The organism is Kribbella sp. NPDC051936, from assembly GCF_040680955.1.
GTDB lineage: Bacteria > Actinomycetota > Actinomycetes > Propionibacteriales > Kribbellaceae > Kribbella.
The window spans coordinates 110580-223134 of sequence record NZ_JBFAXS010000008.1; the positions used below are offsets into that span (position 1 = coordinate 110580).

General features: G+C 70.1%; 110 protein-coding genes, 2 tRNA genes and 1 pseudogene (2 of these 113 only partly in view). 35 read left to right on the forward strand and 78 right to left on the reverse strand.

From position 1 onward, the window contains the following. The 8 genes from AB0L64_RS27990 to ffh form a co-directional block, all read right to left on the reverse strand. Positions 1 to 279: the 5' portion of a S1 family peptidase gene (locus AB0L64_RS27990; RefSeq protein ID WP_363714728.1), read on the reverse strand. It extends 834 nt beyond the left edge of the window; only the first 279 of its 1113 coding nucleotides appear in the window; its start codon is at positions 277 to 279; its stop codon lies beyond the left edge, outside the window. Positions 280 to 365: 86 nt separating this feature from the next. Further along, a complete protein-coding gene (locus AB0L64_RS27995) occupies positions 366 to 1004 on the reverse strand; it encodes a response regulator transcription factor (protein ID WP_359930753.1) in 639 nt (212 codons plus the stop codon). Next, entirely contained in the window at positions 995 to 2239 is a 1245-nt protein-coding gene (locus AB0L64_RS28000; RefSeq protein WP_363714730.1) for a histidine kinase, read from the reverse strand. The genes AB0L64_RS27995 and AB0L64_RS28000 overlap by 10 nt, the downstream gene beginning before the upstream one ends. A 60-nt stretch (positions 2240 to 2299) precedes the next feature. Continuing rightward, a complete protein-coding gene (locus tag AB0L64_RS28005; protein WP_363714732.1) occupies positions 2300 to 3619 on the reverse strand; it encodes an N-acetylmuramoyl-L-alanine amidase in 1320 nt (439 codons plus the stop codon). 110 nt (positions 3620 to 3729) lie between these two features. Beyond that, entirely contained in the window at positions 3730 to 4815 is a 1086-nt protein-coding gene (locus AB0L64_RS28010) for an amidohydrolase family protein (protein ID WP_363714734.1), read from the reverse strand. Between the two features lie 52 nt (positions 4816 to 4867). Then, a complete protein-coding gene (locus AB0L64_RS28015; protein WP_363714736.1) occupies positions 4868 to 6046 on the reverse strand; it encodes a lytic transglycosylase domain-containing protein in 1179 nt (392 codons plus the stop codon). Between the two features lie 231 nt (positions 6047 to 6277). Beyond that, positions 6278 to 7633 carry a lytic murein transglycosylase gene (locus tag AB0L64_RS28020; protein WP_363714738.1) on the reverse strand — a complete coding sequence of 452 codons (1356 nt, stop codon included), beginning with the start codon at positions 7631 to 7633 and terminating at the stop codon, positions 6278 to 6280. A 273-nt stretch (positions 7634 to 7906) separates the two neighbouring features. After that, positions 7907 to 9463 carry a signal recognition particle protein gene (gene ffh, locus AB0L64_RS28025; RefSeq protein WP_363714740.1) on the reverse strand — a complete coding sequence of 519 codons (1557 nt, stop codon included), beginning with the start codon at positions 9461 to 9463 and terminating at the stop codon, positions 7907 to 7909. Positions 9464 to 9647: 184 nt separating this feature from the next. Between ffh and AB0L64_RS28030 the strand changes: the two genes are divergently transcribed. The 4 genes from AB0L64_RS28030 to AB0L64_RS28045 all read left to right on the forward strand — a co-directional run bounded on the left by AB0L64_RS28030 (position 9648) and on the right by AB0L64_RS28045 (position 12495). After that, positions 9648 to 9893 carry a hypothetical protein gene (locus AB0L64_RS28030; protein WP_363714742.1) on the forward strand — a complete coding sequence of 82 codons (246 nt, stop codon included), beginning with the start codon at positions 9648 to 9650 and terminating at the stop codon, positions 9891 to 9893. 2 nt (positions 9894 to 9895) lie between these two features. Further along, on the forward strand, positions 9896 to 11044 hold the full coding sequence (locus AB0L64_RS28035) for a hypothetical protein (RefSeq protein WP_363714744.1): 1149 nt from the start codon (positions 9896 to 9898) through the stop codon (positions 11042 to 11044). A gap of 79 nt (positions 11045 to 11123) precedes the next feature. Next, complete coding sequence (locus tag AB0L64_RS28040) at positions 11124 to 12005, forward strand: arginase family protein (RefSeq protein ID WP_363714746.1); 882 nt, start codon at positions 11124 to 11126, stop codon at positions 12003 to 12005. A gap of 1 nt (position 12006) precedes the next feature. Then, complete coding sequence (locus AB0L64_RS28045; protein WP_363714748.1) at positions 12007 to 12495, forward strand: hypothetical protein; 489 nt, start codon at positions 12007 to 12009, stop codon at positions 12493 to 12495. Here the strand turns inward: AB0L64_RS28045 and AB0L64_RS28050 are convergent. The 4 genes from AB0L64_RS28050 to AB0L64_RS28065 are packed head-to-tail and all read right to left on the reverse strand — an operon-like array spanning position 12492 to position 17498. After that, positions 12492 to 13538, reverse strand: coding sequence for a DUF2332 domain-containing protein (locus AB0L64_RS28050; RefSeq protein WP_363714750.1), 1047 nt, complete (start codon positions 13536 to 13538; stop codon positions 12492 to 12494). The genes AB0L64_RS28045 and AB0L64_RS28050 overlap by 4 nt on opposite strands. A 10-nt stretch (positions 13539 to 13548) precedes the next feature. Further along, the gene (locus AB0L64_RS28055) at positions 13549 to 15807 is read right to left on the reverse strand and encodes a [protein-PII] uridylyltransferase (RefSeq protein WP_363714752.1); all 2259 of its coding nucleotides are present in this window, start codon (positions 15805 to 15807) and stop codon (positions 13549 to 13551) included. Next, positions 15808 to 16146, reverse strand: a complete 339-nt coding sequence (locus AB0L64_RS28060) for a P-II family nitrogen regulator (protein WP_131346991.1) — start codon at positions 16144 to 16146, stop codon at positions 15808 to 15810. Next, positions 16143 to 17498, reverse strand: coding sequence for an ammonium transporter (locus tag AB0L64_RS28065; RefSeq protein ID WP_363714755.1), 1356 nt, complete (start codon positions 17496 to 17498; stop codon positions 16143 to 16145). Before AB0L64_RS28065 ends, AB0L64_RS28060 begins: the two co-directional genes overlap by 4 nt. Positions 17499 to 17842: 344 nt before the next feature. Here AB0L64_RS28065 and AB0L64_RS28070 point away from each other — a divergent pair, with 344 nt between their 5' ends. Next, positions 17843 to 18376, forward strand: coding sequence for a TetR/AcrR family transcriptional regulator (locus AB0L64_RS28070; RefSeq protein WP_359930713.1), 534 nt, complete (start codon positions 17843 to 17845; stop codon positions 18374 to 18376). Here the strand turns inward: AB0L64_RS28070 and AB0L64_RS28075 are convergent. The 3 genes from AB0L64_RS28075 to AB0L64_RS28085 are packed head-to-tail and all read right to left on the reverse strand — an operon-like array spanning position 18365 to position 21014. Then, positions 18365 to 19600, reverse strand: coding sequence for a hypothetical protein (locus AB0L64_RS28075; RefSeq protein ID WP_363714757.1), 1236 nt, complete (start codon positions 19598 to 19600; stop codon positions 18365 to 18367). The two genes, AB0L64_RS28070 and AB0L64_RS28075, sit on opposite strands and share 12 nt — an antisense overlap. Next, on the reverse strand, positions 19597 to 20040 hold the full coding sequence (locus AB0L64_RS28080; protein ID WP_363714759.1) for a sigma factor-like helix-turn-helix DNA-binding protein: 444 nt from the start codon (positions 20038 to 20040) through the stop codon (positions 19597 to 19599). Before AB0L64_RS28080 ends, AB0L64_RS28075 begins: the two co-directional genes overlap by 4 nt. 26 nt (positions 20041 to 20066) lie before the next feature. Next, positions 20067 to 21014 (reverse strand): NAD(P)/FAD-dependent oxidoreductase, encoded by a 948-nt coding sequence (locus AB0L64_RS28085; protein WP_363714761.1) that lies wholly within the window; start codon positions 21012 to 21014, stop codon positions 20067 to 20069. Between the two features lie 79 nt (positions 21015 to 21093). Here AB0L64_RS28085 and AB0L64_RS28090 point away from each other — a divergent pair, with 79 nt between their 5' ends. Beyond that, positions 21094 to 21669 carry a helix-turn-helix transcriptional regulator gene (locus AB0L64_RS28090; protein WP_363714763.1) on the forward strand — a complete coding sequence of 192 codons (576 nt, stop codon included), beginning with the start codon at positions 21094 to 21096 and terminating at the stop codon, positions 21667 to 21669. A gap of 10 nt (positions 21670 to 21679) precedes the next feature. Next, positions 21680 to 22636, forward strand: a complete 957-nt coding sequence (locus AB0L64_RS28095) for an asparaginase (RefSeq protein WP_363714765.1) — start codon at positions 21680 to 21682, stop codon at positions 22634 to 22636. Here the strand turns inward: AB0L64_RS28095 and AB0L64_RS28100 are convergent, their stop codons facing one another. The 7 genes from AB0L64_RS28100 to AB0L64_RS28130 form a co-directional block, all read right to left on the reverse strand. Continuing rightward, positions 22637 to 23860, reverse strand: coding sequence for a sigma-70 family RNA polymerase sigma factor (locus AB0L64_RS28100; protein WP_363714767.1), 1224 nt, complete (start codon positions 23858 to 23860; stop codon positions 22637 to 22639). It lies immediately after the preceding gene. Continuing rightward, positions 23838 to 24245 carry a YciI family protein gene (locus tag AB0L64_RS28105; protein ID WP_359930694.1) on the reverse strand — a complete coding sequence of 136 codons (408 nt, stop codon included), beginning with the start codon at positions 24243 to 24245 and terminating at the stop codon, positions 23838 to 23840. The genes AB0L64_RS28100 and AB0L64_RS28105 overlap by 23 nt, the downstream gene beginning before the upstream one ends. A gap of 61 nt (positions 24246 to 24306) precedes the next feature. Further along, positions 24307 to 25509 (reverse strand): signal recognition particle-docking protein FtsY, encoded by a 1203-nt coding sequence (gene ftsY, locus AB0L64_RS28110; protein ID WP_363715533.1) that lies wholly within the window; start codon positions 25507 to 25509, stop codon positions 24307 to 24309. A gap of 46 nt (positions 25510 to 25555) precedes the next feature. Next, positions 25556 to 27181, reverse strand: a complete 1626-nt coding sequence (gene cydC / locus AB0L64_RS28115; RefSeq protein WP_363714770.1) for a thiol reductant ABC exporter subunit CydC — start codon at positions 27179 to 27181, stop codon at positions 25556 to 25558. Further along, the gene (gene cydD / locus AB0L64_RS28120; RefSeq protein WP_363714772.1) at positions 27178 to 28803 is read right to left on the reverse strand and encodes a thiol reductant ABC exporter subunit CydD; all 1626 of its coding nucleotides are present in this window, start codon (positions 28801 to 28803) and stop codon (positions 27178 to 27180) included. The genes cydC and cydD overlap by 4 nt, the downstream gene beginning before the upstream one ends. Further along, positions 28800 to 29783 (reverse strand): cytochrome d ubiquinol oxidase subunit II, encoded by a 984-nt coding sequence (cydB, locus tag AB0L64_RS28125; RefSeq protein ID WP_363714774.1) that lies wholly within the window; start codon positions 29781 to 29783, stop codon positions 28800 to 28802. The genes cydD and cydB overlap by 4 nt, the downstream gene beginning before the upstream one ends. 10 nt (positions 29784 to 29793) lie before the next feature. Continuing rightward, complete coding sequence (locus tag AB0L64_RS28130; RefSeq protein ID WP_363714776.1) at positions 29794 to 31200, reverse strand: cytochrome ubiquinol oxidase subunit I; 1407 nt, start codon at positions 31198 to 31200, stop codon at positions 29794 to 29796. 81 nt (positions 31201 to 31281) lie between these two features. Here AB0L64_RS28130 and AB0L64_RS28135 point away from each other — a divergent pair, with 81 nt between their 5' ends. Then, positions 31282 to 31674: a BlaI/MecI/CopY family transcriptional regulator gene (locus AB0L64_RS28135; RefSeq protein WP_363714778.1), complete on the forward strand. Its 393-nt coding sequence runs from the start codon at positions 31282 to 31284 to the stop codon at positions 31672 to 31674. After that, complete coding sequence (locus AB0L64_RS28140) at positions 31671 to 32576, forward strand: M56 family metallopeptidase (protein ID WP_363714780.1); 906 nt, start codon at positions 31671 to 31673, stop codon at positions 32574 to 32576. The genes AB0L64_RS28135 and AB0L64_RS28140 overlap by 4 nt, the downstream gene beginning before the upstream one ends. A 5-nt stretch (positions 32577 to 32581) precedes the next feature. Here AB0L64_RS28140 and AB0L64_RS28145 read toward each other — a convergent pair whose 3' ends face one another. From AB0L64_RS28145 to AB0L64_RS28165, 5 genes are all read right to left on the reverse strand, one after another. Further along, positions 32582 to 33142 carry a dihydrofolate reductase family protein gene (locus AB0L64_RS28145; RefSeq protein WP_359930674.1) on the reverse strand — a complete coding sequence of 187 codons (561 nt, stop codon included), beginning with the start codon at positions 33140 to 33142 and terminating at the stop codon, positions 32582 to 32584. A gap of 148 nt (positions 33143 to 33290) precedes the next feature. Continuing rightward, positions 33291 to 34382, reverse strand: a complete 1092-nt coding sequence (locus AB0L64_RS28150; RefSeq protein WP_363714782.1) for a beta-eliminating lyase-related protein — start codon at positions 34380 to 34382, stop codon at positions 33291 to 33293. Positions 34383 to 34412: 30 nt separating this feature from the next. Continuing rightward, the gene (locus tag AB0L64_RS28155) at positions 34413 to 35090 is read right to left on the reverse strand and encodes a zf-HC2 domain-containing protein (RefSeq protein ID WP_363714784.1); all 678 of its coding nucleotides are present in this window, start codon (positions 35088 to 35090) and stop codon (positions 34413 to 34415) included. After that, positions 35083 to 35616 (reverse strand): sigma-70 family RNA polymerase sigma factor, encoded by a 534-nt coding sequence (locus tag AB0L64_RS28160; RefSeq protein WP_359930666.1) that lies wholly within the window; start codon positions 35614 to 35616, stop codon positions 35083 to 35085. The genes AB0L64_RS28155 and AB0L64_RS28160 overlap by 8 nt, the downstream gene beginning before the upstream one ends. Positions 35617 to 35671: 55 nt before the next feature. Further along, on the reverse strand, positions 35672 to 36187 hold the full coding sequence (locus tag AB0L64_RS28165; protein WP_363714786.1) for a hypothetical protein: 516 nt from the start codon (positions 36185 to 36187) through the stop codon (positions 35672 to 35674). A gap of 88 nt (positions 36188 to 36275) precedes the next feature. On the opposite strand from AB0L64_RS28165, the gene AB0L64_RS28170 reads away from it, so the two are divergent. Then, positions 36276 to 36611, forward strand: coding sequence for a nuclear transport factor 2 family protein (locus tag AB0L64_RS28170; protein ID WP_363714788.1), 336 nt, complete (start codon positions 36276 to 36278; stop codon positions 36609 to 36611). A 7-nt stretch (positions 36612 to 36618) separates the two neighbouring features. On the opposite strand, the gene smc is transcribed toward AB0L64_RS28170, so the two are convergent. The 10 genes from smc to AB0L64_RS28220 all read right to left on the reverse strand — a co-directional run bounded on the left by smc (position 36619) and on the right by AB0L64_RS28220 (position 48196). After that, entirely contained in the window at positions 36619 to 40182 is a 3564-nt protein-coding gene (gene smc / locus AB0L64_RS28175) for a chromosome segregation protein SMC (protein ID WP_363715534.1), read from the reverse strand. 266 nt (positions 40183 to 40448) lie between these two features. Then, positions 40449 to 40604 carry a hypothetical protein gene (locus AB0L64_RS28180; RefSeq protein ID WP_238151152.1) on the reverse strand — a complete coding sequence of 52 codons (156 nt, stop codon included), beginning with the start codon at positions 40602 to 40604 and terminating at the stop codon, positions 40449 to 40451. A gap of 188 nt (positions 40605 to 40792) precedes the next feature. Further along, positions 40793 to 41647, reverse strand: coding sequence for a bifunctional DNA-formamidopyrimidine glycosylase/DNA-(apurinic or apyrimidinic site) lyase (mutM, locus tag AB0L64_RS28185; protein WP_363714790.1), 855 nt, complete (start codon positions 41645 to 41647; stop codon positions 40793 to 40795). Between the two features lies 1 nt (position 41648). Beyond that, positions 41649 to 42377 (reverse strand): ribonuclease III, encoded by a 729-nt coding sequence (gene rnc, locus AB0L64_RS28190; protein WP_355699209.1) that lies wholly within the window; start codon positions 42375 to 42377, stop codon positions 41649 to 41651. A 14-nt stretch (positions 42378 to 42391) separates the two neighbouring features. Continuing rightward, positions 42392 to 42583 carry a 50S ribosomal protein L32 gene (gene rpmF, locus AB0L64_RS28195; protein ID WP_363714792.1) on the reverse strand — a complete coding sequence of 64 codons (192 nt, stop codon included), beginning with the start codon at positions 42581 to 42583 and terminating at the stop codon, positions 42392 to 42394. 86 nt (positions 42584 to 42669) lie between these two features. After that, the gene (locus tag AB0L64_RS28200; RefSeq protein WP_359930652.1) at positions 42670 to 43185 is read right to left on the reverse strand and encodes a DUF177 domain-containing protein; all 516 of its coding nucleotides are present in this window, start codon (positions 43183 to 43185) and stop codon (positions 42670 to 42672) included. 128 nt (positions 43186 to 43313) lie between these two features. Continuing rightward, a complete protein-coding gene (coaD, locus tag AB0L64_RS28205; protein WP_363714794.1) occupies positions 43314 to 43784 on the reverse strand; it encodes a pantetheine-phosphate adenylyltransferase in 471 nt (156 codons plus the stop codon). Continuing rightward, positions 43777 to 44337, reverse strand: coding sequence for a 16S rRNA (guanine(966)-N(2))-methyltransferase RsmD (gene rsmD, locus AB0L64_RS28210; protein ID WP_363714796.1), 561 nt, complete (start codon positions 44335 to 44337; stop codon positions 43777 to 43779). The genes coaD and rsmD overlap by 8 nt, the downstream gene beginning before the upstream one ends. Then, positions 44334 to 46559 (reverse strand): ATP-dependent DNA helicase RecG, encoded by a 2226-nt coding sequence (recG, locus tag AB0L64_RS28215; protein ID WP_363714798.1) that lies wholly within the window; start codon positions 46557 to 46559, stop codon positions 44334 to 44336. Before recG ends, rsmD begins: the two co-directional genes overlap by 4 nt. Positions 46560 to 46582: 23 nt before the next feature. Further along, positions 46583 to 48196 carry a DAK2 domain-containing protein gene (locus AB0L64_RS28220; RefSeq protein ID WP_363714800.1) on the reverse strand — a complete coding sequence of 538 codons (1614 nt, stop codon included), beginning with the start codon at positions 48194 to 48196 and terminating at the stop codon, positions 46583 to 46585. Between the two features lie 30 nt (positions 48197 to 48226). Between AB0L64_RS28220 and AB0L64_RS28225 the strand changes: the two genes are divergently transcribed. After that, the gene (locus AB0L64_RS28225; protein ID WP_363714802.1) at positions 48227 to 49228 is read left to right on the forward strand and encodes an SAM-dependent methyltransferase; all 1002 of its coding nucleotides are present in this window, start codon (positions 48227 to 48229) and stop codon (positions 49226 to 49228) included. A 373-nt stretch (positions 49229 to 49601) separates the two neighbouring features. On the opposite strand, the gene rpmB is transcribed toward AB0L64_RS28225, so the two are convergent. From rpmB to AB0L64_RS28250, 5 genes are all read right to left on the reverse strand, one after another. Beyond that, positions 49602 to 49823 (reverse strand): 50S ribosomal protein L28, encoded by a 222-nt coding sequence (gene rpmB, locus AB0L64_RS28230; RefSeq protein WP_131463921.1) that lies wholly within the window; start codon positions 49821 to 49823, stop codon positions 49602 to 49604. 73 nt (positions 49824 to 49896) lie between these two features. Further along, positions 49897 to 51885 (reverse strand): aldo/keto reductase, encoded by a 1989-nt coding sequence (locus AB0L64_RS28235; protein WP_363714805.1) that lies wholly within the window; start codon positions 51883 to 51885, stop codon positions 49897 to 49899. A gap of 31 nt (positions 51886 to 51916) precedes the next feature. Continuing rightward, positions 51917 to 52744: a carbohydrate ABC transporter permease gene (locus tag AB0L64_RS28240; RefSeq protein ID WP_363714807.1), complete on the reverse strand. Its 828-nt coding sequence runs from the start codon at positions 52742 to 52744 to the stop codon at positions 51917 to 51919. Continuing rightward, positions 52734 to 53765: a sugar ABC transporter permease gene (locus tag AB0L64_RS28245; RefSeq protein WP_363714809.1), complete on the reverse strand. Its 1032-nt coding sequence runs from the start codon at positions 53763 to 53765 to the stop codon at positions 52734 to 52736. Before AB0L64_RS28245 ends, AB0L64_RS28240 begins: the two co-directional genes overlap by 11 nt. A 1-nt stretch (position 53766) precedes the next feature. Beyond that, positions 53767 to 55053, reverse strand: coding sequence for an ABC transporter substrate-binding protein (locus AB0L64_RS28250; protein WP_363714811.1), 1287 nt, complete (start codon positions 55051 to 55053; stop codon positions 53767 to 53769). A 117-nt stretch (positions 55054 to 55170) separates the two neighbouring features. On the opposite strand from AB0L64_RS28250, the gene AB0L64_RS28255 reads away from it, so the two are divergent. Both AB0L64_RS28255 and AB0L64_RS28260 read left to right on the forward strand, forming a co-directional pair. Continuing rightward, positions 55171 to 55791: an HAD-IA family hydrolase gene (locus AB0L64_RS28255; RefSeq protein ID WP_363714813.1), complete on the forward strand. Its 621-nt coding sequence runs from the start codon at positions 55171 to 55173 to the stop codon at positions 55789 to 55791. A gap of 87 nt (positions 55792 to 55878) precedes the next feature. After that, positions 55879 to 57444 (forward strand): GxGYxYP domain-containing protein, encoded by a 1566-nt coding sequence (locus tag AB0L64_RS28260; protein ID WP_363714815.1) that lies wholly within the window; start codon positions 55879 to 55881, stop codon positions 57442 to 57444. Positions 57445 to 57457: 13 nt separating this feature from the next. On the opposite strand, the gene AB0L64_RS28265 is transcribed toward AB0L64_RS28260, so the two are convergent. The 4 genes from AB0L64_RS28265 to AB0L64_RS28280 form a co-directional block, all read right to left on the reverse strand. Further along, positions 57458 to 57940 carry a GNAT family N-acetyltransferase gene (locus AB0L64_RS28265; protein ID WP_363714817.1) on the reverse strand — a complete coding sequence of 161 codons (483 nt, stop codon included), beginning with the start codon at positions 57938 to 57940 and terminating at the stop codon, positions 57458 to 57460. Positions 57941 to 58066: 126 nt separating this feature from the next. After that, the gene (locus AB0L64_RS28270) at positions 58067 to 58909 is read right to left on the reverse strand and encodes an SMP-30/gluconolactonase/LRE family protein (RefSeq protein WP_363714819.1); all 843 of its coding nucleotides are present in this window, start codon (positions 58907 to 58909) and stop codon (positions 58067 to 58069) included. Positions 58910 to 58947: 38 nt separating this feature from the next. After that, the gene (locus AB0L64_RS28275) at positions 58948 to 60144 is read right to left on the reverse strand and encodes an MFS transporter (protein ID WP_363714821.1); all 1197 of its coding nucleotides are present in this window, start codon (positions 60142 to 60144) and stop codon (positions 58948 to 58950) included. Beyond that, a complete protein-coding gene (locus tag AB0L64_RS28280; protein ID WP_363714823.1) occupies positions 60141 to 60761 on the reverse strand; it encodes an HAD-IA family hydrolase in 621 nt (206 codons plus the stop codon). The genes AB0L64_RS28275 and AB0L64_RS28280 overlap by 4 nt, the downstream gene beginning before the upstream one ends. A 48-nt stretch (positions 60762 to 60809) precedes the next feature. Here AB0L64_RS28280 and AB0L64_RS28285 point away from each other — a divergent pair, with 48 nt between their 5' ends. Continuing rightward, positions 60810 to 61970 carry an ROK family transcriptional regulator gene (locus AB0L64_RS28285; RefSeq protein ID WP_363714825.1) on the forward strand — a complete coding sequence of 387 codons (1161 nt, stop codon included), beginning with the start codon at positions 60810 to 60812 and terminating at the stop codon, positions 61968 to 61970. Positions 61971 to 61979: 9 nt separating this feature from the next. Here the strand turns inward: AB0L64_RS28285 and AB0L64_RS28290 are convergent, their stop codons facing one another. Further along, a complete protein-coding gene (locus AB0L64_RS28290) occupies positions 61980 to 63002 on the reverse strand; it encodes a hypothetical protein (protein WP_363714827.1) in 1023 nt (340 codons plus the stop codon). 160 nt (positions 63003 to 63162) lie between these two features. Here AB0L64_RS28290 and AB0L64_RS28295 point away from each other — a divergent pair, with 160 nt between their 5' ends. Beyond that, positions 63163 to 63912 carry a helix-turn-helix domain-containing protein gene (locus tag AB0L64_RS28295; RefSeq protein WP_363714829.1) on the forward strand — a complete coding sequence of 250 codons (750 nt, stop codon included), beginning with the start codon at positions 63163 to 63165 and terminating at the stop codon, positions 63910 to 63912. On the opposite strand, the gene AB0L64_RS28300 is transcribed toward AB0L64_RS28295, so the two are convergent. The 3 genes from AB0L64_RS28300 to AB0L64_RS28310 are packed head-to-tail and all read right to left on the reverse strand — an operon-like array spanning position 63900 to position 66293. Next, positions 63900 to 64526, reverse strand: a complete 627-nt coding sequence (locus AB0L64_RS28300; RefSeq protein ID WP_363714831.1) for a DinB family protein — start codon at positions 64524 to 64526, stop codon at positions 63900 to 63902. The two genes, AB0L64_RS28295 and AB0L64_RS28300, sit on opposite strands and share 13 nt — an antisense overlap. After that, the gene (thiD, locus tag AB0L64_RS28305; RefSeq protein WP_363714833.1) at positions 64523 to 65329 is read right to left on the reverse strand and encodes a bifunctional hydroxymethylpyrimidine kinase/phosphomethylpyrimidine kinase; all 807 of its coding nucleotides are present in this window, start codon (positions 65327 to 65329) and stop codon (positions 64523 to 64525) included. Before thiD ends, AB0L64_RS28300 begins: the two co-directional genes overlap by 4 nt. A gap of 1 nt (position 65330) precedes the next feature. Further along, positions 65331 to 66293 (reverse strand): thiamine-phosphate kinase, encoded by a 963-nt coding sequence (locus AB0L64_RS28310; protein WP_363714835.1) that lies wholly within the window; start codon positions 66291 to 66293, stop codon positions 65331 to 65333. 128 nt (positions 66294 to 66421) lie between these two features. Here AB0L64_RS28310 and AB0L64_RS28315 point away from each other — a divergent pair, with 128 nt between their 5' ends. The 4 genes from AB0L64_RS28315 (at position 66422) to AB0L64_RS28330 (ending at position 69239) form a co-directional block, all read left to right on the forward strand. Next, entirely contained in the window at positions 66422 to 66655 is a 234-nt protein-coding gene (locus tag AB0L64_RS28315; RefSeq protein ID WP_198682133.1) for an Lrp/AsnC ligand binding domain-containing protein, read from the forward strand. A 32-nt stretch (positions 66656 to 66687) separates the two neighbouring features. Continuing rightward, positions 66688 to 67221 (forward strand): DUF3515 domain-containing protein, encoded by a 534-nt coding sequence (locus AB0L64_RS28320; protein WP_363714837.1) that lies wholly within the window; start codon positions 66688 to 66690, stop codon positions 67219 to 67221. A gap of 395 nt (positions 67222 to 67616) precedes the next feature. Beyond that, positions 67617 to 68033, forward strand: a complete 417-nt coding sequence (locus AB0L64_RS28325; RefSeq protein WP_363714839.1) for a YciI family protein — start codon at positions 67617 to 67619, stop codon at positions 68031 to 68033. A 6-nt stretch (positions 68034 to 68039) separates the two neighbouring features. After that, entirely contained in the window at positions 68040 to 69239 is a 1200-nt protein-coding gene (locus AB0L64_RS28330) for a sigma-70 family RNA polymerase sigma factor (RefSeq protein WP_363714841.1), read from the forward strand. 4 nt (positions 69240 to 69243) lie between these two features. Here AB0L64_RS28330 and AB0L64_RS28335 read toward each other — a convergent pair. The 3 genes and pseudogenes from AB0L64_RS28335 to AB0L64_RS28345 form a co-directional block, all read right to left on the reverse strand. Further along, positions 69244 to 70781, reverse strand: a pseudogene (locus tag AB0L64_RS28335) (carboxylesterase family protein). Next, positions 70697 to 71827, reverse strand: coding sequence for a D-alanine--D-alanine ligase family protein (locus AB0L64_RS28340; protein WP_363714843.1), 1131 nt, complete (start codon positions 71825 to 71827; stop codon positions 70697 to 70699). The pseudogene AB0L64_RS28335 and the gene AB0L64_RS28340 overlap by 85 nt, the downstream one beginning before the upstream one ends. A gap of 58 nt (positions 71828 to 71885) precedes the next feature. After that, the gene (locus AB0L64_RS28345; protein ID WP_363714845.1) at positions 71886 to 73091 is read right to left on the reverse strand and encodes a cytochrome P450; all 1206 of its coding nucleotides are present in this window, start codon (positions 73089 to 73091) and stop codon (positions 71886 to 71888) included. Between the two features lie 97 nt (positions 73092 to 73188). Here AB0L64_RS28345 and AB0L64_RS28350 point away from each other — a divergent pair, with 97 nt between their 5' ends. Together AB0L64_RS28350 and AB0L64_RS28355 are read left to right on the forward strand one after the other, a co-directional pair. Then, on the forward strand, positions 73189 to 73806 hold the full coding sequence (locus AB0L64_RS28350; protein ID WP_363714847.1) for a TetR/AcrR family transcriptional regulator: 618 nt from the start codon (positions 73189 to 73191) through the stop codon (positions 73804 to 73806). A gap of 29 nt (positions 73807 to 73835) precedes the next feature. Continuing rightward, positions 73836 to 74948, forward strand: a complete 1113-nt coding sequence (locus AB0L64_RS28355) for an aminotransferase class I/II-fold pyridoxal phosphate-dependent enzyme (protein WP_363714849.1) — start codon at positions 73836 to 73838, stop codon at positions 74946 to 74948. On the opposite strand, the gene AB0L64_RS28360 is transcribed toward AB0L64_RS28355, so the two are convergent. Next, entirely contained in the window at positions 74932 to 76104 is a 1173-nt protein-coding gene (locus AB0L64_RS28360) for an MFS transporter (protein WP_363714851.1), read from the reverse strand. The genes AB0L64_RS28355 and AB0L64_RS28360 overlap by 17 nt on opposite strands. Next, the gene (locus AB0L64_RS28365) at positions 76101 to 76838 is read right to left on the reverse strand and encodes a DeoR/GlpR family DNA-binding transcription regulator (RefSeq protein ID WP_359930562.1); all 738 of its coding nucleotides are present in this window, start codon (positions 76836 to 76838) and stop codon (positions 76101 to 76103) included. Before AB0L64_RS28365 ends, AB0L64_RS28360 begins: the two co-directional genes overlap by 4 nt. Before the next feature lie 76 nt (positions 76839 to 76914). On the opposite strand from AB0L64_RS28365, the gene AB0L64_RS28370 reads away from it, so the two are divergent. Then, complete coding sequence (locus tag AB0L64_RS28370) at positions 76915 to 78093, forward strand: MFS transporter (RefSeq protein ID WP_363714854.1); 1179 nt, start codon at positions 76915 to 76917, stop codon at positions 78091 to 78093. 13 nt (positions 78094 to 78106) lie between these two features. After that, complete coding sequence (locus AB0L64_RS28375) at positions 78107 to 78655, forward strand: GNAT family N-acetyltransferase (RefSeq protein WP_363714856.1); 549 nt, start codon at positions 78107 to 78109, stop codon at positions 78653 to 78655. Here the strand turns inward: AB0L64_RS28375 and AB0L64_RS28380 are convergent. Further along, positions 78601 to 79284 carry an FCD domain-containing protein gene (locus AB0L64_RS28380; protein WP_363714858.1) on the reverse strand — a complete coding sequence of 228 codons (684 nt, stop codon included), beginning with the start codon at positions 79282 to 79284 and terminating at the stop codon, positions 78601 to 78603. The genes AB0L64_RS28375 and AB0L64_RS28380 overlap by 55 nt on opposite strands. 55 nt (positions 79285 to 79339) lie before the next feature. On the opposite strand from AB0L64_RS28380, the gene AB0L64_RS28385 reads away from it, so the two are divergent. Then, positions 79340 to 80527 carry an MFS transporter gene (locus AB0L64_RS28385; protein ID WP_363714860.1) on the forward strand — a complete coding sequence of 396 codons (1188 nt, stop codon included), beginning with the start codon at positions 79340 to 79342 and terminating at the stop codon, positions 80525 to 80527. Positions 80528 to 80649: 122 nt separating this feature from the next. Here the strand turns inward: AB0L64_RS28385 and AB0L64_RS28390 are convergent, their stop codons facing one another. Together AB0L64_RS28390 and AB0L64_RS28395 are read right to left on the reverse strand one after the other, a co-directional pair. Further along, positions 80650 to 81657 carry a sugar phosphate isomerase/epimerase family protein gene (locus AB0L64_RS28390; RefSeq protein WP_363714862.1) on the reverse strand — a complete coding sequence of 336 codons (1008 nt, stop codon included), beginning with the start codon at positions 81655 to 81657 and terminating at the stop codon, positions 80650 to 80652. A gap of 11 nt (positions 81658 to 81668) precedes the next feature. After that, positions 81669 to 82763 (reverse strand): Gfo/Idh/MocA family oxidoreductase, encoded by a 1095-nt coding sequence (locus AB0L64_RS28395; RefSeq protein ID WP_363714864.1) that lies wholly within the window; start codon positions 82761 to 82763, stop codon positions 81669 to 81671. Between the two features lie 75 nt (positions 82764 to 82838). On the opposite strand from AB0L64_RS28395, the gene AB0L64_RS28400 reads away from it, so the two are divergent. Further along, the gene (locus AB0L64_RS28400; protein WP_363714866.1) at positions 82839 to 83954 is read left to right on the forward strand and encodes an ROK family transcriptional regulator; all 1116 of its coding nucleotides are present in this window, start codon (positions 82839 to 82841) and stop codon (positions 83952 to 83954) included. 57 nt (positions 83955 to 84011) lie between these two features. Here AB0L64_RS28400 and AB0L64_RS28405 read toward each other — a convergent pair whose 3' ends face one another. Genes AB0L64_RS28405 through AB0L64_RS28415 form a run of 3 tightly spaced genes read right to left on the reverse strand, consistent with a single transcriptional unit; the run spans position 84012 to position 86742 of the window. Continuing rightward, the gene (locus tag AB0L64_RS28405) at positions 84012 to 84953 is read right to left on the reverse strand and encodes an aminoglycoside phosphotransferase family protein (RefSeq protein ID WP_363714868.1); all 942 of its coding nucleotides are present in this window, start codon (positions 84951 to 84953) and stop codon (positions 84012 to 84014) included. Next, a complete protein-coding gene (locus AB0L64_RS28410) occupies positions 84950 to 85954 on the reverse strand; it encodes an NAD(P)H-dependent glycerol-3-phosphate dehydrogenase (protein WP_363714870.1) in 1005 nt (334 codons plus the stop codon). The genes AB0L64_RS28405 and AB0L64_RS28410 overlap by 4 nt, the downstream gene beginning before the upstream one ends. Continuing rightward, the gene (locus AB0L64_RS28415) at positions 85951 to 86742 is read right to left on the reverse strand and encodes a lysophospholipid acyltransferase family protein (RefSeq protein WP_363714872.1); all 792 of its coding nucleotides are present in this window, start codon (positions 86740 to 86742) and stop codon (positions 85951 to 85953) included. Before AB0L64_RS28415 ends, AB0L64_RS28410 begins: the two co-directional genes overlap by 4 nt. 16 nt (positions 86743 to 86758) lie before the next feature. On the opposite strand from AB0L64_RS28415, the gene cofC reads away from it, so the two are divergent. Next, positions 86759 to 87430 carry a 2-phospho-L-lactate guanylyltransferase gene (gene cofC / locus AB0L64_RS28420; RefSeq protein WP_363714874.1) on the forward strand — a complete coding sequence of 224 codons (672 nt, stop codon included), beginning with the start codon at positions 86759 to 86761 and terminating at the stop codon, positions 87428 to 87430. 1 nt (position 87431) lies between these two features. Next, a complete protein-coding gene (locus tag AB0L64_RS28425; protein ID WP_363714876.1) occupies positions 87432 to 87638 on the forward strand; it encodes a hypothetical protein in 207 nt (68 codons plus the stop codon). A gap of 88 nt (positions 87639 to 87726) precedes the next feature. Here the strand turns inward: AB0L64_RS28425 and AB0L64_RS28430 are convergent, their stop codons facing one another. The 4 genes from AB0L64_RS28430 to leuC form a co-directional block, all read right to left on the reverse strand. Next, positions 87727 to 88305 carry an HU family DNA-binding protein gene (locus tag AB0L64_RS28430; RefSeq protein WP_355483408.1) on the reverse strand — a complete coding sequence of 193 codons (579 nt, stop codon included), beginning with the start codon at positions 88303 to 88305 and terminating at the stop codon, positions 87727 to 87729. 158 nt (positions 88306 to 88463) lie between these two features. After that, positions 88464 to 89627: a magnesium/cobalt transporter CorA gene (gene corA / locus AB0L64_RS28435; RefSeq protein WP_363714878.1), complete on the reverse strand. Its 1164-nt coding sequence runs from the start codon at positions 89625 to 89627 to the stop codon at positions 88464 to 88466. A 250-nt stretch (positions 89628 to 89877) separates the two neighbouring features. Beyond that, positions 89878 to 90477 (reverse strand): 3-isopropylmalate dehydratase small subunit, encoded by a 600-nt coding sequence (gene leuD, locus AB0L64_RS28440; protein ID WP_355699165.1) that lies wholly within the window; start codon positions 90475 to 90477, stop codon positions 89878 to 89880. A gap of 14 nt (positions 90478 to 90491) precedes the next feature. Then, entirely contained in the window at positions 90492 to 91916 is a 1425-nt protein-coding gene (leuC, locus tag AB0L64_RS28445; protein ID WP_359930517.1) for a 3-isopropylmalate dehydratase large subunit, read from the reverse strand. A gap of 113 nt (positions 91917 to 92029) precedes the next feature. On the opposite strand from leuC, the gene AB0L64_RS28450 reads away from it, so the two are divergent. After that, a complete protein-coding gene (locus AB0L64_RS28450) occupies positions 92030 to 92749 on the forward strand; it encodes an IclR family transcriptional regulator (protein WP_130387568.1) in 720 nt (239 codons plus the stop codon). A 95-nt stretch (positions 92750 to 92844) separates the two neighbouring features. Next, on the forward strand, positions 92845 to 95712 hold the full coding sequence (locus tag AB0L64_RS28455; protein WP_363714881.1) for a right-handed parallel beta-helix repeat-containing protein: 2868 nt from the start codon (positions 92845 to 92847) through the stop codon (positions 95710 to 95712). Here the strand turns inward: AB0L64_RS28455 and AB0L64_RS28460 are convergent. Continuing rightward, the gene (locus AB0L64_RS28460; protein WP_363714883.1) at positions 95709 to 96233 is read right to left on the reverse strand and encodes a 2'-5' RNA ligase family protein; all 525 of its coding nucleotides are present in this window, start codon (positions 96231 to 96233) and stop codon (positions 95709 to 95711) included. The two genes, AB0L64_RS28455 and AB0L64_RS28460, sit on opposite strands and share 4 nt — an antisense overlap. 79 nt (positions 96234 to 96312) lie before the next feature. Between AB0L64_RS28460 and AB0L64_RS28465 the strand changes: the two genes are divergently transcribed. Continuing rightward, on the forward strand, positions 96313 to 96876 hold the full coding sequence (locus AB0L64_RS28465; protein WP_363714885.1) for an HdeD family acid-resistance protein: 564 nt from the start codon (positions 96313 to 96315) through the stop codon (positions 96874 to 96876). A 10-nt stretch (positions 96877 to 96886) separates the two neighbouring features. Here AB0L64_RS28465 and AB0L64_RS28470 read toward each other — a convergent pair whose 3' ends face one another. Genes AB0L64_RS28470 through AB0L64_RS28495 form a run of 6 tightly spaced genes read right to left on the reverse strand, consistent with a single transcriptional unit; the run spans position 96887 to position 102164 of the window. Beyond that, the gene (locus AB0L64_RS28470) at positions 96887 to 97270 is read right to left on the reverse strand and encodes a VOC family protein (RefSeq protein WP_363714887.1); all 384 of its coding nucleotides are present in this window, start codon (positions 97268 to 97270) and stop codon (positions 96887 to 96889) included. Positions 97271 to 97279: 9 nt separating this feature from the next. Continuing rightward, the gene (locus AB0L64_RS28475; protein WP_363714889.1) at positions 97280 to 98284 is read right to left on the reverse strand and encodes a LacI family DNA-binding transcriptional regulator; all 1005 of its coding nucleotides are present in this window, start codon (positions 98282 to 98284) and stop codon (positions 97280 to 97282) included. Continuing rightward, a complete protein-coding gene (locus AB0L64_RS28480; protein ID WP_363714891.1) occupies positions 98256 to 99176 on the reverse strand; it encodes a nucleoside hydrolase in 921 nt (306 codons plus the stop codon). Before AB0L64_RS28480 ends, AB0L64_RS28475 begins: the two co-directional genes overlap by 29 nt. Positions 99177 to 99193: 17 nt before the next feature. Continuing rightward, entirely contained in the window at positions 99194 to 100012 is an 819-nt protein-coding gene (locus AB0L64_RS28485) for a carbohydrate ABC transporter permease (RefSeq protein ID WP_363714893.1), read from the reverse strand. Then, positions 100009 to 100869, reverse strand: coding sequence for a sugar ABC transporter permease (locus AB0L64_RS28490; protein ID WP_355699157.1), 861 nt, complete (start codon positions 100867 to 100869; stop codon positions 100009 to 100011). The genes AB0L64_RS28485 and AB0L64_RS28490 overlap by 4 nt, the downstream gene beginning before the upstream one ends. Further along, positions 100866 to 102164: a sugar ABC transporter substrate-binding protein gene (locus tag AB0L64_RS28495; protein ID WP_363714896.1), complete on the reverse strand. Its 1299-nt coding sequence runs from the start codon at positions 102162 to 102164 to the stop codon at positions 100866 to 100868. Before AB0L64_RS28495 ends, AB0L64_RS28490 begins: the two co-directional genes overlap by 4 nt. Positions 102165 to 102267: 103 nt before the next feature. Here AB0L64_RS28495 and AB0L64_RS28500 point away from each other — a divergent pair, with 103 nt between their 5' ends. Then, entirely contained in the window at positions 102268 to 105597 is a 3330-nt protein-coding gene (locus AB0L64_RS28500) for a BTAD domain-containing putative transcriptional regulator (protein ID WP_363714898.1), read from the forward strand. Position 105598: 1 nt separating this feature from the next. Here AB0L64_RS28500 and AB0L64_RS28505 read toward each other — a convergent pair whose 3' ends face one another. After that, positions 105599 to 106306: a hemerythrin domain-containing protein gene (locus tag AB0L64_RS28505; protein ID WP_363714900.1), complete on the reverse strand. Its 708-nt coding sequence runs from the start codon at positions 106304 to 106306 to the stop codon at positions 105599 to 105601. 127 nt (positions 106307 to 106433) lie between these two features. Here AB0L64_RS28505 and AB0L64_RS28510 point away from each other — a divergent pair, with 127 nt between their 5' ends. Next, entirely contained in the window at positions 106434 to 107435 is a 1002-nt protein-coding gene (locus tag AB0L64_RS28510) for a hypothetical protein (RefSeq protein ID WP_363714902.1), read from the forward strand. Positions 107436 to 107489: 54 nt separating this feature from the next. On the opposite strand, the gene AB0L64_RS28515 is transcribed toward AB0L64_RS28510, so the two are convergent. The 5 genes from AB0L64_RS28515 to AB0L64_RS28535 all read right to left on the reverse strand — a co-directional run bounded on the left by AB0L64_RS28515 (position 107490) and on the right by AB0L64_RS28535 (position 111049). Then, positions 107490 to 107565, reverse strand: a tRNA-Glu gene (locus tag AB0L64_RS28515). Between the two features lie 78 nt (positions 107566 to 107643). Next, a tRNA-Gln gene (locus tag AB0L64_RS28520) sits at positions 107644 to 107715 on the reverse strand. A gap of 130 nt (positions 107716 to 107845) precedes the next feature. Beyond that, the gene (locus AB0L64_RS28525) at positions 107846 to 108763 is read right to left on the reverse strand and encodes a type II CAAX endopeptidase family protein (protein WP_363714904.1); all 918 of its coding nucleotides are present in this window, start codon (positions 108761 to 108763) and stop codon (positions 107846 to 107848) included. Continuing rightward, the gene (gene gltX / locus AB0L64_RS28530) at positions 108760 to 110268 is read right to left on the reverse strand and encodes a glutamate--tRNA ligase (protein ID WP_363714906.1); all 1509 of its coding nucleotides are present in this window, start codon (positions 110266 to 110268) and stop codon (positions 108760 to 108762) included. The genes AB0L64_RS28525 and gltX overlap by 4 nt, the downstream gene beginning before the upstream one ends. After that, complete coding sequence (locus AB0L64_RS28535) at positions 110261 to 111049, reverse strand: fumarylacetoacetate hydrolase family protein (protein ID WP_363714908.1); 789 nt, start codon at positions 111047 to 111049, stop codon at positions 110261 to 110263. Before AB0L64_RS28535 ends, gltX begins: the two co-directional genes overlap by 8 nt. 41 nt (positions 111050 to 111090) lie before the next feature. On the opposite strand from AB0L64_RS28535, the gene AB0L64_RS28540 reads away from it, so the two are divergent. The 3 genes in view from AB0L64_RS28540 to AB0L64_RS28550 are tightly spaced (at most 16 nt apart) and all read left to right on the forward strand, a layout consistent with a single transcriptional unit that may run on beyond the window. Beyond that, positions 111091 to 111573, forward strand: coding sequence for a GNAT family N-acetyltransferase (locus AB0L64_RS28540; protein WP_363714910.1), 483 nt, complete (start codon positions 111091 to 111093; stop codon positions 111571 to 111573). After that, the gene (locus AB0L64_RS28545) at positions 111570 to 112418 is read left to right on the forward strand and encodes a 3-methyladenine DNA glycosylase (protein WP_363714912.1); all 849 of its coding nucleotides are present in this window, start codon (positions 111570 to 111572) and stop codon (positions 112416 to 112418) included. The genes AB0L64_RS28540 and AB0L64_RS28545 overlap by 4 nt, the downstream gene beginning before the upstream one ends. Positions 112419 to 112434: 16 nt before the next feature. After that, a protein-coding gene (locus AB0L64_RS28550) for a hypothetical protein (RefSeq protein WP_363714914.1) crosses the window boundary here: on the forward strand, positions 112435 to 112555 show its 5' portion. 74 nt of this gene lie beyond the right edge of the window; only the first 121 of its 195 coding nucleotides appear in the window; it begins with the start codon at positions 112435 to 112437; its stop codon lies off the right edge, out of view.

Here is a 112555-nt window from a genome sequence, read left to right on the forward strand (position 1 = left end):
GGCAGTACGCGCGGAGCCGACCACGCCAACAACCAGCTTCTGCGTGGCGGCGTCGTACCAGGCTCCGCCGTACGCGGCACCGGCTGCTTTCTGGGCCGCGGGCAACAGCTTCGCCGCGGAGGTCTCGGCTGCCAGCCGTTGCTGCATCTGCTGCTCGGTCAGCCCGAAATCGCGTTGCATGGCCGCGGACTGGCCGGGCACGGCCAGAGGCTCGGCCAGCGCCTGCGCGGGCACAGTCAGGACAGCCGCCGTGAGTACGGCGGCCAGGAGGACCTTCATCTGAACTCTCCTCACCTAGGGGCGGTTCGGTGGATGAGAGCGCTCTCAGATCGAGAGTGGCCTACGTTGTCAGGCGCGTCAAGGGTTCACAGGCCGAGGTAGGCGAGAACGGCGAGGACGCGCCGGTGACCGGAGTCCGTCGGCGGCAGGTCGAGTTTGAGGAACACGTTGCCGACGTGCTTGTGCACCGCGCCGTCGGAGATGACGAGCTTCTCCCCGATCGCCGTGTTGCCGAGGCCTTCGGCCATCAGCGCGAGCACTTCGCGTTCCCGCGGCGTCAGCCGGTCCAGCGGGCTGCTCCGCTTCACCATGAGCTGGCTGACCACCTCCGGGTCCAGCACAGTCCCGCCGGCCGCGACGCGCCGTACCGCCTCCAGGAACTCGTCGACGCGAGACACCCGGTCCTTCAGCAGGTAGCCAACGCCTTCGCTGCCGGCCGCCAGCAGCTCGGCGGCGTACACCTCCTCGACGTACTGCGAGAACACCAGCACCGGAAGCCCTGGCCGCACCCGGCGCGCCTCGATCGCCGCCCGCAGGCCCTCGTCGGTGAACGTCGGGGGCAGCCGTACGTCGACCACCGCGATGTCCACCGGGTGCTCGTCGACCGCCTTGGCGAACTCGTCCGCGTCGGTGGCGACGGCGACGACCTGGAAGCCGGAGTTGTCGAGCAGCAGACTGAGGCCTTCGGCGAGGATCGGGTTGTCCTCGAGGATGATCACCCGCACGGAAGGATCACCTCGACGGTGGTTGGCCCGCCGATCGGGCTCTGCAGCTCCATCTGACCGTCGATCGCCTGCACGCGATGGAGCATGCCATGCAGTCCGCTCCCCCGGCCCAGCAGGTCGGACTGCGCACCGAACTGGGCATTGACCCGTGCTCCGCCGATCCCGTCGTCGGTGACCGCCAGGTAGAGCTCGGGACCACGCCGTTCGAGCTGGATGTCGACATGCCCCGCCGCACTGTGCTTCGTGATGTTGGTGAGCGACTCCGCGACGACGAAGTACGCAGCGGCCTCGACTGCTGCCGGGACCTCGCCCAGCGCACCGATGCGGAGCTCGACCGGCAGCGGACACCGGGCGGCCAGTGCCGACACCGCTCCGGCCAGACCGCGGTCCGCAAGGATCGGCGGGTACATCGTCCGCAGTACGCCGCGCAGCTCGGTCATGGCCTGCTCTGCGCCGTCACGGGCGTCGTCCAGCAGCTTGGCTGCCTTCTCGGGGTCCTCGGCCATGGTCTGCTTGGCGATACCGATCCGCATGGCCAGAGACACCAGCTGGGCCTGCGTCCCGTCGTGCAGGTCGCGCTCGATCCGGCGCAGCTCGGCACCGTGCGAGTCGACTGCACCTGCCCTGCTCTTGGTGAGCTCCTCGACGCGCTGCGCCAGCCTGGCCGTCTCCAGTTGGTCCGGGCTGGGCGCGAGCAACCGGAGCGCCGCCTTGGCGTGACCGCGAGCCAGAGCGGGCGCAACCCGCCCCAGGAACCACAGACTGGCTCCGACCTGCAGCGGGCCGAGCGTGAGGGCCTCGAACCAGTTGTCGACGTCGAGACCCATCAGGCTGAAGTTGCCCGGGTCGAGCCACCACAGCAGCATGCCGACGATCGCCGCCGGCGCACCGACCACCGCGATGACGGCCACGAGCAGCTCGGGGATCATCGCTACTGGCATCAGCAGGCAGCGCAGGCTGCGCTTGAACGACTTGTCCCGGAACAGCGTCGTGACGTCGCCGGGCTGCCGCGGCAGGGCCGGCGGCAGTTCCTCGGCCTGCGGGATGCCGAGGTACTTCGCCGCCCGGAACCGCTCGCTGTTCGCGAGCTTCACCAGGCCGGCGGTGACGCCCGGGATGATCCAGCCGAGCAGCAGGCTGATCGGTGTCGCGGCCAGCAACGTGACCGACTTCAGGTACCGGATCACCAGATAGCCGGCGGCCGGACCACCCCGGGAGAGGATCTTCGTGAGCATGCACCCATCCTGCGGCACAGCGGCAGCGCAGTCGGTACAGCAGGCTCTACCTTTCGCCTTCTAGCAGTCCGGTACGCCGGGGAGCTTCTGGTTCGGGTCGTCGATGTAGATGTTGGTCATGTAGCCGTGCTGGTCGCGCAGTTTGGCCCACCAGTTGTTGGTGTAGCCGTTGGCGGTCACCGTGTCGCCCTGGATCTGGCACTCGACGAACACCTGGGTCGGGCCAGGCAGCGTAGTGACGATCGAGGCGGACAGCTTCGGCGCCGAGCGGACGTTCACGCCGCTGCCCCAGGTGGTGAAGTTGTACGTCGGCGGGTTCGGGTCGCCGCCGTTCACCAACTGCATGTAGTAGTCCCAGTTCCAGTTGGGACCCGGGTCGGTGTGGTCGTTGTTCGGCATCTCGCTGTGGCCCTTGATGTGGGCCCGGTCCTTCGGGATGCCCCGCCGGTCGGCGATGTTGCGGGTCAGGGCGGCCGACGAACGGTACATCGCGTCGGTGAACCAGGACGGCTGGTCGACGTACCCTTCGTGCTCGATGCCGATCGTGTACGGGTTCTCGGTCCGGACGTGCCACGCGGTGTCCTTCTCGGCCACCATCTGGGTGACCTCGCCGTCGCTGGAGCGGACCACGTAGTGCGCGCTGACCTGTGCCGACGGGTTCTTGAACCAGCTGATCGTGCCGGCGTACGAGCCCTGGGTCACATGGATCACGATCGTGGTGATCGCCGCGGTCCGTCCGACGCGGTAGTTGCTGGTGCTGGCCGGGTTCCAGATCGCGCCCGGGTAGTCGACGGCCGCGGTCCCGAGCGGAGCGGCCTTCGCGTACGCGCCGCGGTCCGGGGTGACCGCCTGCGGGTCCGTCGAGACGCCCGCGGTACGGACGCCGCGCGCGATGATCCGGTAGACCTCGTCGGTGTAGAGCCGTGCTGTCGACGCGTCGGCGGAGTGCGAGTACTTGGCGATCACGCCGTACCACTGACCGAGGTCGCCGCGGTCGGTCAGCTTGGCCTGATCGGCGTACGAGTCGAGGACGGCGGCGGCGCCGAGGACGTTCGAGGTGTCGTCCTTGGACAGCGTCGCGACCGGCAGACCGGTCAGCTTGCTTGCCTCGGACATCGTCTTGTTCACGTTGTTGGCGGCCAGGTGCATCACGCCGTAGCCGTTCGCCTGGCTCGGTGTGCCGTCGTGGCCGTCGAGATGCGTCTCGGCGAACCCGACGCCGACGAGCACCTCCCGCGGTACGTCGTACTTCGCGGAGGCGGCTCGGAACGCGGAGGCGAGCTCCGACTCGGACGGCGGCTGGGCCGCATTGCTCGGCAGAGCCGTCAAGGCCAGTGCGCCGACGGCCAGGAATGCGGGTATCAGGGCGGTTTTACCCATCGGGGCGGTTCCTTCCCGTGTCTGGTCCGCCGAGGGGCGTCGGCGGTCCCGAGAGCCACGCTAAGGGAAGATCTTCCGCTGATTCCAGTGTTTGAGTGAATTTCTTCCCGTCACCGGGAGAAGATCACGCTTCCACGCAGCGCGATCAGGCGCGGGTGGGTCAGCACGGCCGGATTCGCCCGCGGATCCTCGTCGTAGACGACCAGATCGGCCGGATCGCCGGGACCGAGCTCGCTCGGTGCGCCCAGCCAGGCCCGGGCCGCCCACGACCCCGCGGCGAGCGCCTGCTCCCCCGACATGCCGATCTCGGTCAGCGCCTGGATCTCCTGCGCCACCAGGCCGTGCCCGAGAACACCGCCCGCGTCGGTCCCTGCATAGACGGGGACGCCGGCCTCGAACGCGTCCCGCAAACGGTGCAGGCGGCGCTCGTACAGGTCACGCATGTGGGCGGAGTACATCGGGAACTTGGCTGCGGCCTGCTCGGCGTACTGCGGGAAGTTCTCGAGCTGGATCATCGTCGGTACGACGGCCACCTGGCGCTCGGCCATCCCGGCGAGCAGTCCGGGCTCGATGCCGGTGCCGTGCTCGAGGCAGTCGATGCCCGCAGCCAGCAGATCCGGGAGGGCGTGCTCGCCGAACACGTGCGCGGTCACCCGGGCGCCGAGCTCGTGGGCGCGGGCGATCGCGGCGTTCAGCGCCTCGGCCGGCCAGCACGGGGTCAGGTCACCGGCGTCGCGGTCGATCCAGTCGCCGACCAGCTTGACCCAGCCGTCGCCGCGCCGGGCCTCCTGCTCGACGTACGCGACCAGTTCCTCCGGCTCGATCTCCCAGCCGTAGTTGCGGATGTAACGCTTCGAGCGGGCGATGTGCCGGCCGGCCCGGATGATCTTCGGCAGGTCCGCACGGTCGTCGATCCAGCGGGTGTCCACCGGCGAGCCGGCGTCCCGGACGAGCAGCGCACCGGCCTCCCGATCGGCGATCGCCTGCTGCTCCTGGATCTCCCGGTCGACGCCGCCGTGCTGGTCGAGGCCGATGTGACAGTGCGCGTCGACCAGGCCGGGCACGATCCAGCCGCCGGTGTGCACGGTCGTCACATCAGCAGCGGTGGGCCGGTCGACGACCAGCCTACCGCTGAGGTGGATCTCCTGCTGCTCACCAGCCGGCAGCACCGTGCCGACGAGCCTCAAAACCGTCATACGGCTGACGGTATCCGGCGAGGCGCAGCCGGTGCGAGCTACCCGGTGCGAGCTACCCGTGCGAGCCGCCGCCCGGCGTGCAGGTCGGGGTGGTGGTCTCGTTGCCGGCGCACGGGGTCCCGGACGGGGTCTCCGTCGGGGTCGCCGTCGGCGTCGGGGTCGGTGTGGGAGTCGGGGTCGGGGTGGGTGTCGGCGACGGGGTCTTCGTCGGCGTCCTGGTGGGGGTCTTGGTCGGGGTCTTCGTCGGCGTCCTGGTCGGGGAGTCGGTCGGCGTCCCGGCCGGCTTCGGCACCGTCGTCCGGTCGTCCGGTGTGGACGTCGGCACCACCGGCGGCTGTGTCGTCGGCACCGCGGTCGGCGTCGGCGTCGGCGTCGTGGTGTCGTCCGGAACGTCCGGCACCTGGCGCGGGTCGACCCGGCGCTCGGCGTTGCCGTTCGTCTTCGCGGTCGAGATGTTGCCCTTCGCGTTCGGCACGAGGACCGCGTTCTTGCTGTAGACGCGCATCCACTTCAGCACCGTGGCGACGAAGTCCTTGGAGTGCTGGTACCGCAGCAGGGCGGCGACGAGGTCGCGCGGCCGGCGCAGGTCGTCGCCCTCGGCGCAGAGCACCACGGCGACCGTGGTGACCGCGTCGTACACGTTGTTCGGGTTGCGGTAGCCGTCGCCGTTGCCGTCGGCCCCGAACTCGTCCCAGACCTGCGGGATGATCTGCATCGGCCCGACGGCCCGGTCCCAGGTCTGGTCGGCGTCGAACTTGCCCTTGTCGCTGTCGGTGATCCGGCCGTTGCCGTGCCGGCCGTTCAGCACCGGGCCGAGGATCCGGCCGCGGGTGGTGCCGGCCACGTCGACGCGGCCGCCGCTCGCGTGGTCGGACTCGACCTTGCCGATCCCGGCCAGCAACGGCCAGGTCAGCCCACAGTTCGGCCGCACGACCGCGAGGTTGGCGGTGGCGCGGCGGTAGGCGGGGAACACCCCGCGCGGGATGCCGTTCACGGCTCCCGGCCGCCCGGGACGCACGACCGAGCGGCCGTCGGTGGCCCCCTGCACGGGGACGTCGTCGCGGGCAGGTTTGTCGGATCCGAGCCGGCCGTCCACACCGGGACGCTGCGGCACGATCATCGTCAGCTCGTCGAACTCGCCGCTGTTCAGCCCGGCCCCGGGTGACGGGGCGACCGGGCTGCCCGCCTCGAGCGGTCCGGAGGCACCGGCTCCCCCCGAGGCAACGGTCACGATGGCCCCGACCAGGAGCGGGGCCGTACACAAAGAAGCGATGATTATTTTGACCCGACGGTTACCACTACGGGTTAGGCGCATAGCCCCTTCAACGAACCATGCGCCAGAAAGTTACATCAAGACGACGCAAAGTTACGCCGCCCAGAAACCCCTCGGAAAACCGGCACCGAGGTAACGATCGCCGCTATCTCGGCTTACTGACCGTAGCAGGCCTGAATCGATCGGGCCTCAGCCGGCCGCCGAGGGTGCGTCGCTCGGGCTGGCCGACGACTCACCCTGCGGGGACGTCGTGCTGCAGGGCTCCGGCGTCGGTGTCAGCGTCGGGCTGCTGGTCGGCGCGGTGGTCGTCGCCGGGGTGCAGGTCGGGTCGCTCGTCGGGTCACCCGACGGCGAGGTCGTCGGCGAGGTCGGCGTGCTGGTCGGCGACTCCGTGGGCGTGGTCGGCGTCGTGGTCGGGCTCGTCGTCGGGCTCGTCGGCGTCTTGGTCGGGCTGCTCGGCGGCGGGCTCAGCGGCGGCCTGGTCGGCTTCGAGGTGGTGGGCGGCGTGGACGTGGACGTCGCCGGGCTGTTCGTCGGCCGCGGGGACGTCGGCGTCGAGCTCGTTGCGGCGGTCGGGCTGGAGCTCGTCGGCGCCGTGGTCGGGACCGTCGTCGGCGGCGCGGTGGTCGGCGGGGTCGACGTCGGCGTCGACTCGCGGTCGTCGGCGTTGCCGTCGTCGTCCGGGGTGTCGATGATGCCGGGCTTGTCCGGGATGCTCACGGTGTCGTTGCTGTACGACTGCATCCAGCGCAGGACGGTCGACACGTAGTCCATCGAGTGGTTGTAGCGCAGCACCGCCTGGACCAGGCCTTGCGGATCGGCGAGGTTCGCCCCGCCGGAGCAGAGGTAGTCGCCCGCCGCGCGCGCCGCGTCGAACACGTTGTGCGGGTCCTTGACCCCATCGCCGTTACCGTCGGCACCGAAGGCCCTCCAGGTGCCCGGGATGAACTGCATCGGCCCGACCGCGCGGTCCCAGGTCGCACTCCCGTCGTACAGCCCCTGGTCGGTGTCGGCGATCGCCGCCATCCCGGGGCCGCCGTCCAGGACCGGGCCGAGGATCTTGCCGCGGGTGTTGCCTAATCCGTCGACCTTGCCGCCGCTGGCGTGCCCGGACTCGACCTTGCCGATCCCGGCGAGCAGCGGCCAGGTGATGTGGCAGCCCGGCATCGACATCGCCAGGTCCCGCGCGGCCTTCTGGTACGCCGCCAGCACGGTGCCGGGAATGCCCGAGGCGTTCCCGAAAGCGCCGGGGATCGGCTGCACGGTGCCGTCCGTCGTCCCCGTGACGGGAACCTGGACGGTGGACTTGTCCTGCGTCGGCAGGCTGCCGTCGACGCCCGGCTGGTCGGGCACGTTGTTCGCCAGGTCGTCGAACACCGCGTCCTGGCGCGGGGCGGACAGCGCGTGCGCGTCGACGATGAACGTGTTCGAGGTGACTCCGCCGACCACGAACACGGCGACCATGGCGGTGGGCGGGGCAAGGCACACCCAGGTGGCGGTCAGCTTTCCCCGCCAGGTATCCAGGTTCTTGAACTGCTGCCTCATCCGAACCGTCCTCGACGCAATACGGGCGTTGGTGTGTCTTCCGGGCGTAGGCACGATCTTAGCCGTCGGGAGGTCGGCCACAACCGGCGCCGGTGCGCCGTCACCGAGTACCGAACGGTTCGTTCGGGTGCCCGTCGCCGGTTGTTCACGTCACTACCCCACCACCGTAAGCCGGAGGGGGCATCCCTCGCGCCGGGTGATCGGATGACAGTTCTGCCATCCGATCAGCTGACAGGACGCGTCGGTACTGCCCTTTCGGGAAGACCAGGAGGGTCAGTTGCCGCCGAGCATTTTCTTGAAATCGTCCGGCAGTTCGAAGTCGCCGCCGTTCTGCCCGCCGAACGCGGCCGGCAACTGGCCCGGCTCCGGAGCCTGCGGCTGCCGGCCGGCCTGGTTCGCCCGCTTGGCGGGGTTGCCGGAGCCGCGCTTCTTGCCCTTCTTCTGCTGCTGCTTGGCCTTCCGGGCGCCGCCGCCCATGCCGGGCATTCCCGGCATCCCGGGCATCCCCGGCATGCCCTTGCCGGACGCCATCGCGGCCATCATCTTGCGGGCCTCGAAGAACCGCTCGACCAGGCCGCTGACGGTGGCCACCTCGGTCCCGGAACCCTTCGCGATCCGGGCCCGGCGGGAGCCGTTGATGATGTTCGGGTCGGCGCGCTCGGCCGGGGTCATCGAATGGATGACCGCCTCGATCCGGTCGATCTCCCGCTCGTCGAAGTTCTCCAACTGATCCTTGAACTGGTTCGCACCGGGCAGCATGCCGAAGATCTTGGTCAGCGGGCCCATCTTCCGGACCGACTGCATCTGGGCCAGGAAGTCGTCCAGCGTGAAGTCCTTGCCGCCCTTCTTGGCCAGCTTGGCCGCGGTCTTGGCGGCCTCCTCGGCGTCGAAGGTCTGCTCGGCCTTCTCGATCAGGCTGAGCACGTCACCCATGCCGAGGATGCGCGACGCCATCCGGTCGGGGTGGAAGACGTCGAAGTCCTCGAGCTTCTCGCCGTTGCTGGCGAACATCACCTGGCGGCCGGTCACCTGCGCGATCGACAGCGCCGCGCCACCGCGGGCGTCACCGTCGAGCTTGGACAGCACCACCCCGTCGAAGCCGACGCCGTCCAGGAAGGCCTGCGCGGTGGTGACCGCGTCCTGGCCGATCATCGCGTCGACGACGAACAGGATCTCGTCCGGGCTGACGGCGTCGCGGATGTCCGCGGCCTGCTTCATCAGCTCCTCGTCGACGCCCAGCCGGCCGGCGGTGTCGACGATGACCACGCTGTGCTGCTTGCTACGCGCCTCGTCCATCGCCTTGCGGGCGACCTCGACCGGGTCGCCGACGCCGTTACCGGGCTCGGGCGCGAACACCGGGACGCCGGCGCGCTCGCCGACCACCTGCAGCTGGGTCACCGCGTTCGGCCGCTGGAGGTCGGCGGCGACCAGCATCGGGGTCTGGTGCTTGGTCTCCCGCAGCCACTTCGCGAGCTTTCCGGCCAGGGTGGTCTTACCGGCGCCCTGCAGACCGGCGAGCATGATCACCGTCGGCGGCTTCTTGGCCATCCGCAGCTCGCGGGTCTCGCCGCCGAGGATGTTGATCAGTTCCTCGTTGACGATCTTGATGACCTGCTGCGCCGGGTTCAGCCCGCCGCGCACCTCGGCGCCGGCGGCGCGTTCCTTGACCGCCGCGATGAACTCCCGCACGACGGGCAGCGCGACATCGGCCTCCAGCAACGCGATCCGGATCTCCCGGGCGGTCGCGTCGATGTCGGCGTCGGTCAGCTTGCCCTTGCCCCGCAGGTTCTTGAACGCGGTGGAGAGCCGATCGGAAAGCGTGTCGAACACGAGAAACAGTCCGTTTCGTCGAAGCGATGAACTCCCCGAGTCTACCGGCCCCGCAACCTGTGGATCACCTGCGGCAGCCCCACCCCGTCAGACGACTGCGCGACCCCACACCCCGCTGTACGGGTGGATGGGCCTCACGTCCGGTTACTGTGCTGATGTCGGTTCGAGTGCGGGGAGGGTGCAGATGCAGGGCGAGCAGTCGGCAGAGATGGCCGAGGCGCTGCGGGTGCTGGAGTCCGCGGACCTGGAGCAGGGCTCCAGGCAAGAGCGGCTGGCGGCGTTCGCGCGGGCTCGGGAGGAGATCTGGGCGATCGCGGATCGGGCGGGCTCCGACAGCACCGCGATTCGCGCGTTGACCCGCGGCCTGGAGTCTTCCGAGGAGTTGCTGGCCGAGGGCGCGCCCTGGGACGAGCCGAGGGCCGGCAACTGACCGTGGCCGACAGCGAGGGCATAGTCCTGGTCGATCGGTCGTCGGAGACGTACAAGGAGTTCGCCCGCCTCTACCAGATCGCCCAGGGGTTGCACCCCGGCGGCGAGAACGGTTGGAAGCAGGACCTGTACGCCCGTACCGACGCCAAGTGGGGCGGGTTTCACAACAAGGACGGCTCGATCCGGCTGAACCAGCGGCTCGTGCTCGACCACCTCACCGGCGGTGCGCCGAGCGCCGACCCCGAGGCCCAGGCGCAGGCCCTGGCCACGGTGCTGCACGAGTCCAAGCACTCCCGTTCGCCGATCGACGCCCCGAACGAGCCGAACGCCGTACGTAACGGCACGTCGATCGCGGTCAACGAGGCATTCGTCGAGATCAGCGCCGTCGAGGACTTCCGGACGTTCGCCGACCAGGCCGCGTACGACGGGGTCCCGGATCCGGAGCCGGAGTACCAAGGTGCGGTGCAGGCGGGCAACGCGCTGCTGGACCGCGCGACGACCTCCGCGCAGCAGCGTGACCAACTGCTCCAGGCGGTGGTGGACCAGCCGACGGTGATGGGCTGGGACACGGTCGCGGACACCATTGTCCGCAACGAGCTGGCGGACGTCGTACCGCCCGATCCCGAGCACCAGCAGGCCGCGCGTGCACACCTGGTGAACCAGATGGCGATCCCCGAGTGGGACGGCGTCCAGCATCGTCCGGGCCGCGGCGGCATGGTCGCGGAGCTGACCGTCGAGGGCATCGATAGGGGCGTCGGACAGCTCCGAGAGCATTACCAGCAGAACCCGGGCGAGCCGTATCCCGCGCGGATGCCCAACCCCGCTGCCGCGGTGTCCACGGATCTCCAGGCCGGGGAGCAGCAGCGCTCCGTGACCAACGAGACCGGTGCGCGGCTTGAGTCGGCCGGCCGCACCGAGCCGGCGGAGCTCGACACGCTTCCTCCGCCGGATGCCGGCACGCGCGTCTCGGTCGGCGCCGGGCAGGGAGACGCGATGCGGTTCCTGCAGGATCAGGCCCCGGCCGCGGGGGCCACTCATCGTCGGCCGGAGCTCGGCGACGGTGCGCGTGGCGCCGGAGCGCCCGCCGGTGCGGGAATCAGCCGGCCCGGCGTCGATCGCGGGGCCGGACCGACTCCGCGGGGACTCGAGTAGCCGCGCCCCGTTGACAAGCTACAGCGCGGACAGCCAGCATCTAACCGGTTGAATTGCATTTACCGGTTAGGAGATATGGATGCGGGTTGTGCTGGACGGGCCGTCCAACCTGGGGTTGCGGGCGCCGGCTGCCGGTGTGGTTCCGGGGTGCTACAAGTTGGCGGGCGCGGTGCGGGACCGGGGCTTTCTGGCGCGGATCGGGGCGGAGGACGGCGGCTGCGTGACGCCGCCGCGGTACGACATGGCCGGGTGGACTCCGGGCGACGGCGTGTTCAACGCGGCGGCCATGGCGGCGTACACGGTGCGCTTGGCGGATCGGGTGGCCGGGTTCGTCGGGCAGGGGAAGTTCGTCGTGCTGTTGGGGGGTGAGTGCAGCAACCTCCTCGGCCCGGCGCTGGGGCTGAAGCGGCTCGGGCGGTACGGCGTCGTGTACATCGACGGCCACTCGGACTTCCGGACCGTCGGCAACTCGCCGTACGTCGGGGCCGCCGGCGGTGAGGCGCTGGCGTTGGTCACCGGGCGGGGCCAGGCGGACCTGACCGATCTCGAAGCGCTCGGGCCGTACACGCTCGACACCGACGCGGTGCTGCTCGGGATCCGGGCCGACGACGAGTACGTCGGCGACGTCGAGAAGGCGGGCATCCCGGTGTGGCCGGCGGCGAAGATCGCCGAGGACCCGGACGCGGCGGCTCGCGGGACGCTCGCGCACCTCGACCACCTGGACGGGTTCTGGGTGCACCTGGACGTCGACATCCTCGACGCCGCTGTCATGCCGGCCGTGGACAGCCCGGACCCGGGCGGGATCGACCACGACCAGCTCCGCGCGCTCCTCCGCCCGCTGCTCGCGTCACCCCGGTGCGTCGGCTTCGACATCGGCATCTTCGACCCGGACCTCGACCCCGACGGCCGCTACGCCGCCGAACTCACTGACACTCTCGTCGCAGCACTGCAGGGGGTGTGAGGTGCTCGAGTTGCTGTCGGCGGACGGTCCGGACCCTGACCACGCGGAGGCGCTGATGCTCTACGGCCGCCTGGTCGGCACGTGGAGTATCAGCAACCGCTACCGGTTCCCCGACGGCCAGTGGCGCACCGCCGCGGGTGAATGGCGTTTCGGTTGGACCTTGGGCGGACGGGTCATCCAGGACGTACTGCACTGCCCCGAGTTCCAAGGACGCTTCCCCGGCACCACAGTCCGCATGTACGACGTACAGACCGGCCTGTGGCAGATCACGTGGATCTCGCCGAACATTCCGTCGTACTTCATCCAGACGGGACGCCCCGACGGCTCCGGCGGGATGATCCAGGAGGGCACGGACGCGGCCGGCGTTCGCTCGCGGTGGACGTTCACCGACGTCACTCCGACCTCCTTCCACTGGCAGGGATTCAGCGCGGCATCCGACGGTGAGCTCGAGCTGTTCCAGGAGATGCGCGCTACCCGTCGGAGCGCTTAGCCCCAGACCAGGTCCTGGCCGTGGGGAGCCGCGGTGCCCAGTGCGCGCGTCTTGCCATCCGGCCAGGTCTGCAGGTCCACGCGGTACTCGTAGCCGTCCGTGCCGCGGCCGTGGGTCATCACGGCGTGCGGCTCGAGGCTGAGGTGGGCCAACGGCGCGGACTCGGTGGCCTGCGCGCCGAGCTCCGCCAGCCGGGCCTGGATCGCGGATCGGTCGGCACGGCGGAGGTACTGCCACATGATCGAGTGCCAGACGACGGTGACGTGTCCTTCCGACAGCTCCAGCCCGTTCAGGAACGAGACGGCGTCTTCACGGCGTACGTCGGCCGCGACCTCGTGGGCGACCTGCAGCGCGCCGCGGAGCCGGGTCAAGCGATCGGGCATGTCCGGCCAGACGTACGACGTCAGCGTGAGCGCACCGTCCGGCGTCAACGGGTTCACCGGCGCGATGTCACAGCCGACCCGCTCCGCGATCCGCAGCTCCACCGACGGCACCTGTCCGGACCAGGCCGACTCGAAAACGACCGGACTGTCAGCAGGCCCGTACGACGTCCCGTCCGCCACGTATCGGAAGCGGTCGGCGCGCAGGTTCAGTCCCCCGCTGGCGCCGATCTCGAACAGCCGTACCGGCAGTGGGACTGCCTCGACCAGCTGCAGCAGACCGCCGTACAGCGCCGCCGACCGGCCGACCTCGTTCGTCTGCGGAGGTTGTGTCAGCAGTGACCGCACCTCGCCCAGCCGCGACTGCAGGAGCTGCTCGAACGCCTCCCAGCCGAGCACCGGGTCCCAGGCCCCGCCGGCGCTCGGGTAGAACGCCGCCAACTCCGGTGCGGTGCCGGACAGCACCATGCCGTGCACAGCCGCCAGTAGCCGCAGACCGATCGCCTCGCCGAACGAACGGCCCTCGTACTCGGCCAGTACCTCGCCCGAGACCCCACCGACCTCGTAGTCGTCCACGAGCAGCCGGAGCAACTCGGCATACATCGGGGACCCCAGACCCTCACACGCGGTCGCTTGTCGCTGCAGTGCCTCTACAACATCCACAAAAGGGAGCCTAGAAGCTCAGTCGATCCAGCACCGACTTTGCCGTCGTCCGCGCGTCCTCGGGTTCTAGTGCCGCGCCGTGACGGTCGGTGAGGTAGAAGACGTCGACACACTCCGCACCGAGCGTGCTGACGTGGGCGGAGCGGATGTCGGCGCCAGTAGCCGCGATGGCCGCTGTGACGTCGTACAGAAGCCCTGGACGGTCATGCGCCCGCACCTGCAGCACAGTGGCGGTTTCGGAGGCCTCAGGCAGCAAGTCGACCCGGCTGGCAACACGAGGTCGCGACGAGTCCCTTGCAGCCAACCGGCGTACGACGTCGGCAGAGTCACGCAACGCCACAGCCAGCCGGTCACGCAGCCGCACAGGGTCGGGAGGCGAGCCCGCGACGGTCCACTGCGAGATGCCCAGGCCGTCGACGGACGTGATGACCGCGGACCGCACAGCCAGCCGCTCCACCGCGAGCACGGCGGCGACGGTCGACAGCGTGCCAACTTGGTCGGGTACGGCGACGTTCACCCGCAGGTCCCCGTGGTGATCGCTCACGGTGACACCAAGCCGGCCCACGCCGACGACCTGGTGCAGCACCGGCACCGGAACGGGCGGCGTCTCGGCCCACATGCTCTCGCCACCGCCGGCCAGCTCACTGCGCACGCGCCGGCACAGCTCACCGACCAGCCGCATGCGCCAGGGCGACGACGCGGCCGGACCAGCGGCCCGCGCGTCGGCGTACGTCAGGGCCTCCAGCAGGTCCAGGGTCTCGGTGCTGCGCACGATCCCGACCACCATGTCCACGGTCATCGGGTCTTCCAGATCGCGCCGGGTGGCGACCTGCGCAAGCATCAGGTGCTGCCGGACCAGCAGCGTGATGATGTCGGAGTCCGCCTCGCTGAAGCCGATCCGGCGCGCCACGCGGGCCGCGATGCCCGCACCGGTGACGCTGTGGTCGCCGTCGAGCGCCTTGCCCAGGTCGTGCAGTAGCGCGGCGACCAGCAACAGGTCAGGGCGCCGTACGTCGCGGACCATCGCCGAGGCCTCGACGCAGGTCTCCAGCAAGTGCCGGTCCACGGTGAACCGGTGGATCGCCGACTGCGGCGGCCGGAACCGGACCGCGTCCCACTCGGGCAGGATCCGGGAGATGTACCCGGCCTGGTCCAGGGCCTCCCAAACCTCGAGCAGCCCATGGCCCGCGCCGAGCAGGGCGCACAGCAAGCGCCGCGCCTCCCCCGGCCACGGCTCTGGCAAGTCTGCTGCCGACGCCGCCAGCCGTGCACAGACAGCAGGCGACAACACGAGCTCCCGGTCGGCAGCGACCGCAGCAGCACGCAGACCGAGCACCGCGTCCCGCTCCGGACGCGCGTCCGGCATCAGCACGACCTCACCCTCGTGCTGCCCCACGCCTTCGTCCAGTGCGAGCAGCAGCGGCCCACCGGTGCGCTGCCTGCGCCGGGACCGTGGCGGTTTGGTCATCAAGCTCTCAACGCGCCGCCAGGACACGTCGCACACGTGCGCCAGCGTCCGGCCCGTCGCGTACACATGCCGCAGCAGCTCGTCCCGCCCGGCCAACCCGAGCCCGGCCGCCACTTCACCGGCCAGGTCGGCAACCAGGCGGTCTGTCGCGCGCCCTGCCACCTCGTGCAGGACGTCACGGACCTCGAGCAGGTCCCGTCGCGCCCGCTCCAGTACCGGATGCGGTACGTCGACCAGCCACGACGCCACCAGCGCACGCAGTACGACCGCGTCGCGCAGACCGCCGTACGCCTCCTTCAGGTCGGGCTCCGCGAGATGTGCGAGCTCTCCAACACTGGATGCCCGGTCGCGGCACGCCTGCGCCAGACCGGGCAGCCGTGACTTCGCAGTACGCCGCCAATCGGCCATCAGCACCGACCGCAGCTGCAGCGTCAGGTGCGAGTCCCCCGCCACATGCCGCGCGTCCAGCAGCCCCAAGGCAACCCTGTCATCAGCCGCCGCGGCGTCCCGAGCCTCGGCCAGCGTGCGCACGCTGTGGTCCAGCTTGGTCCGGGAGTCCCACAGCGGATACCAGATCTGCGCGGCCAGCTCGTCGATGCGCGGATAGCCCTCGGCATGCACGAGCATCACGTCGAGATCGCTGTACGGCGACAGCTCCTCACGCCCGTAGCCGCCCACCGCGACCAGCGCGACGCCCTCGGTGGGCACACCGAGGGCGTCGCAAGCCTTCGCGAGCAGCAGCTGCAGCAGCGCGTCCGCCTCTTCGGCGCGGCCGCGCCGCTGCTCTGCCCGGTCCTGCATCTAGAGCGCGTCTCCGTCCAGCTCGCCGGTCCGGACCCGGACGATCGTCTCCACCGGGGTGACCCAGACCTTGCCGTCACCGATCTTGCCGGTCTGCGCGGCCTTCACGATCACGTCCACCACGTCGGCGCTGTCGCCGTCCTCGACGACGACCTCGAGCCGTACCTTCGGCACCAGGTCGACCTCGTACTCGGCGCCGCGGTAGACCTCGGTGTGGCCCTTCTGCCGGCCGTAGCCGCTCGCCTCGGTGACCGTCATGCCGGTGACGCCGAACGTCTCCAGCGCGGCCCGGACGTCCTCCAGCTTGTGCGGCTTGACCACCGCGGTGATCAGCTTCATGCCTTGACACCTTCCTTCTCGGACGCCTCGGTGGAGCCATTCTCCTCGGCCGGGACCGTCGCCGGTGCGGGCCGGGTGGAGAGCGCACCGCGCAGACCCGCGGCGCTGAGGTAGTCGTACGCCGTCTCCGCGTGCTCGACCTGGTCGACGCCGGTGACCTCGTCGTCCTCCGTGACCCGGAAGCCGATGGTCTTGTCGATGACCTTGCCGAGGATGAAGGCTACGGCGAAGGAGTAGATCCCGACCACCACGTTGGCCAGCGCCTGCTTGCCGAGCTGCGAGACGCCGCCGCCGTAGAAGAGGCCGTTGACCGCGGACGGCGCCGCCGCCGAGCCGAGCAGACCGATCGCCAGCGAGCCGAACAGACCGCCGACCAGGTGCACGCCGACCACGTCGAGCGAGTCGTCGAAGCCGAGCTTGTACTTCAGCGACACCGCGAAGGCGCAGATCGCACCGGCGAACAGGCCGAGGATGATCGCGCCGACCGGCGTGACCGCGCCACAGGACGGGGTGATCGCGACCAGACCGGCGACCGCGCCGGACGCCAGGCCCAGCGTGGTGGCCTTGCCGTGCGTCAGCCGCTCGACGATCAGCCAGCCGATGACCGCGGCGGCGGTGGCGACCTGGGTGTTCACGAAGGTGACCGCGGCGGTGGTGCCGGCGCTCAGCGCGGAGCCGGCGTTGAAGCCGAACCAGCCGAACCACAGCAGACCGGCGCCGAGCAGCACCAGCGGCAGGCTGTGCGGACGCATCGGGTCCTTCTTCCAGCCGATCCGCTTGCCGAGCACGATCGCCAGCGCGAGCGCGGCGGCACCGGCGTTCACGTGCACCGCCGTACCGCCGGCGAAGTCGATCGCCTTGAGCTTGTCGCCGATCCAGCCGCCGTTGCCGTCGTCCAGGAACCAGACCGAGTGCGCGACCGGGAAGTACACCAGCGTCGTCCAGCCGACGACGAACACGATCCAGCCGCGGAACGTGGCCCGGTCGGCGATCGCGCCCGAGATCAGCGCGGGGGTGATGATCGCGAACATCAACTGGAAGGCGACGAATGCGAGCGTGGGCGTCGTCCCGCTCACCGCCTCCGGTGCGAGCAGGCCCTTCAGCCCGACCTCGGAGAAGTTCCCGATCACGTGCCCGGTGTCACCCGCGAACGTCAGCGAGTAGCCGACCACCACCCAGAGGATGGTGACGACGGCGATGGTGACGAAACTCATCATCATCATGTTCAGCACGCTCTTCACGCGCACCATGCCGCCGTAGAAGAAAGCCAGGCCCGGGGTCATCAGCATCACCAGGGCGGCACTGGCCAGAACCCAGGCGGTATCGCCGGCGTTGATCTCCATCAACGTCATCCCTTCCATCGAACTGGGGGTGGCCGGCGTCCTCAGTCGGGAGGTCTCCACAACGCCGGGGAGCCCGCCGCTCGGCCACACCGCAAACGGTGTCGGCGCGCCGTTTCAGCCGATCGGTCGGTTTGTTTCAGGCATGTGACAAAGCGGGCTCCCAGGTGACATCGAGGTGACATAAGCCACGACGGGCCGGAGTGTGGCACTCTGGCCTGGACCACACGGGGTGCAGCCGCGCCACTGCCCCCGTCCGAGCTGGGGACGACGAAATGGAGCCGAACTACGGGGTGAGACCGCGACGCGGCAGGCCACGGGACCCGGAAGCGGAGCCGAGAATCCGCCGGTACGCCGTGCAACTGCTGCTGGAGCGGGGATTCGACGGGATGACGGTGGACGACGTCGCCGAGGCCGCGGGAGTGGGCAAAGCGACGATCTACCGCCGGTGGGCCAGCAAGGAGCTGCTCGCCAACGACGCCATGGCCGAACTGTTCGATCTGGAGATCCCGGATCCGGACACCGGTTCGATCGCGGGAGACCTGCGCCAGGTCTACCGGGTCGCGCTGGCGTTCGCGAACAGCGACTACGGCCGGGCAATGATCCGCCTGGCCGTTTCGGAAGCGACCCGTGACGAGCGGTCCGCGGCGATCTACCGCGGAGTGCTGGAACGTCGGATCGAACTCACCAGACAAGCACTGGAACGCGCCAGGAAGCGCGGTGAACCGATCAAGAGCACCGCCGACCCGGTGCTGATGGTGGAATGGATGGCCGGGGTGTTCGTGATTCGCGCCCTGACCGGACAGCCGATGCCGCCGCCGGAGGATGCCGACCGCCTGGCCGACATCACCCTGCGCGCAGTACTCGAGATGCCGACCTCAGGGCCGTAGTCCAGGCCCGAGAGCAACCTGGTCCACGCCCAACTCGGTGACGCGTCGGACCCGGCCACTGTCGAGGTTCCAGGCCAAGACCCAGCCACGGACCCGGAACAGGACGTTGTTGTCGTCGTACCAGCCGAGTACGGCGCAGCAACCGACCTCACGCACGAACGGACGGTCCCCCGCCCCCTCCTGGGTCGGGGGACTGTCTTGTGGTTCACCGAGCACCAGCAGCCGGCTGGGCATCGTGCTGAGCGTGGAGATCGCCGCCACCACCTGCGGCTGCGACACACGGGTCGGAACCTGTGGCAGCGTCTCCGAGACGAAGACCCGGGCCGCGCCGGTGATCGACGAGAACGTCTGGCCCTGCCAGGACCGGACCGGCAGCGTGAGCGGGTTGTCCTCCATCCACTGGCCGTTGAACATGTAGCGCATCACGGCCCCGGTCTGGATGCGGAACGGCGAAGTGGCCTCGTTCGGGTCCCTGGTCGCCGCGACCCGGAACACCGGGTCTTCCCCGTAGCCGCCTTCTCCGACGAGCACCTGGTACGTCGCATCGCGCCCGCCGACCAGGGCCCACCGCCCGTCGGCGACCCAGGACACGCTGAGATAGTCGCCACCGGGCAGCGGGAACCGGGCGATCTGCGCCGTCGTAGCGTCCACCGTGACCAGCGCGCCCGGCTGCGGGAAGGCGGCGACGTGGCCGTCCGGAGAGATCGCGCCCGGGCTCAGCGGCGGGCCGTTGTCGACCGGCGCGAGACCGACGTCCGCCTGGACCCAGGACCCGTTCGCGTCGAGCATGAGCGGCGCATAGCGGTCGCCGTGCTTCACCAGGACGACCGCCGCGATGTTGTGCAGGGTGTGTTTCGCCAACGGGCGGACCTTGTGGGGCAGGTCCAGCCGATCACCGAGCGGCGTCTCCAGCCGGTCGAGGAAGCGCTCGCTGCCGGGCGGCGGCGCCACCCAGAAGTCGATCCCGCTGATCTTCCCCGACGCCTCGATGTAACCGGGCGGCGTCGGCGGCGGCGTGATGTCGGCCCTGCCGCGGGTCCCGGCCCCGATCAGGATCGAGGCGACGACGGCCAGTGCGATGACAGCGATCACGCTGAGCGCCGTCAACCGCCGCCGGCGCCGGTTGACCACCAGACCGGCCGCCCAGGCGGCGTCGGCGAGGTCGGGCTCCGAGAGCCGATCGGTCGTCTGGAGGAGCAGCGGCCGGACGTCCTCGCGTCTCATCGGGCATCACGCCAGTCGCCCGCGCCGAGCGCCGTACGGAACCGGCCGAAGGCGCTCATGCCGTTCGCGTGCACGGCGGTCTGGGACATCCCGAGCACATCGGACACCTCGAACTCGGTGAGCTCCTCGAAGTGCAGCAGCACGAGCACGGTGCGTTGCGCGGGCGTCAGCTCGGCCAGGGCGGCCCTGATCGGGTCCTCGTCGTCCGGGAACGGTTTCGCACGGTTCCACGGACGCAGAGCCGGCTGGTAGAGCAGGCGCTGGACGAACGCATCCGGGTCGTCGACCCTCGCCCAGCGCACGGACAGCTGCGTGAAGGCGTGCAGCAGCAGCTCCTCAGCCCGGTGCAGGTCGCCGTACACGAGGTACGCCGTGCGGAGCCAGCTGCCTTGCCGCGCATCGACGAACGAGGCGAAGTCCGGGTCGACCGTGTCGCGCATCCACCCTCCCAGCCCCATTCAACTCCTCAACTACTGCGGGCTGCTACTGCCAACCGTGTCTCTTCGGAGATCAGGTCGAAGTTGAGGCCGGCTCCGGCCATCAGTCCGGCCGCCGCGGAGGGCATCACTTGCGCCATCGGATTGGCGACGTTGCCGGCCGCGAACACACCAGGGACCTGCGTGGCGCCCATGCCGTCGACCTGGACCGCGGTGCCGACCTCGACGCCGTTCGACTCCACCAAGGTGGGCTCCAGCCCCAGGTCGGCCAGGAAGCCCGCACGGGCCCGCACGGTGGTCTGAATCGCCAGCACCTGCCGCGGAACGACCTTGCCGCCCTCCAGCCGCACGCCGGTGATCCGGTCGTCAGTCACCTCGAGCTGCTCGACCTTCCCCTGCACCACGGAGATTCCGCGGGCAGCCAGCTCCTCCCACTGCTCGCCGGTCGGCTCGGGCGCAGTGTGCAGGAACAGCGTGACGTCATCGCTCAGCTGCCGGAACAGCTGCACCTGATGCAGCGCCATGGGGCTGGTCGCCAGCACACCGATCGCCTGGTCGCGCACTTCCCACCCGTGGCAGTACGGGCAGTGCACCACGTCCTTGCCCCACCGCTCAGCCAGCCCGGGTACGTCGGGGAGCACGTCGGTCAGGCCCGTCGTCACCAGCAGCCGCCTGCTCCGGTACGCCGTACCGTCCGCCAGCTCCACTGTGAACCCTTGCTCGTCGCGCCGGGCCGTTGTCACGGTGCCGTCGACGAACTCACCGCCGTACCCCTCCACCTCCTCGCGGCCGATCGCGTAGATCTCGCGCGGCGGTACGCCGTCACGGGTCAGGAAGTTGTGCACGCCGTCGGCGGGCGCGTTCCGCGGCGAACCGTCGTCGATCACCAGCACCGACCGGCGGGACCGGACCAGCGCCTGCGCTCCGCTCAGCCCGGCCGCACCGCCGCCGATCACGATCACGTCGTACTTCGTCATCTCGGGACTCCTCCGTTGTCTCCAGGTCTGCTCCCAGGGTGCGTGGTGATTTTCATTTTCGACAAGTACTGTTGCCGGTATGGCAAACGACGAGGACGTTCTCGAGTCGGTCGGGCCGCGGCTGCGGGCGCTCCGCGGCGAGCGCGGCACGACCCTCGCCCAGCTCTCCGAGACCACCGGGATCTCGGTCAGCACCCTGTCCCGGCTGGAGTCCGGGCAGCGCCGGCCGACGCTGGAGCTGCTGCTGCCGCTGGCTCGGGCGCACCAGGTGCAGCTGGACGAGCTGGTGGACGCGCCGCCGACCGGTGACCCGCGGATCTACCCGAAGCCGATCAAGCGGCACGGCACCGTGCACATCCCGCTGAGCCGGCGGCCGGGCGGGCTGCAGGCGTTCAAGCAGATCCTGCCGGAGGGCTACCCGGGCCATGACGTGGAGCAGAAGACGCATGAGGGCTACGACTGGTTCTACGTGCTGTCGGGACGGATCCGGCTGAAACTCGGCGACCAGGACTTCGTCGTCAAGGAGGGCGAAGCGGTCGAGTTCGACTGCCGGGTGCCGCACTGGTTCGCCAACCCGGGCCCTGGACCGGCAGAACTGCTATGTCTATACGGCCCGCAAGGGGAGCGGATGCACGTCAGAGCGCGGACCCGATAGGAGACAAGCAGTGAGCGTCGCGTTGTTCACGTTGGGCGGGACCATCTCGATGGCAGGCGCCCATCGGCTGACCGGTGACGACCTCACCGCCGCCATGCCCGGGCTGCCCGACCTGGGCCATCCGGTCGAGATCCAGGACATCGAGAAGGTCCCGAGCGCGAACCTGACCGCGGCCAAGATCCTCGAAGTCGTCGACGCCGCCTCCAAGGCCGTCGCTGCCGGAGCCGTCGGCGTCGTCGTCACCCAGGGCACCGACACGCTCGAGGAGAGTGCCTTCCTCGCCGACCTGGTGTGGCCGCACCCGCAGCCGCTCGTGTTCACCGGGGCGATGCGCAACCCGACACTGGCCGGCCCGGACGGGCCGGCGAACCTGCTGGCCGCACTCCGCGTCGCCTGCTCCCCCGCGGCCCGCGACCTGGGCGCACTGGTCGTCTTCAAGGAAGAGATCCACGCGGCCCGCTGGGTGCGCAAGACCCACAGCACCAGTACGGCGACCTTCGTGTCGCCCAACACCGGCCCGATCGGCCACGTGGTCGAGGACCAGGTCCGCGTCCTGACGCGTCCGCTGCGGCTGGACGGCGTGCAGGGCAGTGCTGAGCCTGCTGAGCTCGACAACACCCGTGTTGCGCTCTACACGGTCACCCTGGACGACGACGGCGTACTGCTGGAGGGCCTGGCCGACACACACCAGGGTCTGGTCGTTGCGGGGTACGGCGTCGGGCACGTGCCCGCCAAGCTCGCACCGGTGCTCGGTGAGCTGGCATCGCGGATCCCGGTCGTCCTCACGTCGCGCACCGGCGCCGGCTCGATCGTCCGCAACACGTACAACTCCCCCGGCTCGGAGACAGACCTGTTGCAGCGCGGGCTGATCGACGGCGGCTTCCTGGACCCGTACAAGGCGCGCGTCCTGCTGCGGTTGCTGCTGGCAACGGACGACGACCTGACCGTCTTCGGGCAGTACAGCTGATCAGCTGAGCGACGCGGCCTTGGTCATCAGGTAGTCGCGCTCCGGCAGACTCGTCGTACCGCGGGCCGCCGCCCGGAAGTGTTCGGCGGCGGCCTCGTTGTCGCCGCGCATCTCGTAGAGATGACCGCGGGTGGCGTCGAGGCGGTAGTGGCCGGCCAGCTCGTCGTCGAGTGGTTCGAGCAGCTTCAGGCCGGCGTCGGGGCCGTCCACCATGGCGGCCGCGATCGCCCGGTTGAGCTTCACCATCGGGTTGCCGGACAGGTCTTCCAGCAGGCCGTAGAGCGCGAGGATCTGCGGCCAGTCGGTGTCCTCGGCGCGGTCCACCTCGTCGTGGAGTGCGGCGATCGCGGCCTGGAGCTGGTACTCGCCGAGCGGCGGCGTCTCGAACGCCTCGACCGCGAGCGCGACGCCCTCGGTGATCTGGTCGCGGTCCCACAGCGACCTGTCCTGCTCTGCCAGCGGGATGAGCTCTCCGGTCTTGCCGGTGCGTGCGGTACGCCGTGCGTCGGTCAGCAGCATCAGCGCGAGCAGTCCGGTGACCTGACCGTCGTCCGGCAGCTGAACCCGTACGGCGCGCGTCAGACGGATCGCCTCGCTGGACAGATCGCTGCGGTGCAGCTCGGGTCCGCTCGTGCTGGTGTACCCCTCGTTGAAGATCAGGTACAGCACGTGCAGCACGTTGCGCAGCCGGTCCGGGTCGGCGTCCAGCTCGAAGCTGGTGCCCTTCAGCTTCGACTTCGCCCGGCTGATCCGCTGGGCCATCGTCGCTTCGGGCACGAGGTACGCGGTGGCGATCTCGGCGGTGGTGAGACCGCCCACCGCCCGCAGCGTCAGCGCGATCGCCGAAGCAGGTGTGAGGGCGGGGTGGCAGCACAGGAACAGCAGCCGCAGCGTGTCGTCGTGTTCCTCGACCTCTCCTAGCGGCACTTCGCGCAGGGCCGCCCGCTCCTCACGGCGCCGGCGCGCCTGTTGCTGGCGGACCTCGTCGATCAGCCGCCGCGACGCCGTCTGGATCAGCCAGCTCTTCGGGCTGTCCGGCCGGCCGTCGCGCGGCCAGGTGGTCGCCGCGGCGAGCAGTGCCTCCTGCACGGCGTCCTCGGCCGCTGCGAAGTCACCGGACCAACGCACGACCACGCCGAGGACCTGCGGCGTCAGCTCGCGCAGCAGGTCCTCCAGCTCGTGGCCCGGGCCGTCAGCGTGGTCAGAAGTCGTGGAGATCGCCATCCGACTCCATGAGGCGGCGTACCTCGATCGGCTGCTCCAGCGGTACGCCGCCGGGCCCCGGCGCGGCGGACTGCTCGGCCGCGATCTCCAGCGCGCGCTCCTCCGACTCGACGTCGACCATCGTGTACCCGGCCAGGATCTCCTTGGACTCGGCGTACGGGCCGTCGGTCAGCACCGGAGCGCTGACACCGGTCGAGCGAACCACCTTGGCGTGCTTGGGCCAGCTCAGGGCGTTCACCTCGACCAGCTCACCGCTCTGCCGCAGCCGCTCCACATGGTCGCCCAGGTACTTCATGTGGGCGTCCATGTCGGCCTTGTCCCACTCCAGCATCGGGGTGTCGCAGTTACCGCCGTCCATGTTCATCAGCAGCATGAACTTGGTCATGTTCTTCTCCTCCTCGTGGAGCCTTTACCCGGGAGACGAAGCCGCGAGCGGGTTCTCTACATCAGTCCAGCAGGGCGTCGACGAACTGCTCCGCGTCGAAGGGTGCCATGTCGTCGGCTCCTTCCCCCAGGCCGACCAGCTTCACCGGGACGCCGAGTTCGCGCTGCACGGCGATCACGATGCCGCCCTTCGCCGTTCCGTCCAGCTTGGTCAGCACCAGGCCGGTGACGTCGATGACCTCGGCGAACACCCGCGCCTGGGTGAGGCCGTTCTGGCCGGTGGTGGCGTCGATGACCAGCAGGACCTCGTCCACCTCGGCAGTCTTCTCGATCACCCGCTTCACCTTGCCGAGCTCGTCCATCAGGCCGGTCTTGGTGTGCAGGCGGCCGGCGGTGTCGACCAGGACGACGTCCGCCTCCTCCTCGATGCCCTGCTTGACCGAGTCGAACGCGATGCTGGCCGGGTCGCCGCCCTCCGGCCCGCGCACGGTCCGGACGCCGACGCGCTCACCCCAGGTCTGCAGCTGGTCGGCCGCGGCGGCACGGAACGTGTCCGCGGCGCCCAGGACGACGTGCTTGTCCTCCGCGACCAGCACCCGGGCCAGCTTGCCGACCGTGGTGGTCTTGCCGGTCCCGTTCACGCCGACGACCAGTACGACAGCCGGCTGCGCCTCCTTGCGGGTCACGTTCAGCGACCTGTCCAGCGACGGGTTGACCAGGTCGATGAGCTCCTCGCGGAGGATCTCGCGGGCCTCGGCGGCGCCGACGCCCTCGACACGCATCCGGGTGCGCAGCTTGTCGACCAGCTCCTGCGTGGGCGCCACACCGACGTCGGCGGTGATCAGCGTGGTCTCGATGTCCTCCCACGCCTCCTCGTCCAGCTTGTCGCGCGACAGCAGCGCGAGCAGGCCCTTACCGAGCGAGCCCTGCGAGCGGGCCAGACGGGCCCGCAGCCGCACCAGGCGGCCCTGCGCGGACTCCGGCTTCTCGATCGTCGCCGTGGCGGCCTCGGCCTCCGGGAGCTCGGCGTCCTCCAGCGTGCGGGTCGGGGTGTCCCGCGGTTCCTCCGCGTCCTCACCGACCTTCGGCTCGGGAGCCTCGACCGCGGGCTTCGGGGCAGCCGGCGGCAGCTCGGCGCGGCGCCGCCGTGCGACGACCAGACCGGTGGTGCCGACGACCAGCACGACAGCGATCGCGACGACGATCGTGATCAGAGCCTGGTCGGTCAGCAGCGGGAGGAGCAGCGAGACGAGCAGTGGGGTCAACACGATTCCCCATCTTGACAGACACCCGGCCCGCCGCCCGCATTTGTCACGTCAGGCAAACCTGTTGTCGCGTTACGTGAGGAGGCACCAGCTCCGGCCGGTGCGTGAGCAGGACCACAGTCCGGTCGCCCGCGGCCCCGAACAGGTCAGCCAACAACGCACGGCCGGTCTCCTCGTCCAGGTGCTCCGTAGGCTCGTCCAGGACGAGTACGTCGCGGTCCGCGAGCAGCAGCCGAGCGAATGCGAGCCGCTGGCGCTCACCGCCCGACAGCCGCGCGCCGTGCTCCCCGACCATGGTGTCCAAGCCGTCCGGGAGACTCTCGACGAGCAGCCCGAGCCGTGCCCGGTAGAGCGCCTCCCACAGCCGGAGATCGCTGGCCCCCGGCTTCGCGAGCAGCAGGTTCTCCCTGATGCTCGTGTCGAACACGTGACTCTCCTGGGTGAGCAGCCCGACGACTGAGCGCACCTGATCGCCTTGAAGCCTGGCCACGTCGACACCGTCCAGCAGCACCTCTCCCCCGCGCGGCTCGAGGAACCGCAGCAGCACCGACGCCAGCGTGCTCTTGCCGGAGCCGCTCGGCCCGGTGATCACAACACGGCTCCCAGCGGGCAGGTCGAGATTCAGTCCGTCGAGCACGTCGCTGTCGTCGTACCCGGCTCGGAGCAGCCGCACCTGGAGGTCGCGTCCGGCCGGGAGCGGCAGCGGCTCGACAGGCTCGGACACCGGTGTGGGCGTGTCGACCAGTTCCTGGACTCTGTCGAGGGACGCCCGGACGCGGATGGCCAGCTGGGCTGCCGCAGGGAGTCCGCCCAGTACGTCGGCCAGGGCGAGCGGGGTGAGGACCAGTACGGCGAAGACGGCGCCGGTGATGTTCGCCGTACTCCCAAGGACCAGGGCGGCGATGCTTGCTCCGCCGACGCACAGGATGAGGAGCGCGCTGCCGAGGCCGGCGCTCCAGGCCGACCGGCGTTCGGCCGCGGCCAGACGCGCGTCACGGCGGCTGAAGTCGTCCAGCACCGCGTCGATCGCGTTGTAGGCGACCACGTCGGCTGCCGTGAGCAGAGCCTCGGTCGTGGTGGCTGCGACATCACCACGGGCACCTGCCAGATTGCGCTCGGCCCGCTCCGCGGTGCGGGCAGTCAGCCACGGTACAACGGTGCACGCGATCAGGACTGCCACCGCGACCGCTGCACCGGCTGCTGGAAGGAGGATCGCGAGGAGCGCCACTGTGGCAGCTGCTGTCACGGCGGCGACCGTGGCGGGAAGGAGGACTCGCAGCCAGAGGTCGAGGACTGCGTCCACGTCGAGCACCAGCCGAGCGAGAAGGTCGCCCTTTCGCTGTGAGGTGAGCGGTGCAAGCTTCTCCAGCCGTCCGGTGATCCGTGCGCGGGTCTCCCCCAGCACGCGGTACGCCGCGTCGTGGCCGACGAGGCGCTCGACGTACCGGAACACCCCGCGCCCGACACCGAAGGCACGGACCGCCACGATCGGCACCATCAGCAGCAACACCGGAGGCTGCGCCGACGCTGCCGTGATCAACCAAGCCGAGGTAGCGAGCAGAGCAACAGCCGACCCGGCCGCCGCGACACCAAGCACCAACGCCAACGCCAGCCGCCACCAAACGGAGCTCTGCGGGCGGGTGAGGGGATCAAGGGCGGTTAGACGCTTCACGCGTTCACCAACTCTCGGGCGGCTAGGTCGACTGTGCGGTCGGCCGACGCGATCAACGCGGGACGGTGAGCGACCATGAGGACTGTTCGGCCGCTGGCGCGCAGGCCGGCGATCACTTCAGCTTCTGTGCTGCTGTCCAGGCCGGCTGTGGGCTCGTCCAGGAGGAGGACTGGGGCGTTGGTGACCAGGGCCCGGGCCAGGGCTACTCGGCGCTGCTGGCCGCCTGACAGTTGCTGGCCCTGCTCGCCTACTGCCTTGTCGAGGGGCAGGTCGGCGGCGCCCGCTGTGAGGAGTGCGAGGCGCACCTCGTCGTCCGACGCCTCCGGCCGGCCGAGCCGTACGTTGTCGGCAACGGTCCCCAGCCGCAGTCCGGGGCGCTGCGGCACCCATGCAAACTGCCGTCTCCACTCCGCCGGGTCGAACTCGTCAGCCGCACTGCCACCGGCGACGACCACGCCATGCTCCGGCTGGACGAACCCGAGCAGTACCGCGAGCACCGTCGACTTGCCGGCGCCACTGGGGCCGGTCAGCGCCACCACCTCGCCCGGGCGCACCTCCAGGTCGAACCCGTCCAGCACCGGCTCGTTCCGCCCCGGGTAGCGCACGGTCACGTCGTACAGGTGCAGCGAACTCACCCTCAGGTCCGGTACGTCGATGCGGTCGCCACGCACCGGCAGCGGCGTCTCCAGCACGCGGAACACCTCTTCGCTCGCCGCCACCCCGTCCGCACTGGCGTGGAACTGCATGCCGACCTGTCGCAACGGCAGGTAGGCCTCCGGCGCCAGGATCAGCACCATCAGGGCCGTTTCGAGGCCCAGCTTCCCGTCGACCAGCCGGAGACCGACGCCGACGGCAACCAATGCCACTGACAGGCTCGCGAGCAACTCCAAGGCGAACGACGACAAGAACGCGATCCGCAGGCTGCCCATCGACGCGGCGCGATGCCGGTCGGTCACCCGTCGTACGGCCTGCTCCTGAGCCTTCGCGCGACCGAACAACTTCAGCGTGGTCAGTCCGCCGACCACGTCCGCGAAGTGATGCGCCAGGACGGCCAGGGCGTGCTGACGCTGCCGACTGCGTGCCTGAGTCACCCAGCCGATCAGCGCCATGAAGACGGGGATCAACGGCAATGTGATCAGCACGGTCCCAGCCGCGATCAGGTCTCCGGTCGCCATCCAACCGACCACCCCGGCCGGCACGGTGGAGGCCAGCACGAGCTGCGGCAGGTAGCGAGCGAAGTACGGGTCCAGGTCGTCCAGGCCCTTGGTCAGCAGAGTTGTCAGCGCACTGCTGCGTTCACCGCTCAGCCACACCGGTCCGAGCTTCAGTGAGTGCTCGAGCACCTGCCGTCGCAGCGTGGACTTCACAGCGGCCGCAGCGCGCTGCGCGACCACTTCCTGCGCCCACACCAGCAACGCCCGTCCGGCGATGACAGCAGCAAGGCCCCAGGCGACTGCGACCACTCCGCTGCTCCGCAGTACGACGCCCGCGATGCCATGCGCCAGCAGCACCGCCTGGACAATGATCAGCACGCCGCTGAGAACACCGATCACGACTGACGCCGCCAGGAAGACCCGGGCGCCGCGAGCCCTCCTCAGCAGCCGCGGGTCCAGCGGCTTCACGCGACCACAACCCGCTGACGGAACACCCAGTACGTCCAGCCCTGGTACAGCAGCACCAGCGGCATGAAGATCGCCGTGATGATCGTCATCACCTTCAACGTGTACGCCGACGACGCCGCCTCGACCGCCGTCAGCGTCGACCCCGGATCGAGTGTCGACGGCATCACGTCCGGGAACAGCGCGACGAACAGCGACACGACGGCCAGCCCGATCGCGAACGTCGTACCGGCGAAGGCCCAGCCCTCGCGCCGCAGCGCGTTCGCGACCAGGCCGCCGGCGAAGGCGACCACGGCGGCGATCGCGATCCCCACCGAGACGGTGTCGCCGCGCAACGCCTGCGCCCAGGCGAGGAAGCCGATCGCGAGGACGGCGGCGAGCGCACCGGTCCGGGTGGCGAGCCGATTGGCGCGGACCCGCAGGTCGCCGGTGGTGCGCAGCGCGAGGAAGATCGCGCCGTGGGTGACGAAGACCGCGACGAACGTCAGCCCGCCGAGCAGGGCGAACGGGTTGAGCAGCGTCCCGAAGCTCCCGACGTACTCGTGATCGGCGTCCAGCGGCACCCCGCGCACGATGTTGCCGAAGGCAACACCCCAGAGCAGGGCCGGCAGCAGCGAGCCGACGACGATCATCGCGTCCATCCGCGACCGCCAGACCGGCTCGTCGCGCTTGCCGCGGTACTCCAGGGCGACACCGCGCAGGATCAGCCCGACCAGAATCGCGAACAACGGCAGGTAGAACCCGCTGAACAGCGTCGCGTACCACTCCGGGAAGGCCGCGAAGGTGGCCGCGCCGGCCATGATCAGCCACACCTCGTTGCCGTCCCAGACCGGCCCGATGGTGCTGATCGCGGCCCGGCGCTCGGGCTCGTTCCGGCCGAGCACACGGTACAGCATCCCGACGCCGAAGTCGAAGCCCTCGAGCACGAAGTACCCGGTCCACAGTGTCGCGATCGCGACGAACCACACAGTCGTCAGTTCCATCTCGAACCCCTCAGTACGCGAACGACAGCGGCTTGTCGGGCTGTTCCGGCTCCGGGTCCGGCGGTGGCGCGTCCGACCCGGCCAGGCCGGCCCGGATCGTCCGCAGCAGCAGCTTGGTCTCGACCACCGCGAGTACGCCGTACAGCGCGGTGAACCCGACCAGCGACGTGATCACCTCGCCGCTGGTCGTCCCGGGTGAGACGCCCGACGCGGTCGGCAACAGACCGAACACCAGCCAGGGTTGCCGTCCGGTCTCGGTGAAGATCCAGCCGAAGGTGTTCGCGACCAGCGGCAGCAGCGGCAGCGGGGCCGCGAGCCAGATCAGCCACGGAGCCGGAGCCCGGCCGCGGCGCGTGGTCCACAGCAGCCACAGCGCGACCGCGGCCGACGCCATCCCGACCCCGATCATCAGCCGGAACGTCCAGTACGTCAGCGGGATGTTCGGCTTGTACGACCCCGGCCCGTACAGCTGCTCGTACGCGTCCTGCAGCGAGTTGATCCCCTTCACCTCGCCGTCGAAGTGCCCGGTGGCCAGGAACGACAGCAGGTACGGCACCTTGATCGAGAAGATCTCCTTCGACCCGTCCAGCGTGCCGATCGTGAACGCCGAGAACGAGGCCGGCTTCTCGGTCTCGTACAGCGCCTCGGCCGCGGCCATCTTCATCGGCTGCACCTCGGTCATCACCTTGCCCTGCAGGTCACCGCTGATCGCGACACCCGCACTGGCGACCAGGACGATCGACGCGCCGATCTTCAACGCCGAGCGGAACACCGCCCGATCCGTGTCCGGCCGGCGGAGCAGATGCCACAACGCGACCCCGGCGACGAAGGCGCCGCCGACCATGAACGCGGCGAAAATCGTGTGCGGATAGGTGACCAGCACCACCTTGTTGGTCAGCACCGCCCACAGATCCGTGAGCTCCGCCCTGCCGCGCTCGGGATTCACGCGGAAGCCGACCGGGTTCTGCATCCAGGAGTTCGCCGCGAGGATGAAGTACGCCGACAGTTGCGTGCCGAGCACCACCATCCAGATGCAGCCCAGGTGCACGAGCTTCGGCAACCGGTCCCAGCCGAACATCCACAAGCCGATGAACGTCGACTCGAGGAAGAACGCGAGCAGCCCCTCCAACGCCAGCGGGGCGCCGAACACGTCCCCGACGAACCGCGAGTAGTCGCTCCAGTTCATCCCGAACTGGAACTCCTGCACCAGCCCGGTGACGACTCCCATCGCGATGTTGATCAGGAACAGCTTCCCGTAGAACTTCGTCAGCCGCAGGTACTTCTCCTTCCCGGTCCGGTACCAGGCGGTCTGCAGTCCGGCGGTGATCGCGACCAGCGAGATCGTCACCGGTACGAAGAAGAAGTGGTACACGGTGGTGATCGCGAACTGCCAGCGGGCCAGATCCAGGGTGTCCACAAAGCCCTCCCCGGGGCATCTACGACGTGTCGTAGTAGATGCTAGCGCGGATCTACTACGACGCGTAGTTATACTGGTCACGTGGCGAGTGAGGAGAGAGCACCGCGGCCGCTGGGCGACCTGGAACGGCTGGTCATGGAACGGCTGTGGGCGGCGCCGGAGGCACTGACCGTGCGCGAGGTGCACGAGCAGTTGGCGCGGACCCGTGAGCTCGCCTACACGACCGTGATGACCGTCCTGGACCGGCTGGCGAAGAAGAAGCTGACCGAGCGCGAGCGCGACGGCAAGGCTTGGCGCTACCGCGCCGCCGCACCCCGCGAGGAGATGGCCGCCGACCTGATGCGGGACGCGCTCGACCGTGCGGGCAACCGCCGGGAGGCTCTGGTCCGTTTCGTCGGCCAGGTGTCCGACGAGGAAGCGGCGCTGCTCCGCGAGGCTCTGGCCCAGCTGGACGGCAAGGAGCCGGCCGGGTGACCGCCGCGGTCCTGCTGGCCGTCCTGGCGCTGGTGCTCACCGGCCCGGCACCGGCCCTGCTGGCTCGTTCCGACTGGCCGTACCGGGTCCCGCGCGCCGCGGTGATCCTGTGGCAGGCGATCGCGCTGGCCGCCGTACTGGCTGCGCTCGGTTCCGGTATCGCGCTGTCCTACTCGATCGCCGGCCGGCCTGGTGAGCCGCGGTTCGACCCGTCGTCGCCACGGGACCTGCTGGCCGCGGTGATCCTCGCGATGGTCGCACTCGTCGTCGTGCGACTGCTGTGGGCGATCGGCCGCGTGGCTGTCGGTACGCGGGCCCGACGCAGGCGGCACCGCGATCTGGTCGACGTACTGGCAACGCCTGACGGCCTGATCCCCGGGCTCCGGGTGCTGGCCGAGGAGACACCACTGGCGTACTGCCTGCCGGCGCTGCGGGGCGCCCGGGTCGTCGTCTCGGTCGGCGCGCTGGATCGACTCGACGACAGTGAGCTGAAGGCCGTGCTCGCGCATGAGCAGGCTCATCTGCGAGCGCGTCATGACTTGGTGCTGGAGGAGTTCACCGCCCTGCACCACGCCTTCCCACGCTGGGTGCGTAGTGACGTCGCGCTGGAGCAGGCGCGCACGCTGGTCGAGCTGCTCGCCGACGACGACGCACGCCGCCGCAACGGCCCCCGCCCGCTGGCGCGTGCCCTGGTCGCACTTGCCGGTGCACCAGCTCCGGAGGCAGCCCTGGCCGCAGCCAAGTCCGCCACCGTCCTCAGAGTGCAACGACTCGCCGGACCGCCGGCCAACGAGCCCACGCTCTCCGCCATCACGTACGCCGGCGCAGCCGCACTGCTGGTGGTGCCGACGATCACCGTCGCCGCACCGATCGTGAAGGCGATCGTCGACGCGGTCAGCTAGTCGGGTCAGTTGCCGGGCTGGTACCGCACGAGCACGCCGCCCACGCCCCACGGACGCGCCTCGATCAGCTCCAGCGCCACCGGTGAGCCGCCGCTCGGGAACGCGCTCTTCCCGGCGCCCAGCAGCACCGGACAGATCCGCAGCTGCACCTCGTCGACGAGCCCGGCCCGCAGCAACGACTGGAACAGCGTGATGCTGCCCCAGAGGATGATGTCCTTGCCGGTCTGCTCCGCCTTGAGCGCACGCACCGCGTCCAGGTCCCGGACCACCAGGCCGGGCTCGTAATCGCCCCACGGCGCACTCGCCAGGGTCGTCGAGACCACCACCAGCCGGAGCGCGTTGAGTTTCTCGGCGATCGGCTCGCCGGCCGACGCCTCGGTCGGCCAGAACCCCGCGAACAGCCGGTACGTCTCGGCGCCCAGCAGCATCGTGTCGACGCTGTCGAGCAACTCGAGGTTGTCGGTGTCGGGAGCCGCGCCGATCGCGTCGAAGAACTCCAGCCCGCCGTCCGGCCCGGCGGCGTACCCGTCGAGCGTCACGTACTCCTGGAAGATCAGCCGCCTCATGACCGGAGGCTACCCGAAATGTTTCCCCTCACCGCGTGCCACGGCGAGCAGCACGAGGCCCGACAGAACCAGCAGAACGACCATGGTGACGACGAATGTCAGCACTTCTCTCCCCGAATCCCCACTACCAACACCTTGCCTGACGCGCTCAGCGCACCAGAAGTTCCCGGAACGCCTTGGCGATCTCGCCGACCTGCCAGTCCAGCGTGGCCGGCGTCATCACCAGCTCGACCCACGACCACCCGGGGACGTCGGCCGGCTGCCACGCACCGCACAACGCCTCGCGGGTGCGCTCCATCCGCTCGACGGCCGCCTGCTCGATCGACTCGGCCGGGCGCGGCGCGTAGACGCGGAACGAATTCGTGTGCGGCGGCTCGGGAAAGACGCGGAAACCCTCGCTCTGCAAGGCCATTGCGACCTCGACGGCACGCTGGTACAGGTCGTCCATCAGCGGCAGCACCGTCCGCAGTCCGTGGCGCGCGGAGACGGCGTACGGGAACAGCGAGTAGAGGTTGCCGCCCAGCCGGCGCTGCCACCGCCGTACCTCGGCGATCACGTCCTCGGGGCCGGCGAGCGCTGCTCCGCTGATACCGCCCAGCACCTTGTAGAACGACACGTACACCGTCGACGCCAGCGCGGCGATGTCAGCGAGGCTGTGCTCGAGGTACGGCGCGCTCTCCCACAACCGTGCGCCGTCCAGGTGCAGCGGTACGCCGCGCTCCGCACAGGACTCGGAGAAGACGACCAGCTCGTCCCAGGTCGGCAGCACGAACCCGGCGTCCCGTAGCGGCAGCTCCAGCGTGACCGCGGCCAGCTTGCCCGGAATCGCGGCCAGCTCGTCCGGCCGCGGCTGACGTGGCTCCGACGTCAGCCGCTCGATGCGCAGGTGGTGCACCTCTTCCAGCGCGTTCAGTTCATGGACGAGCAAGTGGGCGAGTCCGTGCACCGCGACCCGGCTGCTGCCCGCACGGTCGGCGTACACGCGCAGGACGCTCTGCTGGGCCATGATGCCGGTCGGCATGAACACGGCGGCCGGCTTGCCCAGCAGGTCCGCAACCTCTCGCTCCAGCGCGGCGACCTCACCGCCGTTGCCGTAGCCATCGACCTCGTCGTCTGTGGCGACCTCAGCGAGCTGCCGCAACCGGTCCGGTGCCGGCACGCGCCGATGCGACAGCCAGCGCTCACAGCTGTCCGCTGCGTTCTTACGGCGCTCTCGCAGGTCCTCGGAGGTAGTAGCCACAGCTCCATCCTCTCGTGTCCCGCAACCGGGTTAGATGGTGGCTGTGATCAGGTGCCTTCCTTGCACCGTCCTGATCTCGACCGAGCGCACCTGGTCCGGTGGAACCAGCACACCGCCGCCGAACGTACTCCCGCTCTTCGCGGCCTTCGCCGAAACCAGCCAGCTACCCGCGATCCAGGCCTCACCGTCCTTGTCGGTGACGACCATCTCGCACTCGTCACCGGCTTGCAGGCCAGTCACCTCTACCCGCACCCAGCTCCAGCCCGCGCGGGGCTCCACCGTGGCGGCCATGGTCGCGCCGGTGTTGGTGTCCGAGGTCGTGACCTGCCTGGATCCCGCAACAGGCTGATCGCCGCCCGGTGCGGTCGACCGGCCGAGGACGACGCCTCCGCCGAGCGCACCGGCCACCACGACCGCGACCGCCGCGATCAGCAACCAGCGGGAACGACGCTTCGGCGGCGCCTGCACCTGAGGCTCCCGGACCTCCCGCAGCGTGCGCTGCAGCAGCAGGTCGCCGTCCTCGGGCGGTCCGTCCAGGAACGCCTCCGGCGGCACCTCGCCGAGGAAGTCCTTCACCTCGGTCAGTTCGGCCAGCTCCGCGCGGCACTCCGCACAGGTGACCAGGTGCTCGTCGACGGCCTCGGCCTCGGCCGCATCCAGCGCGCCGAGGGCGTAGGCGCCCAGCTGCGTACGGTCGTGCTCACTCATGGGACACCTCCGCTGCTTTCCCTGCCATCACCGCGCGCAGAGCTCGGAGGGCGTAGTACGAACGCGATTTCACCGTACCCGGCGGAATCCCCAGTTCCTTGGCGGCCTCGGCGACGGACCGGCCGCGGTAGTACAGCTGGACGAGTACGTCGCGGTGCTCGGGCGACAGCGTGTCCAGCGCGTCCATCACCACCATGGTGTTCACGACGGACTCGGAATGGTCCCCCTCGACCGGCGGCCGGTCCAGGACGTCCGCCACCTCGGCAGGCCGCACCGCACGCGCCCGGGCCCGGTCGGTGACCAGGTTGCGCGCGACAGTCAGCAGCCAGCCCCGCACCGACCCTCTGCCGCCGGTCAGGTCGTCCGCGTGCTTCCAAGCCCGCAGCAGCGTCTCCTGCACGACGTCCTCGGCCGCGGCGCGGTCTCCGGTGAGGCGGGTCGCGTACGCGAGCAGGCTGCGGCCGTGCTCGGCGTACAGCATGCGGATCAGCGTCTCGGCGTCGTGCGGCGCTGGGTTGTCACCCACCGACCGCACGATACCGGGATCGGTCGGCGCCCACACCACAACGACACCAGTCGGATCAGTAACCGTAGCCATTGCCGGAAGCGCCCGGCTTGGTGGTGATCTTCTGGCCGTCCGCGCCGACCACCCACCAGACACCGCCGACAGCTTGCCCCTTGGCCTCACCGGGCTGGCTGTCGCTGGCGAACAGGTAGAGCGGCATGCCCTTGATGGCCAGCTGCTTGGTGCCGTCGGAGCGGGTCACCGTGCTGACCAGCGACGCGTCGATGCCGTCGAGCTGCGGCGTCCCCGCACCGGCCGCGACCGCCGGCCACTTCGCGAGGCAGTCGCCCGAGCAGTTCGACGTACCGGAGGTGTCCTTGTCGAACACGTACACCGTCCGCCCCTTGCCGTCGACAACGATCTTGCCGTAGTCGCCGACCTCCGCGACGGTCAGCTTCACCGCGGCCGGCGCCGCGGACGCGGCGGGCGCCGAGCCCGAACCCGAGCCGTACCCCGAGTCGTTACCTCCACAGGCCGTCAGCCCGGCCAGTCCGAGCACGGACGCAGCGATCACACTGCCCAGTCGCTTCATCGGAATCCTCCTCGGTCGCCCGATCCGTCACCCGCCATACGTGCGGATCCCGCAACCGGTTCAACCGCGAGGGTTTATCGTCACCGGCATGAGCCCAGACAAGCCCGCAGAGATCCCCGCAGCCGTCCGGCGCGCGCTCGACGCGATCGACGCCCTGGACAACGACGCGTTCGTGGCAGCGTTCGCCGAGGACGGCTACGTCGACGACTGGGGCCGCGAGTTCCGCGGCCACGACCGCATCCGCTCCTGGAGCGACAACGAACTGATCGGCAAACGCGCCACCTTCACCGACACCCAGGTCACCACCCCGGGCAACCCCCTCACCATCCTCACCCAGGTCGGCGGCGACGGCTTCAACGGCCCGTCCCACTTCACCTTCACCATCGACGGCGACCACCTCGCCTCGATGACGATCACGGCCTAGACAGGGCCTAGACGGGTTCGGGTTCGCGGATTCGCTGGGAGATGACCGCGGAGACGCCGTCGCCGCGCATGGTGACGCCGTACAGGGCGTCGGCGACCTCCATGGTGCGCTTCTGGTGGGTGATGACCAGGAGCTGGCTGTTCTCGCGGAGTTCCTCGTAGATCTCCAGGAGGCGGCCGAGGTTGGTGTCGTCCAGGGCGGCCTCGACCTCGTCGAGGATGTAGAACGGCGACGGGCGCGCCTTGAACAGGGCGACCAGGAACGCGACCGCGACCAGCGACCGCTCGCCGCCGGACAGCAGCGACAGCCGCTTGACCTTCTTGCCCGGCGGGCGGGCCTCGACGTCGATGCCGGTGGCGAGCATGTCGTCGGGGTCGGTCAGCACGAGCCGGCCCTCACCGCCCGGGAACAGCCGGCTGAAGACGTGCTCGAACGCCGCCTCGACGTCCCGGTAGGCCTCGGTGAAGACCTGCTCGACCCGCTCGTCGACCTCCTTGACGATGTCCATCAGGTCCCGCCGGGACTTCTTCAGGTCCTCGAGCTGCTCGGAGAGGAACCGGTGCCGCTCCTCCATCGCCTCGAACTCCTCGAGCGCGAGCGGGTTGATCTTGCCGAGCTGGTTCAGCGCCCGCTCGGCCTGCTTGAGCCGCTTCTCGACCTTGGTCCGGTCGAACGGCTCCCCCTCCAGCTCGAGCGTCTCTTCTTCGCCGGCCTTGGGCAGCGGCGGCACCAGCTGGTCCGGCCCGTACTCCGCGACCAGCGCGTCCACCTCGATGCCGAGCTCGCCGAGCGCCTTCTCGTACAGCGCCTCGAGCCGCATCTTCTGCTCGGCCCGCGCGAGCGCGTCGCGGTGCACGGTGTTGGTCAGCTGCTCCAGCTCGGAGCTCAGGTTCCGGGTCGCGGACCGCGCCTGCGCGAGAGCCTGCTCCCGGTCGGAGCGCTGCGCCTGGATCGTAGCCCGCTCGGACGCGGCCAGCTGCAGCGACTGCTCCAGCCGCGCCAGCACGTGACCGGCCGCCAGGTGTACGGCCTGCGCCGCCTCCGCCTGCCGGGCCCGCCGCGCCGCGCGGGCGATCGCCCGGGCGCGTGCCTCGCGCTCCTGCCGGGCCGCACGCTCCAGCGAGTCCGCACGCCCGGACAGCGCCCGGGCCCGCTCCTCAGTGGTCCGCAGCGCCAGCCGCGCCTCCATCTCGGCCGCGCGCCCCGCTTTGGCCTCCTCGGCCAGCCGGTCGCGCTGCGACGTGTCGGGCTCGTCGCCCTCCTCGTCGAACGCCTCGGCGTCCATCAGCCGCTCTTCGAGCTCGGCCAGGCCGGACAGGTTCTTGTCGCGCTCCTCCTCAGCCGCGGCGATCGCCTCGGCCATCCGCTGTGCCTCGCCGCGGGACGCCTTCGCCAGCGACCCGAAGTGCGCCAGTTGCTCGGCCACCGCGGCCATCGCCGCGTCCGACTCGTGCAGCCGGGCCAGCGTGATCTCGACGGACTCCTTCTGCCGGGCCCGCTCGTCCTCCAATGCCTGCAGCTCGAACCGCAGCCGCTCGCTGCGCGCCGTCGCCTCGGTCAGCTTCTCCGCCGCCTCGTCGACCGCGGACTGCACCTCGATCAGGCTGGGCGCCGCGTCCGAACCGCCGTACGCGAAGTGCGCGCCGAGGACGTCGCCCGCACGCGTCGTACAGGTGACGTCGGGCAGGTTCCGGACCAGGGACCGGGCCGCGTTCACGTCGTCTACGACCGCGACCTTGCGCAGCAGCCGCCGCAGCGCGGGCCGCAGCGTCTCCGGGCAGTCGACGACGTCCACGGCGTACGACGCGCCGTACGGCAGCGCCGGCCACAGCGCGTAGTCGTCGGTCGGGGCGTCACCGAGGAGCAGTCCGGCGCGGCCGAGGTCGTGCTCCTTGAGGTGCCCGACGGCGTGCAGCGCCGCGTCGGTGTGGGTGACGGCGACCGCGTCCGCGGCCTCGCCGAGCGCCGCCGCGATCGCGGTCTCGTACCCCGACCGGACGCTCAGCAGCGCGGCCACCGACCCCATCAGGCCGTTCACCTGCTCGGAGGCGGCCAGCAGCGCGCCGGCCCCGTCCTTGCGGTTCAGGCCGAGCTCGAGGGCTTCCTTCCGCGCCGCCAGACCGGTGCGCTCACGCTCGGCGTCGCGCTCCTCGGCCCGCACCTTGGCCAGCCGCTCGTCCATCTCGTCGAGAACGGCCTGGGCGGCCTCGAACTGGTCGTCGAGGCCCTTCTCGCCGGCGTCCAGCCCGGCGACCTGGGTCTCCAGCGCGGTGAAGTCGTGCTGGGCCTTCGCGGCCCGGGCCTCGGCCTCACGCATGTTGGTGGCCAGCCGGCCGATCTCGGACTCGGCGGCGGCCGCGCGGCTCTTCAGCGCGTTCACCTGACCGGTCAGCCGGGCCAGGCCCTCGCGGCGGTCGGCGGCGGCCCGGATCAGCGCCGAGATCCGGCGCTCCTCCTCGGCCTCCTGGGCCTCCAACTGCTGGCGGCGCTCGACGGACTCGGCGAGCAGCTCGGAGTGCGCCTCGACCTCGGCCTCGATCTGGGCCTCGGTCTCGCGGACCCGGGCGGCTTCCAGTTCGAGCTCTTCGGGGTCACGTCCCGAGCGCGGCCCGTCCTCGGCCTCGTCGTTCAGTGAGCGGATCCGGTCCGCCGCGATCCGCGCCGTACCCTTGATCTTCTCGCTGAAGCCGGACAGCTGGTACCAGGTGTCCTGGGCGGCCTGCAGCGCCGGCGCGTCCTCGCGGAGCGCGTCCTCGAGCTCCGCCTCCAACTCCCGGGCCTCGCGCAGCTTCGCCTCGGTCTCGGTACGGCGCTCCGTCAGGCGGGCCTCGTCCCGCAGCTCGGCCTCGAGCGCGGACTGAGCCTGGACGATGTCGTCGGCGAGCAGCCGGGCGCGGCCGTCGCGGACTTCGGCCTGGATCGTCACCGCGCGGCGCGCCACCTCCGCCTGGCGCCCGAGCGGCTTGAGCTGCCGGCGGATCTCGGTGATCAGGTCCCCGAGCCGGTGCAGGTTGCCCTCGGTGGCCTCCAGCTTCCGGATCGCCTTTTCCTTGCGCTTGCGGTGCTTCAGGACACCGGCGGCCTCCTCGACGAACCCGCGGCGGCCTTCCGGCGTGGCGCGCAGGATCGAGTCCAGCTGGCCCTGGCCGACGATGACGTGCATCTCGCGGCCGATACCGGAGTCGCTGAGCAGTTCCTGGACGTCGAGCAGGCGGCAGTTCTGGCCGTTGATCTGGTAGTCGGACCCGCCGTTGCGAAACATCGTCCGGCTGATCGTCACCTCGGCGTACTCGATCGGCAGCGCGCCGTCGGTGTTGTCGATGGTGAGCACCACCTCGGCGCGGCCGAGCGGGGCGCGGCCGGAGGTGCCGGCGAAGATGACGTCCTCCATCTTGCCGCCGCGCAGCGACTTGGCGCCCTGCTCCCCCATCACCCAGGCCAGTGCGTCGACGACGTTGGACTTTCCGGAACCGTTCGGTCCGACGATGCAGGTGATGCCTGGTTCGAAGTTCATCGTCGTCGCGGACGCGAACGACTTGAAGCCCCGGAGCGTCATGCTCTTCAGGTACAAGGCGAAGGTCTCCAACCCGTGAAAGGACAGACGGTACCGAAGGAACCGCCGTAGCTGTTCGTCACGCTGCCGCTACCCGGGGGAAGTTGTTCCGCTTCGCAGTCTACAAAGAGATCTGCGGAATCCGGCGGAGGCCAGGCCGGTGGGAGACGGCCGGCGGAAGATCTGGGAGCACAACATTCGGTGAACACACAACCGGCGGAGGCCCGGACGGGGGCCACCGCCGTACAGAGTGTAGTGACGGTAAAGAAAGTACCTCTGCCGCGTCAGACCGAGGCGGGAGTGCGCAGCGCCTCGTCGACGGTGAGCAGCCGACCCTCGTGGATCTGGGCCACCAGGTGGTCGTTCTCTGCCTGCAGACGCATCACGTGCGCCTCCAGATCTGCGACACGCCGGTTGAGCAGACGAACCTGCTCGAGCATGCGCGGGTCAGTGCCTCCAAGATGCCCTAGAAGAGCCTTGGCCATTGTGCTGTCCTCCGGAAGGGTTCTGGCCGATGCGCTCCAGGTCGAGGTTCAAGACGGAGCGCTGAAAAGTTGTGCCGTCTTTCAGGGTGACACCGCCGACGCCGACCGGTCAACCTGGGCCACGTTTATTAACGATACCTCGCTCACCAGCGAACATGGCGCGGGACGGGCTGACATTTCGGGCACCGGTACGAGGAACGGTTCATGAACGGCTCGCGACGGATCGGCCGGCCGTCCCGCGGGCACGGCGATCCCTCCTGCCCGTAGACGTTGAGGCCGCGCTCGAAGTATCCGGACTCCCCGTTCACGTTGACGTACAGCGCGTCGAAGCTGGTGCCACCAACGGTCAGTGCCTCGGCCATCACCGCATGCGCCTGGTCGAGAATCCCCTTTGCCTGCGAGGGTTTGAGCGTTTCGGTGGCCCGCGCGTAATGCAGCTTGGCGCGCCACAACGCCTCGTCGGCGTAGATGTTGCCGATCCCGCTGACCGCGGTCTGGTCGAGCAGCGCACGTTTCAGCCCGGTACGCCGCCGGCGGATCTTGGCGGCCGCCGCGTCCGGATCGAACAGAGGATCGAACGGGTCGCGGGCGATATGGGCGATCTCGGCGGGCAGCTCGGCGCCGCCCTCGGAGTAGGACAGACCACCGAACATCCGCTGGTCCACAAAACGGACCTCTCCGCCGCCGTCGGCGAACCGGAACCGGACCCGCAGATGGGGTTCGTCGGGCGCGCCGACCGGCTGGACCCGGAACTGCCCGCTCATTCCGAGATGGGTGAGTACCGCATCACCGGAGGTCAACGGCAGCCACAGGTACTTGCCGCGGCGGGCGGGTTCGGCGAACACCTGACCCTTGAGCCGGGACACGAAATCCTCCGGCCCGGCGGCGTGCCGCCGTACCGGGCGCGGGTGCAGCACCTCGACGGACTCGATGGTCCGGCCGGTGGTGAACTCGGCCAGACCCCGCCGTACGACTTCTACTTCCGGGAGCTCGGGCAACTCAGGACTGCGAGGGGTCCACGCTGTCGGGATGCGCGGCGCGCAGGGCCTTCCAGGCGGTCTCGGCGGCCTGCTGCTCGGCTTCCTTCTTACTCCGGCCGATGCCGTGACCGTACGTGTCGGAGCCGATCCGGACCCGGGCCTCGAACGTCTTCGCGTGGTCCGGTCCGGACTCCGAGATCACGTACTCCGGCACGCCGACGCCGAGCTGGGCGACCAGCTCCTGCAGCGAGGTCTTCCAGTCCAGGCCCGCGCCGAGCCGGGCCGACGACTCCATCAGGTCGTCGAACAGCCGGTGCACCACCCCGCCCGCGACCTCGAAGCCGCGGTCCAGGTAGACGGCGCCGATCAGCGCCTCGACGCAGTCGGCGAGGATCGACGACTTGTCCCGGCCGCCGGTGGCCTCTTCCCCGCGGCCGAGCCGCAAGTACTTGCCCAGCTTGAGCTCGCGGGCGACACCCGCGAGCGCACGCATGTTCACCACCGCGGCCCTGAGCTTGGCCAGGCGGCCTTCGCTCAGGTCCGGGTGGTTCCGGAACAGCGACTCCGTGACGATGACGCCGAGCACGGAGTCCCCCAGGAACTCCAGCCGCTCGTTCGTCGGCAGACCACCGTTCTCGTACGCGTACGAGCGGTGGGTGAAGGCGTGCTCCAGCAGTTCGTCAGCCAGCGATACGCCGAGCCGCTGGTTCAGCTCGGCGTAGAGCCCCGTTTCGTTGGCAGAGTTCACTGGGTTGGTGCCGTTTAGCTCTCGACGACCTGGCGACGCTCGCCCTTGGCGCCGTACTGGCCGCAGTTCGGGCAGACGGTGTGCGGCAGGTGCTTCGCGCGGCAGGCGGGGTTCACGCAGGTCACGAGCGTCGGGGCGCTGCTCTTCCACTGCGCCCGGCGGCTGCGGGTGTTGCTGCGCGACATCTTCCGCTTCGGAACGGCCACGGTTATGACTCCTCGGTTCGGCCGGAGGCCTTGGTGGACCCGGCCGGCTCAGTCTGACGTTTTCGGTACTGCTGGTGGAGCTGTCTTCAGTTGTCCTGCTCTTTGTCGTCGAGCAGTCCGCCGAGGGCGGCCCAGCGCGGGTCACTCCGTTCCTCGTGTTTGTGGCCGGGCTCGTCCGCCAGGCGAACCCCGCAGTCGGGGCACAGACCCGGACAGTCGTCCGTACACAACGGCTGGAACGGCAGTGCGAGCACCACCTGGTCCCTCAGCACCGGCTCGAGGTCGATCAGATCGCCCTCCATCCGGCTGGCCTCGTCCGGCTCGGCGTCGCTCTCCGGATAGACGTACAGCTCCTGGACGTCAGCGAGGAACTCGTCCTCGATATCGACCAGGCACCGCGCGCACTCCCCGACCAGGCGGCCGCGGGCCGTTCCGGTGACGAGCACCCCTTCGACCACCGATTCCAGCCGTAGATCGAACTGGATCGGATCGCCTTCGGGGACGCCGATCACGTCGATTCCGAGATCTGCCGGCGCCGGCGCCGTGAAGGTGACTTCGCGTTGGGACCCGGCGCGGCGTGTCAGCTCGTGCGTGTCGATCACGAGAGGGGACCGCGGGTCCAAGACGCTCAGAGCAAACCTTTCAGGCGTGGGCAGGCATGAACTCGGTCTCGTCGAGACCGGTTGTCAAGACTACCAACTCCGCGGCTTCGCGCCCAATCCGGGGGAGGCTAGAGCGTGTCCAGTAACCGAGCGTGAACGGCCGGTGTCACGAACGTGCTGACGTCGCCGCCGAGGCGGGCGATCTCCTTCACCCAGCTCGAGGAGATGAAAGCGTTCTCCGGCGCGGTCGGCAGGAAGAACGTGTCGACTCCGGTCATCCGCCGGTTCAGCTGCGCCATCTGCAACTCGTAGTCGTAGTCGGCTGCCGAGCGCAGGCCCTTCACGATCACGCCGGCGCCCTCGGCCCGGCAGTAGTCGACCAGCAGTCCCTCGAAGCCGCCGACGCGGACGTTCGGGAACGGGGCGACGAGTTCGGTGAGCATCTCGATCCGCTCCTGCGGGCCGAACAAGCGGTTCTTCGACTGGTTCACGCCGGTCGCGACGATCAGCTCGTCGAAGGCGGCCGCCGCCCGGGTGACGATGTCGAGATGCCCGACCGTGGGCGGGTCGAAGGTCCCTGGAAAGACCGCCTTACTCATGGCGGTGACCGTACCAAAGCCGGGCCTCGCCGTACTTGCGGTCGCGCAGCGCGGCGAATCCCTCCGGCCAGTCCCACGGCTCGCGTTTCCCGCGCTCGACGACCACGACCGCGTCGCCGGCGAGCCAGCCGTTCGCGGCCAGGCCGGTCAGGACGTCCTGCAGCTCCACGGTCTCGAGCTTGTACGGCGGGTCCGCGAACACCAGGTCGAACACCGCCGGCGGCTCACCGGCCGTCACCTTCTCCACGGGCCGGGTCAGCAGCGTCGCACCGGGCAGGCCGACCACCTTGATGTTGGCGGCGATCACGTCGGCGGCCCGCCGGTCCGACTCGACCAGCACGGCCGTCGCGGCCCCTCGGGACAGCGCCTCCAGCCCGATCGCGCCCGATCCGGCGTACAGGTCGAGCACGGCGAGCCCGTGGAAGCTGCCGAACTCCGACTCCAGCGACGAGAACAGCGCCTCCCGGACCCGGTCCGCGGTCGGCCGCGTCCCGCTCCCGGGCGGTACGCCGATCCGCCGCCCGCCCGCCGCCCCGCCGACGATGCGCGTCACGTTTTCTCCAGGTATTCGGTGGTCTCGGACTCCAGCGCGCTGCGGACGACGGACCGTAGCGCCGGGTACCCGGCCAGCTCGGCGTCGACCGAGACGATGGAGTTCGCCACGTGCCGGGCCGCGAGGATGATGTCCTCGTCGCGGAGCACGCTGAGCAGCTTCAGGCTCGAACGGCGGCCGGACTGCGCGACCCCGAGGACGTCGCCCTCGCGGCGGGTCTCCAGGTCGATCCTCGACAGCTCGAACCCGTCGGTCGTCGACGCGACCGCGTCCAGCCGCCCGTACGACTTGGAGCCCGCCCACAGGTCGGTGACCAGCAGGCACAGCCCGGGCACCTTGCCGCGGCCGACCCGGCCGCGTAGCTGGTGCAGCTGCGAGATGCCGAACCGGTCGGCGTCCATGATCACCATCGTCGAGGCGTTCGGGACGTCGACCCCGACCTCGATCACCGTGGTCGCGATCAGGACGTCGATCTCACCGGCCGCGAACCGGGACATGACGGCGTCCTTCTCGTCGGCCGGGAGCCGCCCGTGCAGGATCTCGACGCGCAGGTCGTGCAGGATCTCGGCGAGCGCCTCGGACACCTGCAGTACCGAGATCGGCGGCCGGGCCTGCTTCTTGCCTTCTTCGTCGTCGGCGACCAGCTCGCCTTCCTCGTCGGTCGCGTTCTTCACGTCGTCCCCGATCCGCGGGCACACGACGTACGCCTGGTGGCCCTTCGCGACCTCCTCGCGGACCCGCGCCCAGGCCCGCTGGAGCCAGTCGGGCCGCTCCTTGGCCGGGACCACCGACGACTGGATCGGAGACCGGCCGGCCGGGAGCTGGGTGAGGGTGGAGACCGCGAGGTCGCCGAACACGGTCATCGCGACCGTCCGCGGGATCGGCGTCGCGGTCATCACCAGCACGTGCGGGGTGTTGTCGCCGGACTTCGCGCTCAGCGCGGCCCGCTGCTCGACGCCGAACCGGTGCTGCTCGTCGACCACGACGAGCCCGAGATCGGCGAACTGGACCTTGTCCTCCAGCAGCGCGTGCGTGCCGACGACGATCCCGGCCGCGCCGCCGGCCGCGTCGAGCATCGCCGTACGGCGGCCCGCGGCGTTCAGCGAGCCGGTCAGGAGGCCGACCTTGGTGGCGTTCTCCGCGCCGCCGAGCATGCCCTGCTCGGCCAGGTCGCCGAGCATCTTGGTGAGCGTCTTGTGGTGCTGGACGGCGAGCACCTCGGTCGGCGCGAGCAGGACGGCCTGGCCGCCGTTGTCGACCACGGACAGCATCGCCCGCAGCGCGACGACGGTCTTGCCGGAGCCGACCTCGCCCTGCAGCAGGCGGTGCATCGGGTGCGGCCGGGCGAGGTCGGCGAAGATCTCCTCCCCCACCTCGGCCTGACCCTCGGTCAGCGCGAACGGCAGCCGCTGGTCGAACTCGTCCAGCAAGCGGCCCGTCACGCGCGGCCGCGGTACGGCGTTCAGCGCGTCGGTCACCGCGCGGCGCTGGGCGAGGATCGTCTGCATCACCAGCGCTTCCTCGAACCGGAACCGCCGCTGCGCGTCGTCGATGTCCTTCTCGGCGTCCGGCAGATGCACCTTCTGCAGGGCCTCGCGGAGCCCCATCAGCTTCTCGTTGCGCAGGATCAGGTCCGGGATCGGGTCCTCGACGCGGTCGTCGAGACTGTCCAGGACGATCTTGACCGACCGCTCGATCGTTGCGGTCGGCAACTTCGCGGTGGCCGGGTAGAGCGGGCGGAACGGGCGGGCCCGGCGCTCGATCTCGGCCTCGGTGAGGTCTTCCTCGTCGAGCACCTCGGTGCCCGGGTTCTTCAGCTGCATGGTGGTGCGGAACATCGTCACCTCGCCCCAGAACAGGGCGGCGGTGCCCGGCTTCAGCTTCTCCAGCAGCCAGGGCTGGTTGAAGAACGCCAGCTCGATGTCGTTGCGGCCGTCGGTGACCACGACCTTGGTGATCGTCCGCTTCTTGCGGAACTTGTAGGCATCCTCGGCCTTGATCTCGAGCTTGGTGTCCAGCGTCCGGGCGGTGACCTTCTTGACCCGGCCGTTGACGGTGGCCTGGTCGCCGACCTCCAGCTCGTCGAACGGGGTCAGCTCGCCCTTCTTCAGGTACCGCCTCGGGTAATGCCGCAGCAGTTCGCCGACGGTCTCGATCTCGAGCACGTCCGCGAACGTCTTCGCCGTCTTCGCCCCGAGGAAGTCCCGGAGCTTGCGGTCCATATCGCCACTCATTCCAACACCACTCATTCGACCCCGATCAAGAGCGGGTACCTGTCCTGTCCTCCGTCGTACACCATGACGTCGACATCTTTGCGGTGCCGGCGGACGTGGCGCTCCACGGCGTCGGCCAGCGCCGGGTCGGCGTCCCGGCCGGTGACGACCGTGAGCAGTTCGCCGCCACCGCCGAGCAGCCGGTCGACGACGCCCAGCGCGGCCGCCTCGAGGTCGTCGGTGATCAGCGCGAAGTCGCCGTCGACGACGCCGAGCGCGTCGCCGATCCGGCACCGGCCGGCCATCGTCCAGGCGTCCTTGACCGCGATCGTGACGGCGCCGTGCCGGGTCTGCCCGGCGGCGGCCGACAGGTGTACGACGTCGTCGTCGAAGCTGCGCTCGGGGTCGTGGACGGCGATCGCGGCGAGGCCCTGGACCTGCGCGCGGGTCGGGATCACGGCGACCCGGAGGCCGTCCTGGCGGGCGGCGGTGGCGGCGGCTTCGGCGACCGCGATCGAGTCCTGGTCGTTGGGCAGGATCACGATCTCGGGCGCCTGCGACTGCTCGATCGCCCGCAGCAGCTCGCCGGTGGAGCAGCGCCGGCCGGGGCCGCCGCGGACGATCCGGGCGCCGGCGTCGGCGAACAGGCCGGCCAGTCCGTCGCCGGCGACGACCGCGATCACCGCCCGCCCGGGAGCCGGCTCGTGGTGGTGGGTCTGGTCGTCGAAGTGGGTGACGCGGATCCGGTGCGGGCGGCCGATGTCGATGCCGTGCTCGATCGCGGCGCCGACGTCGTCGGTGTGCACGTGGACGTTCCAGAGCCCGTCGCCGCCGACCACGACGACCGAGTCGCCGAGCGCGGCCAGGCTCTGCCGGAAGTCGCCGATCTTGTCGTCGGCCGCGTCGAGCAGGTACATCACCTCGTACGCCGGCCCGTCCTGGCTCTCGGCGCTGTCGCCCTGCGGCTCGACCCGGGCAGGGACGTCGACCCGCACGTGCCGGCCGGTGAGGACCGATTCCATCGCGCCCAGGATCACCACGAGACCTGCTCCCCCGGCGTCGACGACGCCCGCGCGCCGCAGTACGTCGAGCTGCTCGGTCGTCCTGCTCAGCGCCTGGCGGGCGGAGGCGACCGCGGCGAGGCAGACGTCGGCGAGGGTCTTGCCGTCGTTCGCGGCGGTCATCGCGCCGGTGGCGGCGGCGCGGGCGACGGTGAGCATGGTTCCTTCGACGGGCTGCGCGACGGCCCCGTACGCGGCGTCGGCGGCGTACGTGAGCGCGTCGGCGAACGCGGCGGCCTCGCTCATCCGGGGGTCGGCCAGGACGCCGCTCTCGCGGTCGTGCGGCAGGTTCTCGTCGAGGCGGAGGCCGCAGGCGCGGATCAGCTGGGAGGTGATCACGCCGGAGTTGCCGCGGGCGCCGAGGAGCGCGCCGCGGCCGAAGGCCTGGATCGCCTCGGTGAAGCTCAGCTCACCCTTGGGCAGCGCGTCGCAGGCGGCTTCCCAGGTCAGGTAGAGGTTGGTGCCGGTGTCGCCGTCCGGCACCGGGTACACGTTCAGCTCGTCGATCCCGGTCCGCGCCAGCGCCAGATCGGCCAGCGCGGTCCGGGCCCAGGCTCGCAGCACCTCAACGGTCAGTTCCTCCACGCCCGGAAGGCTAACGCGTAGGGTTCCCGGGTGAGCGGTGGCAGGAGTGTGTTGTTCTCGGCGGCGGCCGACAGTTACGAGTTGGCCGTGCGCGAGATCCGGGGCGAGTTCGGGCGCGACCTACGGATCCAGCGGGTCGGCGCGGAGCTCGGGCGGGTCGACGGGCCGCCGGTGCGCGACCTGGCCGCGGCGTGCGATGCGGGGCGGATCATGTTCGTCCGGCATCTGACCGAGGAGATCGCGAGCCTCGAGGAGCTGCCGCCGTCGTACGAGCTCGCCGAGGTGATCCTGGGTGAGCTTCCGCACCACCCCGAGGCGCTCGCCGTCCAGGCCTGGACCGACGACGCCGGGACCGGCGGGTCGTACTACCACCGCATCGAGGAGGCTCTGGCCGGCCGCGGCGTGGCCGTCACGCGCTCCGGCCAGGAGTACGTCGTCTCGTGCTTCGTCGGCCGGAAGGCGATCCTGCTCGGGCTGAACCGGCGCGCGGACAGCCTGTCGGACTGGCCGGGTGGGCGGATGCGCCTGGCCCGCGGCGACGAGCGGGTGTCGCGGTCGGAGTTCAAGCTGGAGGAAGCGATCGCGACCTTCGGGCTGGAGCTGCCCGCGCACGGGAAGGCCGTCGACCTCGGCGCCGCACCGGGCGGCTGGACGCGGATCCTGCGGCAGCACGGGCAGGAGGTGTGGTCGGTCGACCCGGGGGCGCTCGATCCGCGGCTGCGCGGCGACCGCCGGATCCACCATGAGGCGACGACGGCGGGCCGGTTCTTCGCCGCGAACCGGGTGCGTTTCGACGTGGTCGTCAACGACATGCGGATGGACCAGGTGACGAGCGCCCGGATGATGCTGGACGCGGCCGGGCACCTGCGCCGCAACGGTCTGGCGATCGTCACGCTGAAGGGCGGCGGCCGGAACCCGCTCGACGGCGCCCGCCGCGGCCTCGACGTGCTCCGCGAGCAGTACGACGTACGCCACGCCCGCCAGCTCCACCACAACCGCAACGAGATCACCGTCGTCGGACGCAACCACTGATCCACGCCCCACCCCGCACCCCGCCCCACCCACCCGGGCCTGCCCCACCCCACCCCACCCCACCCCACCCCGCTCCGGCGCGCCCCGGCCCGCCCCGCTCGGCGCGGCCCGGCCCGGCCCGGCCCGGCCCGGCCCGGCCCGGCCCGGCCCGCAGCAATTTGAGCGGTGAACCTCCGAACGCGCCCCTTCACCACCTGCATACGGCCGACGAACGGACATGGGCAGAGGTTCACCCCTTAAACGGCCCCGGGGTGGCGGGCTCGGCGCGGGAGGCTCGGTGGAGAGGGGTACGGAGGTCGGGGAACGCGAATAGGCGCCCGGGCTGTTGCCCGGGCGCCTGTCCGAAAGGCCCTACACGGAGTGAAAGCTGAGATCAGCCGACGACGCGCTGGACCTTGCCGGCCTTGATGCAGGACGTGCAAACCTTCATGCGGGTCGGGGTGCCCTTGATGAGCGCCTTGACCGGCTGAATGTTGGGGTTGAACCGCCGCGGCGTGCGAGCCTTGACCCGGCGGATCATCGCGCCCTTACCCAGGCGGGCAACGCTGTTGCCGAACGTCGGCTGCTTGCCGCAGACATCGCACTTCTTAGACATGATTCTCCGTGTTCAGGGTCGTTACTCCGACAGATCATGTTACATGGGTGTCAGCCACCCACCAATTCGGCCGTCAGGCAGTGAGGTAGGCCACTTCGTCCTCGGTGAGCGTGACCAACAGCCCCGGCGTTGAGGTCCGGGTCTCGCTCACGTGCCGCGGCCCGATCAGCGGGAACACCGGGTACGGCTGGTGCAACAACCAGGCCAGCGCGATCGCTGTCGGCTCGACGCCCTTGGCCGCCGCGAGCTCCCGCGCCCGGTCCAGCCTACGGAAGTTCTCGTCGGAGTAGAAACAGCGCACCAGTTCGGCGTCCGAGGTGTCCTCCGGCTTGGCCCGCCCGGTGAAGAACCCGCGCGCCTGGCTCGACCACGGGAACAGCGCGACCTGCCGCTCCCGGAGCCACTTCTGCGACGCGTCGTCGCTGACGTGCCGGCAGCCCGCCCACGGCACGTCGTACGCCCGCGCGAGGCTGAGGTGGTTGCTCAGCAGTGTGAACGGCTGCTTGCCGTTCGCCTCGGCGTACGCGTTGGCCTCGTCGAAGCGCTCGGTGGACCAGTTGGAGCCGCCGAACGCCTTGATCCGGCCGGCCTTGAAGTGCTCGTCGAGGACGTCGACGAACTCCGAGACCGGGATGTCCTCGTTGTCGCGGTGCATGAAGTACAGGTCGACGTGGTCGGTCTGCAGCCGCTCGAGGCTCTCGTGCAGCTGCCGGGTGATCGACTCGGGGTCGCAGTACGGCGTGTGCGCGCCCTTGCCGATCACCACGACGTCGTCGCGGTTGCCGCGCGACGTCATCCACTGCCCGAGCAGCTTCTCGCCGCGCCCGCCGCCGTAGATGTACGCCGTGTCGAACGTGGTCCCGCCGCGCTCGACGAAGTCGTCGAAGATCACCGCGGCGTGCGGCAGCGTCTGCTGGTTGTCGACGCCCATGACGAGCCGGGAGACCTGCTTGCCGACGCCCGGCACCGTGCCGTACGTCATCGGGGCGTCGGCGCGCCGGCTGAGCGGCCGGCCGGTCGCGGTCGGGATGATCGCGTCGTCCCGTTCGCTCGCGTACTGCTGCCCGATCGCGGCCCGCCACTGGTCCTGGACGGTGAGGTTGCCGAGCGTGTCCGCCCAGCTCATCTCCGGCGCCTCCTGCGCGCCGGAGGCGATCGCCGCCTGCACCGCCTCGGCCTCGGCCGTGTAGATCAGGGCCGGCTCCGCGGACAGCTCCCGCGGCTCCTCCCCCACCTTGTGCAGGACGACCTTGTTCGGCTTGCCGTCGCCGCCGAACCACGGGTCGTCGACCTGGAGGTAGCCCTTGCTGCCGTAGATCCGGACCTGGTTCCGGTCGGCGAGCCGGACGCCGGTGCTGACCTGAGCGGTGACGCCGCCGTCGAAGAACAGCGTCGCCACGGTCCATTCGTCGGCGCCGGTCTCGCCTACGTGGCCGACCGCGTTCACGGCGGCCGGTTCGGCGTACGGCTGTCCGATCGCAGCACCGGCGATCAGCCGGGCCATCGACACCGGGTACCCGCCGACGTCGAGGATGCCGCCGCCGGCCAGGTCGTCGGCGAAGATCCGGCTCTCCGGCCGGAACCCGGCGGCGAACGCGAACGTGGCCTGGATCTGGTGGACGGCGCCGATCTCGCCGTCGCGGACCAGCTGGGTGATCAGCTTGGTCTGCGGCAGGCACCGGTACATGTACGCCTCCATCAGGAAGACGTCGTTGCGTACGGCGGCCTCGATCATCGCCTCGGCCCACGCCCGGTTGATGGCGAGCGGCTTCTCGCACAGCACGTGCTTGCCGGCCTCGGCCGCCTTGATCGCCCACTCGACGTGCATCGGGTGCGGGGTGGCGATGTAGACCGCCTCGACGGCCTCGTCGGCGAGCAGGTCGTCGTACGAGCCGTGCCGGTTGGCGATGTCCCACTTGTCGGCGAACGAGTTCGCCGACTCCAGCGACCGGCTGCCGACGGCGACGACCTCGTTGGTCGCCGACGTCGGCACCTGACTGGCGAACCGGGACGCGATGTTGCCGGTGCCGATGATGCCCCAGCGGAGCTTGTGGTCAGTCAAAGGAGATCCCGTTGTTGGTTGTGGTTTCGGGTCAGAACTTCATGGCGCCTGCTGCGAGGTCCGCGATGAACGAGCGGGCACCGATCAGGAAGACGCCGATCAGGGGGATGACGCTCATCAGCGCACCGGCCATCACCATCGAGTAGTCGGTGCCGTAGATGCCGTTGAGCTGGTCGAGGGCGACCTGGAGGGTGAGGCGGTTCGGGTCCGTCATCACGATCAGCGGCCAGAGGTAATCGTTCCAGACGTTGATGAAGGTGAAGATCCCGAGGAAGGCCAGACCGGGCCGGAGCACCGGCAGGCCGACGGTCAGGTACTGCCGGAAGAACCCGGCGCCGTCGACCTTGGCGGCCGAGATGAGCTCGTCGGGGATGGCGCCCTTGGCGTACTGGCGCATCCAGAAGATCCCGAACGCGTTCGCCGCGCCCGGAATGATGAGGGCCTTCAGCGACCCGATCCAGCCGAACTCGGCGAGCGTCACGAACTGCGGCACCAACGCCAGCTGGGACGGGATCATGAAGGTTGCGAGCAGGATCCCGAACAGCAGGTTCCGGCCGGGGAACTGGTACTTCGCGAACGCGAACGCGGCGAGCGAGTCGAAGAACAGCACCAGCACGGTGACGCCGAGCGACGCGACCAGCGTGAGCAGCATCGAGCCGAAGAAGTCGATGTTGTCGAGCACCTTGCCCATGTTCTCGAACAGGTGCGAGCCGATCACGAGTTTCGGCGGGTAGCTGAAGATGTCCGGGGTGGTGTTGGAGGCCATCACCACCATCCAGTAGAACGGGAAAAGAGAGACGAGCACGCCGAGCATCAGCACGACGTGACCGACGGCAGTGCGCACGCGTTCAACGGACATCTGCGGCCTCCCTCTTGGCATTCTGGGCTGCGATCCTGCGTTCCACCCGCCGAGCGGCGCGTCGGGTCAGGCGTTCGTCGTCGGTGCCGCCGATCAGCCGCCAGTTGATGATGCTGAACAGCACGATCAGGATGAACAGCGCCCAGCCGATCGCGGCGCCGTACCCGAACTGGTTCTTGATGAACGCGCTCTGGTACAGGTACGACACGATGGTGAGACCGGCGTCGCCGGGTCCGCCGATGTTGTTGGTGTCGCCGAACAGCACCCGGGACTCGGTGAAGATCTGCAGACCGCCGATCGTCGAGGTGACCGCGGTGAACAGGATGACCGGCCGCATCATCGGCACGGTGATCCGCCAGAACGTCTGCCGCGGACTGGCGCCGTCGACCTTGGCGGCCTCGTACACGTCGGCCGAGATCGCCTGCAGGCCGGCCAGGTAGATGATCGCGTTGTAGCCGACCCAGCGCCAGGTGACGATCGTCGCGATCGCGATCTTGATGCCCCACGGCGAGGTCAGCCATTCGACCTGGCCGACTCCGATCGACTGCAGGAACGCGTTCAGCAGGCCGAAGTTGTTGCTGAAGATCGAGCCGAACACCAGGGTGATCGCGACCACCGAGGTGACGTTCGGGATGAAGTACGCGATCCGGTAGAAGGTGCGCAGCCGGGTCGCGTTGTGCAGCGCGTTGGCGATCACCAGCGCGAGCAGCAGCATCGGCACGGTGGACAGCACCCAGATGATCAGGGTGTTCCCGATCGTCTGCCAGAACGTGGCGTCGCTGAGCAGGTAGCGGTACTGCTCGAGGCCGACCCAGGTCATCTGCCCGATGCCGTCCCAGGAGTGGAACGAGATCCAGATCGAGAACAGCACCGGGAACGCGCCGAAGATCGCGAACAGGACGAAGAACGGCGAGACGGCGGCGTACTGCGGGAACGCCTGCCGGTACTTGTTCGGCGGCTTCTCGGTAGCGGCCGCGGCCGGAGTGACCGCGGCGGGGATCGTCTTGCTGGTCACGGCCATGTCAGATCGCCCCCGCCCGGGTGAGTTCCCGCTCGACCTGGTGCTGGGCGTCCGCCCAGGCGAGATCCGGGTCCTTGCCGGAGGCCTCGACGTTCACCAGTTCCTTGCCGATCGGCGTACCGACGATGCTGTCGTACGGCGAGAAGAAGGCGCCCGGGTACTTCTTCGCGGACTCGGCGAACACGTCGACGATCTTCTGGCCGCCGAAGAACGGGTCGGGCGCCGCGAGCTTGGGGTCGGTGTAGCTGGCCGGCGTCGACGGGAAGAGCACCGGGTCGAGGAACGCCTGGGCCTGGTTCTTCGCCGACTCCAGCCAGCTGATGAACGCGAACGCGGCCTCGGGGTTCTTGCAGTACTTCGTGATCGCCAGGAAGGACCCGCCGCGGTTGCCGGCGCCACCAGGAGCCGCCGTCACCCGCCACAGTCCCTTGGTCTTCGGCGCCGCGTTCTTCGGCCCGAGCTGGGCCCACCAGACGGCCGCGTTGTAGGCGACGAGCTTGCCGTTGGTGACGACCGCGTTCTTGTCGGTCGAGTTCTGCGCGTTCGCCGAGAGGCCTTCCTTGACGACCCGGACGGCCAGGTCGAACGCCTGCCGGACGTGGTCCTGGTCGCCGATGTACTGCCCGTCCTCGGTCATGTAGCGCTTGGGTTGCTGCGCCATCCGGTAGTCGAAGATCCCGCTGATGTTGTCGGTGATGGCCGAGCCCGGCACGGCCTGCTTGAGCTTCTTGCCGAGCGCGATGTAGGCGTCCCAGTCGGGCGCGAGCTCCGCGACCGCGGCCGGATCGATGTCGACACCGGCCTTGGTGAGGATGTCGCTGCGGTAGAACAGCGCGGTCGGCCCGGTGTCCATCGGGTACGCCATCATCTTGTTCTCCGGCGTGATCCCGAGCTTCCACTTCCAGGGCAGGAAGTCCTTCTCGAGGTCCTTCGCGCCGAGCTCGAACAGGTCGTGAAACTGGTCGGCGTTCGGGAAGTAGGTCGCGACGTCGTCGTTGATCGCGACGATGTCCGGGACGAGGGATTTGCCGGCCAGCGCGGTCAGCACCTTGGTCTTGTAGTTGGAGCCGATCCGGGTCATGGCCAGCTTCATGGTGTCGAACCCGGGGATCGCCTGCTCTGCCTGGCCGATCAGGTCGTCGTTGACGGATCCGACCCATGTCCACATGCTGAGCTCGTGCGATCCACCCAGTGAGCTGCGGGATCCGCAGCCGGTGAGACTCGCGGCGGCTGCGGCTGCTGCTGCTGATGTGCCGACCGCGAGGAAGTGCCTTCTGCTCAGGGTCATAGCCTCACCTGGCGCTTTCTGTTGGTTTTCGCCGGAAGGTGTCCACATATGTTTACGTAGCCAGTAGGTAAGCGCATACCGACTGAACCGGTCAAGGTCCGGTGACAAGATGACGGCATGAGCTCACCCGCCGTCTCCGCCGTCCTTTTCGATGCCGATGGGGTCGTCCAGCGCCCGTCCCGGGACTGGTGGTCGCGCCTCACCGCGCTCGTGCCCGCCGACGGCGAGGCGTTCGTCGCGGACCTGATGCGGGCCGAGAAGCCGGCGCTCGTCGGCAAGGGCGATTTCCGCGACGCGGTGGCCGACGTCCTGCGGCGCTGGGACTCGCCGGCATCGCTCGCCGACGCCCTCGAGCCGTGGAGCTGGTTCGACGCCGAGCCCGCGGTGATCGCGCTGATCCAGTCGCTGCGCACGGCCGGCGTCGGGTGCCACCTCGCGACCAACCAGCAGGCGTACCGGCGGGCGATCATGCAGGACGAACGCGGGTACGGTGCGTGGTTCGACCAGACGTTCTACTCGTGCGACCTCGGGCTGGCCAAGCCGGATCCGGCGTACTTCCGGGCGATCCTCGGAGCCCTGCGGGTGCCGGCGCCGGCCGTGCTGTTCATCGACGACAACGAAGACAACGTAGCCGGTGCGCTGAGCGTCGGGCTGCGTGCGGAGTACTACGACCTGTCCGCCGGCGTACCGGCTCTGGCGGACCTTCTTCGGCGGCATGGCCTGCCGATTCCGGTCTGAGGTCTTGTGACGGCGCGGGGGCTGTGGCATCGTCGCCCCCTGTTGACAACGGAGGACAGTCCACCAGCCGCTCCCTGGAGGCACCTCATGTCCGATCGCCGACTCTCGCGCCGCCACGCCCTCGGTCTCACCGCCGGGCTCGGGCTCGCCGCCACCGTCTCGCCGTCCCTCGCCTTCGGCGCCGCACCCGCTCCGTCGGCGTACCCCACGGGGCAACGGCCGCAGTTGCTGAACGTCTTCGACGAGTCCTCGCTGAGCCTGCCCGAGCGGACCCTGGCGACAACGCTGCAAGGCCTGCTGGCCCGGCGCGGCGGCGAATCGCTCTACCTCAACCTGCCCGGGCTCGGCTACCAGCACTGGCTCGACGACCTCGTGGCACGGTACGGCGTCCGGGCGCGCACCGGTGACCTGTGGAAGACCGTCAGCCGGTCCGGCGTCCGCGGATATGTTCTGTTCCGTGCCGGGACCCCGTCGGTCAACGTCGCGACCACGCTCGCCGGCGTGACGGGTGCCGTGGCGATCGAGGAAAGCCTGGAGGCACTCGCGATCCGCAACGGATTGCGCAAGGTCCTGGACGTGCGGGACAAGGACGACCGCTGGGTGTTCGAGACCTACTGGCCCCGGCTGCGGCACGACGTCGTGGTCGAGCAGCGCGCGGACATCCCGGAGCGGCTCCGCGACTACGTCACGATGGCGGCGGCGCTGGCCTTCTTCGACGGCAACTCGGAGTTCCGCGCCGGCGTGGTCGGAGCACTGGACGACGACGGCACGGTCATCGGCTGGGGCGACGCCTCGGCCGGCGAGGACGCTTTCATCGGCGTCAACTCCGCCACCGGCGTGAAAGCCCTGCCGGCCGACCACGCCCGCAACTTGTCGGTCCTGTCGGGCATTCGCGAGGACCGCCTGACGCAGCAGGTCTCCGCCAAGCTCCCGGAGCCGGATCCGGACGCGCACTACGTGAGTTTCCTGATCACCGACGGGGACAACATCCAGTGGGCACTCGGCGACTTCCCGACCGATCCGCGCTGGTTCGGGAGTCCACGCCGGGGTGAGGTCGATCTCGGCTGGGGCATCTCGCCGTCGTTGATCGACCTGGCGCCGTCGGTGATGCGGTGGTTCTACGACCAGTCGCGGAAAGATCGCTGGGTCGTCGGCCCGTCGGGCGGCGGGTACATGTACCCGAGCCGCTACCCCTCCGCCGCGCTGGACAAGCACACCGCGTCGCTCGCGCAGGCGATGGGCCGGTCCGATCTCTCGGTGGCGCAGATCATCGATTTCGACGCGTTCGAGAACACCCGGCTCTGGTCGTCGTACCTGAAGCGTCCCGAGATCGACGGCCTGATCTACCTCGAGTACTCGCGGTACGACGGCCTCAAGGGCAAGGTGGTGTGGTCCGAGGGGAAGCCGGTGATCTCCGCGCGCACCATGCTCTGGGAAGGGCTCGACGGCGCCGACGAGGCATCGGTCACCGCCGAACTGAACACCGCGACCCGCAACCCGTTCTCGACCGCCGGCTACTCGATCGTCGTCTGGCATGCCTGGAGCAAGTCCGTCGACGACGTCCTCACCGTCGTCGACGGCCTCGCACCGCACGTCAAGGTCATCCCACCGGACACCCTCGTCCGCATGGTCGGTAAGCACGCCAAGCCGTAGGACCGGGTTGGCGCTACAGCTCGCGGAAGTAGACGGCGACCGGGAGCTTCACGCAGCCGAGGCTTTCGTAGAAGGCGCGGGCCGGGGCGTGGAAGGCGTCGCCGCCGGTGCCGATCTCGACGTACTGCGCTCCCTCGGTGCGCATCGCGGCGAACGCGTGCTCGCACAGCTCGGTCGCGATGGTCGAGCGCCGGTGCTCGCGTGCGACCGCGAGCAGTTCGACCGTGGCCTGCCGGCGCTCGGTGTCGAGGTGCCAGGCGACGTACGCGACCGGTACGCCGTCGACCTCCGCGACGGCGACATACTTGTGCGCCGCCGGATCGTGCAACCCGGGCAGCTGCCTGCGGTAGTCGCCGCGCCAGTCGCCGTGCCGGCGGGTGAAGATCAGGTCACCGACCAGCGGCCGGAACGATTCCTCGAAGAACGGCCCGAACGTTTCGATGGTGAGGTCGACGAGCCGGGCCAGGTCGCCGTCGACGTACGAACGAATCTGCATGGAGTGTGCCTCTCACGAGTGAAGTAAACGGGCAGGCGCGACCGGCCCGTCGCACGCGCGCAGGCAGCGACAGGCCGGGGTCAGCGCCGGGTACGCCCGGCGGCGAAGCACTCCATGCCCGCGATGCTAGCGAGCAACCGGCGGGACGGCGACCGGAATCGTGTGCACCTGCCCGGTCCGCCGGCCATCGGTGAGGCGGGCGAAGTTGTCGGCGATGCTGTCGTCCATCCGCCACTCCGCGGTCAGCACGCACAGCGCCGGTCCGTCGAAGTCCACCAGCGTGAGCGAGAACGGCGCCCGGTTCTCGGGAATGTCGACGCGCTCCAGGATCTCGCCGCCCGCGGTCACCCGGACCACGCCTTCGCCCCAGGTCTGCGTCCAGATCGCGCCGTCGGCGTCGAGCACGATGCCGTCCGGGCCGAGGTTCTCGGCGTACACGCGGCGATTCGACAACCCGCCGTCCGGCGCGACGTCGAACGCGGTGAGCCGGCCGGCGAACGACTCCGCGATCACCAGCATCCGCCCGTCCGGGGTCAGCACCATGCCGTTCGGGAACTGGATGTCGTCGGCAACCTGCCGCACCTGACCGCCCGGTGTGACCAGCCGGATCCAGCCCGGCACCGGCTCCTCGCCGCCGACGAAGTCGAAGTCCGCGCCGTTCAGGTAGATGTTGCCCCGGGCATCCACGACGAGCTCGTTCGCGCCCTGGTCGGCGAGCACGGTGATCGATCCGTCCGGCTCGTAGCGGCGCAGTTTGTCGCCGGTGACGAGCAGCCGGCCGTCCGGCGACCAGTCGATCGACCAGCCCATCAGGCGCTCGACCGGCGCCTCGAAGGTCTCGGTCTTCCCGGCCGCGTCGACCGCGACGATCTGCTGCTCGATCCAGTTGCAGAACCACAGCCGGCCGTCGTGCCAGCGCGCGGACTCGGGAAAGGCCAGGCCGTCCAGCAGGAGCTTCAGTTCGGACATCACGCCACCTCGTTCGTCGTTTCGGGCTCGTTCACCCCCTACACGAACGCGGCCCGGTCAGATCGACGGCTCAGCAGAAAAAGTACGCCGATGAGCGGCAGCGTGACCAGGTAGGCCGTCCGCAGGTCGACGACGCGGGCGAGGACGGCGAGCAGCGCCGGCGCGACCAGGATCGCCGTACCGGAGGCCATCGCGCCGACCGCCGCGAGCCGGGCCGAGCTGATGCCAGGGATCGCGACGAGGGCTGCGAGCGTCACCGGATACAGCGGGGCGACGCCGAGACCCGCGACGACCAGTCCGAGGGCGACCACGGCTGGTACGTCGACCATGCTCACCAGCAAGGTCCCGCACGCGGCGAGCAGGCCGGACGGGAACACCGGCGACCAGCCGCGCCACCGGATCGGGCCGATCGCCCGGCCGACCGCCATACCGATCGGAAACGCACTACCCAGCAGCGCGGCGGTCGCCGTCGGCAGGCCGGCAGCTACCAGCCGAGCCACCGCCCACACCACGAAGCAGAACTCCACGGCCACGGCGAGCACGACGCGCAGCCAACCGACCCCCACGTCGACAACGACCCGCCGGCCCACTCGGCGCCACTTCCGGCCCAACCCGACGGCCGGGGCGGAGTCGATCAGGACGGGCACGGGCGGCTCGACGTCTTGCGTTCGCTTTCCTGCCTTGGAGCGGCGGGTCAGAAGAGCGAGCGCGAGGAGCGGCGGGGCCGCGGCGAGCAGGGCCAGCCGTCCGCTGGGGCCCAGACCGTCCAGCGTGCCGATCGCCAGCGGCGCCAGGATTCCGGTCCCGCTGGCGACCGCGTTGACGCGGCTCAGCCGGGCGGCGGCCGCCGGGCCGTTGAGCATCAGCGGGGCGACCAGGACGAGCAGGGCGCCACCTAGACCGACCAGGAGGCCGCCGGCGATCGCGACGCCGTACGACGGGGCGACCGCGATCAGGACCGCACCCAGCGCGCAGACGACCGAGCCGAGCCCGAGAACGGTCGGCATCTGCCACCGCCGGAGCATCCGCGGGCCGACCACCGCCACCAGCAGCAGCCCGACCGCGAACCCGGACGACAGCAGCGCCAGCCGGCTGGTCGGCTCGTCGAGGTCCCGCGCGAGGATCGCCACGCACGCCCCGAGCCCGGCCAGCACGAACCCCATCGCCGACAGCGCGACACCGATCCGCACCTCGTCGGCGCGGGCTCCAGCCTGTACCGGAGCCTGCGCGGTCATTCCAGACCTTTGAACAGCGCGTCGAGGCGGTGCAGGTCAAGCAGCTCGATGTCCGCCGGGATGCCCTTCAGCCCGGCCGTCAGCGCACCGGACGCCTGCCCGGCTGACAGTCCGACCACCGTGTCCTCGACCACCAGGCAGCGCGTCACCGGTACGCCGAGCAGCTCGGCCACCCGCAGGTACCCCTCGGGGTCCGGCTTGCCGCGACTGACGTCGTCGACCGTGACGAGGACCGACGGCGCGATCCCGGCCGCGGTCAGCCGAACCTTCGCGAGCTGGGCCGGCGCACTGGTGTAGACCGCCCACGGCAGGCCGATCCGCTCCAGCGTGCCGAGGAGCTCGAGCGCACCCGGCTTGGCCACGACGCCGTCGACGTCGTTGACCTCGAGATCGAACACCCGGGCCCATGCCGCGGTCCGATCGGCCGTCGATGCGTCGGGCAGGAAGTGCGCCACGGTCGCCATCGCCGGGTTGCCGTGCGCAACCGCGAGCACCTCGGCCGGCTCCAGGCCGAACTCGGTGGCCCAGCGGCTCCAGCTCCGGTCGACGACCGCGTCCGAATCGACCAGAGTGCCGTCCATGTCGAACAGCACGGCGCGGATGTCCCGGATCTCCATGACCCCTCCCATTAAACTCGTCCTCCGAGCATAAGGGGAAGGACACCGATGACTCCAGTGCGCCGGGGGCAATGGCAGACGGCTGCGGACGTCCTGACCCAGCTCACCCGTCAACCCGGCATCACCCGGGCCGCGGTCGCGCGGGCGTTGCGCCTGAGCACCGGGTCGGCCACAGAGGTGACCGCCCGGCTACGCGACGTACATCTGCTGACAGAAGTACCTGCCCCCAGTCAGGGACGCGGCCGGCCGACAACAGTGCTGCAGCCGCATCCGCAAGGCCCTGTGGTGCTGGCACTGGACCTGCGGCAGAGCAGTTGGCGCAGTGCGGTCGTAGCGCTCGACGGTTCACTGCAGGACCCGCAGTACAAGCGGCACCGCAGTCGGCGCGCACAGGTCGTGCTGAAGAACCTGCGGCGCGAGGTGGAGCAGGCCAAGCAGCGATACGGCGCTCGGCTCCAGATGGTCAGCCTCGCCGTACCGGGCACTGTCCGCGACAACCACCTGATGCAGGCTCCCACTCTCGAGTGGGTGGAGCTGGACCTCACGCAGGTCACTGAAGGCACGGGCGTGCCGCTGCTTGCCGGTAACGACGCGACGCTGAGTGGCGTGGCGGAAGCTCGTACAGGCGCAGCCGCCGGAGCTGGTACGGCGGTGCACCTGATCATCGAGGTCGGTATCGGCGGGACGCTGCTGATCGACGGCGTACCGGCGCAGGGCGCGTCGGGAGCCGGCGGCGAGTACGGCCACATGCCCTTGGGTGACCGCTCTCGCCCCTGTCCGTGCGGTGCACGCGGCTGTTGGGACCTGGAGATCGACGGACGCGCCCTGGCACGCCACCTGAGGCAGCCGACTCCGGACGATCCCGTTGCGTACACGGAAGAGGTACTCCGGCGCACGGACCGCGCTGCCCGAGCAGCCGTGACCAAGGTGGTCACGGCGCTCGGCTGCGGCATCGCAGGTCTGGTGAACGCGCACGACCCGGACGTAGTGACCATCGGAGGTCTGGCGATACCCCTCCGCGCCGCAGCCGAGGACACGTTCACCGAGGCCTACCTGAGCGGTCTCATGACGTTCCACCGCGGCGCTCCCCCGCCAGTACTCCCGGCCACTCACCAGCCGGACGGCCCGCTTCGCGGCGCGGCCGCACTCGCGCTCGACCACCTCACCAGCGAACCGGCGATCGCGTCCTGGGTCGCCCACCGGTCCTGACAGCGGGGCTCAGGCCGGCACGACGTCGAAGTACGCCTTGTACGTCGAACCTTCGCCGTTGTGCATCGTGAACCAGGTGTACTTCACGCCCTGCTCCTCCAGCCGCGGCTTGTCCGCCTCCGCCAGCAACTCGCTGCGCCGGAAGGACTTCGAGACCACGCCGAGGTTGTCGTCGCCGAGATCCAGCAGGCCGTTCACCAGGTCCACGGCGAGCTTCTCCGCCCAGTCGGGAACCGGGATCCCGGCGCCGAGCAGCGCGATGGAGCCGGCCCGCGCCACCGACTCGACCGTCTCGCGGTACTTGTCCGGATCGCCCTCGTCGTGCTCCATCACCGTGACCACGATCGACACGTCCTGCGCCGGGCCCTGGTAGCAGGCCGCGACCGGGCCGTCCCACGATCCGCCCTGGTTGACGTGCTCGTAGGTCCCGATACCGATCGGGTGCCGCTCGGTCCGCACGACCGGGTTGCCGTTCTCCGAGGTGATCACGGTGGTCAGGATGTAGATCTCGTCCTCGCCGTCGAGTTCGACGTCCACCTCGCCGAAGCAGATCATCCCGGTGTAGCGCAGCGCCACGACCGGTGCGGGCACCTCGCCGTCCGGCCTGTGCGGCAGGACGAACCCGTACCCGAGCGCGGCATGCGCGCCGCCGCGCGGGCACCGCCCCTTGTCGTCGTACCCGTCGTAGAACATGGCGTGGCAGCCGCCGCAGAAGCGCCATTCCGTCTGCGCCGCCGGCGTTCCCGGCACATCGTGCGGCAGCACGAAGTTGAAGCCCGCGGCGGCGTGGTTCCCGCCCGCGGGGCAGGGCGCCTGGTCCGGCGACCCGTCGTAGAACATCGCCTGGCACCCGGTGCAGAAGCGCCAGCCGTCCTGCGCGGTCGCCGTCGGCGCCACGTCGTACGGCAGCATGAAGTCGTAGCCCATCGCGGTGTGCGATCCGCCCGCGGCACAGGCGCCCTTCGCGTCGTACCCGTCGTAGAACAAGCTGTTGCATTTGGTGCAGAAACGCCATTCGTTCTGCTCGGCCATCGCCGTCCCCTCCCGTTGGTTGCGACAACTATCGCCACCGCGATCGGCGCCGGGCACGCGTCGCGGATCACTCAGTGACACGGCAGGATCACAAAATCGGCTGCACACCGACACGCTGAGCTGCCACCCTGGAAGGAGCACAGGGGACAGGGGGCCGGAGATGGACGACCACACCGTGACGGGGCGGGTGCTCGCGATCCTGGACGTGCTCGCCGAGACCGGAGCGCCGACCGGACTGGCCAAGCTGACCGAGCTGACCGGCATCCCGAAGCCGAGCGTCCGGCGGATCGCCGACGACCTCGTCCGCCGGCGGCTGCTGGAGCGTGACCTTGCCGGCTACCAACTCGGGCCGCGGATGCGCGCCTTCGCCAGGACCGCGGAGCGGCTCGCCTGCAAGTCCGACCTGATCCGGCCGTTCCTGCACGAGCTGCATCAACGCACCGGCGCCATCGCCTGGGTCGCGCACACCGACGCGACCGGCTACCTCGCGATCGCCGACTCCGCCCACGATCGTCCGCAGGGCCGGTTCATGGCCCGCGAGTGGCCCACGCGGTTCGAGTACGACACCTTTCCGGGGATGGCCGGCGCCCAACTCGTCGCGGTCGACCATCCCGAGGCGATGGAACGGGTCCTGCGCCGCGGGCTACCGCGGCACACTCCCCGCACCATCACGCTCCCGGGCAGGTACGAGGCGCGCGTCCGCCAGGCGGCGGAGACCGGCCGCGCGACGGAGTACGAGGAGGCGCGGCTCGGCTGGTGGTGCGGCGCCATCAGGCTCGGGCCGCCGCACGACCAGCTCATCCTCGGCGTGACCGGACAGCTCAACAGGGCGCCCGTTCCGCAGGCGATGCGCCGGCTCGAGGCCGCCCGCGACCCGATCGTGCGGGAGCTCGCGGCTCACGCCTCCTGAGACGGCTCGAGATCCGGCGTCCGGACCTCCTCGGCGTCCTCGTCCACGGTCGGCTTGGGGACGATCGGAGGCTCCACCTGGGCCAGGATCTCGATGATGTCGTGGCGGTGGTGCTGGATCTCGTGGGCGGTGTGGCGGATGATCCAGCCGAGCGTGCGGGGGGCGCGGACCGGGTAGTTGTAGAGGCCGAGCTTGCCCAGCTCCTGCGGCCGGAGGACCCGCGCCGCGGCGCCGAACTCCTTGGCGAAGCGGACCAGCTCGGCGGCGACCTCCATCGGGTCCTGGTCCTCGTACTTCTGCTGCTTCACCCGGCCGGTGCGGTCCATCGGCGCGTACACCGGCCGGTCCTCGGCCAGGCACTGCGCGATCCGGTGCCGCTGCACCTCGAGGACGTCGCGGACATGGCACGCGTACTCGATCGCGGACCACACCTCCGGCTCCGGCCGCAGCCGCACCACATTCGGGTCCGGACCGGCCGCTGCCTTCGTCAGCGCCATGCTGCAGTCCGCCGACTGCCGGATGAGCAGGGTCACCGTGCCCTGCAGGTCACCGGTGTCGTAGTTGAAACCGCACTGCTCGCAGTACCCGTCGACAGGGGGCTGCTGCTTGCTCAAGTGGCACTCCCTCGGAATCTCCACGCGTGATCGACCGGACCGATACCGTCGCCGAGCGCGAACCCGGCCCCGATCGCACCGGTCACGTACTCCTTCGCCGCGCCCACAGCACTCGGCACGTCGTACCCACGAGCAAGGTACGACGCGATGGTGCTCGCCAGTGTGCAGCCCGTGCCGTGCGTGTGCGTGTTGTCGGCCCGGACCGCGCTGTACGCACGCCGTACGCCGGGACCGTGCAGCACGTCGACCGACGCCGTGCCGACGTCGTGGCCGCCCTTCACCAGCACCCAGTCCGCTCCTGCGTCGAGCAGCGCCTTCGCGGCGAGCTCCCGGTCCTCAACCGTCTCGAGGTCGATGCCGGAGACCGGTCCGAGCTCGGTCAGGTTCGGTGTGAGGACCGTGGCGAGCGGAACGATCTCCGTGCGCAGGGCCTCCATCGCGTCGGCCGCGAGCAGCGCGTCGCCGTGCTTGGAGACCGACACCGGATCGACGACGACCGGCACGTCCGGCGGCAGCGTCCGCAGCAGCGAGGCGACCACGCGGACCATCGGCTCGGACGCCAGCATGCCGGTCTTCACGGCGTCGACGCCGATGTCGTCCACCACACTGCGGAACTGCGCGCGCACCTGCTCCTCCGGCAGCTCCCAGGCGCCCTGGACGCCGAGGCTGTTCTGCGCGGTGATCGCGGTCAGCACACTCATGCCGTGCACGCCGTTGGCGAGCATCGCCTTCAGGTCCGCCTGGATGCCGGCTCCGCCACCTGAGTCGGAGCCGGCGATCGTCAGCACTCTGGGGGGCGGCATCTCAACTCCTGAAGTGGGCGTGGCCGGTCTCCGCAGCATACGGCGAGCCGTCGACGGTCACGGTCCCGGTCGGGCGTTCCTCGTTGCCCTCAGCAACCGAGCCGATCACGGTCCAGCCCTCGGGCACGTCGGCCGGCTCGAAGGTACCGACCAGGGCGTGGTCCTCGCCACCGGTCAGCACGAACCGCAGCGCGTCCACACCGGTCGCGGCGGCCACCGCCTGCAGCGGCTCGGGCACCGTGAGCGCCTTCGTGTGAACGTCGATGATCACCTCGCTCGCCGTCGCGATGTGGCCGAGGTCGGCCAGCAGGCCGTCGCTCACATCACACAGCGAAGAGGCTCCGGCAAGCGCGGCCCGCGGACCCTCGGCGTACGGCGGTTGCGGGCGCCGGTGCGCCTCGACCACGGCCCGCGGCGAGCGGAACCCGCGCGCCAGCACCGTCCAGCCCGCCTCCGCCCAGCCCAGCCGCCCGACGTACGCGACCTCGTCGCCCGGGCGGGCACCGGATCGCAGGAGCGGCGCACGACCGTCCAGCGAGCCGAACGCGGTCACCGAGACGACGATCTTGTCGGACTGGACCGTGTCGCCGCCGATGATGCTCGCCCGGACCAGATCGCACTCGTCGACCAGGCCCTGGTTCAGCTCCAGAGCCCAGGCGGTCGGCAGGTCGGCGGGGCCGCCGAAACCGACCACCAGCGCGGTCGGGCGGGCGCCCATCGCCGCCACGTCGGCCAGGTTCTGCGCGGCGGCCTTGCGGCCCACGTCGTACGCCGACGACCAGTCCTGGCGGAAGTGCCGGCCCTCGACCAGCAGATCCGTCGTGATCACCATGCGGCCGTCCGGCACCGCCATCACGGCAGCGTCGTCGCCAGGACCGACCAGGACGTCCTCACTCTTGGACAGCCCCTTGGTGACGGCCGCGATCAGGCCGAACTCACCCGTGCTCCCCAACGTCTCTGTCACGTCAGCAGACCTCCCATATCGCTGACCGGAGTCTAGGCGGTACCGTGACCGGGCAACGAGTACGCCCAGCCACCTGGCAGTACTGTGGCTGGAGCCCAGCTGAGGACGACTGAGTGGAGAACGACGTGGTGGTCCAGGCCTACATCCTGATCCAGACCGAGGTCGGCCGGGCGGCCGACGTCGCCGCACAGATCGCCGAGGTCCAGGGAGTCACCCTGGCCGAGGACGTCACCGGTCCGTACGACGTGATCGTCCGCGCGGAAGCCCGCAACGTCGACGAGCTGGGCAAACTGGTGGTTGCCCGGGTCCAGAACGTCCCCGGCATCACCCGCACGCTGACCTGCCCCGTCGTCCACATCTGAAGCCCGACACGCCAGACCCGCCACGTTCTCAGATGGCCAAGCAAACGCTCGCCGGATCGGCACGCGCCCGAGCCACTGCGGCTGGACCGGTCCCGTTGTTGCGGTCGGGCGTGTTCCGGGGCGTGGCCGCGGCGTTCGCGCTGCTGCTGGTCGCCGGCTGCACCCCCGGCCCGACGCCCGTCCCCGTCCCCTCCCCCGGCCCTGAGGTCGCCGCCGCCTGCGCGGACCTGATCAAGGCCCTCCCCGACAAGGTCCTCGACGCCGAGCGCCGGGAAACCTCGCCGCAGAGCCCGCTCACCACGGCGTACGGCGACCCGCCCATCGAAATGACCTGCGGCGTCGCCGCCCCCGCCGGCATGGCCGAGGCCCAGTCCCAGTGCTTCGAGGTGAACGGCGTCGGCTGGTTCGCCAAAGAGGTCAAGAACGGCTTCATCTTCACCACCATCGGCCGCACGCTCTACTTCGAGGTGGCCGTGCCCTCCAAGTACTCCCCCGAAGCCAACGCCCTCACCGACGTCTCGGACGCCGTCCAGAAACACAACAAACTCGTCACCCCCTGCACCTGACAACCCGCGCAGCCCTGCCCCCACGCTCCCCCTCCCCCTCCCCCAGCCCCAGCCCCAGCCCCAGCCCCAGGCCCCGGCCCCGGCCCGTCCCGGCCGTTTGAGGGGTTCACCTTCGCCGTTGCCCCTTCACCCGTGGTGTGCGAGCCGCGAACGGACAACCTGCGGGGTGAACCCGTGAACTGCGGGCTACGGGCGGGGGGGGGGGGCAGGTATCCGGTTGGAGGTGATCACTTGGCGGCGGCTGAGGGCGGGCGGGCCTCGGGACTTCTGCCGGTTGGCATACTCCCTGACGAGATCGAAAATCGTCTGCTGGTTCGTGTCCGGTTGCGGCGCGCGGGGGCGACGTCTCGGGTGGAAGTGCCCGGTGGTGGGTGCTCGGACGACGGGAGAAGCTGATGAAGTACATGATCCTGACGTATGCGTCGCAGCAGGACTACGACGGCATGGCCGGGAAGGACACCGGGAAGCCGGCCTGGAAGCCGGAGGACTTCGCGGCGATGGGGGCGTTCATGGAGAAGTTCAACAACGACCTGGTCGCGTCCGGGGAGCTGGTCGAGACGCGTGGGCTGGCGGCGCCGGTGCTCACCCGGCGGCTGGGGTCGAAGGACGGGCAGTCCGTGGTGACCGACGGGCCGTACGCCGAGACGCAGGAGGTGCTCGCGGGGTACTGGATCGTCGAGTGCGAGTCGTTCGACCGGGCCACCGAGATCGCGGCGCGGCTCGGGGACACGCCGGCGCCCGAGTTCGCCCGCGCGACCGCGTATGCGGACATCCGGCCGATCGTCGAGGGGCGCGACGAGCTGGTGGAGTGACCGGACATGAGTGGCGCTCTCGACGAACTGCTGCGGGAGCTGGCGCCGCAGGTTCTCGGGGCGCTCGTCCGGCGGTTCGGGCATTTCGACACGGCTGAGGACGCGGTGCAGGAGGCGCTGCTCGCGGCGGCGCAGCAGTGGCCGGTGGACGGCGTGCCGGACAGTCCGCGGGGCTGGTTGATCACGGTCGCCTCGCGCCGCCTGACGGATCTGCTCCGGCGGGAGCAGGCTCGTCAGCGGCGGGAGGACCGGGTCGCTGCCTGGGCGCCGCAGGGCGAGTCCGTCGGGGACACGGACGACACGCTGGTGCTGTTGTTCCTGTGCTGCCATCCGTCGCTGTCGCCGGCGTCGCAGATCGCGTTGACGTTGCGGGCGGTCGGCGGTCTGACGACGGCGGAGATCGCGCGGGCGTTCCTGGTGCCGGAGGCAACCATGACGCGGCGGATCACCCGGGCGAAGACGACCGTGCAGGACAGCGGCGCGCGGTTCACGATGCCGGCCGACCGCGATGAGCGGCTGGGCGCGGTGCTGAAGGTCGTGTACCTGATCTTCAACGAAGGCTACACGAGCACGACGGGGCCGAGCCTGCAGCGGGTCGAGTTGGCCGCCGAAGGGATCCGGCTGGCGCGGATGCTGCACCGGCTGCTGCCGGACGACGCCGAGGTCGCCGGGTTGCTGGCGTTGCTGTTGCTCACCGACGCCCGTCGGCCGGCGCGAACAGGGCCGCTCGGCGAGCTGGTGCCGATGGCGGAGCAGGACCGATCGTTGTGGATCTCGGAGCTGATTCGCGAGGGCGTCGAGCTGATCACGGCAACGCTGCCCCGGGGACCCGTCGGGCCGTACCAGCTGCAGGCGGCGATCGCGGCCGTGCACGACGAGTCACCGACGGCCGAGGAGACGGACTGGCCGCAGATCGTCGCGTTGTACGAGGTGCTGCTGCAGCTCACCGACAATCCGATGGTCGCGCTCAACCACGTCGTCGCGGTCGCGATGGCGCGCGGACCTGACGACGGGCTGGCGCTGCTCGGTTCGATCGAGAACGACCAGCGGATCGCCGCCGACCACCGGCTGCCGGCGGTCCGGGCGCATCTCCTGGAGATGTCCGGTGACGTGCCCGGCGCGCGAGCCGCGTACGAGGAGGCGGCGACGCGGACGACGAGTGTCCCGCAACAGCGCTACCTGCGTGCCCGGGCCGACAGGCTGTGACTGCTCAGCGGCGAGGCCAGGCGAGGCGTTCGTCGACGCGGTCGTTGGTGGTGGTGCCGGAAGCGGTGTTGAAATGACGGCTGACGCGGTGCTCGCGGGTGTACGGCGGCCAGCCGGGGTCGCCGGTGCGGGCGAAGTCGATCCAGGTCCGGTGCATGAGGTCCGCGAGGTGCTGCGGCGGTGCGGCGCCGAGCATCGGCGTCGCCGCAGGGTCGTCCAGGTTGTCGAAGACGAACCCGAGCTCGAGGCCGTGGCAGGCGCCGAGCGTCCCGTTGCAGGCAGGCGACCTCCAGGCGAACTCGTACACATAAGCGCCGGGCCGGGCCTCGGCCAGCCGGACCGCGGGGATGCGGTAGTACGAGTCCGTCATGATCGCGGCCAGGACATCGCCTGGCGTGGAGCCGGGACGATTCGCCCGGTAGCGACGGACCCCGCGGGCCGGCAGCCCGAAGCGAAGCGCGGCCGCGGCGTACAGCGCGGGCGTGTTGAGACGCGAGGCGAGACCGGTGGGGACCAGGAAGAGCCGGGCTTCCTCGCTGTTCGTGCCGATCATCAGGTCGACGTCCGGCCGGATTCCGCCGATGGGGGCGGCAGGCAGAAGCTCACCGTCGACCACCGGGCTGAACGGCAGCAGCGTCCGGGCAACATCGCCCCACACCTTGGCACGCGGCCTGGCCATCACCTGCCGACTGAGGCTGTCCTGTGCGGCGAGCAGCCTCTGCACCGGCACGGCCGCGATCGCCTCGCGCGTCGGCGCCGTGCCGAGCATCGCCGCCAGCCGGTTGCCGACCGCCCGAGCGCTCGCCGCGCTGATCGTGTTGTGCCCGGCGCCCGACTGCGCGATCGCCCGCCGGAACAGCCCATCGGCGCCGGCATCGCGAGCAGCGTGCACACGCTCATCGCCCCGGCGGATTCGCCGAAGACCGTCACATTGCCCGGGTCGCCGCCGAACGCCGCGATGTTGTCGCGGACCCAGGTCAGCGCGGCGATCTGGTCGAGCAGCCCGAGGTTCGGCGTCCCGTCGCCGAACCACAGAAAACCGTCGGCGCCCAGCCGGTAGTTGATCGTCACCAGGACGACGCCGTCACGCGCGAACCGCGAGCCGTCGTACACCGACAACGCTCCGGACCCGCTCGTGAACGAGCCGCCGTGGACGAACACCATCACCGGCGCCTGCCCGTCGAGCGCCGGCGTCCACACGTTGAGGTTGAGGTAGTCGTCCCCAGAGACGATCACCCGCGGCACGAGCGCGCCGATCACGCCCTCGGGCGCGGTCTGCGGCGCCGTCGGCCCGTAGCCGCGGCAGTCGCGGGGCGCGGTCCACGGCTCCGGCGCGACCGGCGGCCGGAAGCGGTTCGGACCGACCGGCGGCGCGGCGTACGGGATGCCTTTGAACGCGAGCGCGTCGGTCCCGGCGACAGGGCCGTGCTGCGTGTCGACCAGGACCACGGTGCGACTCAGCGCAGGCCGGTCGGGCGGGTCATCGCCAGGGTGAGGAGGTGTTCGACGAGCGTCGCGTAGTCCTTGCCCGACGCCGCCCACAGCCGCGGGAACATGCTGGTCGGCGTGAAGCCGGGCATCGTGTTGATCTCGTTGATCACGACCTGGTTGTCGGCGTCCAGGAAGAAGTCGACGCGCGCCAGACCCTCGGCCTCGATCGCGTCGAAGGCGATCAGCGCCTTCGCGCGGATCTCGTCCGCGATCTCCGACGGCAGGTCGGCCGGCACCGAGAGCGCCGTGTACTCCTCGCCCTCCGGCAGGTACTTGGTCTCGAAGTCGTAGAAGTCGTGCCCGCCGCCCGACACCGCGATCTCACCGCAGACGCTGGCCTCCGGGGCGCGGCCGGCCGGCCCGCCGAGCACCCCGACCTCGATCTCCCGCGGGCTCTTCGCCGACGCCTCGACGATCACCTTCGGGTCGTGCGCCCGCGCCACCGCGACCGCCTCGTCGAGCTCGTCGCGCCTGGTCACCTTGCTGATCCCGAGGCTCGACCCGCCCCGGCACGGCTTCACGAACACCGGGTAGCCGAGCGCGTCGACCGATGCGCGGCACGCCTCCGGGTCCCGGATCCAGTCCCGATCGCGGATCACGACGTACGGCGTGACCTCGAGCCCGGCGCCCTCGAAGACGACCTTCATGTAGTGCTTGTCCATGCCGACGGCGCTGGCCAGGACGCCGGAACCGACGTACCGGATGTCCGACATCTCGAGCAGGCCCTGGATGGTGCCGTCCTCGCCCCACGGGCCGTGCAGCAGCGGGAAGACCACGTCGACCGCGCCGAGCGTGCTCGGCACCTGGCCCGGCTCGCTGACCACGAGTTCGCGGTTCGCGCCGAACAGCACCGGCATCGCGGTCACGTCGACCTCGGGGAGCTTGCCGTCGGTGATCGACAGCCGTTCCGGGTCGCCGCTCTCCAGCACCCAGTGCCCGCTGGTACTGATGCCGACCGGGACCACGTCGTATTTGTCCCGGTCGATGACCTGCAGGACGTTCGCGGCGGTCACGCACGAGATGGCGTGCTCGCTCGACCGGCCGCCGAAGACGACGGCGACCCGGGGCTTGCGCTGACCTTCTGAGTACTCACTCACCGGCTCGACTGTAGCGGCCCGGAGATCTGGTTCCGACCGGGGTTCGGTTAAGAGATGTTCAGATCGGGGCGTCCCAGGCGACTGGCAGCGCTGCCACTCCGTACACGAGCGTGTTGTTTCTGTAGTCGATCTCCTCGAACGGTACGGCGAGCCGCAGGGTCGGGATGCGCGTGAAGAGCCGGGTGAAGACCTCCTGCAACTCGACCCGCGCCAGCTGCTGACCGAGGCATTGGTGCGGTCCGAACCCGAAGGCGACATGCGCCGCGGCCTCGCGCTCCACGTCGAGCCGGTCGGGGTCCGGGAACACCGTCTCGTCACGATTCGCCGAGGACAGCGCCGCGATCAGGAAGCCGCCGGCCTCGATCGTCGAGGATCCGACCGGCAACTCGTCGGTCACCTGCCGGAACAGCCCGAAGTGCACGACGGACAGGTAGCGCAGCAGCTCCTCGACCGCCGCCGGCGCCAGCGTCGGATCGGACCGCAGCTTGGCGAGCTCGTCAGGGTTGCGCAGCAGTGCGAGCGTGCTGAGCGCGATCATGTTCGCGGTCGTCTCGTGTCCGGCGATCAGCAGTGTGACCCCGACCGTGACGAGCTCCTCCAGGCTCAACGGCGTACCGGACTCCTCGCCGCGGGTGATCAGCCGGGAGAGCAGGTCGTCCTCGCGCCTGGCCTGCTTGGCCAGCACCAGCCCGACGATGTACTGGTTCAGCTCGTCACTGGCCCGGCCGATCTCGTCGGTCCAGCCGTCGACGCGGACGAGCAACGCACTCCGCTCCTGGAACTCGTCGCGGTCCGCGTACGGGACGCCGAGGAGTTCGCAGATCACCAGCGAAGGGATCGGCAGCGCGAACTCCTTCACCAGGTCGACGGGTCCTCCGGCGGCGAGCATCGCGTCGATCCGCTCGTCGATCATCGCGGCGATCCGCGGTCGCATCGCCTCCATCCGCCGCGCCGCGAACTCGGTCGCGAGCAGCCTGCGGAGGCGTTTGTGCGCCGCGCCGTCGACCTGCAGGATCGAGCCCGACTCCACCTCCCGCTCCAGATCCGCGTCCGGGACGACGTGATCGGACGGCGCCGGTCGCGAGCTCAGCCGGCTGTCCCGGAGCAACGTGCGGACATCGTCGTACCGGCTGATCACGTAGGCGTCGACACCGGCCGGCGTCGCCACCTTCGCGAGCTCCTCGGTCCGGCGGTACACGGCGTACTCGCGCGCCGGGTCGAACGGGCAGCCGGACGGTCTGCCGACGGGAAAGCTCTCGGTCATCGCCACCCCCAACGGGAATTTGGTAGTGACTACCATATGGCTGACGCTCCCGATAAGGAACACCCTGCGGCGCGTCGCAGGCGGTACCCTGCCCGCCATGGGACTGCGCGAGGTGAAGCGGGAGCGGACCCGCCGGCTGATCGCGGACAAGGCGTTCGAGCTGTTCAGCGACAACGGGTTCGGCCGCACCACGGTCGAGCAGATCGCCGCGGCCGCCGAGGTCGGGCCGAGCACCCTGTACCGGTACTTCCCGACCAAGGAAGGGCTGGTCCTGGAGTTCGTCGACGAGTGCCTCGCGGACGCCGTCAGCTGGTTCCACGACCAGCCCGCGATGAACCTGCCGGACGGCCTGTGCGCGGTGATCGAGCGGGTTCTCGAGCAGCTGGAACGCAACCCGGACCGGATCCGCGCGGTGTTCGACCTGGCCGAACAGACCGCGTCCGTGAGTGCGCACCTCAACGAGCTGATCTGGCGCTTCCGCAACGACCTCGCCGACGTGCTGGTACGCCGGTTGCCCGGCGACGACCTGCGCAGCATCGAGTTCGTCGCCGCGTTGTCCGCCGGCATCACGATGAACATCATCGAGAATGTGGTCCGCGTCTGGGTCGACAGCCCCGGCACGGTCGACGCGAAGACACTCGCCCGGCGGGCGATGCGGCTGTTGCGCGCCGGCGGCGTCCCGCTACCCGGCGTACCGGACTCCCCCGCGCTCTGACCCCGCCGAGCGCCAGGGACAATTCGGGCATGACTCCTGACCTCGATCCGTCCACCGTCGTCGTCCACGCGGGCCGGCCCGAGCGCGTGCCGAACGCGCCGCTCGGCGAGTCCCCGGTGTTCAGCTCGACGTACGTCGCCGGCGGGGATCGTGGCTACGGGCGGTTCGGGAACGACGCGTGGACCGCGCTCGAGGAGACCCTCGGGCAGCTCGAGGGCGGTCGGGGGCTGACGTTCGCGTCCGGGATGGCGGCCGCCGCGGCCGTCATCGACCTGGTCCCGGTCGGCGGCCGGGTGGTCGCGCCACAGCACGCGTACTCCGGTGTCCTCGCGCTGCTCGATCAGCAGACGGCCACCGGCCGGCTGACGGTCGACCGGGTCGGCATCGCCGACACGGACGCGGCCGTCCGGGCGGTCGACGGCGCCGACCTGCTGTGGATCGAGTCGCCGACCAACCCCGCGATGGAGGTCGCCGACATCCCGGCGCTCGCCGCGGCCGGTCGTGCCGCGGGCGCGACCGTGGTCGTCGACAACACGTTCGCCACTCCCCTGCTCCAGCAGCCGCTGCGGCTCGGTGCGGACGTCGTGATGCACTCGGCCACCAAGTTCATCGCCGGGCACTCCGACGTCGTCCTGGGCGCCGTCGTCACCGCGGACGAGGACCTGTGGTCGGCGCTCGAGCTCCGCCGCCGCAGTCTCGGCGCGATCCCGGGACCGATGGAGGCCTGGCTGGCGCTCCGCGGCCTGCGCACGCTCGCCCTCCGCCTGGAGCGGGCCCAGTCGAACGCCCTGTTCCTGGCCGAGCGGCTGCGCGCGCATCCGCGGGTCAGCCGGGTCCGCTACCCGGGCCTGCCGGACGACCCGGGACACGACCGCGCCGCCGCGCAGATGTCCGGCTTCGGCGCCATCCTCGCCTTCGAGCTCGGCGGCGACGCGGCCGGCGCCCAGAAGCTCTGCGAGTGCACGCAGCTGTGGGTGCACGCGACCAGCCTCGGCGGCGTCGAGTCGATGCTGGAGCGCCGCCGCCGCTGGCCGATCGAGGTGCCGACCATCCCCGAGGACCTGATCCGGCTGTCCGTCGGTATCGAGCACCCCGACGACCTGTGGGCCGACCTGGAGCAGGCGCTCAGCGCTTCGAGTTGAGCACCGGCCCGCCGAAGAACGTCAGCACGCACAGCACCACGGGCAGGATGAACGCGATGTTCAGCGGCATCCAGTGCGCGAGGCCGCCGATCAGCGCCGGACCGGCGAGCAGGCCGACGTACCCGAGACCGACGACACGGGCCATCAGGGCGCCGGACGAGCGCGGATCGAGGTTGCCCGCGGCGGTGAACAACTGCGGTACGCCGCCCGCGAGGCCGAGGCCGAAGACCGCCCAGCCGACGAGCGCGACGGGCACCCACGGCACGACGATCACCAGGGTCAGACCGGCCGCGGCCATCGCGGCACCCCAGCGCACGATCGCGGCCGGGCCGACGACGGCGGCCACCCGGTCGGTGAGGAACCGCCCGACGGTCATCGCGACCGCGAACGCGCCGTACGCGTAGGCCGCCGTGCTGACCGAGGTGTCGAGGATGTCGCGGAAGTGCAGCGCGGCCCAGTCGTTGGCCACGCCCTCGGACAGCATCAGGCCGAACGCGAGCCCGCCGAGCGCCCAGACCAGCTTCGCCGGCGGCTTCTCCCGCGGTGCCGCGTCGTCCGCGTCCTCGTCGGAGACGGTTGCCTCCAGCAAGAAGCGGCTGGCGGCCAGCGAGAGCACGATGCAGACCAGGCCGGCCAGGCTGAGCGTCACCTCGGTCGGTACGCCGGCGCGCAGCGTGGCCGCGCCGATGACGGCCGCGATCGCGCCGCCGATCGACCACATCGCGTGGAAGGCGGCCATGATCGGTCGCGGGTAGCCGCGTTCGACGACGACGGCCTGCGCGTTCATGCCGACGTCGATCGAGCCGTTGCCGAAGCCGACGAGGATCAGCGTGAGCCCCAGCGTCCACCAGTTGGTGGCCAGGCCAGGCCCGGCGAGCGCGATGCCGAGCAGGATGCCCGCGGCCGGGACGAGCCGGCGCTGGCCGAGCTTGTCGACGAGCGGACCGGCGACCTGCATGCCGATGAACGCGGCGCCGCCGAGGACGAGCAGCAGCAGCCCGAGCGTGCTGTGCGTGATCCCGGTCGCCTGCTCGATGCTCGGGATGTGCACCACCCACATCCCGACGGCGAAGCCGTTCAGCCCGAAGTACAGCCAGGTGGCGACACGGGCGGCTCGGGGCGGTGCAGTTCGGAGCTGGATGTCAGTGGCGCTCAAGAGGCCACCTCTACGAGGGTGCCGCGTTGGGTCAGCAAGGTTCGTTGGTCCTCGGGTGCGGAGTCGTCGGTGATGATCAGGTCGGGGCGGTCGGCGGCGCAGACGTAGGCGAGCGCGGCCCGGTCCCACTTCGCGCCGTCGGCGAGCACGATGGAGCGGTTCGCGACCTTGAGCGCCTCCTGCTTGACCTCGGCGTCGCCCAGGTCGAACGCCGTCAACCCGGCGTCGAGGCTGAACGCGCACGGGCTCAGCACGGCCGCGTCGAACCGCAGCGCACGCAGCGAGGCGACGGTCAGCGGACCGACCAGCGACAGCTCGCCCTTGCGCGCCTCACCGCCCGGCATCAGCAGGCGGATCCGCGGCGCGTCGGCCAGCTCGTGCGCGACGTGCAGCGAGAGCGGCATCACCGTCAGCGCGCGGTCGTGCAGCAGTTTCGCGGTCTCCAGCGCCGTCGTACCGCTGTCGAGCACGATCGTCTCGCCGTCGCGGAGGTGCTCGACGGCGGCGCGGGCGATCGCCTGCTTGGCGGCGACGGCGGCCTGGGCGCGCAGCGAGTGCGGCGGCTCGAGACCGGACGGCATCGCGGACACCGCGCCGCCGTGGACCCGCTTCAGGACGCCTTGGGCGGCCAGGAAGTCGAGATCGCGGCGTACCGTCATGTCGGAGGCCTCGGTCGCCTCGACCAGCTCCTGGACCGACACTCGGTCGACGGCCTGCAGTCGCTCTACGATCATTTGGTGCCGTTCCGCACTTCTCATGCGCAAAAAACTACCATCCGCCTGATCGTTCAAACAGATAGCGTGTTTGCTTGTGACCGATGACACCACACTCGTCCGGCGATCGCGGTACGCCGTGGCCGCCGTCTTCTGCGTGCACGGAGCGGTGACCGGGTCGTTCGCGACCCGGGTGCCGTGGATCCAGGAGCACGCGGGGGTGTCCGCGGGCCAGCTCGGCCTGGCACTCGCGTTCCCGGCCCTCGGCGCGGCGCTGATGATGCCGCTGGCCGCCCGGGTCAGCCATCGGTTCGGCACCCGGACCGCGCTCCGCGGGCTGCTCGCGCTCTGGACGCTGTCGCTGATCCTGCCGTCGTTCGCGCCGGGCCTGCTGACGCTCTGCGCCGCCCTGCTGATCTACGGCGGTACGGCGGGCATGGCCGACGTCGCGATGAACGCGCTCGGTGTCGAGGTGGAGCACCGGCTGAAGAAGTCGATCATGTCCGGGCTGCACGGCCTGTGGAGCGCGGGCGCCCTGCTCGGCTCCGCGGTCGGGACGATCGCGGCGCACAAGAACCTCAGCGCCCAGGTCCATCACGTGGTCGCTGCCGTCGTCCTCACGCTCGTCGGCGGGGTGGTGTGCCAGTTCGTGCTGAACATCCACCCCGAGGACGACGAGGAGCCGCCGGCGCGGTTCGCGCTGCCGCCGAAGTCGGCGTTGCTGATCGGTGCGGTCGGGTTCTGCGCGGTGTTCGCCGAGGGCGCGAGCCTGGACTGGTCGGCGGTGTACCTGCGCGACATCCTGGACAGCTCGGCCGGTGTCGCGGCCGGCGCGACGACCGGGTTCGCGTTGACGATGGCGATCGCGCGACTCACCGGCGACGCGGTGGTCGACCGGTTCGGCGCGGTCCGTACGGTGCGCTGGAGCGGCGTGGTCGCGACCCTCGGCGGCCTGCTCGTGGTCGTCGCGCCGAACGCGGTCGTGGCGATGGCCGGCTTCGGCCTGATCGGCGTCGGGATCGCGGTCGTCGTACCGCTCGCCTTCGCGGCGGCCGGCCGCACCGGCGACAACGCGAGTCAGGCGATCGCGGGCGTCGCCACCATCACGTACGCGTCGGGCCTGGTCGCGCCGTCGATCATCGGCGGCATCGCGCAGGCCAGCAGCCTGACCGTCTCGTTCGTTGTCGTCACCGCTCTGGCGGCGTGCCTGGCCGTCTTCGCCCGGGTGCTGTCGACCAGCACGCGGACAGCCCACGGTGACATCCTTCCCCGGTGATACGAATCGTGGGATGACGACCTTCCGGGTAGCTGGAGCAGAGGACGCGGCGGCGGTCGCGGAGTTGCACGGCGACAGTTGGCGGCGGCACTACCGCGGCGCGTACGCGGATGCGTTCCTCGACGACGAGTCGCCGGAGTACCTCGGCGCGATGTGGGCCCGGCGGCTCGCGGCGCGCGAGGGCACGCGGACGACCGTGGCCGAGGACGACGGCCAGCTGATCGGGCTCGCGCACGTGGTGTTCGACGCGGACCCGAAGTACGGCGCCCTGGTCGACAACCTGCACGTCCGGGCACCGCTCAAGCGGCAAGGAATCGGCACCCAGCTGCTCGCGCTCACGGCGGAGCACGTCCGGGACACCGGGATCTTCCTCTGGGTGCTCGAGCAGAACACCGCCGCGCAGGCCTTCTACGAGGCGCGCGGCGGGATCCGCGGCGACCGCAAGGACGTCCCACCGCCCGGCGGCGAACCGCGCCGGCTCAACGGACAGCCTGCCTGCTTCCGGTACTACTGGCCGGATCCCGCGACCTTGACGGACTCGATCAGCGCGTACGACGCCTGACTCGCCGCCTCCGGATCACCGGCCCGGATCGCCTCCAGGACGTCGAGGTGCGCGTCGAGGATCCGGTGGTCCTCGGGGATCGTCGCAGTCTGCTGGATCGACGCGGCGAGCACCTCGGCGAGCGCGTCGTACAGCCGCAGCAGCAGCGGATTCCGGCTCGCGGCGACGACACCGCGGTGGAAGTCGGTGTCGGCGATCACGAACGCGTCCAGGTCGTCCGCCGCGAGCGCCGCGGCGCGGGCCTCGAGCGCGTCGGTGAGCGGCGTCAGGTCGGCCGATGCCGCGTGCTGGGCGGCGAGCCGGGCGGCGGCCGCCTCGATGCCGGCGCGCGCGTCGAGGACGTCGGTGAGTGACGCCGAGAGCTCGTCCCGGACCAGGACGCCGGTGATCTCGTTGGTCGCGCGGACGTAGGTGCCGTCGCCGACGCGCGGCTCGAGCAGACCGGTCAGGCTGAGCGATCGCAGCGCCTCCCGGACCGTGCCGCGGCTGACGCCGAGCTCGCTCGCGAGCTGATTCTCGCCGGGGATCCGCGTGCCCCGCGGCCAGGCGCCGGACTCGATCTGCGCCCGGAACTGCTCCGAGACCTGCAGCACCAGCGGCACCTGGCGCACCGGACCGTTCATCGTCATGCCCTACAGTATATAAATGTAGGACATCTACACGAGAGTTCAGGAGAGGTGTGTCGTGGCAGTGCTGACCGAACCGATGACTCGAGGACGGTCGTCACTGATCACCGCGACCGCCTTCGTGGTCGCGCTGAGCCTGCGGCCGGCGCTGACCGCGGTCGGTCCGGTGCTGCCCCGGATCGGCCTCGACCTGCAACTCGGCGAGGCCGCGCAGGGCCTGCTGGGCACGTTGCCGCTGCTCGCATTCGCGGCGGCCTCTCCCCTGGTCCACCTCGCGTCCCGGCGGTTCGGCATGGAGCGGGCGGTGTTCGTCTCGCTGCTGGTGCTCGCAGCCGGCAGCGCGCTCCGCCCGTACACAGGCCAGGCCGGGCTGTGGATCGGCACGGCCGTCGTCGGCGGCGCGATCGCGGTCGGCAACGTCCTGGTGCCCGTCATCCTCAAGCGGGACTACGCCGCCCACGTCTCGCGGGCGACCGGCATCTACACGGCCTTCATCACCGGCGGCGCGGCGATCGCTTCGATCCTCGCCGTACCGATCGCCGACGCGGTCGACTGGCGACTGTCCCTGGCGGTCTGGGGCGGGCTCGCCGTCCTGGTCGCCGTGATCTGGCTGCCGCGGACGCTGTCACCGGAGCCGATGCAGCCCGCCAGTGCAGCCGACGAGGCCCCGCCGGTGAGCGTCTGGCGGCAGCCGATGGCCTGGCTGGTGACCGGCTTCATGGGACTGCAGTCGACGAGCTTCTACCTGTTCGTGAACTGGCTGCCCACCATCGAGATCACCACCGGCGGCGTCTCCGAGCGGTCCACCGGTGTGCACCTGTTCGTCTTCCAGGTGTTCGGGCTGATCGGCGGGCTCAGCATCCCGCTGCTGCTGAAGCATCCGACGAACCAGCGGGCCGGCCTGATGATCGCGAGTACGCCGATCCTCGTCGCCCTGCTCGGTCTGCTGCTGGCGCCGCACCTGGCGATCGTCTGGGCAGTCGTCGGCGGACTGGGCCAGGGCGCCGGGCTGGTCGCGGCGCTCTCGCTGATCAGCCTCCGCGGCCGCGGGCACCACGAGACCACGCAACTGTCCGGGATGGCGCAGGCGGTCGGCTACACGCTCGCCGCGGCTGGTCCGGTCGTCGCGGGTTACCTGGTCCAGGTGACCGGCGGCTGGAGTACGACGCTGGGCGTCTTCGCGACGCTGGCGGCCACGCAGGTCGCACTGGGTTACGCGGCCGGCCGAGACACCCGCGCCACCTGACCTACAACCGACGCGGCGACCGGAGACCTCAAGTGGCGACCGGAGACCTGCAGTGGCGACCTGGGCCCTGAAATAGCAGGTCCCAGGTCACCGTTGCAGGTCTCAGGTCGCCACGAGCCAGCTCACTTGTCCGTCGAGAACGCCGCGTCGAAGGCGGCTTCCGGCTTGTCGAAGGCCAGGGCGCGGATGACGTTGACCGCCTCCGCCGCGCCGACCTTGCGCTCCATACCGGCGTCCTCCCACTCGACCGAGATCGGGCCGTCGTAGCCGATCGAGTTCAGCACGCGGAAGCAGTCCTCCCACTGCACGTCGCCGTGACCGGTGGAGTAGAAGTCCCAGCCGCGCCGCGGGTCGCCCCAGGGCAGGTGCGAGCCGAGCCGGCCGTTGCGGCCGCCGCCGACGCGCATCCGGGTGTCCTTGCAGTCCACGTGGTAGATCCGGTCCTTGAAGTCCCAGAGGAACGCGACCGGGTCGATGTCCTGCCACACCATGTGCGACGGGTCCCAGTTCAGGCCGAAGGCCTCCCGGTGCCCGATCGCCTCCAGCGTGAGCGTGGTGGTCCAGTAGTCGTAGGCGATCTCCGACGGGTGCACCTCGTGCGCGAACCGGACACCCTCGGCGTCGAACACGTCGAGGATCGGGTTCCAGCGGTCGGCGAAGTCCTGGTAGCCGGCCGCGATCCGCTCCGCGGGCACCGGCGGGAACATCGCGACGTACTGCCAGATCGACGATCCGGTGAAGCCGATGACGGTGTTCACGCCGAGCTTCGCGGCCGCCCGCGCGGTGTTCTTCAGGTCCTCGGCGGCGCGCTGCCGGACACCCTCGGCGTCACCGTCGCCCCAGATCCGGGACGGCACGATCGCCTGGTGCCGGAAGTCGATCGGGTCGTCGCAGACCGCCTGCCCCACCAGGTGGTTGGAGATCGCGAAGACCTGCAGGTTGTACTTCTCCAGGATGTCCTTGCGGCCCTGGACGTAGGAGTCGTCGTCGACGGCCTGCTGAACGTCGAAGTGGTCACCGGAGCAGGCGATCTCGACGCCGTCGTACCCGGCCTCGGACGCGAACTGGCAGACCTCCTCGAACGGCAGGTCGGCCCACTGACCGGTGAAGAGAGTGATCGGACGAGGCATCTCAAAGGCTCCTAGGAGTTGTCGACGGTGATCCAGGCGCTGCCGTCCGCGGCGGACCGCAGTACGGCGTCGACCACATGGGCGGACCGCGCTCCGGCGGCGAAATCGGGCAGGCCGTCCGGGCGGTCGCCCAGGACGGCGGCGTAGCTGTCGGCGACGAACGAGTCGAACGCGTCCTGGTACCCCTGCGCGTGACCGGCCGGCAGCCGGTTCACCCGCGCGGCCGGCGGGCTGAGCGTCTCGGGATCCCGCGTGAGCAGCTGCGAGGCGTCGCGGCGGCCGACCCAGAGCCGCTCCGGGTCCTCCTGGTCGAAGCCGAAGCTCGACTCGGTGCCGGACACCTCCAGGTACAGCCGGTTCTTCCGGCCGGCCGCGACCTGGCTGACCACGATCGTCCCGACCACACCGGCCTCGGTCCGGAACTGCGCGGTCGCGAGATCCTCGGTCCGGACCTCGACGCCGCCGCGCTGCGCGCGCACCGTCCGCAGCTGCGCGCTGATCGCGGCGATCCGGTCGCCGGTGACGAACTCGGTGAGGTCGCACCAGTGCGAGCCGATGTCGGCGAACGTCCGCGACGGTCCGCCGGTCGTGTCGTCCACGCGCCAGTTCTGGTCGTCCGCACCGGCGAGCCAGTCCTGCAGGTACGAGCCGTGCAGGCTGGTGATCACACCTGCGTCGCCGGCGGCGATCCGGGTGCGCAGCTCGCGGACCATCGGGTGGTAGCGATAGACGAACGGCACGGCGCCGACCAGGCCCGCCTCGTGCGCTGCGGCGGCCAGTCCGGTGGCGTCCTTGGCCGAGGTGGCCAGCGGTTTCTCACAGACCACGTGCTTGCCCGCCTCGAACGCCTTCAGCGCGACATCGCGATGCGTGTTGTTCGGCGTACAGATGTGCACGACGTCGATGTCGGCGGCCAGCAGCTCGTCCAGGCTCGCGAACCCGCGCTCGGCGCCGGTCGCCTCGGCCGCAGCCTCGGCCCGCGCGGGCGACGAGCCGACGGCACCGACGACGGTCGCTCCCGAGACCAGCGCGGACCGGCCGTGGACCCGGCCCATGAACCCGCCACCGACGATCCCGACCCTGAGCTTTCGCGCATTGGTGGACACGTCGAAGGACGCTATGGGACCCTTTTGAACCCTGTCAAGCAAAAGTCCACGGCCAGTACGACGAAAGTCCGGGTGATGAGCGCTATCGGTACGGCGGACGCGGTGCTGCGACTGCTCCTCGACGGGCAGCCGCGGACACGGGCCGAGCTGATCGAGCGCAGCGGCCTCGCGCGGTCCACGGTGACCGGAAGGATCGAGGCACTGCTCGCGGAGGGACTCGTGGTGCCCTCGGGCGAAGCGGCCTCGACCGGTGGGCGCCCACCGGCGCGGTTCCGGTTCAACCCGACTGCTCGGCTCGTGCTCGCCGCGGACGTCGGCGCGACTCACCTGTCGGTCGCGCTCACCGATCTGACCGGTGCGATCCTGCATCGCACGACGAGCCGCCTGGCGATCGCCGAGGGGCCGGAGGTCGTGCTCGACGCTGTGGCCGCGGCCGGTCAGGCGTTGCTGCAGGAGGCCGGGCGGTCCCGCACAGATCTGGCCGGAACGGGCGTCGGGCTACCAGGCCCGGTCGAGCACAGCACCGGGCGGCCGAACCATCCGCCGATCATGCCCGGCTGGGACTCGTACGACGTCGTCGGCCGGTTGCGCCGGGAGCTGCCCGGGCCGGTGCTGGTCGACAACGACGTGAACATCATGGCGCTCGGCGAGCACGCGACGGCGTACCCGGACGTCGAGCACCTGCTGTTCGTGAAGGTTGCCACCGGCATCGGAGCGGGCGTGATCAGCGGCGGCCGGCTGCACCGCGGCGCGCAGGGCGCGGCCGGGGACATCGGCCATATCCAGGCGCCGGGTCACACCGAGCTGTGCCGCTGCGGCAACACCGGCTGCCTGGAAGCGATCGCGTCCGCGGCCGCGCTCGCGTCCAAGCTCGGAAGGGAGACCAGCCAGGACATCGTGGACCTGGTCCGGGCCGGCAACGCCGAGGCGACCACCGCGATCCGCCAGGCCGGCCGCGAGATCGGCACCGTCCTGGCCGCCGCGGTCAGCCTGCTCAACCCGTCGGTCATCGTCGTCGGCGGCTCCCTCGCCCAAGCCGGCGACAGCCTGCTGGCCGGCCTCCGCGAAACCGTCTACGCCCGGTCGTTGCCCCTGGCCACGACCGATCTGCGCGTGGTCCCGTCCCGCACCGGCCGGGACGCCGCCCTGCTGGGTGCGGCCGCGCTCGTCGTCGCGCACACGCTCAGCTGACCCGCGACCAACCAGAGAAGGAGCCCGACGACTCCTGACCCCCAGCGCGAGTGGCGGTCAGCTGACCCAGGTGGTGGCGATCTTGTCGATGAGCGTGATGACTTCGTCGAGATGGTCGCCGCTCCGGGCGCGGCCGAAGCCGTGCCGGCGGGTCCAGAACGCCGACTGGACGATGACCAGGTGCGTCCAGCGGCGGATGTGCTCGGCGTCGATCCCCGACGCCTCGGCGAACCGCTCGAGCTCCTGGTCCAGATACGGCATCAGCTCGTCGAGGGCGAGGCCGCCGACGAACAGGTAGTACGCCCGGGTGCGCAGGAAGAACGCCGCGTCGTACGCCGGATCGCCGACGTACCCCTTCGGGTCGACCACCAGCCAGGGCTCGCGGTCCGCCCGCAGGATGTTGCGCGCATGGAAGTCACCGTGGATCAAAGTCTCCGGCTGCTCGCGGCAGTGGTCCTCGACGACCGACAGCGCCTGGTCCACGACCGCGGACGGCAACCGATGGTCGAGTTCGGCCGCGTCCTTGTGCAGCTGCTCGGCCCACGCGCCGGCCTGCTCTGACATGCGCGGCAGTCCGGCCGGCGCCGGGATCGTCAACTGACGGAGCAGATCCCCGGCAATCGCCGCAGCGTCGACAGCGTCGGCGGGGATGAACATCTCACCCAGGTGCTCGGCGAGTGTGCTGGTGTTCGCACGCTCGAGCAGCATCGCGTACCGGGCGTCGTCGCGCCGGTACAGCTGCACCGCGCCACGCCCTCCCCAGGCCTCGAAAGCATCCGGCTCGTGCACGTTGCCCGGATGCGGGAAGGACACCTTGAGCACTGCGTCTCCACGCACCGGCACTACCACGCCGACCTGGCCGTGCAGTACGTCGCCGTCGCGCTGGAGCTCCCAGCGATCCAGCAGGTCCTCGACGATCCCGGGCAGCTCGTCGAGCCACGCCTGCCCGGTCGCGCCTTCGCGCTCGACGGTGACCTTGGCGAACGCCTCCGGGATCATCCCCAGCGTTCCGACTTCGCCGAGCGGGAGACCAGGCTGAAGAGCATGTCCTTGGGGGTCATCTCGCCGGCGACCACCTTGGTGACGTGTTCGGCGATCGGCATCTCGACGTCGTGCCGGTGCGCCAGCTCGCTGATCGAGGCGCAGGACTTCACACCCTCGGCGACCTGACGGGTGCCGCTCGCGATGTCCGCGACCGTCATGCCCTGGCCGAGCTTCTCGCCGAACGTGCGGTTGCGCGACAGCGGCGACGAGCAGGTCGCCACCAGGTCGCCGAGTCCGGCCAGCCCGGAGAACGTGTGCTCGTCGGCACCCAGTGCCGTCCCCAGGCGGGCGATCTCGGCCAGGCCGCGGGTGATCACCGAGGCCCGGGCGTTGTCGCCGAACCCGAGACCGACCGCCATACCGACCGCGAGCGCGATCACGTTCTTGCAGGCGCCGCCGAGCTCGCAGCCGACGACGTCGTTGTTCGTGTACGGGCGGAACGTCGGCGAATGGCAGAGCTTCTGCAACCGCGCCGCCGTCCCTTCATCCGCACAGGCGACCACCGAGGCAGCCGGTTGCCCCTCGGCGATCTCGCGCGCCAGGTTCGGGCCCGAGACCACCGCGATCCGCTCCGGGCCGGCGCCGGTGAGCTCGGCGATCACCTCGCTCATCCGCTTCGTCGTCCCGAGCTCGACGCCCTTCATCAGGCTGACCAGCGGTACGGCGTTCGGCAGCACGCCGGCCCAGTCCGCGAGGTTGTCGCGCAACGACTGCGACGGCACCGCGAGGACGACTGCCTCCGCCCCGTCGGCCGCCGCGGCGGGGTCGTGGGTCGCGGTGATCGCCTCGGACAGCCGGATCCCGGGCAGGTACTCGGCGTTCTCGTGCCGGGTGTTGATCACCTCGCACAGCGATTCCCGCCGGGCCCACACCGACACCTGGTTCCCCGCGTTCGCCAGCACCGTGGCGAACGCCGTACCCCAAGAACCCGCGCCGAACACCGCGACCTTGGTCATGCTTTGTCCTCGCCTTCGGCTTTGCGGGCCTTGCGGAGGTCGTAGAGCTCCTTGGGCGGTTCCTCGCCGCGCAGTTCGCCGAGCGTCTCGGCGACCCGGGCCATGATCACCTCGGTTGCCTCGTGCAACAGCTGGTTGGTCAGCGGCTTGCCCTCGAAGGCGCTCAGGTCTACGGGCTTCCCGGCCCGCACCTGCAGGGTCTTGCGCGGCAGCAGCCGGAACCGCATCTTCCCGGTGTACGACCGGAGGATCTCCTGCGCTCCCCAGTTCGCGACCGGGATCACCGGGCAGCCGGTCATCAACGCGATCCGCGCGGCGCCGGTCTTGCCGGTCATCGGCCACATCGCGGGATCGCGGGTGATCGTGCCCTCCGGGTACACGCCTACGCACTCACCGCGTTCGACCGCGGCCACCGCGTCCCGGAACGCGTCCGCGGCCTGCGCGGAGTCCCGGTACACCGGGATCTGCCCGGCGCCGCGGATGATCGTGCCGAGCACCGGGATCTTGAACACCGACGCCTTGCCGAGGAACCGCGGGATCCGCCGGCACTCCCAGATGAAGTACCCGAGCACCACCGGGTCGAAGTGCGAGATGTGGTTCGGCACGTACACCACCCCGCCGGACCGCGGCATGTTCTCGCGGCCGGTGAACCGGCACTTGGTGAACGCGATCATGAAGGGCTTCACGAGCGCGACGATCACCCCGAACCAGAACCCACGCGGCGGCCGTGGATCCGCCTGCCTCGCGTCCACAGCTGCCTCCTGATGCTCGTACCCGCCGTCGGTCATGGGAGAATCCTGCCTGATGGCAGACCTACAGGTCGCTCCCTGGACCCTGGTGATCCCGGTGAAGCGTACGGCGATCGCAAAGAGCCGGCTCGCTCCGGCCTACCCTCAGCACCGTCCCGAGCTGGCCCGTGCCTTCGCCGTCGACACTACTGCGGCCGCCCTGGCCTCTGCCCTGGTGCACATGGTGCTGGTGGTCACCGACGACCCGCTGGTGGCCGCGGACGTCACCGCCGCCGGCGCGCGCGTTGTCCCGGACCTGCCCGCCGCCGGTCTGAACGAAGCCTTGCTGCATGGAGCAACTGTGGCCGCTGCCGAGTTCGCAGGCAACGGTGTCGTGGCGCTGTCGGCCGACCTGCCCGCGTTGCGCCCGGCTGAGCTGACCGCCGCGCTCGCCGCATGTACGGCGTCGCGCTCGTTCGTGGTGGACCTGCCCGGCACCGGGACGACGCTGCTCGCCGCCGCGCCCGGTGTGGCGCTGGATCCCCGCTTCGGCGTCGGATCCGCCCTGGCCCACCAGGCGTCCGGCGCGGTCCCGATCGAGCTGACCGCGATCGAGTCGGTACGCCGCGACGTCGACACCGCGGCCGATCTCGCGCACGCCGTACAGCTCGGCGTCGGCCCGGCGACCGCGGACGTGATGTCGCTGGTTCTCGGTGCCGCGACCGGGAGCGAAGGTCTAGCCTGCTGACATGCAAGCGACAGTGAGCGCGTACGACGGCGACACGTTCTCCGGCACCGTGCTGACGGACACCGGGATCGAGCTCCCGTTCACCGTGCACGCCATCTCCGACACCCCGGTCCTGCATCTACGGGTGGGCCAGCGGGTGCGGATCGAGACCACCGGGTCGGGTGCGGCAACGACCGTGACGAAAGTGGAGTTCGGCACCCGCCTGTAACAGAAGGCAGACACGGCGAAGGCCGGTCGCCCCTGGTATGGGGTGACCGGCCTTCGCACTTTGTGCGGTCTGCCGCAGTGCGTGAAGATCAGCGAGCGGTGCGCTTCGCCGCGGTCTTCTTGGCGGGGGCCTTCTTGGCCGGCGCCTTCTTCGCAACGGTCTTGGCCGGGGCCTTCTTGGCGACCGTCTTGGCCGGGGCCTTCTTCGCAACGGTCTTGGCCGGAGCCTTCTTGGCGACCGTCTTGGCCGGGGCCTTCTTCGCGACCGTCTTCTTCGCAGCGGCGGTCTTCGTGGCAGCGGCCTTCGCCGGGGCGGCCTTCTTCGCCGGGGCAGCCGCCTTGGTGGCGGTCGCGGCCGGCTTCGGGACGACCAGCTTCGGCAGCTTCTTCGCACCGGAGACGACGGCCTTCAGCTCCGCACCCGCGCGGAACTTCGGCACCGTGGTCTTCTTCGCGCGCTTGGTCTCACCGGTCCGCGGGTTGCGCACGATGCGCGCGCCACGCTCGATGGCCTCGAAGGCACCGAATCCGGTGATGGCGACCTTGCCACCCTTCTTGGTCAGCTCACGCTGGACGGTGTCGATCACCGACTCCAGTGCGTGCTGGGCCTGGCGGCGGTTTCCGTCGAAGTGCACTGCGAGCGCTTCGACCAACTGGCTCTTGTTCACTGCTTCCCTCCGTGAACACTAGGCGTCGAGCACAGCGCTCGATCTCACAGGAACGTTATGGACTCTAACCGCCATGCACAAACACCAACGCGGCAAATTTGCCTTGTTTTAGGCGATTCGGGCCACAATTTCGCCCGACAAGGGTCCCAGCAGGGGTTTCAGAGCCACCCGCGGCGCTTGAAGATCTGGTGCAGACCTCCACACACCAAGGCCATCAGGCCGATCGCGAAGGGGTATCCGTACTGCCAGTGCAGCTCCGGCATCTTGTCGAAGTTCATCCCGTAGACAGTGCCGATCAGGGTCGGGGCGAACAGGATCGCCGCCCAGGCAGAGATCCGCTTCACCTCTTCGTTCTGCTCGCTGCTGGCGATCGCGAGGCTCTTCATCTCCTCGTTCTGCTGCTGCGCGACCAGCGTCGCGTTCACCGTCAGGATGTCGCGGAGCAGCTCGCGGAAACCGTCGACCTTCTCCACCACCTCGGTGACGTGGTCGGCCACGTCCCGCAGTGAACGTTGCAGTTCCTCGTCCACGCCGTACTTCTGGAAACCGCCGCGCAACTGCTCGAGCATCCCGACCAGCGGCCGGGTCGCGCGCTGGAACTCGATCACCTCACGGGACAGTTCGTAGATCCGCCGCGACACCTTCGGATCGCCGCGGAACACCTCGGTCTCGATCTCGTCGATGTCGTTCTCCAGACCGGCGACCACCGGCGCGTACCCGTCGACGACCTTGTCCATGATCGCGTACAGCACGGCCTCGGCGCCGCGGCCGAGAAGCTCGGGATCGCGCTCCACCCGGCGCCGTACCGCTGCCAGGTTGGGCGCTTCGGCGTGCCGGACCGTCACCACGAAGTCCGGGCCGACGAAGACGTGCACCTCACCGAACTCGACCTCCTCGGTCGCGTCCCGGTACCGCGCGGCCTTCAGCACGACGAACAGCGTCTCGCCGTACCGCTCCAGCTTGGGCCGCTGATGCGCCTCGTTGGCGTCCTCGATCGCGAGCTCGTGCAGGTCGAACTCCTGCGCCAGGGAGGCGAGCTCGCGGTGGTCCGGCCGGTACAACCCGATCCAGGCCAGGCTCTGCGGCGACGTGTGCAGCGCCGTGTAGGTGTCCGCGAGCGACTGCGGGGACGCGATCCGGTTGCCGCCGCAGTAGATCGCGCTGTCGACGACGCTGTGTCCCTTGGGCTTCTGCGGATCGCGATGCTGCTTGTCGGCCGGCTCGATCGCGGGCGCGGCGGCTGCGGCGTGCTTGCGGGCGGCGGCGCGCAGTGACGGAGTACGGCTGAACGCACGGAACGTGCGCAGGCGCAGGTCGGACATGAGTCCTCCAGGAGCATTGTGGTGCGGGTGAGTGATGAACACACGTCTGCCCGACCCTGCTACTACTAGAGGAAAAGACCCCCCACAGGCCGAGCGAGACCGGTATGTCTGGAGGGGTCACTGCTGTTGGTCATCAGCGCCTCACCTCCTCGGTCTCGCACACCTGGTTCTTCCAACCCCAGAAGGGTAACACCAGAGTTATCGGCCCCCGCCATCCGAACGTTACGGGGGCGATAACTCCGCAGGAGCTTCAGGCCTTGGCCGGAAGGGTGGCCGGCTTGAAGGACGGCCGGGTCGCTTCGTAGGCAGCGATGTCGGCCTCGTGGGACAAGGTGATGCCGACGTCGTCCAGACCGTTCAGCAGCCGGTAGCGCGTGTAGTCGTCGATCTCGAAGGGCGCCGAGACGTCACCGGCCGAAATCGTCTTGTTCTCCAGGTCGACCGTCACCTTGGTGCCCGGGTCGGCCTCGATCGTGGTCCACAACTGCTCGACGACCTCCTGCGTCACCAGGGCCGCGAGCAGACCGGCCTTGCCCGAGTTGCCGCGGAAGATGTCGCCGAACCGCGACGACACGACCACGCGGAACCCGTAGTCCAGCAGGGCCCAGACCGCGTGCTCCCGCGAGGATCCGGTACCGAAGTCCGGTCCCGCCACGAGCACCGAGACACCGTCGTACTCGGGCTGGTTGAGGACGAACGACGGATCGTTGCGCCAGGCGGCGAACAGCCCGTCCTCGAAGCCGGTCCGGGTGACCCGCTTCAGGTACACGGCCGGGATGATCTGGTCGGTGTCGACGTTGCTGCGGCGCAGCGGGGCCGCCGTACCGATGTGCTGGGTGAAGGCATCCATGATTCCGTTGCTCCTCAGGCGTTCGCGGGTACGGCGACGGGCGGCAGGTCGGCCGGAGCGGCCAGCGTTCCGGTGACGGCGGTCGCGGCGGCGACCAGCGGCGACACCAGGTGGGTGCGACCGCCCTTGCCCTGACGGCCTTCGAAGTTGCGGTTGGACGTCGAAGCGCTGCGCTCGCCCGGGGCCAGTTGGTCCGGGTTCATCCCCAGGCACATCGAGCATCCGGCCCCACGCCACTCGGCGCCGGCGTCCTTGAAGATCGTGTCCAGGCCCTCGGCCTCGGCCTGCAGCCGGACCCGCCCGGAGCCCGGGACCACAAGCATCCGGGTGCCCTCGGCAACCTTCCGCCCGGCCAGCACCCCGGCCGCGGCCCGCAGGTCCTCGATCCGGCCGTTGGTGCAGGACCCCAGGAACACCGTGTCCACATGGATGTCGCGCAGCGGCGTACCGGCGGTCAGGCCCATGTACTCCAGGGCGCGCTCGGCGGCGACCCGGTCGTTCTCGTTGTCGAAGTCGTCCGGCGACGGCACCGTGGCCGCCAGCGGCACGCCCTGGCCCGGGTTCGTGCCCCAGGTGACGAACGGCGTGATCTCCTCGGCCTTCAGCACGACCTCGCGGTCGAAGGACGCGTCCTCGTCGGTGGCCAGGCTCTTCCAGTACTCGACGGCCGCCTCCCAGTCGAGGCCCTGCGGCGCGTGCGGCTTGTCCTTCAGGTACTCGAAGGTGGTCTCGTCCGGCGCGATCATGCCGGCCTTGGCGCCCCACTCGATCGACATGTTGCAGATCGTCATCCGGGCCTCCATGCTCAGCGCCCGGATCGCCTCGCCGCGGTACTCGACGATGTAGCCCTGGCCGCCGCCGGTGCCGACCTTGGCGATCAGCGACAGCACCAGGTCCTTGGCCGAGACGCCCTCGGGCAGCACGCCGTCGACGGTGACCGCCATGGTCTTCGGCCGGGCCTGCATCAGCGTCTGGGTGGCCAGCACGTGCTCGACCTCGCTGGTACCGATGCCGAAGGCAATCGCGCCGAACGCGCCGTGCGTCGAGGTGTGGCTGTCGCCGCAGACCACGGTCATCCCGGGCTGGGTCAGGCCGAGCTGCGGGCCGATCACGTGCACGACGCCCTGGTCCGGGTCGCCGAGGGTGTGGATCCGGATGCCGAACTCCTCGGCGTTCTTGCGCAGCGTGTCCACCTGCGTCCGCGACACCGGGTCGGCGATCGGCTTGTCGACGTCGAACGTCGGGACGTTGTGGTCCTCGGTCGCGATCGTCAGATCCGGCCGCCGGACCGGGCGGTTGGCCAGCCGGAGCCCGTCGAAGGCCTGCGGGCTCGTGACCTCGTGGACCAGATGGAGGTCGATGTAGAGGAGGTCGGGTTCTCCGTCGGCATGGCGCACCACGTGCGCATCCCAGACCTTTTCCGACAACGTCCTACCCATCAGACTCTCCCTTGAGAATGTTTGTGTGGTCGAGGGTGCTTTCGCTCACAGTGCTCTCGATTGGGCTGCCGAAGCGACTTGCGTTCCACGATTCGAGACGGCAATATCGTCTCATGGACAACTCTAGCGGAGTCGGTGTTCTCGACAAAGCAGCCCTCGTGCTGTCCGCCCTCGAATCCGGGCCGGCGACCCTGGCCGGTCTCGTGGCGGCCACGGGTCTGGCACGTCCGACGGCTCACCGCCTCGCGGTCGCTCTCGAGCACCACCGCCTGGTCGGCCGCGACATGCAGGGACGCTTCGTGCTCGGCCCGCGACTCAGCGAGTTGGCCTCCGCGGCCGGCGAGGACCGGCTGCTGGCGACCGCCGGCCCGGTGCTGGCACGGCTGCGGGACATCACCGGCGAGTCGGCGCAGTTGTTCCGCCGCCAGGGTGAGTACCGGGTGTGCGTCGCCGCCGCCGAGCGTCCGTCCGGTCTGCGCGACACCGTCCCGGTGGGCAGCCAGCTCACGATGGCGGCGGGTTCCGCCGCTCAGATACTGCTCGCGTGGGAGGACCCGGAGCGGATGCACCGCGGTCTGCACAACGCGTCGTTCAACGCGGCCGCTCTGGCCGGCGTACGGCGTCGCGGCTGGGCGCATTCGGTCGGCGAGCGCGAGCAGGGCGTCGCGTCGGTGTCCGCCCCGGTCCGCTCCCCCAGCGGCAAGGTGATCGCGGCGGTGTCCGTCTCCGGCCCGATCGAGCGCCTCTCCCGCCAGCCCGGCCGGATGCACGCCCCCGCTGTCATGGCCGCCGCCGAGCGCCTCTCCGAAGCCCTCCGCCGCGCCTCGGAGTAACTGCCGGGGTAGACATCTCGGGTACTGCGGGGAGCAGACCGATCTACGCCAGTTGGGCGGTGTGGACGCCCCGCCGGCGCTCCTACAGTCCGAAGATGGAGCGCATCTCTCGTCGTCCCGCCGCCCTTCTGGCTGCGATCGCCCTGGCGATCGCCGGCGTCACGCTGCCCAGCACGCCTGTTCATGCGGCCGGTGCGGTGATCAGGGTTCCGGCCGACCAGCCGACGGTCCAGGCCGCGGTGTCGGCGGCCTCGAGCGGCGACACGATCCTGATCGCACCCGGCACCTACACGGGCGGTGTGTGGGTCCAGGACAAGGTGCTCACGTTCGCTTCCTGGTACCAGACCACAGGTGATCCGGCCTACATCGACCAGACCGTCCTGAGCGGGTACGTCGCGAACGCCTGCGGTGGAGCGTCCGGATGCGCGGGCAACGCCGTACTGGAGTTCGGGTCGCGCTCCGCCGGCAGCGTGGTGAACGGGCTGACGATCGCGAACGGGGTCGACGGTGTCCGCGGCAACGCGCGGGTGACCGTCACACACAGCCGCCTGACGGCGAACGGCGACGGTGCGGACTTCGGCAACGACTCGACCGCGCTCTTCGACCACGACGTCTTCGTCGCCAACACCGACGACGGGATCGACATCAACGGCCGGGTGGCGATGACCCTGCTGGACAGCACGATCCAGGAGAACCAGGGCGACGGCATCGAGTTCCGGATGTACCCGTACGTCGGCCCGACGCTCGACGTGGTGATCCGGCGGAACCGGTTCGTCCGCAACGACTCAGACGGGATCCAGCTGATCGACTCCGACGGTGCCTCGAGCCGGACCGTCACCGTCGACCGGAACACCTTCGACCACAACGGCGCGGCCTCGATCGGCTGCCTGCCGAACCAGCAGACCAACGAGGACTTCAGCGGGGCCCCGCTGGCCGAGCGGGTCTACGTCACCAACAACACCTTCTCGATCGAAAACTACGGCGTGGTCGGCGGCGCGAACAGCATTGTTCTCAACAACATCTTCGCGGGGACAAGGGCGACCGCACTCCGGCGCGTCACCGGCGCGTCGGCCGTGGCGTACAACCTCTTCTGGCACAACACGGCCGACTACGAGGAAGGGGTCCCTCCGACCTCGTCGGTGTTCGCCGATCCCCTGCTGTACGAGGACTTCCGGCTCTGGCCCGGGAGCCCGGCGATCGACGCCGGAACGTCGTCGTACACCTGGAACGGCGAGCAGGTGCTGAGCATCCCGGCGAGTGACTACGTGGGGGCGGCGCCGGACCTCGGGTACTGGGAGTACGCCGGCGCACCCTCGAACCGGGCGCCCGGGGTGAGTGCGGGACCTGATCTGTCGGTGGTACTTCCGGCCGCGGCGACACTGGACGGGACTGTCAACGACGACGGCCTGCCGAGCGGCGTTCTGACATCGCGGTGGAGCATGGTGAGCGGTCCCGGGACAGTGACGTTCGCCGATCCGGCTGCGGTGGACACCACGGCGACGTTCAGTACGGCGGGCACCTACGTGGTGGAACTGACGGCTGACGACGGCGACCTGTCCGCCTCGGACACCGCGCAGATCGTGGTGGCGCCGGCGCCGCCGCCGGGATCGTCGGCCCTCGATCGGCGGATCGCCGCGGGTACCGACGACGTCGAGGAATCCGCGACCGGCAGCTACGCCGCGACCAGCAGCGATCTCGAGCTCGTCTACGACGGCTCGAACCAGAAAGTGGGTCTGCGGTTCCCGAACCTGACGGTGCCCGCGGGTGCCACGATCACCAAGGCCTACCTGCAGTTCGAGGCCGACGAGACCCAGAGCGAGGCGACCAACCTGACGATCCGCGCCCAGGCGATCGACAACGCCCCGGCCTTCACCTCCACCACCAAGCCGTCGACCCGAACTCTCGGCGCCGCGGCGGCCTCCTGGGCACCAGCAGCCTGGACCCTGGTGGGTGAGGTCGGCGCGAACCAGCGCACACCAGACCTGAACGCAGTGGTGCAGGAAGTCGTCAGCAGGCCGGGCTGGACCGCCGGTAACGCACTCGCCTTCGTCATCACCGGCACGGGTCACCGCACTGCCCGCGCCTACGACGGCAAACCCGCCGGGGCCCCACTGCTCCACGTGGAGTACACAACCGGTACGCCGCCGCCGAATCGCGCGCCGGTGGTCGATGCGGGCCCGGACCAGACCATCACCTTGCCGAGCACGGCGTCCCTGGACGGAACCGCGACCGACGACGGCCCGATCACCACGCAGTGGAGCCAAGTCAGCGGCCCGGGATCCGTCAGCTTCGCGAACGCCGCGGCAGTGGACACGACCGCCACCTTCGGCACAGCCGGAACCTACGTGCTCCAGCTGTCCGCGTCCGATGGTCAGCTGACTGCCTCGGACACGGTGCAGGTCGTCGTACAACCAGCGCCGGCTCCAGGGTCGGCCACGCTCGAAACCCGGATCGCGGCCGGCGCCGACGACGTCGAAGAGTCCGCCACCGGCAGCTACTACGCGACCAGCTCCGATCTCGAGCTCGTGTACGACGGCTCCAACCAGAAGGTCGGCCTCCGCTTCCCGGGCCTCACGATCCCGGCCGGCGCCACGGTCACCAAGGCCTACGTCCAGTTCGAGGCCGACGAGGTCCAGAGCGAGGCAACGAGCCTGACCGTCCGCGCCCAGTCCGCCGACAACGCCGCCGCCTTCACGTCGTCGACCAAGCCGTCGACCCGAACCCTGGGTACGGCCGCGGCCACATGGACTCCGGCGGCCTGGACGCTCGTCGGCGAGGCCGGAGCGAACCAGCGCACCCCGGATCTCAGCTCGGTGCTACGAGAGGTCGTCGGCAGACCAGGCTGGGCCAGCGGCAATGCCTTGGCGCTCGTCATCACCGGCACCGGGCACCGCACCGCCCGCGCCTACGACGGAAAGCCCGCAGCGGCGGCCCTGCTCCACGTCGAATACACCACCGGCTAGCCGCGCGTCGGCACCGGCCAGAGTTGGCCGGTGCCGCTGTCGACAAGGGCGGCACGGTCCGCGGTCGCTTCGAGGGGCAGTACGTCGTACACGGCCGCGGCCAGCACCGGCAACGCAACCAACGGGACCCGTGGTGCGAGAGTGCAGTGCGGCACCCATCTACCTGGTCGGTAGTGCCGATGGAGATCAGCGCCCGTATCGACAACCGCTGACACCACTCCACTTTGGAGCTGCAGCGCCTCAGCGCCCACGGCAGGCGCCAGCCACGCCCGGCCGCGCCGGAACGTGCCCAACGCATCGAAGAACAGTTCGACCGTCTGATCGCTCAGCAACGGCTGCACGGCCTTCATGACCTTGTCGTGGTCCCATTCCCGCAGCACTGCCAGCGACAGGTGCGGCACGTGGTGGCCGTGGGTGTGTGTCTCCAGCGTCGGCACCCCGAGCTCCTCCAGCCGGCCCCACAGGGACCGGAGGAGCCGATCGGTACGGCGGTCGAAGAGCAGGCAGACAGCCAGGGCCACACACCCACAGTAGGCCGGTCATTGCCGTGAGGTGCATCGCCGGATCACCATGAGGGAAAGAACCCACAAGGAGGTCCACATGGAGCGGGACTGGCTGACTCTCGGGTGGAAGATGTTGCTGGTGCGCGGTGCGGTCGGCATCGTGTTCGGAATTCTCGCGATCGTGTGGCCGATCCACACGGCGATCGCACTGGTTCTGCTCTGGGGATTCTGGGCCCTCGTGGACGGGATCGGGTCGATCGTCCAGGCCTTCCAGCGGGAGTCCAGGGGCAGCCGGCTGTGGCTGATCACGCTCGGCGTGATCGCCCTGCTCGCGGCGTTCTTCGCGATCACCAGTCCCGGTATGACCGCCAAGGCGCTGACCTGGATCCTCGGGATCTGGCTGATCATCCGCGGCATCTTCGAGCTCGCGGGCGCGTTCAGCAGTCAGCAGGTGATGCCGCGCTGGCTGCTGGTCGTCAGCGGTCTGCTGTCGCTGTTCATCGGCATCCTCTTCGCCGCCAACCCCGGCGCGGGCGCGGTCGGCATCGCCGTACTGCTGGGCGTCACGGCCCTCGTCTGGGGCGTCGTACTGATCGCCGTCGGGTTGTCGGTGCGGCGGGCCCACTCAGATCCGGCCCACTCCAGCCCGGCCCCTGCCTAGATCGGCACGGTCAGGCGGCGCCGCCGTACGGCACGGTGATGATCTCGAGGTTGTGCCCGTCGGGATCGTTCCAGTAGAGACCGCGTCCACCGTCGTTGGTGTTGATCTCACCCTCGCGCCGGTGGAACGGGTCGGCCCAGTAGGTGAGACCACGCTCGACGATCCGGGCGTGGATCTGGTCGAACTCCTGCTCGGTCACCAGGAAGGCGTAGTGCTGCGAGTGCGGCTGTCCATGGGCATCGGCGAAGTCGAGCGACGTACCGTTCCCGAGTTGCACCACGGCGAACGGTCCGTAGCTACTCGGCTCCGGGAGACCCAGGAGGCCGGCCAGGAAGCGCGCCGACGCCTCCTTGTCGCTGGAATTCACGATCGTGTGATTGAACTCGACAGCCATCCGTTCAGGCTACCCGGATTCGGTGCAACCGCAGGAGGTGCTCGGGACCAGTTCGTAGTCGAGGACGTGGCGGGCGGCGGGTGGGTCGGTGCGATCGAGCAACAGTTCGACAGCTCGGCGCGCGGTCTCCTCGATCGGCTGCCGCACGCTGGCCAGCGGCGGAATCGTCACCGTGCACTCGCTGGTGCCGTCGAAGCCCATCACCGCCACGTCCTCCGGCACCCGCAGCCCCGCCTCCCAGGCCGCGAACAAGACGCCGAACGCCTGCTCGTCCGTCGAGCAGTAGATCGCCCGCGGCGGCCGCTTCTGCGCGAACCACGGCCGTACGGCGTCCCGCGCGGCGAATCGCGAGACGGGCGCGGCGACGTACCGTGCGGAGGCCCGCGGATGCGCCGTCAATGCGCGCTCGATGCCGCGGCGGTGTTCCGCCGTACCGGGTGATTCCTCGGGGCCGGTGACGACGCCGAGGGTCCGGTAGCCGTGCGACAGCAGGTGATCCGCCGACGCCTCCGCGCCCGCGACGTAGTCGATCGAGAGCGTGGACACCGTCACCCCGTCGGGCACCGGATGCAGCGCGACCACCGGTACGCCGGCGGCCGCGAACCGCTGGATCGCCGGCTCCACGAGCAACGACACCAGGACGACGCCGTCCACCTTGCGCTCGATGAACGAGCCGATGTGCGCCGACTCCTGCTCCGGGTCCCCGGCCGAGTCACCGATCAGCAGCAGGTGGTCGTGCCGGCGCGCGTAGTTCTCCAGGTGCTCGGCGAGCGTGGCGAAGTACGGGTTGCGGATCTGCGGGATCAGCAGGCCGAGCGAGTACGTGCGGCCGGCGCTCAGCGCGCGGGCGAGGATGTTCGGCCGGTAGTCCAGCTCGGCCGCGGCCTCCAGCACGCGCCGGCGGGTCTCCGCCGACACGGGCCGGGGGCCGTTGTTGAAGACATAGGAGACGACCGCGGTGGACGTACCGGCCCGCTCCGCGACATCACGCGCCGTCGCCATCGATCTCCCCACGCTGCACAGCGTAAGCCGTCCCCGCGGCCACGATCCGCCCTGTGATCTCCTCCGCGACCCGCTCCGCATCCACCCCCGTGACGATCCGCACCGTGCCGCCCGGATCGGAGGTGAACGTACTCCGCCCGGCCCCTTCACCCCCGACCACGACCGAGACCCGCCCGAGGTCGGACACCTCGAACAGTTCCGGGCGACTCAGGGCAAGCACCGCGACCGGGTCATGCGGCACGTTCCACGTCTCGCTCCAGTACGCCCACCACTGCTCGATGTCCGCGCCCAATGCCGCCCCCAACGGACCAGCGGCCCGGATCCGCTCCAGCAGGTCGGCACCGATCGTCACCTGCTGGGTGATCTCCAGCCCGGTGACCGTCGTCGGGATCCCCGCGTTCAGCACGGCCTGCGCGGCGACGTCGTCGGACTTGAAGTTGTGCTCCGCCTTTTCGTCACCGAACGATCCGCCCATCACCCACAGATGCCGGATCCACCGCGGCACCTCGGGCTCGAGCTCCAAAGCCTTGGCCACGTTGGTCAACGGACCGATCGCGGCCACGTCGAGCTCACCAGGGTGCTCGCGAAGCCGTGCGACCAGCCGCTCGGGCGCAGTGCCGGCGCTGATGGTCTCCTGGGACAGGTCGTCGTGCAGCGTGCCCTCGTGCCCCGCCCACCAGACCTCCCGGCCCGACAACGGTTCGACGAGACCGGGTACGACGTCCAGGTCCCGGCCGGCCAGTACGCCGTACCGCCTGGCGAGCTGGGCCCGCAGCCGCGTGTCGCCGTACACGGTGTGCACCTCGACCAGGCTGAGGTCCGGGCTGCCGAGGATCTGGGCGAGCGCCATCGCATCGTCGACGTCGGAGCCGATATCGGTATCGAGAATGAGGGATCGCTGCATGGACTGTGGGATCTCCTTCACTTGAGTCCGGTGCTCGACACGGACTGGACGAAGTAGCGCTGGAAGCCGGCGATGACGACCAGCGGGATGACGGTGAGGACGACGGCGCCCGCGAACACGAGACCGTAGTCGGTGAAGTTCTGGCCCTGCAGGTTGGACAACGCCACCGGGCCGAGGATGTGTTTCGCGTCGGTGCCGATCAGCAGCGGCCAGACGTAGGCCTGCCACTGGAACAGGAACAGCATCAGTCCGGCGCCGATCAGCGCGGGCTTCGACAGCGGCAGGTAGATCCAGCGGAACACCCCGAACCAGCCCAGGCCGTCGAGCCGTCCGGCCTCGACGAGTTCGGCCGGGATGCCGAGGAAGAACTGCCGGAGCAGGAAGATCGCCATCCCGTTGCCGATCCCCGGCAGCACCAGACCCGCGAAGGTGTTCGTCAGATGCCAGTCCCGGAACATCGTGGACAGCGGGATCGCGATCGCGTCGAACGGCACCAGGAAACTCAGGACGACGACGCCGAACAGCAGCCCGCGACCCCGGAACTCGAAGGCCGCGAGCCCGAACGCCGCGCTCGCGCAGATCGCCAGCCCGAGCACGACCGTGGCCGCGCTGACCAGGATCGAGTTGAGCGTCGCGCGTCCGATCGCGCTGTCCAGCAGGGACGCGTAGTTGGTGAGCGTCGGGCGCAGCTCGAGGAACGTCTGCCAGGACAGCGGACTGAGGTTGGCGAACGTCTCCGAGCCCGGGCGCAGTGAGTTCGTCACGACCCACAGCAGCGGCAGGAAGAACAGCAGGCCGACGACGCCGCCGAGCACCGAGAGGCTGACGCGCTTCACTGGTCACCTCGCAGCAGGCGGAACTGCCCGGCCACGATCGCCAACGTCAGCGCGACCAGGATGACCACCTCGGCCTGCGCGACGTGGATGTCGCCGATCGCGTAGGCGCGGCTGTACACGTCGTACATCAGCAGGTTGCTGTTGCCGTTCGGGCCGCCCTTGGTGAGGATCTGCACCGGCGCGAACACGAGCAGGTTCGAGACCGTGTCGGCGACCAGGACGAACGCGAGCGGGCGCCGGACCAGCGGAAGGACGACGGACACCATCCGGCGCCACGGGCCGGCACCGTCGAGCAGCGCGGCCTCGCGGACCTCGGCCGGGATCTCCTGGATGCCCGCGATCAGGAAGAGCATCCAGTACCCGACGCCGATCCAGGACAGCAGCACGATCAGCGACGGCAGCACCTGGCTCGGCGAGGTGAGGAACGGCTGCGCGGGCAGGCCGAGGCGTTCCAGGACGCCGTTCGCGAGGCCGTCGGGGCGGTAGATGACGCTCCAGATCACTGCCGACACCGCCGGCGGGGTGGCGATCGGCAGGATGACCAGGGTGCGCCAGAGCCGCGCGCCCGCGGCCCTCTGGGTGAAGAGGACCGCGAGCAGGAACGAGACCACGACCTGGATCGGGTTCACCAGCACGGTGAACAGCAGCGTCACGCCGACCGACTGCCGGAAGTCCTTGTTCGACAGCAGGTCCGTGTAGTTGCCCAGGCCCGCGAACACCCGGCCGCCGCGCAGCAGGCTCTCGGTGTAGAAGCTCTCGACCACCGCCGAGATCGCCGGGACGATTCGCAGGACGGCGAGACACACCAGCGCCGGCGCCAGGAACGCGAGAGCGATCAGCCCTTGCCGCTGCCTCACTTAATAGACTTCCAGGCGTCGGTCAGCTGCCGGGTCGCCTCCTGCAACCGCGCGGCCGGGTCGGTGCCGTTGCGGATGTCGGCGAACGCCTTGCCCATGACTTCCTCGAACTGGATGTACCCGACGCTCACCGGCCGCGACACCGCGGTGTGCTCACTCTCGTACGTCGTGATCGCCGCCGCGCCGGCCGTCTTGGTACCGGAGAACCCGTCCAGCTGCGGGGTGTACCGCTTCTGCGCATCGAGATTCGCCGGGATGATCGTGGTGGTGCTCGTGGTGGCCAGGTTGCCGGCCGCGTCCAGCGTGGCGAAGTCGACGAACTTGCGCGCCATCCCCTGCTGCTTGGACGCCGGGTTGATACCGAGCGACCAGGAACCGGTCGGCGTGACCGGCTTGCCGCCCTGGAAGTAGGGCAGCGGGGCGACGCCCCAGTCGATCTTCGAGCTGCCGAAGATCTTCAGGTCCCACGGGCCGCCGACGAAGAACGCGACGTCACCCGCGGCGAACACCGGCCCGGTCTGGAACCCGCCGATGCCGCGCGGCGACAATCCGCTCGCGAACGTCGCGCCGTACCACTGCATCGCCTTCTTCCAGCCGTCGGTCTCGACCGCCGGGGTGAGCGCGTCGTCGCCCTCGATCCCGGATCCGCCGCCGAGCGACTCGGCCAGCGGCTGCAGCTGGTAGTACGCCTCGGGCTGCTCCATGAACAGGCCGTACTTCGTGCCGCCCGCCTGCATCGCCTTCCGGCCCGCGGCCTCGACCTGTTCCCAGGTCCAGCGCTGCTGCGGGTCCGCGGTCGGCGGGGTCACCTTCGCCTTGGCGAGCGCGGTCTTGTTGTAGAAGAGGAACTGCGTCGAGTTCCACATCGGCAACGACCAGAGCTTGTCGCGGAAGTGGTTGGTCTTGTACGCCGTGGCGCTGAACTTGGTCTTCACCTGGTCGTCGAGGTCGCTGAGATCGGTGAGGAAGCCCTTCGCGGCCAACTGCGAGACGCGCGGCTCGTCGACCGTGTACACGTCGATGCCGGCGTCCTTCGCGCTCAGCCGCTGCTGCATGGTCGCGTTGAACTGGTCGAACGGGATCTGGGTGTAGGTCACCTTGATGCCCGGATTCTTCGCCTCGAAGGCCTTGATCACGGGCTGGTACGTCTCGGCGTTGTCGGTGCCCGTGAACGTGATCGTCCCGGTCTCCGGACCTTGGTCCGCCGCGGCCGGGGAGCCCGCGTCGGGCGAGCCGCCACACGCGGCGACCAGGGCAACGACGGCAACGATCGTGGCGGGAAGTAGTCGCTTCACAGGGGTTCCCTCTTCTCCGGCGGCCCCGATTGATCGGTCTAAGCGGTTAGACTAAGCGCTTAGACCTGAGCTGTCCACCGCATCGGCGACGTACTCTCAGGTGGTGAGGGTGGGGATTCTCGGGGCGGCTCAGGTCCTGCGGGACGGCGAGCCGGTCGAACTCGGTGGCCGGAAGCAACGCATGCTGCTTTCGGCGCTTGCGCTGTACGGCGGGCAGCCGGTGCCGGTGGACAGCCTGATCGACATGCTCTGGCGGGACAGTCCGCCGCCCAGCGCGTTGCCGACCTTGCAGGTGTACCTCGCCGGCGTGCGCAAGGCGCTGGAACCGGACCGGCCGGCTCGCACCTCGGCGAAGACCGTGGTGACCGTCGCGCCGGGCTATGCCTTGCGGTTGCCCGCGGACTGCCTCGACTCGGCCCGGTTCAGCACGACGGTCGATGCGGCACATCTCCGGCTCGGTCTGTCGTCAGGCACCGTCACGGCGCCGGATCTCGAACCGCTGGAGCTGACCGAGGTCGTCAGTGCGCTCGACGACGCGCTGGCCTTGTGGCGAGGTACGCCGTACTCCGATCTGGACGACGTTCCCGCGGCCGTCGCCGAACGAGGACGACTCGAGGAACTGCGGCTGGTGGCTCTCGAGGACCGCGCGATCGCCCGGTTGACGCTCGGTCAACACGCAACGCTGGCCGCCGAGCTGGAAGCTCTGACCGCCGAGCATCCACTGCGCGAGCGGCTGTGGGCACTGCGTGTGCTGGCGCTCGCGGGCACCGGTCGGCAGGCCGACGCGCTTGATGCACTGCGCCGGGTTCGGCAGATCCTGGCGGACGAGCTCGGGCTGGACCCGGGTACGACGCTTCGTGAGCTGGAGGTCGCCGTACTCCGCCAGGACCCCGAACTGGTCTGGCGGCCGAAGACCGTGGCAGATCCGAACGGGCCCGTTGCCGGGTCGCAGTGGCCTTTGGCCGGACGGGTCGCCGAAGTCGCGGCCCTCGAACGGCTCCTCGACGAGGCGACCGCGGCACCGCAGTTCGCCGTACTGGTCGGAGAGCCGGGCATCGGCAAGACCAGGCTGGCGTCGGAGATCGCGGCCCGGGCGCGTTCGCGCGGATTCGCCGTACTCACCGGGCGGTGTTCGGAGGACGAGGGCGCACCACCGCTGTGGCCGTGGATCCGCATCCTCCGGACCCTCGCGGACGCCGGCCTCCCGGAGCAGGTACGGCGCGACCTCGCCGAGCTGACCGGTCTGCTGGAGTCCGGACTCGTCGGACCGTCGGCGGCAGACGTCGACGCAGCGCGGTTCCGGCTGTGGACGATGACCGCGGACATCCTGGTCGCGGCGTCGCGGACCTGCCCGCTGCTGATCGCCCTCGACGACCTGCACTGGGCGGACCCGTCGTCGCTCAAGTTGCTGAGGCATCTCGCAGACGTGCTCGACACCGGACGACTGCTCGTCGTCGGCACTCGCAGGGCAGCGCCCGAGCTCACCGCTCAGCTCGCAGCCGTTGCCGAGTCCCTGGGTCGGCGGCACGCGCTACGCCTCGATCTGCACGGATTGACGACCTCCGAGGCGGCCGAACTCGTCGAGGCCGCCACCCGCCACAAGCCCGGCACGGACGAAGCCGAGGCGCTCCGTGCGCGGACGGACGGGAACCCGTTCTTTCTGGTCGAGTTGCTCCGTGACGGCCGCGGCGACGTGCCGGCAGCAGTCACGGACGTCGTCGCGCGCCGGGTCGCACGGTTGCCACCGGCAACCGGTGAGCTGTTGCGGACAGCCGCTGTGATCGGCCGTGAGTTCGATCTCGCGGTTCTCGCCGCGGCGACCGGCCGCGACGCGGACGAACTCCTCGACGTCCTCGATCCCGCGCTGGCCGCCGGTGTGATCGCCGAGGGCGAGCGGGTGGAGCGGTTCCGCTTCGCCCATGCGCTGGTTCGCGACGTGGTGTACTCCGGCCTGCCCGCGGCGCGGCGCGCTCGCCGGCACGCGGCGATCGCCCAGGTGCTCGAGGTTACTGACGCGGCGCCGTCCGAGACAGCACGACACTGGCTGGCCGCGGGGCCGGCTCATGCGGCCCGAGCCTGGCGAGCAGCAGCTGTTGCCGCGGACCGCGCGATCCGGCTGTACGCCTACGACGAAGCAGCAGCCTTGCTCGCGGCAGCGCTCGACGTACAGCAGACCGACAGCTCCGCAACTCCGCTCGACCGGTACGACCTGTTGATGGCACGTGCCGACGCGTGCCGGTGGTCCGTGGACCGGGCTTCGTTGGACGCCGCCTTGACGGCTGCAGTGCACGAGGCGGAGCAGTTGGGTGACGTCGTACGCATGACGCGAGCGGCGGTCGGCGCGACCGAGGGCGCCTTGTGGCAGACGCGACCGTACGGGGAGACGGATCCGTACATCATCAGCACCTTGCGACGGGCCTTGCGAGAGCTGCCGGCCGAGGACAGCGAACTGCGTTGCCGGGCGCTCCTGGTTCTGGCGACCGAGCTGTATCACTCCGACGCACCCGCCTACCGGGAGGCGTTGAGCGAGCAGGGCATGGCGATGGCGCGCAGGCTCGGCGACCGCGCCCTACTGGTGTGGGCCTGTCAGGCCGCGTTCATCGCCACCTGGCGTCCCGCCACCGCGCCGGACCGGCTGCGGTTGGCCGACGAGGCCGTAGCCGCCGCGGTCGAACTCGCCGATCCGGTGCGCGAAGCGCTGGCCCGCACGATCCGGGTGATCGCCACGTGTGAGCTCGGCCGGGTCGCGGAGATGTGGGACGAGATGCGGCGAGTGCGGTCGATCGCCGGACCGCGGCGGCTGGCGTACGCGCTCGTGGTCGTCAGCGAACTCGAGGCGCCGTGGCTGGCGATGCGGGGACGATTCGACGAAGCGGAGCGGTTGCTCGAGCAGCGGCGCGAGCTGATCGCCGGGGCGTCGTTCCCGCAGCGCGAGGAGTCGCTGGTCTCGGGCCTCGCCGGCATCGAGGTCTGGCGAGGTCGCACCGCGGAGATGGCGCCGGCCTTCGCAGCGCTCGGATCGCACAGCCCGATCCCGGTCGACCTCACGATCCAATGGCTCCTGGTCCGCGCCGGCCGCATCGACGAGGCGCGGGCCCTCGGCAACGGCGAAGTGGTGATTCCGGCCAACGACGACTGGTTGTCGATGCATCAGCACTGCGCCGCCGCCGAGGTCGCCTATGCCTACGCACAGCCGGGCCCGGCACGGTCGTTGTACCAGTGGCTGAGCCCGTTCGCCGGTTGGGTCTGCAGTGCGGGGTTCTCCGTCCCGCTCGGTCCTGTGGATGCCTTTCTCGCCCTGACCGCGATGACGACGGGCGAGCGGGAGCTCGCGACCAGGCACGCCGACCGGGCGCTGGAGTTGTGTGCGGAATGGGAGATCCCGCTGGCCGCGCGATGGTTCCGGGAGCAGCGGGATCGCGGCGGCTTCTGATTCACACGTAACGGAACGCCAGCCGCTCCCGTCGCTCGAACGGCCGTCGCCAGAGCAGCCGCCACAACAGCTCCATCGGCAGGCCGGCCATCGACGCGCGGACCTGATCGAAGTGTTCGGCCGGTAGCCGGTACATGATCCAGGATGCGAGGAACGGCATGTCCCGTGGAGCGTAACCGGGCTTGAAATGCTCCTGCTCCAGCCGATGCCAGTCGGCGTTGACCAGGTAGCGCTGGACGAGCGCCATCGCGTCGCGTTCCTCGTGGTCGAGGTGTCGCGTCAGGTGTTCCTTGAGCGCGACCATCCGGACCTCCAGCGCGTCCCGGGCATCCGCATCGGCGTACGCCGCCAGCCGCTCGAACCCCGCCGTACACGACGTCAGCAGCGGGTCGATCTCGGCGTGCTCGCTTTCCATCGCTTCCAGCGTGGCCCGGCCGTCGGAGTTCGCCCTGGCCATCAGCAGGGGCCACAGGCCGGCGTCCTCGCCGGTGTGATGCTTGTGCAGGATCTCGCGAAACTTGCCCCACCGCCCGGCGAGTGCCCGCCAGGTGTAGCGATCCTCCAGCGGCGTGCCGATCACGGCGGCCTTGAACGCGGTGAGGTCGCGACGGAACGCGTGATGCACGACGTACATCGAGGTCACGTCCACCGGGCCGGGCGGCGCGGCCGCCTGTCCCGGCAGCAGCCGCCGCTGATCGACGATCGTCATGATGATTCCTTCCTTTCGAGCCGATGCTCCGACCCTGCGGGCACCCGCTTGGAAAGCACTTGTGGCCGAACCCCAAGCCGATCCCAAGGACCTGGCCGGACACTCGTCACAACCACAAGGGGGAATCATGAACGCACTGTCCACACAGGCGGTTTCCGTCTGGCCGGCTGCCGTCCTGCCGATCGTCGAGCGAGCCATCACCTGCGAGTACGCGTCGCTGACCCGGTCCGGTGCACCGATCACCTGGCCGCTGACGCCGTACCACGACTCCGCTTCGGCGACCATCGACGTGAGCACCGGCCTCACCTATCCGGCCAAGGCGGAGCGTGCCCGGCACGACCCGCGGGTGGCGCTGCTGTTCTCCGATCCCACCGGTTCGGGACTGCGTGACGCTCCGGTGGTGCTGGTTCAGGGTCTGGCGACGGTCCGGGACGCTGATCTGCAGGGCAACACGGACCTGTACCTGCGTCGCATTCTGGAGAAGTTGCCGCAGACGGTGGCCGGGCAGCCGTGGTTCGTCGTACGACGGCAGCAGTGGTACTGGAGCCGGCTGTGGATCGAGGTCACGCCGCTGCGGATCCTGTGGTGGCCCGGCGGCCGTCTCGACGCCGAACCGCTGCGGTGGGACGCCGCGGCCGGCGTCACCGCGCCGCCGTCCGACCCGGCACCTGATGGGGCCGCACCACCGGCGTGGGCCGCGCCGCCGGCCGACTGGCGGCCGGGAGCCGAGCGCGCGCTGCGACTCGGCAACCCGGTGCTGACGGTCCGCGATGCCGAAGGCTGGCCGCTCCCGGTGCGATCGCTGGGAGTCGAGCGGGTCGCGGACGGGTTCGTGGTCCAGACCGGTTCATTCGGTGCCTCGGCCACCGGCCGGGCCTGTCTGACGTTCCACGAGCATGCGGAGGTCTTCACCGGTCAGCAGAACGCCGCATTCGTCGGTACTGCGACGCCTGTCGCGGGTGGCGTCCATGTACGGGTGGACCGGGCGTTGGCAGACTTCAGCCTTCCGGCCGGCCGCTTCACGCAACTGCGGAGGTTTCTCGCCGGCGGCCGGGCACTGACGCCGAGGCTGGCCCACGAGGCTGCCCGCAGACACCAACCGGTCCCGGTGGTCCGTAAACCGGAATGACGCCTCTCAATGACGACAGCCTCCCATCCGTCCGGATGAGAGGCTGTCGATCTCTGGTAGCCCCGACGGGATTCGAACCCGCGCTACCGCCTTGAGAGGGCGGCGTGCTAGGCCGCTACACAACGGGGCCAGAGGTTTGTCGTCCGGGCTTTGCGGCCCGGGCAACGAGGTTGAACTCTACCGATTTTCATCGGTGCGGTCCAATCCGCTGGGGTACTAGGACTCGAACCTAGACTAACTGAACCAGAATCAGACGGGCTGCCAATTACCCCATACCCCAAAGGCATTTCACTGAGTCGAAGAGTTCGTTTCCGCCCTCATCAACCCGGCTCGGAGAGCTTACCCGAGGCAGGGACCGGACAGCAAAACGGGCCCCCTCCGGCGCGTTGTCACTCCCGTCACACCGGTCCTCACAGCTGGCGCGGACCGCCCACCGGCAGCACGCTCAGCGGCAACTCGGAGCGGGTCTCGAGTTTCATCCGCCCGCTCATCCACAGCGCGATCGCGCCGAACGCCGCGAACTTCAGCACGTCGATCGTGACCAGCGGCCAGGGCGCGTCCTTCACACCCAGGCTCGCCCCGACGGTGTCGGTGAACGCCGCGAACACGAACGTCACCACGTTGTTCGCCGCGTGCGACGCGATGCCGGCCTCCAGGCCGCCGGTCCGGACGGCGAGCAGGCCGGCGACCAGACCGAAGGCGAGTCGGTCGACGAACAGCGCCGGGCTCTCCCACGGCCAGATCCCGTGCGCGGCGGTGAACAGCAGGCCCGTGACGAGCACGGCCACCACCCAGCTCCGGGCGTACGCCCCGACGGCCTGCAGCAGGTACCCGCGGAAGTAGTACTCCTCCCCCGCGGCCTGGATCGGCGAGGTCAGCAGCGTGACCAGGACGACCGCGATCGCGTCCGGCGCCATCCCGCCGCCGTGGCGTTCGCCGGTCGCGAGCGGGACGTCGCCCAGCTCGATGATCGCGAACGAGATCAACTCGAGCACGACCGCGACGAGCGCGAACCAGGCCAGCGGCCGCCACCGGATCCGGCCGACCACCGAGGACAGCAGACCCGGCGTCTGCTTGTTCAGGCCCCGCGCGACGTACACCGACAACGGGATCAGCGGGATCAGCGTCAGGTTGGTCGCGAGCAGCCCGAACCAGGACAGCGTCCCCGGCGGGTCCTCGCGGATCGCCATCTGGGCGGCCAGGATGACGATGCCCGCGATCATCCAGCCGACGAGGATCGTGAAGGCGCCGAGCACGACGTACGAGCGCGGGGTCGCGTCGTTCTTCAGCAGCCGCAGGTACGGCGTCAGCGCCGTCTTCTCGCTCATGACGCCGTACGGCGGGCGCGCTCGAGGCGGTGCAGGGACTTCTCCCGGCCGAGCAGCTCCAGCGACTCGAACAGCGGCGGCGAGATCCGGCGGCCGGAGATCGCCACCCGGACCGGGCCGAACGCGTTCTTCGGCTTCAGCCCGAGCCCGTCGATCAGCGACGCCCGGAGCGCGGCCTCGATCGCCGCGGTCGTCCAGTCCACGTCCGACAGCGCCTTCACGGCAGCATCGAGTACGGCGTCCGCGTCGCCGGTCAGCACCTTGGCGGCGGCATCCGGATCGACCGTGAACGCGGCCTCGTCGACGAACAGGAAGCCGAGCATCTCGTCGGACTCCGACAGCGTGTTCATCCGCTCCTGCACCAGCGGTACGGCGGCCTGCAGGACGGCGAGCTGCTCCGCCGACGGCTCCGCCGGCAGCGCACCGGCCGCGGCCAGGAACGGGACCATCCGCCGCGCGAACTCGTCCTGCGGGAGCAGCCGCATGTGGGCGGCGTTGATCGCCTCGCACTTCTTCGGGTCGAAGCGGGCCGCGTTCGAGTTCACCTTGCGGATGTCGAACGCCTCGACCATCTCCGCCATCGTGAACACGTCGCGATCCTCGGCGATCGACCAGCCGAGCAGCGCCAGGTAGTTCAGCAGGCCCTCGGGCAGGAACCCGCGGTCGACGTACTCGGTCAGGCCGGATCCCTTGTCCCGCTTGGACAGCCGCTTGTTGCCCTCGCCCATCACCATCGGCAGGTGGCCGAACCGCGGGATCCGGCCGCTGCCGATGCCGATCTCGGCCAGCGCCTCGTAGAGCGCGATCTGCCGCGGCGTCGACGACAGCAGGTCCTCGCCGCGCAGGATGTGCGTGATCTCCATCAGCGCGTCGTCGACCGGGTTCACCAACGGGTACAGCGGGTAGCCGTTCGCCCGGACCAGGACGTAGTCGCCGAGGTTCTCCGGGAGGAAGGTGATCTCGCCGCGGACCAGGTCGTCGAACACGATCGGGTGGTCCGGCATCCGCAGCCGCACCACGGGCCGGCGGCCCTCGCCGACGTACGCCTGCACCTGCTCGGGTGTGAGGTCGCGGCAGTGGCCGTCGTACCCGCTGTGCTGGCCGGCCGTGCGGGCCGCCTCGCGGCGCTGGTCGAGCTCCTCCTGCGAGCAGTAGCAGTGGTACGCCTTGCCCGCGGCCATCAGCTTCGCGACGACGTCGGCGTACAGCTCCATCCGCTCGGACTGCAGGTACGGGCCGTACTCGCCGCCGGCCTCAGGGCCTTCGTCCCAGGTCAGGCCGAGCCAGCGCAGCGCGTCGTAGGTGTACCGGTAGCCCTCCTCGGTGTTGCGGGAGGTGTCGGTGTCCTCGATCCGGAGCACCAACTTGCCGCCGAAGTGCCGCGCGAACGCCCAGTTGAACAGCGCGCTGCGGATGTTGCCGACAGTCAGCAGACCCGTCGGCGACGGTGGGAACCGCACGCGCACCTCGTGCGGCTCGAGATCGCCCAGCACGGGGTCAGTCACGCACGATCACCTTGTTCGTCAGGGTTCCGATCCCTTCGACGCTGACCGAGACCTCGTCCCCCGGCAGCATCGGGCCGACGCCCGCCGGCGTACCGGTGAGCACCACGTCCCCGGGCAGCAGCGTGGTGAACGAGGTGATGTAGGCCAGCACGTCGGGGATGTCGAAGATGAACTGCGACGTCCGCCCGTCCTGCTTGGGCTCGCCGTTCAGCTCGGTGCTGACCCGCACGTCGGAGGCGTCGAACTCGGTGCTGATCCACGGACCGAGCGGGCAGAACGTGTCGTACCCCTTGGCCCGGGCCCACTGCCCGTCGCTCTTCTGCAGGTCACGCGCGGTCACGTCGTTCGCGATCGTGTAGCCGAAGATCACCTCGTTGACCCGCTCCCTGGGCAGGTCCCGGCAGATCCGGCCGATCACGATCGCCAGCTCGCCCTCGAAGTGCAGGTCGTTGGTCTGCTCCGGGTAGACGATGCCGTCCCGCGGGCCGATCACGCTCGTGTTCGGCTTCAGGAAGATCATCGGCTCCTTCGGCACGTCGTTGCCGAGCTCCGCGGCGTGCGCCGCGTAGTTGCGGCCGACGCAGACCACCTTGCTGCGCGGGATCACCGGCGCCAGCAGGCGGACGTCCGCGAGCTGCAGCTTCTCCCCGGTGAACTGCGCCGACCGGTAGAGCGGGTCCGAGTCGAGGACGTTGACAGTGCCGACGAGCCCTTCGGGGTCGTCGGTCTCGACGACGCCGTACCTCGGCTCGTCGTCCACGGAGAATCTGGCGATACGCACGGGCCGAGCCTACCGTCGGGGTGGGATGAGACAGTTAGGCGGTGACTTTCGACATCCGCCTTGCGGTTCCCGCCGAGTACGACGCCGTCGGCGACCTGACGGTGGAGGCCTACTCCCACGACGGGTTCGTGCGCGGTGACTACGCGATGACGCTGCGTGCCGCGGCTGACCGGGCGGCGAAGGCCGAGCTGTGGGTGGCGGCGGATCCGTCGGGCCTGCTGGGCACTGTCACCTACTGTCCTGTCGGCTCTGTCTACCGCGAGATCGGCCTGGACGACGAGGGCGAGTTCCGGATGCTCGGCGTCGCCGGCCGTGCGCGAGGGCTCGGCATCGGTACCGCGCTCACCGAACGCTGCATCGAGCGAACCCGCGAGTTCGGCCATCGCAGGATCGTGATGAGCAGCGCCGCCTACATGACGACCGCGCACCGCATCTACGAGCGGCTCGGCTTCGTCCGCCTCCCGGAGCGTGACTGGGCCCCCATCCCGGGCGTCGATCTGTACGCCTTCGCCCTCGACCTATGACCACGCTGACACTGGCCGAGTGGACGTCGTACGCCGAGGAGCACACCGCGCGCGTCGACGTCCTGCTGGCCGGTCACCTGGAACGACGAACGCGGCGCGAGGCACATCCCGTCGAGGACTTCCTCTTCACCTATTACCCGACCCGCCCCAATCAGTTGCGGGTCTGGCACCCGGGGCCGGGCGTGCGGCTGGAAGAGGCTGCTGCTTACGGCGATCGCCGGGGGTACGTCGTCGTCAACGGGACGGCGTCCCTCGATCCGGCCGAGATCGAACGCCGCTCCGACAGCATCAGGTGGATCCGCCGACTGCTCGCGTCCACGCTCGATCGCCAGCCCCAGTTCGGCTGCTTCGGCCTGCACGAGTGGGCGATGGTGTACCGCACCCCCGACGTACGGCATGCGTCCTGGCCGCTGCGGTTGGGGGCCGAGGGCACCGATCAGGTCGTCGAATCGCACAAGATCGGCTGCTCGCACTTCGACGCGTTCCGGTTCTTCACCGACTCGGCGCGCCCGCTGAACACGTTGCAGCCCAGCCGCGAGTCGCAGCCGGTGCTGGAACAGGGCGGCTGCCTGCACGCGAACATGGACCTCTACAAGTGGGCGTGCAAGCTGATGCCGTTCACCCCGAGTTCGCTCGTTCTGTCATGCTTCGAGCTGGCCCGCGACATCCGCACGCTGGACATGCGCGCCTCGCCGTACGACCTCCAGCCGCTCGGCTACTCCCCCGTGCGCATCGAGACACCTGACGGCAAAGCGGAGTACACGGCCGCCCAGCGAGGCTTCGCCGACCGCGCCCGCCCACTCCGCCGGCAACTCGTCGACCTCTGCGACGACCTGCTCGGCTAGGGCCTACCCTCACTGCATGGGAAAGATCGTCGCCATCGCGCTCGCCGCTCTGCTCATCGCGATCGGCGGCGTCTGGACGTTCCAAGGCCTCGGCTACCTCAAAGGCAGCTCGATGACCGGCAGCACCCTCTGGGCCA

Excerpts from the sequence above, each read along its gene's own strand:
- AB0L64_RS28170 (WP_363714788.1), top strand. The coding sequence starts at position 36,276 with ATGAGCCCAGACAAGCCCGCAGAGATCCCCGCAGCCGTCCGGCGCGCG.
- AB0L64_RS28005 (WP_363714732.1), bottom strand. The coding sequence starts at position 3,619 with ATGGGTAAAACCGCCCTGATACCCGCATTCCTGGCCGTCGGCGCACTG.
- AB0L64_RS28545 (WP_363714912.1), top strand. The coding sequence starts at position 111,570 with ATGACCACGCTGACACTGGCCGAGTGGACGTCGTACGCCGAGGAGCAC.
- AB0L64_RS28320 (WP_363714837.1), top strand. The coding sequence starts at position 66,688 with ATGGCCAAGCAAACGCTCGCCGGATCGGCACGCGCCCGAGCCACTGCG.
- AB0L64_RS28055 (WP_363714752.1), bottom strand. The coding sequence starts at position 15,807 with ATGCAGGACCGGGCAGAGCAGCGGCGCGGCCGCGCCGAAGAGGCGGAC.
- AB0L64_RS28100 (WP_363714767.1), bottom strand. The coding sequence starts at position 23,860 with ATGGCGATCTCCACGACTTCTGACCACGCTGACGGCCCGGGCCACGAG.
- AB0L64_RS28345 (WP_363714845.1), bottom strand. The coding sequence starts at position 73,091 with ATGACCGAGAGCTTTCCCGTCGGCAGACCGTCCGGCTGCCCGTTCGAC.
- corA (WP_363714878.1), bottom strand. The coding sequence starts at position 89,627 with ATGTCCGACCTGCGCCTGCGCACGTTCCGTGCGTTCAGCCGTACTCCG.
- AB0L64_RS28355 (WP_363714849.1), top strand. The coding sequence starts at position 73,836 with ATGACTCCTGACCTCGATCCGTCCACCGTCGTCGTCCACGCGGGCCGG.
- recG (WP_363714798.1), bottom strand. The coding sequence starts at position 46,559 with ATGGACCGCAAGCTCCGGGACTTCCTCGGGGCGAAGACGGCGAAGACG.
- rpmB (WP_131463921.1), bottom strand. The coding sequence starts at position 49,823 with ATGTCTAAGAAGTGCGATGTCTGCGGCAAGCAGCCGACGTTCGGCAAC.
- AB0L64_RS28510 (WP_363714902.1), top strand. The coding sequence starts at position 106,434 with ATGAACGCACTGTCCACACAGGCGGTTTCCGTCTGGCCGGCTGCCGTC.
- AB0L64_RS28000 (WP_363714730.1), bottom strand. The coding sequence starts at position 2,239 with ATGCTCACGAAGATCCTCTCCCGGGGTGGTCCGGCCGCCGGCTATCTG.
- AB0L64_RS28480 (WP_363714891.1), bottom strand. The coding sequence starts at position 99,176 with ATGCAGCGATCCCTCATTCTCGATACCGATATCGGCTCCGACGTCGAC.
- AB0L64_RS28165 (WP_363714786.1), bottom strand. The coding sequence starts at position 36,187 with ATGAAGCGACTGGGCAGTGTGATCGCTGCGTCCGTGCTCGGACTGGCC.
- AB0L64_RS28250 (WP_363714811.1), bottom strand. The coding sequence starts at position 55,053 with ATGACCCTGAGCAGAAGGCACTTCCTCGCGGTCGGCACATCAGCAGCA.
- AB0L64_RS28010 (WP_363714734.1), bottom strand. The coding sequence starts at position 4,815 with ATGACGGTTTTGAGGCTCGTCGGCACGGTGCTGCCGGCTGGTGAGCAG.
- coaD (WP_363714794.1), bottom strand. The coding sequence starts at position 43,784 with ATGAGTAAGGCGGTCTTTCCAGGGACCTTCGACCCGCCCACGGTCGGG.
- cofC (WP_363714874.1), top strand. The coding sequence starts at position 86,759 with ATGGCAGACCTACAGGTCGCTCCCTGGACCCTGGTGATCCCGGTGAAG.
- AB0L64_RS28415 (WP_363714872.1), bottom strand. The coding sequence starts at position 86,742 with ATGACCGACGGCGGGTACGAGCATCAGGAGGCAGCTGTGGACGCGAGG.
- AB0L64_RS28280 (WP_363714823.1), bottom strand. The coding sequence starts at position 60,761 with ATGGAGATCCGGGACATCCGCGCCGTGCTGTTCGACATGGACGGCACT.
- AB0L64_RS28065 (WP_363714755.1), bottom strand. The coding sequence starts at position 17,498 with ATGACGTTGATGGAGATCAACGCCGGCGATACCGCCTGGGTTCTGGCC.
- AB0L64_RS28060 (WP_131346991.1), bottom strand. The coding sequence starts at position 16,146 with ATGAAGCTGATCACCGCGGTGGTCAAGCCGCACAAGCTGGAGGACGTC.
- AB0L64_RS28075 (WP_363714757.1), bottom strand. The coding sequence starts at position 19,600 with ATGAGACGCGAGGACGTCCGGCCGCTGCTCCTCCAGACGACCGATCGG.
- AB0L64_RS28455 (WP_363714881.1), top strand. The coding sequence starts at position 92,845 with ATGGAGCGCATCTCTCGTCGTCCCGCCGCCCTTCTGGCTGCGATCGCC.
- AB0L64_RS28085 (WP_363714761.1), bottom strand. The coding sequence starts at position 21,014 with ATGACGAAGTACGACGTGATCGTGATCGGCGGCGGTGCGGCCGGGCTG.
- AB0L64_RS28105 (WP_359930694.1), bottom strand. The coding sequence starts at position 24,245 with ATGACCAAGTTCATGCTGCTGATGAACATGGACGGCGGTAACTGCGAC.
- AB0L64_RS28180 (WP_238151152.1), bottom strand. The coding sequence starts at position 40,604 with ATGCTCGAGCAGGTTCGTCTGCTCAACCGGCGTGTCGCAGATCTGGAG.
- cydB (WP_363714774.1), bottom strand. The coding sequence starts at position 29,783 with ATGGAACTGACGACTGTGTGGTTCGTCGCGATCGCGACACTGTGGACC.
- leuC (WP_359930517.1), bottom strand. The coding sequence starts at position 91,916 with ATGGGTAGGACGTTGTCGGAAAAGGTCTGGGATGCGCACGTGGTGCGC.
- AB0L64_RS28380 (WP_363714858.1), bottom strand. The coding sequence starts at position 79,284 with ATGACGATGAACGGTCCGGTGCGCCAGGTGCCGCTGGTGCTGCAGGTC.
- AB0L64_RS28450 (WP_130387568.1), top strand. The coding sequence starts at position 92,030 with ATGGACAACTCTAGCGGAGTCGGTGTTCTCGACAAAGCAGCCCTCGTG.
- AB0L64_RS28265 (WP_363714817.1), bottom strand. The coding sequence starts at position 57,940 with ATGCAGATTCGTTCGTACGTCGACGGCGACCTGGCCCGGCTCGTCGAC.
- AB0L64_RS28425 (WP_363714876.1), top strand. The coding sequence starts at position 87,432 with ATGCAAGCGACAGTGAGCGCGTACGACGGCGACACGTTCTCCGGCACC.
- AB0L64_RS28470 (WP_363714887.1), bottom strand. The coding sequence starts at position 97,270 with ATGGCTGTCGAGTTCAATCACACGATCGTGAATTCCAGCGACAAGGAG.
- AB0L64_RS28365 (WP_359930562.1), bottom strand. The coding sequence starts at position 76,838 with ATGATCGTAGAGCGACTGCAGGCCGTCGACCGAGTGTCGGTCCAGGAG.
- AB0L64_RS28325 (WP_363714839.1), top strand. The coding sequence starts at position 67,617 with ATGAAGTACATGATCCTGACGTATGCGTCGCAGCAGGACTACGACGGC.
- leuD (WP_355699165.1), bottom strand. The coding sequence starts at position 90,477 with ATGGATGCCTTCACCCAGCACATCGGTACGGCGGCCCCGCTGCGCCGC.
- AB0L64_RS28275 (WP_363714821.1), bottom strand. The coding sequence starts at position 60,144 with ATGACCGCGCAGGCTCCGGTACAGGCTGGAGCCCGCGCCGACGAGGTG.
- AB0L64_RS28400 (WP_363714866.1), top strand. The coding sequence starts at position 82,839 with ATGAGCGCTATCGGTACGGCGGACGCGGTGCTGCGACTGCTCCTCGAC.
- AB0L64_RS28260 (WP_363714815.1), top strand. The coding sequence starts at position 55,879 with ATGTCCGATCGCCGACTCTCGCGCCGCCACGCCCTCGGTCTCACCGCC.
- AB0L64_RS28080 (WP_363714759.1), bottom strand. The coding sequence starts at position 20,040 with ATGCGCGACACGGTCGACCCGGACTTCGCCTCGTTCGTCGATGCGCGG.
- AB0L64_RS28270 (WP_363714819.1), bottom strand. The coding sequence starts at position 58,909 with ATGTCCGAACTGAAGCTCCTGCTGGACGGCCTGGCCTTTCCCGAGTCC.
- AB0L64_RS28350 (WP_363714847.1), top strand. The coding sequence starts at position 73,189 with ATGGGACTGCGCGAGGTGAAGCGGGAGCGGACCCGCCGGCTGATCGCG.
- AB0L64_RS28295 (WP_363714829.1), top strand. The coding sequence starts at position 63,163 with ATGGACGACCACACCGTGACGGGGCGGGTGCTCGCGATCCTGGACGTG.
- AB0L64_RS28020 (WP_363714738.1), bottom strand. The coding sequence starts at position 7,633 with ATGAGGCAGCAGTTCAAGAACCTGGATACCTGGCGGGGAAAGCTGACC.
- AB0L64_RS28465 (WP_363714885.1), top strand. The coding sequence starts at position 96,313 with ATGGAGCGGGACTGGCTGACTCTCGGGTGGAAGATGTTGCTGGTGCGC.
- thiD (WP_363714833.1), bottom strand. The coding sequence starts at position 65,329 with ATGCCGCCCCCCAGAGTGCTGACGATCGCCGGCTCCGACTCAGGTGGC.
- AB0L64_RS28255 (WP_363714813.1), top strand. The coding sequence starts at position 55,171 with ATGAGCTCACCCGCCGTCTCCGCCGTCCTTTTCGATGCCGATGGGGTC.
- AB0L64_RS28245 (WP_363714809.1), bottom strand. The coding sequence starts at position 53,765 with ATGGCCGTGACCAGCAAGACGATCCCCGCCGCGGTCACTCCGGCCGCG.
- AB0L64_RS28410 (WP_363714870.1), bottom strand. The coding sequence starts at position 85,954 with ATGACCAAGGTCGCGGTGTTCGGCGCGGGTTCTTGGGGTACGGCGTTC.
- AB0L64_RS28330 (WP_363714841.1), top strand. The coding sequence starts at position 68,040 with ATGAGTGGCGCTCTCGACGAACTGCTGCGGGAGCTGGCGCCGCAGGTT.
- AB0L64_RS28090 (WP_363714763.1), top strand. The coding sequence starts at position 21,094 with ATGGCAAACGACGAGGACGTTCTCGAGTCGGTCGGGCCGCGGCTGCGG.
- AB0L64_RS28375 (WP_363714856.1), top strand. The coding sequence starts at position 78,107 with ATGACGACCTTCCGGGTAGCTGGAGCAGAGGACGCGGCGGCGGTCGCG.
- AB0L64_RS28290 (WP_363714827.1), bottom strand. The coding sequence starts at position 63,002 with ATGGCCGAGCAGAACGAATGGCGTTTCTGCACCAAATGCAACAGCTTG.
- AB0L64_RS28040 (WP_363714746.1), top strand. The coding sequence starts at position 11,124 with ATGCGGGTTGTGCTGGACGGGCCGTCCAACCTGGGGTTGCGGGCGCCG.
- AB0L64_RS28405 (WP_363714868.1), bottom strand. The coding sequence starts at position 84,953 with ATGATCCCGGAGGCGTTCGCCAAGGTCACCGTCGAGCGCGAAGGCGCG.
- AB0L64_RS28030 (WP_363714742.1), top strand. The coding sequence starts at position 9,648 with ATGCAGGGCGAGCAGTCGGCAGAGATGGCCGAGGCGCTGCGGGTGCTG.
- AB0L64_RS28145 (WP_359930674.1), bottom strand. The coding sequence starts at position 33,142 with ATGAGGCGGCTGATCTTCCAGGAGTACGTGACGCTCGACGGGTACGCC.
- AB0L64_RS28285 (WP_363714825.1), top strand. The coding sequence starts at position 60,810 with ATGACTCCAGTGCGCCGGGGGCAATGGCAGACGGCTGCGGACGTCCTG.
- AB0L64_RS28155 (WP_363714784.1), bottom strand. The coding sequence starts at position 35,090 with ATGAGTGAGCACGACCGTACGCAGCTGGGCGCCTACGCCCTCGGCGCG.
- AB0L64_RS28505 (WP_363714900.1), bottom strand. The coding sequence starts at position 106,306 with ATGACGATCGTCGATCAGCGGCGGCTGCTGCCGGGACAGGCGGCCGCG.
- AB0L64_RS28240 (WP_363714807.1), bottom strand. The coding sequence starts at position 52,744 with ATGTCCGTTGAACGCGTGCGCACTGCCGTCGGTCACGTCGTGCTGATG.
- AB0L64_RS28525 (WP_363714904.1), bottom strand. The coding sequence starts at position 108,763 with ATGAGCGAGAAGACGGCGCTGACGCCGTACCTGCGGCTGCTGAAGAAC.
- AB0L64_RS28390 (WP_363714862.1), bottom strand. The coding sequence starts at position 81,657 with ATGCCTCGTCCGATCACTCTCTTCACCGGTCAGTGGGCCGACCTGCCG.